Raw genomic sequence first — 114,043 nt, 5'->3', positions numbered from 1 at the left:
TCCTTGAATGTCTCTCCGCCGGTTCGGGAGTCCGAACAGGACTCCAATACGGACAGCACAGCGAGCAGTTGTCTCCGAGACAGGAGCTGCTGCCAACTCTGTACCGACATCGTTACCACCTCGCCAGCAGCGCGACTATGTGCCACCCCACGGTGACTCGGCCACTTTCCGGCCATCCGAATATTACTTGTCGGCGACGGGGTTGTTCCACCGCCACGTCCGATACTCCACGTTCGAAAGGTATCTGGTGACGACATCCCGTTCCGGCGCCGCTGTCGACATCGCGCGTTCGCAGTCACTGGGTGATATCCCGCGACGGTCTGCGGCGCGCGACCCCGAGAAGATCGCCATAGTACATCGTGACGTGCGCCTGACATTTCAGGAATTCGATGACATGGTCGATCGGGTAGCAGGTGCACTATACGCCCGCGGGCTCCGTAAGGGCGATACTCTCGCCATTCTTTCGCACAATTGCTGGCAGTATCCGGTGCTGTCGTTCGCGACCGCGCGGATCGGGGTCGTGTTCGTCCCTGTCAACTTCATGCTGACCGCGCACGAGGTGGCCTACATTCTCGACGACTGCGGCGCGGCCGCGTTCGTCGTCGAGGACCAACTGGTCGATACGGCGGACCGGGCCCTGGCGCTGACCACGCACGCGGTGAACGTCCGTGCCGCGATCCCGTTGTCGGGGGCGCAATCCGCGGGCTGGCGATCGACCGTGGAATGGACGACGGCAGGCAGCCCGCCGCCGGCGGTGCCGATCGGTGACGACGACCTCATTCGCATCATGTACACCTCGGGCACCGAATCACGCCCGAAGGGCGCCATGCATTCGAGCCGGACACTCATGTGGCAATACATGAGCTGCCTCGTGACCGGCGGTATGTCGGCAGACGATGTCGAAGTGCATGCGCTGCCGCTCTATCACTGTGCGCAGCTGGACAACTTCCTGAGCCCGGACCTCCTCGCCGGTGCGACCAGCATCATTCTCGACCGGCCCGATCCGGGCGCGATCACGCGCGCGGTCGCCGCCGAGCGGGCCACCAAGTTGTTCTGCCCGCCCACGGTGTGGATCTCGCTGCTGACCCATCCCGATTTCTCCGCCGAGGCGTTCGGCAGTCTCCGCAAGGGCTACTACGGTGCGTCCGCGCTGCCCCCGGAAGTGTTGCGCCGGATCGGGAGTCAGCTGCCGGAGCTGCGGCTGTGGAATTTCTACGGACAGACCGAAATGGCGTCGCTGGCTACCGCCCTGGGACCCGAGGACCAGGCCGATCGCCCGGGGTCCGCCGGGCGTGCGGCGTTGAATGTGCAGACGCGGATCGTCGACGAGACCGGTGCACCTGTTCCGGCCGGCGAGGTCGGGGAGATCGTGCACCGCAGCCCACACGCCACACTCGGATATCTCAATCAGCCGGACAAGACCGCGGAAGCGTTCCGCGGCGGCTGGTTCCACTCCGGCGACCTGGGGCATCTGGACGACGACGGCTACCTGTGGGTGGTCGACCGGAGTAAGGACATGATCAAAACCGGTGGCGAGAACGTGGCGAGCCGGGAGGTCGAAGAGGTGTTGTTCGAGATCGACGGGATCGAGGAGGCCGCGGTCGTCGGTGTGCCGCACCCACGGTGGATCGAAGCGGTGGCGGCGATCGTCGTGCCCCGCTCCGGCACGACGATCGACGAACACCGAATTCTGTCGCATTGCCGGGAACGGCTGGCCGGATACAAGGTGCCCAAATATGTGGTCGCCGTCGCGCGGCTCCCCAAGAATCCGAGCGGAAAGATTCTGAAGCGGGAGCTGCGCGAGCAGCACAAGGATATTGCGGCGGCGGATGCACCCCGGCCGGATTCTTCATCGATCGGGCAACAGGAAGGTATTTCATGAAAGCGGTACGACTGCACGGTCGAGGTGATCTTCGAATCGACGACGTGGATGAGCCCGCACCCGCTGCGGGACAAGTCAAGATACGAAATGCCTACGTCGGTATATGCGGTTCGGATCTGCACGTCTATTTCGATCCCGACCATTCCGGTCTGGACTACTCGACGCCGCACCCGATCACCGGTGCGATGCTGCCGCAGATACTGGGCCACGAATTCTCCGGCACCGTCGTCGAATTGGGGGCCGGGGTCGGCGATCTGGAGGTCGGCGACCGGGTCGCGGTCCGCCCGCTGTACAGCTGTGGTTCCTGTGCGGCGTGCCGCGCGGGCATGCCCAATGTCTGCCGCACCGTCGGCTTCCACGGACTGACCAGCCACGGCGGCGGTCTGGCCGAATACACGACCGTGGCCCGGGAGATGGTCCATCGGCTGCCCGGCAGTGTCGATCTGGTCTACGGGGCGCTCGTGGAACCGATGGCCGTCGCCTGGCATGCGGCCACCCGCGGGGACGTGCGGCCGGGTGGGGCGGCGTTGATCGTCGGTGCCGGGCCGATCGGTATCGGGTTGTGGTTCGCGTTGCGGGCCCAGGGGATCGAGCAGGTGATCATGTCCGATCCGAATCCGAGCCGGCGCCGGGTGGCCGAGGAGCTGGGAGTGCCACATGTGCTCGACCCCGGCGGATCCGACATCGCCGCGGTGTGCGCGGACCTCACCGGTGGCGCCGGTGTACAGGCCGCCTTCGACGCCGCGGGCGTGGGCGCGGCGACGACGCAGGCGCTGGGAGCCCTTGCCCCGGGCGGTCGCATCGTGATCGTGGCGGTGCACCAGCACGGCTTCGAGCTCGATTCGAGCCGGCTCGTTTTCGGTGAGCTGGCCATCTCCGGTGTGCTCGCCTATCGGCCGGAGGACTTCGAATCGGTCATCGCCGCAATGGATTCCGGTGTGTACAGCACGACGGGATGGGTCGACCAGATAGAGCTGGAGGCGGTCGGCGCCGCGTTGCATCAACTGCGGGACGGCCGGGGAACCAAGCTGCTGGTCCGGATCTGAGGCCTGCGGCTCCCGGCGTCAGTTCGATGCCGGGAGCCGGCGCAGCTCGGCCTTGGCGATCGATTGGATGTGGACCTCGTCCGGTCCGTCGAAAAGGCGCATGGCGCGATGCCAGCCCCACATCGCCGCCAACGGCGTGATATCGGTGACCCCGGCCCCGCCGTGGACCTGAATCGCCCGGTCTATCACGTTGAGTGCGGCGCGCGGCACCGCGACCTTGGCCAGGGAGACCAGGTCCTTGGCGGCCTTGTTGCCGGCGGTGTCGATGACATGGCAGGTGTGATGGCACAACAATCTGGCCTGCTCGATCTCGATGCGCGACTCCGCGATCTGCTGACGGACGACTCCCTGATTCGCGAGCGCAGTGCCGAATGCCGTGCGGGCCTGCGCACGGGCGACCAGCAGTGACAGTGCGCGCTCGGCGGCGCCCAATGCGCGCATGCAGTGGTGGATACGCCCCGGACCGAGCCGCGCCTGGGCCGCGGCGAACCCGCCGCCCTCCTCGCCGATGATGTTGTCGACCGGCACGCGCACATCGTCGAACCGGACCTCGGCATGTCCGTGCTGGTCGTGGTGGCTGAACACCGGGTAGTCGCGAACAACGGTGACACCGGGCGTATTTCGCGGAATCAGGACCATCGTCTGCTGGCGGTGCGGCGCCGCGGCGGGATCGCTCTTGCCCATCAGGATGAAGAAGGCGCAGCGCGGATCCATGGCGCCACTGGTCCACCATTTGCGGCCGTTGACGACGTACTCGTCGCCGTCGCGTTCGACGCGCGTCGCGATATTGGTGGCGTCACTGCTGGCGACGTCCGGTTCGGTCATCGCGAAGGCGGAACGGATCTCGCCGTCGAGCAGTGGGCGCAGCCACTGCCGCCGCTGGGTCTCGGTGCCCAGCAGGTGCAGCAGTTCCATGTTGCCGCTGTCGGGCGCCTGCCCGTTGATCGCTTCGGGCGCGATATCGGGCGACCAGCCGGACAGCTCGGCGATCGGCGCGTATTCGAGCTGGGTCAGGCCGGAGACGGCCGGCAGGAACAGATTCCACAACCCGGCGGCCTTGGCGTGCTCCTTCAGCTCCTCGACGATCGGCGGCACCCGGTGGTCCGCCGCGCCGGCCTCCTGCCGCCACCGCAGGTACTCGGCTTCGGCCGGTAGCACCTGCTCGCGCAGGAACGTCGACATCCGCTCACGCAGTTCCCGGGCACGCTCGGACGGCGCGGGGAGTTCGTACGCGATCATGAACACCTCCTGAACAAGACCGATCAATTGATCGGTTCTGAACTATAGGGTCATGCCGGAGGGGCGTCAACGCACGCGCCCACGATGTCGAGCGCGAACCGCGTGTACTGCTGTGCGATGGCCTCGGGGGGCAGTTCGCCGGACGCGGACCACCACTGTGAGAGTGCGGTGCACAGCGTCACCACCGCGCGGGCGGCCTCGCGCGGTAGCGGGGTGCTCATCTGCCCGCGGCGGCACCCCTCGGCGACCTCGTCGTCGACCATGTGCTGGATATCGCGCCGGGCGGTGGCGATGCGGGTGCGGTGCGGCTCGTCGACGCTGCGCATCTCGCTCGCGCCGATGAAGCCGAGTTCGATGCGGTGGGTGTGATAGAGGGCCAGGCATTCGACCAGCAGCGTCAGCCGCCGCACCGGCCCGTCGCCTTCCGCGCGGGCGGCCCGGCAGCGCTGGGTGAGGTCGTTCATGGTCAGGTCGAGCAGCTCGACGAGCAGCAATTGCTTGGTGGCCCAGTGGTGGTACACGCCGGCGACCGACATGCCCGCCCGCTCGGCCACGTCCCTGATGGTCGCGCCGTGGTAGCCCAGTTCGACGAACGCTTCCAGCGCTCCCGCCAGTGGCGGCGGGAGTTGCAGCGGGGCGAAGTCCCGCCAGCCGGGGGCGGTTGCGTCCGTGGCCGGTGCGGCCGCGCGCAAGGTGGCGGCGTCGATGTCGAACAGTTGCGCGGCGCGGTTCAGGCGGTCGTCGTCCACGCGCGTGCGCCCGTTCTCGACCGCGCTCCACGTGCCGATGCTGACGCCGATCTCGCGGGCGGCGTCGCGGACGGTCAGTCCGCTGCGCTGCCGGGCCTGGCGAAGCCTGCGCCCGAGTGTCTCGCGCTCCTCGTTCGAGGCGATGCCGTGCTGTTGGCCTGCCAATCCGCGCTCCTTCTGTGTGCGGTGAGAGCTCATGTCGGCGATTGACACCTCTCGATCCGTGAGCTAGTTTACCCACCTGTTCAGGTTGACCGTACGATCGCTCGGTTCAGGAGATTGGTTATGTCTGATTCGGTTCCTCCAGGGGTGGCGGTTGGCGCACTCGAAGCCTTCCTGGAACAGGAAGTGCCCGGCCTGCTGAGCGGTCCGCTCCACGTCGAGCTGCTGTCCGGCGGCCGGTCGAATCTGACCTACCTGCTGTCCGATGGGCATCGGCGATGGGTACTGCGCCGTCCGCCACTCGGGCATGTGCTGGCCACCGCACACGATATGAACCGCGAATTCCGGGTGCTGCGTGCATTGCACCCGACCGCGGTGCCGGTTCCGAAACCGGTCGTGATCGCCGGCGCGGAGGTGATCGGGGCGCCGTTCTACCTCATGGAGTTCACCGACGGTGCGGTGCTGCGCAAGCGAAGTCAGCTGGAAGCCTTCACCGCTCGCGCGGGCGAACTCGCGGACAGCCTCGTCGCGACACTGGTCGATCTGCACGGCCTCGCACCGGATGCGCTGGGCCTGAGCGACTTCGGGCGGCCGAGCGGATATCTGGAACGCCAGTTGAAACGGTGGGCAGCGCAGTTGGCGGCCTCGCACAGCCGCGATCTGCCCGAGCTCGTCGCCCTGGGCGAACGGCTCGCGCGCAGCCTGCCGGGCGAGCAGCCGCCCGCACTCGTGCACGGCGACTATCGGCTCGACAACGTCATGGTCGACGTGGACGACGGCAGTGTCAGTGCCGTACTCGACTGGGAGATGGCGACTCTCGGTGACCCACTGACCGACCTGGCGTCGATGGCCCTGTGGTGGGACGGGATTCGCGGGCTCGACAGCCCGGTCGCCGCCGTGCCGGGGGATGTGCCCGGATATCCCGGTTCCGACGGTCTCGTGCGGGCCTATGCGCAGCGAACCGGCCGAGATCTCGCGGACTTCAGCTGGTATCTGGGCTTCGCGTACTACAAGATCGCGGCGATTTTCGAGGGAATTCACTATCGCGAGCGGCAAGGTCTCACTGTCGGTGACGGATTCGCGCAGTTGGGCGCGATGGTGCCGGCGCTCGTCGAGCGCGGGCACGCCGCCGTGGGACAGAACGTATGACGCCGCGGGCGTCGCGAAAACACCGAAGGATCGAGATGACGACTTTGCATGGCCGGACGCTGCTGATGTCCGGAGGCAGCCGCGGAATCGGTTTGGCGATCGCCGTGCGCGCGGCACGCGACGGCGCCAATGTCGTGATGCTGGCCAAAACCGGTGAGCCGCATCCGAAACTCCCGGGAACGGTGCACACGGCCGCGGCGGAGATCGAACGCAACGGTGGGCACGCACTGGCGATCGTCGGAGATGTGCGCAACGACGCCGACGTCGCGCGCGCCGTCGATGCGGCGGCCGAGCGGTTCGGCGGTATCGACATCGTGGTGAACAATGCCAGCGCACTCGATCTGCGCCCGACCCGTGAGATCGAGATGAAGTCCTACGACCTGATGCAGGACATCAACGCCCGGGGCACGTTCCTGCTCAGCAAACTCTGCCTTCCGTATCTGGAGAAGAGCGAGAACCCGCACATCCTGACGCTGTCGCCGCCGCTCGACCTGCGCCCCCAGTGGGCCGGGACGTATCTGGCCTACACGATGGCCAAGTACGGAATGAGCCTGGTGACACTGGGTTTGGCCGAGGAACTGCGCGCGGCCGGTATCGCGGTGAACTCGCTGTGGCCGCGCACGACGATCGCGACGGCCGCGGTGTCGAACCTGCTCGGTGGCGCCGAAGCCCTGGAAGGTGCGCGAACGCCGGAGATCGTCGCCGATGCGGCCTACACCATCCTGTGTCGCGACAGCGTGGCGTGCACCGGCAACTTCTACATCGACGATCAGGTGCTGGCCGCCGAAGGCGTGACCGACTTCGAGCGGTACCGGGCCGGCAGCGGCACCCGGGCGCTGGATCCCGATCTGTTCCTCGACCCGCTCGGGGACGCCTGATGGGCACGGTCGGTTACGCGCTGCGTGACCACGTCGCCCACATCGGCCTGGCGGGCGCCGCGGGGACCAATCCGATCGATCAGTCCCTGGTGGACTCACTCGGTGACGCGGTCCGGCGCGCCCGAGCCGACGACGCCCATGTCGTGGTGATCGAGGGCAGCGAAAGAGCTTTCAGCGTCGGCGGCGATGTCGCGGCGTTCGCGGCGGCCCGCGACATCGAACGTTCGGTGGACGATCTCGCGGAGAGTCTGCACCGGGTGATCAGCGAATTGCACCGGATGGACGCGATCGTGGTGTCCGCCGTGCGCGGTGTGGCAGCGGGCGCGGGAGTCGCACTCGCGGCCGCCGCCGATGTGGTCCTCGCCGGATCGAATGCGCGATTCACGCTGGCCTACACCAAGATCGGCTTCTCGCCCGACGGCGGCACATCGCTGCTGACCGCCTCGATCGGCCTGCACCGGGCGATGTGGCTGGCGCTGGCGAATCCCGTGCTGACCGCCGAGGAGGCCCACGCGATGGGTCTGGTGAGCCAGGTGATCCCCGATGGCCGATTCGAGGACGCGGTGGCGGACGCGGTCGGTCTGCTGCGGGCCGGCTCTCGTGCGGCGCAGGTCGCCACGAAGCGCCTGCTGCGCGAAACCGCCACTCCCGGTGCCGAAGTCGCCCTGCGCCGGGAGTCGCTGTCCATTCGAACCCGCGCGTCGAGCCCGGACGGTGCCGAAGGGATCGCCGCCTTCCTCGACAAGCGGGTCCCGAGATTTCCGGGCAACGGCTGAACCCGCGGATCCCACGGCGAGATCCGGCCGACGGTTTCCGCCGGGCCCGGAGCGCGCACCGAACCGATTGCGCCCCTGCGGTATCCGTTCGACCGGATGGCCGGAGGAACCAATTCGTCCAGCACAGTCAGGAGAAGTAGTGAAACTCGACAACAGCGTTGCCCTGGTCACCGGTGGCGCGTCCGGCCTGGGTGCGGCCACCGCGCGGAATCTGGTCGACGCGGGTGCGCACGTGGTGGTGCTCGACCTGCCCGGATCGCCCGGCCGGCAGCTGCGGGACGAGATCGGCGAGGACCGAATGACTTTCGTGCCCGGCGATGTCACCGACGCCGAAGGCGTCACCGATGCATTGGACGCCGCCCAGCGCCGGGGTCCGCTGCGCGCGGTGGTGAACTGCGCCGGTGTCGGCCCGCCCGCGAAAGTACTGGGCAAGGACGGCCCGCTGCCGCTGGAATCGTTCGAGCGGATCGTGCGGATCAATCTGCTGGGCACGTTCAATGTGATCCGGCTGGCCGCGCACCGGATGGCCGCGACCGAGCCGGTCGACGACGAGCGCGGGGTCATCGTCAACACCGCGTCGGTGGCGGCGTTCGACGGTCAGGTCGGCCAGCCCGCCTACGCCGCGTCCAAGGGCGGCATCGTGGCGATGACCCTGCCGATCGCCCGCGAACTGGCTCGCCATCGGATCCGGATCGCGGCCGTCGCCCCGGGCATCTTCGACACGCCCCTGCTGCAGACCCTGCCCGAGGAGGCCAGGCGCTCACTGGGCGCGCAGGTGCCACACCCGTCGCGCCTGGGAGAGCCGGCCGAATTCGCCGCGCTCGTCCGCCACATCCTCGAGAACCCGATGCTCAACGGTGAGGTCATCCGGCTCGACGGCGCGATCCGCATGGCGGCGAAGTAGATTCGACGACACAGGAAGGCCGGTACCGCTGTGCGGTGCCGGCCTTTCTCGTGTCCCGTGATCGGTGACCACGTGGTCGAGCACGTAGTGGACCACGTAGTCGTCACGATGCCGCCCCACGGGTGACTCCGGCAGTGTGATCGGTGTCATAGGGCCGCGTGCGGCGGTGGATCGAAAGGACACAGATGACACTCACGGCAGTAGAGGTCGAGACCCGGCTCGCCGACCGCGACGCCGAATACCTCGAACGAGCCAGGCGGGTCGCCGAAGTGGTCACGGCCGAGGCCGACGCCATCGAAGAGCAGGCGACGATCACCGACACCGTCTTCCGCGCTCTCGCCGACGCCGGGCTGTTCTGGATCCTGGTGCCCGAGGAATTCGGCGGGGCCGGTCTGGGGATCGTCGGCGCCTTCCAGGTGGTTCAGGAGCTGGCCCGGGCCGACGGCTCGACGGGCTGGGCCTTCATGGCGAATGCCTTCAGCACCGGAATCGCGGTCGGATTCCTGAACCACGAGGGCGCCCGGGAGATCTTCGCGCCTCCCGGCCGCGGCATCACCGCCGGAATGATCGTGCCGACCGGCGCCGGTACCCGCGTGGACGGTGGGTACCGCGTCACCGGCAGGTTCCAGTTCGCGAGCGGATCGGCGCACGCGTCGTGGATCGGTGTCGGGTTCGTCGTCCACGACGCGGACGGTGATCCGATCGTCGATGCCGACGGAACGCCGGAGATGCGGGTCGGTTTCGTCCCGCGCGACCAGGTCGAATTCCTGGGCAACTGGAATGTGATGGGTATGGTCGGGACCGGTTCCTACGACTACCGGGTCGAGGATTGCCTCATTCCCGAGAAGTTCACGATGGAGACCTTCTCGACGGTGCCCAACCGTCCGGAGCCGGTCTACGAACTGGGGCTGCTGGGCATCGGCGTCGGCGGGCACGCGCCGATCGCCCTGGGTCTCGCCGAGCGCGCGCTGCAGGAGATCGCCGGGATCGTGGCGAACAAGCAGCGGCCCGGATACAGCACGGTCGTGGGCGATTCGGAGCTGTTCGGGCTGGACTTCGCCAAGCACGAGGCGCTGTTTCGCGCGGCCCGGGCCTATGTGTACGAGACCTACGGCGATGCGGAGGCGACGGCCGCGCGCGGCGAGGCGATCACCGACGAACAGCGCGCTCGTATGCGCCAGGCCGCGACGTGGGTTCAGGAAGTGGCCGGCGACATCGTGACCTTCGCCCATCGGTGGGCCGGTAGCGCCACGGTGCGCAATCCCAGCGCACTCGGGCGATGTGTGCGCGACGCGGCCGTCGCGACCCAGCATGCGCTGGTCGACCGGATGAGTCTCGTCGAAGCCGCTCAGGCCATCCTGCCCGGCTACCGGAGCTGATATCTCGACCGGCCGGATGTGGCCGGTTCGCAACACGATCCATCGAATCGAAAGGAAATCCCGTGGGGCAATTGGAGGGCAAAGTCGCTCTTGTCACCGGAGCGGCGCGCGGCCAGGGACGGTCGCACGCGGTCCGGCTCGCCGAAGAGGGTGCCGACATCATCGCGCTGGACATCTGCGCCGATATCGCGAGCACCGCGTACGCGGGCGCCACCACCGACGATCTCGACGAGACGGCGCGCCTGGTCGAAAAAGCCGGGCGCAGTGCGCATACGGCCGTGGCCGACGTTCGTGATCTGCGGGCACTCGAGGCCGCCGTCGCGGCCGGGATCGCCGAATTCGGCCATCTGGACACCGTGGTGGCGAACGCCGGGATCTTCTCCTCGGCTCCGCTGCACGAGCTGACCGAGGCGCAATGGACCGAGATGGTGGACATCAATCTCACCGGTGTCTGGAAGACGATGCGTGCCACCGTGCCGCATCTGATCGAGCAGGGACGCGGTGGTTCGATCGTGCTGATCAGTTCCACCGGAGGCTTGCAGGGCTTCCCCAACTTCGCGCACTACGTCGCCGCCAAACACGGTGTGACGGGACTCGCGCGGACCGCCGCCAATGAGCTCGCCGCGCACCGGATCCGGTGCAACTCGGTCCATCCGTCGTCGGTGCTGACCGACATGATCGACCACGAAGCGATGTATCGGCTGTTCCGGCCGGACCTCGAGAACCCGACGCACGAGGACTTCCGGGAGGCGTGCGAGAGTGCGATGAATCTCCTCCCGGTGCCCTGGCTGGAGCCCGTCGACATCTCCAACGCGGTCGTCTTTCTGGCATCCGACGCGGCACGCTACGTGACCGGCGTCGCGCTGCCCGTCGACGCCGGGGCGATGTCGAAGGTGTAGCCAGGCGATGACGCGGACGGCGATTTCGCGGCGCCGATCCGAGAATCGCCGGCGCAGCACGACGACGTCGGTGGTGCGGAAACCACCGACGTCGTCGCGGGTGCGTTCTCGGCGAATGTATGCGGCGGGCCGGCTATTTCGCCTCGTCGAGACGAGCGGCTGCCAGTTCCCCGCGGCGACTCAGCCCCAGTTTGTTCAACACGTGCTCGACATGGCCTTCGACCGTGCGGGGTGAGAGCACGAGCTTCGCGGCGATCTGCTTGTTCGTCATTCCGATCGCCACCAGATCGGCCACCTCGGTTTCCCGGGCGGTCAGCACGGCGTGGCGCTGCCGGACCGCGGTGCCGGCCCCGGCCGGCCGCGCGGAATCGGCGAGCGCGAAATCGACGAGATCGGTCATCGACATCGCTCGGCCCCTTTCCCAGCAGCGCTCGAACGCCGACGGCCCGGCCTCGCGGCGTGCGGTGCCGATTGCCTCCTCGCGCAAGGCGATCCAGCCCGCCGAGCCGTACAGCTGTTGGCCGATCGACCCCCACATGGTCGATGTCGCGCCCAGCAGAACCGCTGCCTCGGTGGGGGATTCGAGTGCCGCGAGTGTCCAGCTGAGCAGATCGGTCATCAGCGTGGTGCCGAGAACATCACCGAACGACCGTTGAATGGTCAGACCACGGATCGCCAGGTCGCGCGCACCGTCGAAGTCGCCCTCCCGGAGCGCGACGAGTCCCAGGCCGTAGATCGCGTACGAGTGGAACCACCGCTCGCCGACGGCTCCGGTGTGGTCGTACACCTCCTGGAAGGCGGCGCGCGCGTGTGCGGTCTCACCGGTGGCGCTGAGCAACATGCCCTGATGCACGCGCAACATCGCGATCAGGTCCGGGGGCGACCCGTGGGTGGCGTAGCCCGCCTCCGCCTGCCACATGTTCGCCCGGGCCCGGTCGAGTTCGCCGGCGAACAGTTTCGACAGACCGGTGATGTGGGTGACCAGCGCGGTCAGCGAGCCGTCGCCGGTGCCCGCCGCGACCGTTCGGGCCCGATGCAGGCAGAATCGCGCGGACTCCCGATCACCCTGCAGGACTTCCACCAGGGCCAGCACCGCGAGCAGCCAGCCCTTCTTCTCGGCACGCACACCGGGGATGTCGAGAATCCGGGTGAGCCACATCCGGTGCTCACCGACGGAGATACCGCAGGCCCACAGAAACAACGCCGAACTCAACGCATCCGACGCCTCGCCGATCGAGGACGCGTCGATCGGCGGTGACATCACGTTCTCCAGTGCCGCGCGAATATTGCCGCGGTTGGTCTCGATCATGGCGATGTGGCGATCCTGGTTGCCGTCGTACCACCCGGAGGCGGCGGCCCGGATCGTGTCGACGCACCAGGTCAGCAGCCGCTTGCGGAGTTGGTCGCGGCGCATCGCCGGCAGCCGGTCGTCGCCGTACTCGCGGATCGACTCGAGCATGTGGAATCGAACGCCGCGCCCGTGATTTTCCCGGTGTACAACGGATTTCGCCACCAGCGCCGCTGTCGTATCCATGATCGATTCCGCCGGCAACGTATCGTCGGCGCACACCCGGACGGCCATCGGCAGATCGAATCCGTCGGTGAAAACCGAGAGCCGGGACCATAATTCGCGCTCCTGCGTGGTGCACAGGTCATAGCTCCAGTCGATCGTCGCGTGCAGGCTCCGATGGCGCGAGACCGGCGTGCGCGCACCGGTGGTCAACACCGACAGGCGGTGGTCCAGGAGCTCGGACAGGTCGTCGATCGACAGTACCGACAGTCGGGCACAGGCCAGTTCGATGGCCAGGGGCAGTCCGTCGAGGCGTCGGCAGATGTTCTCGACGGCGTCGGTGTTGTCGGCGTCCAGTTCGAATCCGGACAGCACGGCCGCGGCGCGGGAGGCGAAAAGCGCTGTCGCACCGGCGTCGCCACCGTCGCGGGTCGGCAGCGGCGGCAGATTGAACACGTACTCGCCCGGAATCGACAGGTACTCCCGGGTGGTGGTGACGACACGCAGTTCGGAGGTGGTGGTGAGCAGCCGTGCGATCAGCCCCGCCGCCGCGTCGACCAGGTGCTCGCAGTTGTCGAGGACCAGCAGCATCCGGCGAGTGCGCAGGTACTCGACGAGGGTGTCCTCCGGGCTCTGGTGGTGGATGTCGTGGCTGTCGAGCGCCAGCCCGTCACACACCACCTGTGCGATCAGGCCCGGAGTGCGCACCGCCGCCAATTCCACGAAGCGGACACCATCGGGGAAGGCACGCCGGAATTCGTACGCGGCCTGAATCGACAGGCGCGTCTTGCCGATTCCGCCCGGCCCGACGATGCTCACCAGCCGATGCTCCCCGAGCAGGCCGCGCAGTTCACGCAGTTCCGAGCGGCGGCCGACGAAACTGGTCGCGGGCGTGGGTACCCCGGTCGCGACCCGGTAGGACTCCGCCTTGGCCGCGTCGAGTTCGCGCCGGATCTCGGTCACCTTGCGGGCGAGCATCGTGCGCGAGCGCGTCCATCGGATCCGCCTGCCGATCTCGGCGATCGAGGTCTCCGGATGCGCCACGATGATGTCGCGGACCTGTGCGTCGACCGCGTCGGTGACCCGTCCGGTCCGTCGGCGATGGTCGTCGGGAGCCGAGGGCAGCGACAGTGCCCGGCGCACGGTGTTGCGTGACATCCCCAGACGCTGGGCGATCCCCTTGATCGTTTCGCCGTCGCGGTCACACTGCTTGATCTCGGCCCATTCGTCGGCGTTCATCACTCTCCCAAGAACTATGAGACACAGATCACTGTCCACCTCGTCGTGGATGACTCGCAACGCGGGGGGTCAACTTGTGTCAATCCATGCCGCCGGCAGCCGGGCGCTTCGCCGGTCGAAGCCTATAAAACGTCACTGACCATGGAATATGTGTCGATGGCAGGCTACGGATTCCGGCCGTGCCGGATCACGTAGTCAGACGGTTACCCGGAACGATGGGCGGTTGCCACAGTGAGTGCGAACACACCCGACAGCCGATCGAGGAGAACCGATGACCACTCAGAACGCCGAAGCGCTGAAGACAGCTTTCGCCGCCGCGGACGCGGGCGACCCCGTTCCTCTGGTCAGCCTGTACGACGACGCGATGACCTGGGCGGGTTTCACGCCCGAGGGGACCCAGCGCCTGTACACCAAGGGGGAATTCCTCGAGGCCTTCGGGATTCTGGCCAAGTTGGACGAGTCCCGCAACGAGGTCGTCGACGTGGATGTCGTGAGCGACGAGATCGTGGTGGCGAAGATTCGCGCCTACCGCCGGCTCGGAGACGAGGAACTCGACATCACCATGGTGATGACGCACCGGTTCATCGACGGCAAGGTCACGCACGGAACCGATATCGTGCCCTCCTCGTTCGAGCGGTTCTGGGCCGCGACCGGTCTCTCGATCTGACGGAAGTCGTTGTCCCGATGAGTGTTCCGATCGCGAGCCGAAGCAGTCGAATCGGTGACGACCTGGCGGCCGCGCTCACCGCGCTGCGGCAGGGCCGGGTCGTCCTCGCTGTCGACGATGTGCTGGATACGGGCTGTGACGTCGTGGCGCTGGGCGCCGCCGTCTCCGTGCCGACGGTGGCGGCCATGGTCCGATGCGGGTCGGGCCTGATCTGCGCGACGGTGGATGCGCGGACATGTGACCGCTTGAACCTGCCGCCCGCGTCGTGGCGGGAGGAAGCCGATCGGTGGTATGTGGGATCGATGCGTGTCGGCGTGGACGCCGCCGCCGGGATCTCCACCGGAATCTCGGCTCGCGATCGGGCGACAACGCTGCGGGTACTGGCCGAACCACATTCGGCGCCGGGCGCGTTGAGCCGCCCGGGCCATGTCGTCCCGGTCCTGGCCCCCGACCTCGGTGCATGCGTGAATCGACCGGCGATCCTCGCCGCGGCTGCCCGGTTGTGCGGGCGGCCGGGCGGATCGGTCGCCTACTGTGCGACCGTGCGTGAGCCGCCCGGGGGTGCGGGGATCGAGGACCTCGAGCCGGGGAGTCTGCCCGCATTCCGCTATTCCGATGTACTGAATGCTGTTCGACCGGACCCGGCGTTTCCGATACCGCCGCGCAGTTCGAATACGTAGTGGGAGAACACCTGTGAACAACCTTGTCCAGGCACCGCCGGAGGCCGAATTCCGGGAGGCGATGGCGAATCTGTGCGCACCGGTCACGGTCGTCACGGCGATGGACCGGCAACGCCCGCACGGCACCACGGTCAGCGCGGTGATGTCACTGTCGCTCGAGCCGATGCTCGTCGCCGTCGCGCTGGCGAACACATCGGACTGCTGTCACCTCATCCAGCGGACGAAACGATTCGGGGTGAACGTGCTGGCCACCGGTCAGCACGAGGTGGCGCTGCAGCTCGCCCGCAAGGGGCCCGAGAAGTTCGACGGGGTGCGGTGGACGGTGTCCGACGGGCTGCCGCAGCTCGAACGAACAGCGGTGTGGGTGGCGTGCGATGCCGTCGACGTCGTCGACGCGGGCGATCACCGATTGATCGTGGGCCGGGTGAGCGCGGTCGGCACGGACTCCGATGCCGGACCGTTGACCTATCACCGTCGCAGGTTCGGTACCCATGTCCGCGACGACCGGATCTGAGCCGGCGGGTCCGGTGCCGGCGATATCCCTGCCGCGCATGCGATCCCACGCGCTCGGTGACATCCCCGCACGAACCGCGGCCAGATGTCCGGACAAGACGGCGATCGTGCACCGGGACCGGGTGATCACCTTCGGTGAACTCGATCGCCTCGTCGACGCCACCGCGGCATGCCTGTGGGATCGGGGGCTACGGCCCGGTGATCGCCTCGCGATCCTGTCGCACAACTGCTGGCAGTTCCCGGTGGCCGTGTTCGGGGCGGCGCGCATCGGTGTGGTGAGCGTTCCGATCAACTTCATGCTGACCGCCGAGGAGATCGCCTATCTTCTCGATGACTGCCGACCGGCCGCGATGATCGTCGAAGACGCGCTGTACGAGGTTGCCGAGCGTGCGGTCCGCCTCGCGGAATCCGGTGTCGCCGTGCGGTTCGGCGTGGAGCTCACCGGCCTGGCAGCTCGGAACTGGCCGTCGTTCGACGAGGCGATCGGCGATGCGAAGGGGCCGGGGGAGTTTCCCGACATCGACGACGATGCCCTGATCCGCATCATGTACACCTCGGGCACGGAGTCGCGGCCGAAGGGAGTCATGCACTCCAGTCGCACGCTGATGTGGCAGTACCTCAGCTGCATCGTCTCCGGGGCAATGGAATTCGGTGACATCGAGATCCACAGCCTGCCGCTGTACCACTGCGCGCAGTTGGACAACTTTCTGATCACCGATATCTATCTCGGCGCCACCAGCGTGATTCTCGATCGACCGGACCCGGCGGCGATTCTCGGCGCCGTCGAACGCCACGGCGCCACCAATCTGTTCTGTCCGCCGACCGTGTGGATCGGCCTGCTCGCACGGCCGGAATACCGGAGCGGACTGTCCAGCCTGCGCAAGGGCTACTACGGCGCCTCCGCGCTCCCGGTCGAGATCCTGCGGGAGATGCGCGCGGCACTGCCCGCTCTGCGCCTGTGGAATTTCTACGGCCAGACCGAGATGGGCTCGCTGGCAACGGTATTACCGCCGGAGGAGCAGCAGCGCCGGCCGGGCTCCGCGGGCCGGGCGGCGCTGAATGTCGAGACGCGCATCGTCGACGACGACAACCGTCCGGTCGCGGCCGGGCAGATCGGCGAGATCGTGCACCGCAGCCCGCAGGTGATGCTGGGGTACTACAACCTGGCGGACAAGACGGCCGAGGCCTTCGCCGGTGCGTGGTTCCATTCCGGTGATCTGGGCCGTTTCGACGAGGACGGCTGGCTCTGGGTCGTGGATCGGAAAAAGGACATGGTCAAGTCGGGCGGGGAGAATGTGGCGACTCGCGAGGTCGAGGAGATCCTGTACGAGATGGCGGAGATTCGCGAAGCCGCCGTGTACGGAATTCCCGACAGCCGCTGGATCGAAGCGGTCGCCGCCGCCGTCGTCCTCGCGGAGGGGGCCACGTTGGATGTGAACGATATTGTCGCGCACTGTAAGTCGCGGATGGCGTCCTTCAAGGTGCCGAAGTCGATCAGGTTCGTCTCCGAACTCCCGAAGAATCCGAGCGGAAAGATTCTGAAACGCAGGTTACGGGAAGAACACGTCGAGTCCGAGCCGTCGAGGTGACATCGCGGTCGCCTCCAGGGCTCGCCGAGGCCCCGGAGGCGACCGATGTCAATGACCGCCGCCGGGCGCGCGCCGAGTCGTCCGCGCATGCTCTTGGTGGCGAATCATCATGTCGGCGTAGCGATCACGTAACAGGCGCTTGTAGAGCTTTCCGGTCGCGTGCCGGGGAAGTTCCGGTTCGAAATCGATGGCGCGCGGGCATTTGTAGGCCGCCAGCCGGCCGTGCAGGTAGCCCAGCAGCTCCGCGGCCAACTGTGGTCCCGGCTCCGCTTCGGGAGCCGCCACCACCACGGCGTGCACGGCCTCACCCAGATCCTCGTGCGCAATGCCGAACACCGCGACGTCGGTGACCTTCGGGTGCATGGCCAGCGCGTCCTCGGCCTCGCGGGGGTAGATGTTCACACCACCGGAGAGGATGAGGTCGGCGCGCCGATCCGAGAGGTGGAGATAGCCGTCCTCGTCGAGAAATCCCAAGTCGCCCACGGTCGTCCAGCCCTTGTCGTTGCGTGACGCGGCGGTCTTGTCCGGATCGTTGAGATATTCGAAGAGCAGGCCACCCTCGGACCAGATCGTGCCCGGCTCGCCCGGCGGGAGTTCGCGCCCGGCCTCGTCGAGGATGTGCGGCGTCCCGAGGATCGCGCGTCCCACCGAACCCGGGTGGTCGAGCCACTCCTGGGTGCTCGACGTCGTGAACAGGCAGTTCTCGGTGCACGAATAGTATTCGTGGATGATCGGGCCGAGCCAGTCGATCATGGCCCGCTTGGTGTCGGCGGGGCAGGGCGCGGCGGCGTGGATCACGGTCCGCAGCGACGACAGGTCGTAGCGAAGCCGTTGTTCCGCAGGCAATTTCAGGATGCGGACGAACATGGTCGGCACCATCTGGGTATGCGTCACCCGGTGGCGTTCGATCAGTTCCAGGGCGCGTTGCGGATCGAACCGCTCCATCACCACGACCGTGCCGCCGTAGCGGTGCACGGTCATGCTGAAGCGTAGCGGCGCGGCGTGATAGAGCGGGGCCGGCGACAGATACACGGTGTCGTGATCGATACCCCACTGATCGTGCAGCAGTCCGGCCACACCGGGCGCGGTGCCGAGCGGATGCAGCGGCAACTCGGCCACGACCCCCTTCGGCCTGCCCGTCGTGCCGGAGGAGTACAACAGGTCGACACCCTCACATTCGGCCACCTGTTGATCCGCGGGCACCGCCGCCAGTGCCGTTGCCAGCGACTCGAATTCGGCGCCGGCCTCGTCGACGGTGAACCGAGCGCCGAGGCCGGGTACCGCGGTGACGGCCGCGGCGGCCGTCTCGAGATGACGTGCGCCGGTGAACAGGGCGCGGGCGCCGCAGTCGCCGAGAATGTAGGCGACCTCCTCGGGCAGCAGCCGGGTGGAGACGGTGACGTAGCGCAGCCCGATGCGCTGGGCGGCCCAGGCGATCGGCAGGAACGACGGGCTGTTCTCCATCAGCAGTGCGACACAGTCGCCGTGCCGCAGCCCCCGCGACCACAGCAACGCCGCGATCGCGCGGGCGGAGTCCACCAGTTCGCGATAGGTCACGACGGTGCCGCTGTCGGCCATGATGTAGGCCGGTCGATCCGGGACCGCGGCCGCGTGGGTATCGGGGAAATTGTTCATCGGGTTGTCCGTCTTTCGATCCGGCCGGACGGCCACTCAGTACAGATAGTCCTCGCCGCTGGCGCGAACGGTGATGTCGCTGAGGCTGATACCCCACGGCTGATCGATCACGTGCACGACCGCGGACGCGAGATCGTCGGGTGTGATGAGCCAGTACTTCACCGAGTCGACATCGGTCAGTTCGGCGGGCAGATCGTCGTTCATCAGCGCCTCGACATGTTCGCCGTAGGACGCGGCGCGCTGCCCGACCAGGCCCATGATGGCATTGTCGTTGACGATCCAGCTCGCCAGATTGGTACCGGTCACGCCGGTCGGCTTGACGGTGGTGACCTTGATCTTGCCCTTCGACTCGATGCGCAACGAGTCCGACAGCGTGGTGACGGCGGCCTTGGTCGCGCTGTATACACCGGATCCCTCGATTCCGGCGTTGCCGTAGATCGACGAGATGTTCACGACGTGACCGCGGCCCTGTTCGATCATCCGGTCGTACACCGCGGAGATGCCGTTCACGACACCCTTGATATTGATGTCGATCGCCTTGTGCCACTGGGGAAGTGCGCGTGCGTGGTCGGCGAAGTAGGCCAGCGGCATCACGCCCGCGTTGTTCACCAGGACATCGATCGCACCGAAATGCTCGACCGCCGCCACGGCCGCGGCCTGGACCTCGGCGATATCGGTGACATCGGCGACCTGGGCGATCGCCTGGCCGCCTGCGGCGCGGATCCCGTCGACGGCCGCGCCGACAGTGCCCGCATCGATGTCCACACCGACGATCCGGGCGCCTCGGGCCGCGCACTTCTCGGCGATGAGTTTGCCGAAGCCGCTGCCGGCGCCGGTGACGATGATGACCTTGTCCTTCAGGTATTCCGACATGGCGGACCTCCGATGTGTGTGGTGAGAGCGGTGAAAGGTGGTGCGGGACAGTGCTAGACGATGTCGATCTCGTCGAGTGCCCAGGCGATCAGGGGGTGATCGCCGGTGAGGGTGACCGCGGATCGCCACGCGCTACGGGTGGTCGCCCAGCGCAGGAAGTCGGTGGCCGAGGTGACCGCGAGATCGTCGGGCACAGCATCGGTTTCGGTGACGAGCAGCGACGACGAATCGGTGTCTCGGCTCAGCACGAAGCTGCGCTCGGTCGCGCCGGTGAGCCGCAGTCCGATCGGCCGTGTGAGTGCTCGTGCCACGGCGGCGCCGTTCATCTGTGGCAATCCCGCGATCATCCAGTCGATCGCGGGATCGATGGCGGCCGACAGTGACACCTCCGTGGGGGAGACGGGGCCGAACGGCGCGATCAGGTCGCAGCTCAGGTGGACCAGGTGGTCGAAGGCGACCGCGTCAGCGAGCTGTCCCATCCGGAACGTGCCCAGATCGAGCATCGTCAGGGGGACATCGCGCATCTCGGCGCCCTGAAGTGCCTCGAGTGCGGCGAGACCCGCGACGGACTGCTCACGGTAGTAGCCGATCGCCTGCTGTGACGACCAGTCCGCGCGCTCGCGGACGGCGGCGTCGTTGAGTCGTTCCGAGGTACCACTGGGGTTTTCGGGCAGAACGAGATTCGGATCGGCGATGAAATTGAAGAAGAAGCCCAGGTGGGTGACGACGTCGTGCACGCGCCAGCCGTGACAGGCGCTGTCGGCGGCCCAGTCGGCGGGGGTGAGCCGGTCGAGCAGGGCGTTCACATCGTCGACGAGCGCTCTCGCGGCGGCGACTCCGGCCTCGGACATGATGTTCCTTTCGGAGAGGGGGCTCAGGCGGCCAGGAAGATGGATTTGAGGTGCTGATACGCGGCCAATCCCTCGGGCCCGAGTTCGCGCCCGATACCGCTGGCCTTGACGCCGCCGAACGGCGATCCCCAGTCGAGGTTGAAGTAGTTGACGCCGAAGGAACCGGTCTCGATTCGCCGCGCGACATCGATGCCGCGTTCGGTGTCGGCGGTCCACACGGTGCCGCCCAAGCCGTAGGCCGAATCATTGGCGAGCGCGATCGCCTCGTCGAGGTCGCGGTAGCGCAGCACGGTCAGGACCGGGCCGAACACCTCCTCACGTGCGATGGCCGCGGTATTGGCGACATCGCCGAAAACGGTGGGGGCCACGAAGAATCCGCGGTCGATACCGGCCGGTGTGCCGCCACCGGTGGTGATCGTGGCGCCCTCGGCGCGGCCGCGTTCGATCATGGCCAGCACCCGGTCGCGATGTCGCGCGCTGGCCAGCGGGCCGATCGCGGTGTTCTCGTCCATCGGGTCACCGATGGTCAGGTCCGCGCACATGCCGGTGATCGCGTCGAGGTAGCTGTCGTAGCTGCCGGCCGGTACGAGAATCCGGGTGGACATGTAGCAGGTCTGGCCGGTGTTGAGCAGCGAGGCGGTCGCCAGACCGGCGACGGTCTGTTCCGGATCGGCGTCGTCGAGGACGAGTGCGGCCGACTTGCCGCCGAGTTCGAGGGTGACCGGCCGGATCAATTCACCGCAGATGCGGCCGATTTCCCTGCCGGCAGCGGTCGATCCGGTGAAGGCCACCTTGTCCACTCCCGGATGGGCGACCAGGTGCCGGCCGATGTCGGCGCCACCGTTGACGATATTGAGCACCCCGGCGGGCAGGCCCGCGGCCTCGGCGGCCTCGGCGAGGACGTAGGAGTCCAGGCTCGTCTCGGGTGAGGGCTTGAGCACCACCGTGCAACCGGCCGCGAGCGCCGGCGCGATCTTGAACATCGACAGGACCGCGGGAAAGTTCCACGGCGCGATCGCGGCGACCACGCCGATCGGCTCCTTGCGCACGACGGTGGTGCCGGGCAGCGGCCGGCTGACGCGACGTTCCTCCACCGGTGTGATCTCGATGAGATCGGCGTAATAGCGCAGCAACTGGACCGGCGCCGCGCCCTCGGCGAATCGGGCCAGGGCGATGGGCATGCCGTTCTCGCTGGTGACCGTGGTCGCCCGGTCCTCGGATCGGGCCTCGAGTTCGTCGGCGAAGCGGTGCAGGTGGGTGGCACGTTCGCCCGGGGTGAGATCACGCCAGCCGGAACCGCGGAAGGCCAGCCGGGCCGCGTGGACCGCGGCGTCGACGTCGGCGGTGGTGGCCGCGGGCACTCGCCCGATGGTCTGCTCCGTCACCGGCGACACGACGGCCAACGTCGAATCCGATGTGGGAGCACGCCAGGATCCGCCGATGAACAACGATGTGCGGACGGATTCGGTGGTCATCGCGGACTCCTCGTCGAGTGTGGCGGCGCCCGGGCGACGTGCCGGGCTGTGTTCATCGTCACTCCCACCCCGGGTCGATTTCTTGACAGTTGACGACAGATATTTGACAGTTGGACACATGGCCGATCTGATCTGCGCGTCATCGCTGAGCCGTGCACCCGAATTGATCTCCGAATGCGGCGCAGACGCGGGCGCGATGCTGGCGGCGGTGCGTATCGATCCGGCGGTGGTCGGCCTGTACGACAGATTCGTGCCGTTCACCGCGCTGTCGGCCCTGCTCGGCCGCTGTGCCGAGCAACTCGGGGTCCCCGATTTCGCGCTGCGGCTCGCGGGACGGCAGGATCCCGACATCCTCGGGCCGGTGGCGATCGCCGCGCGCAATGCCGAGACGATCGGGGACGCGCTCGCGCGGGTCACGGAATACGCGCACGTCTACAGCCCGGCCATCCGGGCCGATCTGCACATCGGCCCGGCCGAGGTCGCCTACGAGTTCGGCACCGTGCTGCAGCGGCTGCCCTACCGGCCGCACGTGGTGGAACTGGCATTGGGCGTGACGCTGTCGACGTTCAAGATGCTCGGTGGTGCGGATTTCCACCCTTCGAAGGTGGCGTTCACACATCAGCCGATATCCGGCCGCCGCACCTACACGGACTATTTCGGCTGCACCGTCGAATTCGGCGCACCGGCGAATGTGCTGGTGTTCCCGCGCGGTCTCATGCGGCGGCGGCTGCCGGCGTTCGACTCGCTCGCCCAGGACATCGCCATCCGGTTCATGACCGGGCGCGATCGGCGCACCGCATTCGCCGACGCGGTGTCCGAACTGATCGTTCGCTCGTTACCGGCCGGGGCCGCGGGCCTCGACGACATCGCGCGGCTGCTGATGATGCATCCGCGCGCGGTACAGCGCGAACTCGCCTGTACCGGTACGACTTTCGAGGATCTGGTGGACGACGCGCGACGCGATCTGACCACGACGCTGCTGGCGGACCGCAATGTGTCGCTGTCCGCGGTCGCCCGTCAGATCGGATATTCCGAGCAGAGCACGCTCACCCGGAGCTGTCACCGCTGGTTCGGGATGTCGGCGCTGGCCAAGCGCCGGGAACTCGCGCGCATCGACCGGCCCGGGGCCCGGCCGCGGACGTAGCGGACCGATCGCGACGGGGCTCCGGAACTGCTTGCTCCACCTGAGGAATATGGTGCGTCTTGTGGAGAACGCGTTATCAGTCGGCGATGGCATCTATCAGATCCAGGTTCCGATCACGGACAATCCGCTCGGGCACACGCTGGTGTACGCACTCGAGTCGCCGGGCGGCCTGGTCCTGGTCGACGCCGGCTGGCACGACGACAACGCGTGGAACGGTCTCACCTCGGGGCTCGCGGCCATCGGTCATTCGGTCGCGGATGTCGAAGGTGTCGTCCTCACCCACTTCCATCCGGATCACAGTGGTCTGTGTGGCCGCGTCCGGGACGCCTCCGGTGCGTGGATCGCCATGCACGAAGCCGATCATGATCAGTTCGCACAGATGTCGGCCGACCGGGACGCGGACTGGATGAACGCCGAGCGGCAGAACATGGCGCGGGCGGGCGCCGACCAGGCCGAGCAGGATGCGTTCGTGACCGCGATGGGCGAGGAGGTGCACGTGGGTCGTGACTCGGCTCCCGATCGCTTGCTCGCCGACGACGAATCCATCGCACTGACCGGACGCAGCCTCCGAGTGGTCCACACCCCGGGCCATACCCCCGGGCACGTGTGTTTCCATCTCGCCGATGCCGACGTGATGTTCACCGGTGACCACGTTCTGCAGAAGACGACTCCGCACGTGGGCAATTTCGTCTACCCGCTCGAGGAGCGGGATGCCCTGGCGCAGTTCCTCGATTCGCTGCGGCGGGTGCAGTCGATGAATGTCACTCGCGGGCTGGGCGCTCACGGTCTGCCCATCGACGACGTCGCGGGCCGCGCCGCGGGATTGATCGATCACCATGAAGAGCGACTGGAACATCTGCACGACAATTTCGGCGATGATCAGATCACGGTGTGGCAGGTCGCCGAGCGCATGAAGTGGTACAAGCCATGGGCGGAACTGTCCCCCATGGGCAAGCACATGGCGCTGTCGGAGGCGGCGGCACACCTGCGCCATCTGGTCGCCCGTGACCTGGTCGCCCCGGTGCCCGGCCCCGAACCGGCCCGCTTCGCCCGGAAGTAGGTGCTGGACACCCACATCGGGGGATCGGTCAGTCCTGTTCCGGGGCGATGTCGATGACGTCGAAGCCCCGGTAGCCGGCCGCGGCGACCTCGGCGATGATGTCGCCGTAGACGCCGAAACCACCGATGAAGGGCATGAACACCCGAGGTCTGCCCGGCACGTTCGCGCCGAGATACCACGAATTCGCTTGCGGCATGAGGGTTCCCGCCGCCCGCTCGGCGCATTCGGCGACCCAGTCGGCCACCGCGTCGGGCCGCGCCTCCAGGGCGGCCGCGCCGCGACGGTCGAGGAAGCCGATCGCCTCGGCCACCCAGTCCACGTGCAGTTCGGAATGCAGCACCATGTTCGCCAGAACGGAGGGACTGCCGGGCCCGGTGAGGTTGAACAGATTCGGGAATCCGGTGATGCCCAGGCCGAGATAGGTTTTCGGGCCCGCGTGCCACGCGTCGTTCAGAGTTTCGCCGCCACGGCCGACGATGTTCATCTTCGCGACCGAACCGGTCATCGCGTCGAATCCCGTGGCCAGTACCAAGGTGTCGAGCGGGTGATGCGCGTCGGTGGTGTGCACGCCCGCGGCATCGATGCGCTGGATCGGGGTGGAGCGCAGGTCGACCAGCGTGACATTGTCGCGGTTGAAGGTCTGATAGTAGTTCGTATCCGTGCAGATTCGTTTTGCGCCGATCGGGTGGTCCCGCGGGATCAAGAGTTCGGCGATACGCGGATCGTCGATCACCGCGCGCACCTTCTGCTCCCAGAACAGGCGCGCGGGCTCGTTCGCCTCGGCGGTCAGCATCTGATCCGGGAACGTCTTGCTGAACAGCACACCGCCCAGTTGCCAGCGTTGCTCGTAAGCCGCACGTCGCTCCTGGTCGGACACCTCGAGGGTGTTGTCCGGGTGCGGCTGGTGCGGTGAGCCGCCACCGCTGGCCATCGACAGCCGCCGACGCTGCGGATAGCCGGCCTTGTGGGCTCGGCGCGTCCGGTCGTCGAGGGGCGTATTGCCCGCGGGGACACTGTAATTGGGGGTGCGCTGGAAGACGTACAACTGGTCCGCCTGCTCGGCGAGATGCGGAATGGCCTGGATGCCCGAGGATCCGGTGCCGATGACGCCGACACGCTGACCGGTCAGGTCGACACCGCCGGCCGGCCAGTGGGAGGTGTGCAGCAGCCGGCCGGCGAAACTCGGCAGGCCGTCGATGGCCGGGGTGTTGGCATTCGACAGCGGCCCGGTGGCCAGGACCACGAAGCGTGCCGTCACCTCGGCGCCGCCCTCGACGCGCACCTGCCAGCTCAGCGTGGTCTCGTCGAGCACGATATCGGTGACGCGCGTGCCGAATTCGATGTCGCGGCGCAGATCGAAGCGATCGGCGACATGTTCGAGATAGGACAGGATCTCGGGCTGGGTGGCGTATTTCTCGCTCCAGTTCCATTCCTGTTGCAGGGTCTCGTCGAACGAGTACGAGTAGTCGACACTCTCGACATCGCAGCGCGCGCCCGGGTAGCGGTTCCAGTACCACACGCCGCCCACGCCGTCGCCGGCCTCGAATGCCCGCACGCGCAGCCCCTGGGCGCGCAGCCGGTGAATCGCATAGAGGCCCGCGATACCCGCGCCGACGATCACCACATCGACGCCGGTTCGGATATTGCCTGGTGACGATGTCGTCTCGGGGCGCACAGTCGGATACCTTTCGCCGTAAACCGATTTCTCCGCCCTCGACGCTAGGAATGCTCGCGGCGCAGGTGCACCCTGTCGTCCCGCTCACCGGCGCGTATCCCGGTCCGGCTCCCGATGACCGGGACGTGCGGTGGGGCGGGCATCGTCACCGGGCATACCGTCGGGCGATGGCCTCACCCGAACAGATCCGAACCGCGATCCGGCGCTACCTCGACGCTGTCGCCACCGGCACCGCGAAAGACATCGCCGCCCTCTACACCGAGGATGCCAGCGTCGAGGATCCGGTCGGCTCGACGCCCCAGCGCGGGCGTGTGGCGATCGAAAAGTTCTACGGCGCAATCGAATCCAAGACCAGGAGCACCGAGCTGCAGTCCGTGCGGATCGCGGGCCACCAGGCGGCATTCGGCTTCCGGGTCAGCACCGAATTCGACGGCCGGACCACCACGGTCGAACCCATCGATGTGATGACCTTCGACGAGGATGCGCGGATCACGAGCATGCGCGCGTTCTGGTCCTACGACGACATCACGGTGCACTGACGGCCGCGGGGCTCACGCGCGGCCGCTGATCCGCGGTATTCGGCGAATTCCCGGAGAACCGAATATGGGCCCGCGATCCCGGACATACGATCGAAGCAGCGTCCGAGCGTGCCGAGCAGGTGTCGAATGGGAGCTCCGTATGAACGATCATCCGGAACATACGCCCCGGGTCACGGCCTTTCCACGCATCGACGACTACGGGTTCATCTCCGATTCCGAGGTCACCGCCCTCATCGCACCCAGCGGCGCGATCGAGTGGATGTGTCTGCCCCGGATGGATTCGCCCAGCGTCTTCGGCGCCATTCTCGATCGTTCGGCCGGGTCGTTTCGCTTCGCCCCCGCCGATGTCGTGACCGCGGCCGACCGGCGGTACATCCCGGGGACGATGGTCATGGAGACGAGCTGGCGGTGTGGCGAAGGATGGGCAACCGTCCGTGATGTGCTGCTGGTCGGGCCGTGGCGGCACCAGCAGCCCGGCCGCAGCGCCCACCGGCGCGCACCCACCGACTACGACGCCGAGCACATTCTGCTGCGCATCGTGCACTGCGAGACCGGGCAGATCCAGTTCGTCCTCGACTGTCAGCCCGCCTTCGACTACGGCCGAGCCGGTGCGCAGTGGGAGTATCTCGACTCCTATCATCTCGCCCAGGCCGGTGCCGACGGCGTCGATCCGCCCCTGCGGCTGACCACCGACCTGCGCCTCGGGCTCGAGGGTTCGCGTGCGCTGGCTCGCACCCTGCTCAAGAGCGGTGACACCCGCTTCTGTGCGTTGTCGTGGGGGAGCCGGGAGGCTCCCGAAACCGTCGAGGAGGCCAACGACCGGTTGGTGCGGACCGTGCATCACTGGCGGCACTGGCTGGCCGGCGGCCGGTTTCCGGACCACCCGTGGAGTGCCCAGCTCACCCGCAGTGCCCTCACCCTCAAGGGCCTGACCTTCGCCCCGACCGGCGCCATCGTCGCCGCCCCCACCACCTCGTTACCGGAAACACCTGGCGGAGCGCGTAATTGGGACTACCGGTACACCTGGATCCGGGACTCGGCATTCGCGCTGTGGGGTCTGTACACCCTGGGTTTCAACTGGGAGGCCAACGACTACTTCTCCCACATCATCAATCTGGCCGAGGGCGCCGAGGACATGCAGATCGTGTACGGCATCGGCGGTGAAACCGACCTGCGTGAACAGACGCTCGGCCACCTGCGTGGCTACGAGAACGCCGCCCCGGTCCGGATCGGCAACGATGCCTATCGCCAGAGCCAGCACGATGTCTGGGGTGCGGCGCTGGACTCGGTCTACCTCTACGCGCGCCATCGCGACCAGATCGACGCGCGGACCTGGCCGCTGCTGCGCTGGGCGGTCCGAAGTGCGCTCGCGGTGTGGCGGGAACCCGACCAGGGCATCTGGGAAGTGCGCGGCGAGCCTCGCCATTTCACCTCCAGTAAGGTCATGTGCTGGGTGGCCGCCGATCGTGGCGCCCGCCTGGCCCGCATCCACCAGGACTCCGAACGTGCGATCCGCTGGCAGCGGGCGGCAGCCGAGATCCACGCCGACATCTGCGCCAACGCGGTCGACGCGCGGGGTGTGTTCACCCAGTCCTACGGCAGTACGGCATTGGATGCCTCGACCCTGCTCATCCCGCTGGTCCGTTTCCTTCCCCCCGACGACGAACGGGTGCGAAAGACCGTGCTCGCCATCGCCGACGAACTCACCAGCGACGGGCTCGTCCTGCGCTATCGCGTCGACGAGACCGACGACGGTTGTGCCGGGGAGGAGGGCACCTTCACGATCTGCTCGTTCTGGCTGGTGTCGGCACTATCGGAAATCGGTGAGAAACACCGCGCCAAACAACTCTGTGAGAGGTTGCTCGGCTATGCCAGCCCACTGGGGCTCTACGCCGAGGAGATCGACCCGGTGACCGGCCGCCATTGGGGCAACTATCCGCAGGCCTTCACCCACCTCGCGCTGATCAACGCCGTGATGCATGTGGTGCGGGACGAGCAGTTCGAGTTGCGCGCCGAGCACGGTGGCGAGTCCATCGCGCCACGCCTCGACGACGGCATGCTCAACGGCGGGTACATCCACATCTGAGGGCGGCCGTGGCGGGTCCCGGCCACACTCGCCGACGCCGCCGGACGATGATTCGCCCGGCGGCATCGGAAAGACTGTCCGACAACAGATCCGGTGTGGAGCTCGAGGCGGGCGCCGACGTTCTCGCCCACCGGGGCATCGGCTACCGCCGCCGAACTACGTTGTCGGCCAACGGTACACGCCCGACGGTGGTTGTCAGGCCGGGCGCAAGGGCCCGATGAAGGTGCCCGGATGTGTCGCCCCGTCCTGGCGCGACACACTCCCGGCCTGTGGCCACGGCACCTGCAACTGGGTGGTGGTGTTGGGCGGGGTCACGACGATCGTGTCGGGAGTCCAGCCTTCCGGTCCGTCCGCCAGATAGGTGAGTTCGCTGCTCACGGCGGAGCCGGGCGCGACATCCACCGGCGCGAAACCGGTTTCCTGGCGCGGCAGCGAGTAGGTCGGCCCGAAAGGCGGGTTGTCGGGGCCGGCCAGGTCGACGCCCGGGTAGCCCTGCACCAGGCAGCTGTGCTGGGAGGTGTTCGTGAACACGATCCGCAGCTTGTTCTGCCCGGTGGGAGTGGGCGCCCCGTCCTGCTGGACGGTTGCGCTGAACATGTCGGCCGAACACAGCGACGGCTGCGCGGAACCGATCGCCGGAACCATGAACATCGCCGGAACCGTTACCGCCGCGACCGCCATCGCTCGCCTCATCATCTTCACCGTCGAAGCTCCTTCCTACGCAATCCGATTCAGTACGTCGTCCTGACCGTATGTCATCGGGAGGTTCCCGACGAATCGCCGCGATGCGTTCGCATGCAATCGAATCCTGTTGAGCTACCGGGCAACGTGACGGCACACCACGCGGATCCGGTGCCGTCGCAGGGCGGATCTTGCCCAGCACGCCGGGCCGTTGCGTGCTTCGCAATGCACCTTGACATAAACCATAGTTCAGGTTCTAGCGTCGGATGTGACCGCCGATGCTGAAGGAGACCGCCGTGAAGATCCTCGAAGTCGAGCTCACCGCGAGCAATCTCGACCTGGTGGCCGAGTTCTACCGGGATCTTCTCGGGCTCGAGGTCGACTCCCGGGCCGAGGGGATTGCCGTGGAGATCGGCAGCAGCCGACTGGTGGTGACCGAGGGGCCGTCGTTCGCGGGGGTGCACCATCTCGCGTTCGGGATCTCGCCACGCGATGTCGACCTCGCCCGCCAGTGGCTGCGGCAACGGGTCGAGCCGATCACGCTGGCCGGGGTGGACACCTTCGACGGGCCGCCGGGCTGGGATTCGCGGTCGGTGTACTTCGAGGGGCCGGAAGGGATCGTGCTGGAACTGATTGCCCGCCACGCCGATCGGTCGGAGCCGGCCACCGCCGGCGATGCTCCGCGCCTGCTGTCGATCAGTGAGGTGGGTATCGGCGTACCCGACGTCGGATCCGCGGTCGGGCGGCTCGCCGATGCGTTCGGGCTACCGCGCTTTCCGCCGCAACTGAGCGGATTCGCTCCGGTCGGCGGGCACGACGGGCTGCTGATCGTGGTGGAATCGCAGCGATTGTGGTTTCCCAGCGGCGAGGATCTGCCCGCGCGCGGACCGGTGACCGTGCGAATCGAGAGTGCCGCGTCCGGTGAGGTGGCGCTCACGACCGTGGCCACGGTGCGCGCCGGGTGAGCTGTCCGGCGCGAGGCGGACCTGGGAGTTCGGCACCGGTCCGCGATTCGCGGGAAGCGGTGCCGGGTACGGGGTGCCGGAGTATCGTCGGAAGGGCCGGGGGATGGCGAGGACCGGACGTCGTATCGGGGGTTTCATGAAATGCACGGCCTGTGGTGCCCGGACCGTCGTGGCATCGCCCGCCTGCCTGACATGCGGAGCGGTATTTCCCGCCACGCGGGGTGCTGCGCCCGAACGTCGTTGCGCGCCCGAAGGTTCGGGCCCGGCAACGCGCTCCGGCTCGCGGCCCGCGGAGGCTTCGCCGCCCGCGCCCGCGACCGAGCGCGGTGTGATCCCCGCGGCCGATGGGGTCGATGCCACCAGATACCTCTGTGCGGCAGTGCATTTCGACCGCACATTGGCGGACAGGGTCATCGGCCAGGTGCTGCAGCAACCCTTGCGGGCGGTCGCCACCTCACCCGGTGTCGATCTGGAGTCGGTGGCGAAGTACGCGATCGCGACCAGGCGCAGACATCTGACTGGTGACATCGTTCTCGCGATCGTGCTGATCGTGCTGTTCGTGTATCTTCCGATCGACCGGGCCGACGCGATAACGGGACTGGTACTTCCGCTGCTGGTTGTCGGGTGGATCGTGGTGTCGATCGAGGAGATGGTTGCGCGCTGGGGAGGTGGCGGGCGGCTGCTGCGCCGCGAAGCATTCGCTGCCGCCGCGGCTCCGGCGGTCAACAGCCCGGTCGCGGTGGCCCAAATCGAACATGTCGCGACGTATTCCGATGCGAACCTCACGGTCTATCACGGGTACCAGCCATTTCTCGGATACGGGGCGATGGTCGATGCATGGTCGGTGGCGCTCGATATCACCAAGGCCGCCGACAGCGATGAACCGGTCGTGCCCTTCGCCGTGGCAGAACTGAACCGCCGCCTCGGTGACCGGATCGCAGGTCTGGACATCCCCGGTATCCGGGTGCGTCAGCGAGTGTTCGTCAACGGCACCGATATTCACGACGACCGCAGACTGTTGCCCGACCCCGCCCGGCGGCCACCGCCACATGTCGGCGGGCCGACGATCGACCAGTTGATGGCCCACCCCGAGGACCGGGTCCGGCCCTATCTCGTCGCCGAGATCATCGGATGGCGTGGCGAACTCGTGTGGAGTGTGTTCCTGCGCCCGGTCACCACGGCCACCTCACTGTTCGTCGAGGCCAACTACTGCATGTTGCCGCCCTTGCGGCAGTCCTACCATGCCATCGACGAGATGCTGACGGTCGCGGACCTGAGGCAGGTCGTCAAGCTGTGGTCGAGGGCCGTGCTCTCGGCACCGCGCCGGTGCCTGGTCTGTCTGCCGGGCGCCGTGCGCGGAGTGTTGGCCGCGCCGCTGAACACGCGGCGCGTGGCTCGGCAGCGTCGGCAGGTGAAGCGTGCCTGCAGCTTCGATCACGGTGCGTCGCTGAGTATCCGGGAGGCCGCGGCGGATCTGCGCCGCGATCGGGACGGGGGCGTCGTGCTGGGTTACCACCGCTACTTCCAGCGGCTCGATGAACAGATGTACAGCAAGATCGTCGAGAAGCGGATCTTCGAAACGCTCGCGGACTTCCTGCGGGAGCGCAATATCGATCCCGCGGAACTCCTCCGTCGCAGCGAGACCATCATCAACAGCAGCGTCAGTATCGGCGGCGATGTCGCCATGCAGAATTCGGCACTCGGCGGGTTCTCGGCCATGGCGACCCGTATCCGAAACCGATCATCGAACAGCGCCCCAGGAGTGGCACATGGATAACCGGACCGGAGTGAATGTCGGAGGCGATCTCCACGTCGAGGGCGGGTCGGCGGTCGGCGGCCGGGACGCCGTGGTGACCACCACGACCGGGACCGAGTCCGCGGCCACGCCCGCGACCCTCGAGGATCTGCGGCGGATCATCGCCGAACTCGCCGATGCGGTGCGGGCGGCCGGTGAGCTCCCCGAGCGGGACACTGTGAGCGACGCGGTCGAGCACGTCCGCGCCGAGGCCGCGAAGGACAAGCCGAATCGTCATGTGCTCACCGGCATCCTCGCCGAGATCGGGTCCGCGCTGACCGGAGTCGGGAACCTGGCGCGTACCGTCACCGCGGTGCAGGAGGCCGTGCGCGCGGTATTCAGCTGACCGGATCGGCTGTGGCGTAGGCGAATTCGGGATCCATACCAGACAACGCCGCTTTCCTGTGCGTATCGTCGTCCGCCTTCGTGGACTCGGCACCGAGGGGACGGCCGTGCGCGCTGCCCCTGAGCAAAGTGAAACGCGTTCCAATGTTTCTCGACATCCCGGTCAGCACGGTGCAGCCCGGCCCGTTCCGCACGAATATGGTCGAGGGAATCCGCGCGACATTCGATCGGGCCCGCAGCCGGTCCACCCATTTCGCCGAATTGACCGGGCGGGTTGGTGATCTGGCGGTCGACGAGCAGCGCCGTGCGCACGATCCGGCGATTCTCGCCGAAACAGTGTGGCAGGCAGCGACATCGACGCGCCCGCGGCGGCGCTATTCGGTACGTCCGGACCCGCGCCGGGCGTTGATGCACCGGATGCCGGACAGTCTGCTGGACCCCCTGCTGCGCCGGCTGCTCGCCACCGGACAGCCGAGCGCGGCGGAAGGGCGATCACCCGGCGCGCGCGGCGGGTGATCGTGCGGCCGAATGTGACGGTTCGCTTACCGCCGCGGTGCGGTCCTCCCATCGCACCCCGGTGGCGGAGACAATCTCGGGTATGCGGATTCTGCTGACGGGTGCGGCCGGGTTCATCGGATCTCATGTGCGGCGGGCGCTGTCGCGCGCCGGAGCCGAGGTGGTGGCCGTCGACGCGATGCTCGGTGCCGCGCACGGCGCGCACGCCGAACCTCCCGACGGCGTGCGTCGCGTCGACATTCGTGATCCGGATGCCCTCGACGCGCTGTTGCCCGGTATCGATGTGGTGTGTCATCAGGCGGCGGTGGTGGGAGCCGGGGTGACGGTTCAGGACGCCCCGGCCTACGCCAGCCACAATGATCTCGGGACCGCCGTGCTGCTGGCGGCGATGGACCGGGCCGGATGCCGTCGGCTGGTGCTGGCGTCGTCGATGGTGGTGTACGGCGAAGGGCGTTATCGCACAACCGGTTCCGTGGCGGTGGCGCCGCCGCCGCGTCGTCGCGCGGATCTGGAGCAGGGCCTGTTCGACCATCGTGATCCCGATACCGGCACCCCGCTGCAATGGGTGGCGGTGAGCGAGCGGACGCCGCCGGATCCCCGCAGCCTGTACGCCGCGAGCAAACTCGCACAGGAGAATTACGCGGCGGCGTGGGCCACCGCGACCGGAGCGACGGTGACCGCGTTGCGGTACCACAATGTCTACGGCCCCGATATGCCCAGGGACACACCGTATTCCGGAGTTGCCGCGATCTTCCGGTCGGCCCTCGAGGCCGGCTCCGCGCCGCGTGTCTTCGAGGACGGCGCCCAGATGCGCGATTTCGTGCACGTCAGCGACATCGCCGCCGCCAACCTGCGGGCGGTCGAGCAGCCGCTCGGCGGGTTCACGGCGTTGAACATCGCCTCCGGACATCCGATCGGTATCGGCGCGGTGGCCGCGATCCTCGCCCGCGCCCAGCACGGTCCCGAGCCGGTGGTGACGGGGGAATTCCGGCCCGGCGACGTGCGGCACATCGTCGCGGCGCCGGACCGGGCTCGCGAGCTGCTGGGATTCACCGCCGCGATCGCACCCGCACAGGGGCTCGCCGAATTCGCGACCGCCCCCTTGCGGGCCGCGTCCGGGACGGGCGCACCCGAGTGGCGGTAGCGCGCGAATCAGGTGGCGGCGGGTGCCTCGGCGCCGCGGGCGGGCGGTGCGGAGGCCGGGACCTTCGCCGTGCGGGGTAACAGCGGCAGCCGAATTTCGAAGCGGCAGCCCGCTTCTCGATTCGATGCGGTGATCTCACCATGATGGACCGACAGCAGGCCCGCCGCGATCGCCAGACCCATGCCGCTACCGCTGCCCTCGGCCGCGGGGGAGCGCGCCGCCGCGCCGCGGTAGCCGGCCTCGAAGATTCGCGGTAGATCGGCGGCGGCGATGCCGGGGCCGGTGTCGTCGACACGGGCCCAGGTGCGGCCGTGCTCGGCTCCGGCGGAGATCTCGACGGCTCCGCCGGGCGGCGTATGCGCGATCGCGTTGGCGACGAGATTGGTCAGCACGCGCGTCAGAGCCTGATCGCTGCCCGCCACCATGATCGCCGAATCGGGCTGGCGGGCCCGAAGACGTACGCCCGCGCGACCGGCCGCGGGTTCGCCGGCGGTGAGCACTTCGTCGATCAGCTCCCGCAGATCGAGGGGTTCCACGTGCAGCCGCAGCGCCCCGGCATTGATCTTCGACATCTCGAACAGGTCGTCGACCATCTCCGAGAGCCGGGTGGTCTCGCGGACCACCTGCGTCCCGTAGCGCGCGACATCGTCGGCCCGGGCGACCACACCGTCGGCCAGTGCCTCGCCCATCGCCCGGATTCCCGCCAGCGGTGTGCGGAGATCGTGACTGACCCATGCCACCAGCTCTCGCCGGGACGACTCCGCGGCGCGTTCCTGGTCGAGCATCTGTTTCTCCCAGACCAGCTGACGTGCCTGCGCCCGGCCCAATACGACCGCCGCCGGCACGGTCACCGCGGTGACCACGATGAGCACCACCGCCATCCTGGCCAGCGCGTCGGAGAACATCAGGCCGCTGACCGCCACGAATCCGCAGAGGGTGGCCAGCGTCGGAATCAACACCAGGATCACCATCGACAGCCCGAGTGCCCGGTTGCGGAACAGCCGAAGCAGTACCGCGCCGACGGCCACCACGGGCACCGATCCGGCCAGCGCCCATCCGATCAGGCCGAGAACATCATTCGGCACGATCGACTCCTGTCCCGGCACGCCAGGCGTAGCCACGCCCCCACACCGTCTCGATCCGATGAGTATCGCCGAGTTTGGCACGCAGCCGTTTGACGTGCACCGTCACCGTCGATTGATCGCCGAAGTCCCAGCCCCACACCTGGGCGAGCAACTCCGTCCGGCTGAAGACCTGCTGCTGATGAGTCAGCAGGAAGGCCAGCAGATCGAATTCGCGGGCGGTCAGCGATATCGGCCGCCCGGCGATGTCCACCGTCCGGGCGGCCGACCGCAACCGGATCTCGCCGCTGCGCACCACGGCGGTCGCGGGTGGCGGGCCGTGCGTGCGGCGCAGCACCGATGCCACCCGAAGTGCGAGCTCCCGCGGACTGAACGGCTTGGTCAGGTAGTCGTCGGCGCCCGCGGTGAGCCCGAGGACCCGGTCTTCTTCCTCGCCCAGGGCGGTGAGCATGATGATCGGTGTGCCGGGGCGCTCACCCGCGCGCACCGTGCGGCACAGGTCGATGCCGTCCGGCGCGGGCATCATCACATCCAGAATCGCCAGGTCGATATCGTCGCCGGTCAGCGCGCGGGAGGCCGCGACACCGTCGGCGGCCTCGACGACCTGCAGGCCGTCGCGCTCGAGGTAGCGGCGGACCACCTCGCGAACCACGGGGTCGTCATCGGCGATGAGAATGCGCACGGCGGTCACCAATTCGTGAGGATGACATGGGCCAGCACCAGGGTGCCGACCGCTTGAACGGCCAGCCAGCCGCGCGCGGTGCGGGCCGGCAGCAGGGCGGTGCCCGCGATCACCCAGACGTCGAACGGCAGCCAGATGCGCTCGGTTTCGGCCTTGCTCAGACCGCTGAGATCCGCGAGCAGCAATGCGGTGAGTGCGGCCAGCGCCACCAGCGCCGCCGGATCCGCGCGCGAGCGCCACTGCGTCAGGGCACGACCGGGCGTCGCGCGGATTTCGCCCGGAGCGGGAACTCGCAGGGCGCCCGGCAGACGATGCAGTGCCGCCGCGGTGGCGAGGCCGATCGCGCACACCGTGGCGGCCAGATTGCCCCAGATCCAATAGGACACCGGCCGGGTCGTCGCGATGCCCTGGTAATAGCGCTGGACCACCAGGTGGTAGCCGTCGAGCCACCAGAATCCGGACAGGGTGAAGGCCGCGACCACCGCGAGTGCGCCCAGGAGCGCGGGCCATACCGCCCGCACGCCGCGCAGCAGCGCCACCGCGGCGGCCGGAACGGCCATCAGGATCAGTCCGTAATTGAGATAGATCCCGAACCCGAACAGCACGCCGGCCACGAAGACCAGCAGCGGTCGTGCGCGCGGCCCGCCCAGCCCGGCCGCGAGCGCGGCGACCGCCCACGCGACCACGCCGGCGAAGAAGGCGTCGGCCGAGACGGCCAGCCAGATCGCCGCGGGCGCCAGTGCGAGAAACGGTGCGGCGGCGCGGGCCCGAGCCTCGGCGCCCGATGCGCGCAGGGCCACCAGCACGGCCACCGACGCACTGCAGCCGACGAGCAGGCACAGGGTCGAAGCCCATGCGCCGCCACCCAATCCGATCCGGTCCAGCCAGACGAACACCAGCAGCGCGCCCGGTGGATGCCCGGACACGTGGGTGGTCCAGGAGTCCGGCTGGAAGTCCAGAATTCGTCCGGAGAACCCGCGCAGCATCGCCGGAATGTCGTGCACCCCGCCGACCTCGTGCAGATATTCGTGGGTCGTGGTCAGCCGCCCGGCGAAGCCACGCTGCCAGCCGTCGACCATGGCGAGAGCGAACGCCCATGCCAGCGCGGCAGCCCAGGTGACCGGTAGCAGCCGCCGCCAGCCGAGGGCGGCGGCGACGGCGGGGCCGTAGCGCGCCACGACGATCGCGATGACGATCGCGGGGCCCGTTCCCCATCCGATGTGCGGCAGCCAGGAACCGAAGATCGGCGCCGAGGCGGCATACAGCGATTCCCGATAGTGCGGCGTGCTGATCCGGGGAACGACGAATGCCACGGCGACCAGGACGGCCGCGCCGAGCGCGCAGGCGATGTCGACTCGGACGCCCGGAACTCGCCGCGCCTGCGGTGCGGTACTGCTGCGGGTATCGCTCACCGGTTCACGGTAGGTCCCCGCGGGCCCGCACGGCAGTATCGCGACCGGGCCGTCATACTTTCGTCACCGGTTTCACCAGGTCTTTTGCGGGAATCCGGCTTACGGTCGAGATGTGAACCCCATCGAACCCGCCACCGGCCTGACCGTGGTGATTCCGTGCCGGAACGAGGCCGGCGCCCTGCCCGCTGTCCTGTCGGCGGTTCCCCGCGGGTACCGGGTGGTCGTGGTGGACAACGGCTCGACCGATGCCACCGCCGAGGTGGCGCGCGCCGCGGGCGCGACGGTGGTCACCGAATCCGTGCCGGGGTACGGCAGCGCCGTACAGGCCGGAATCGCGGCGACGGCGACCGAACTGGTGGCCGTGCTGGACGGCGACGGCTCGATGGCACCCGGCGAATTGCCGCTGCTGGTGGCCGAACTCGGCCCCGGCGTCACCATGGTGGCCGGGCGCCGCCGCCCGATCCGGGGGGCGTGGCCGTGGCATGCCCGATTCGGCAATTGGCTGCTGGCCCGGTGGCTGCGGCACCGCTACGCGTTGCCCGTGCACGATCTGGCCGCGATGCGGGTGATCCGCCGCGCCGAGCTGGTGGCGCTCGGCCCGCTGCATCCGCGTTCGGGATATCCGCTCGCACTGCTGGCGGGTGCGGCGCGCGCCGAATGGCGGGTGGTCGAATGCGATGTCAGCTATCGCCCGAGAACCCATGGTGTGTCGAAGGTTTCGGGTTCGATACTCGGGACGGTACGCGCCGCCCGCGACTTCTGGAGTGTGCGATGACCGTACTGCCGTTCACGCTGCTGGTGGTGGCCAAGGCGCCGGTCGCCGGATTCGCCAAGACCCGGCTGACCCCGCCGCTGTCCCCGGCCGAGGCCGCGGATCTGGCCGCCGCCGCACTGCTGGACACCCTGAGTGCGGTCCGCGCCAGCGGCGCGGCGCGGCGGGTGGTCGCGTGGACCGGCGAGCTGGACATTGCCTGCCGCGCCCATGAGATAGCCTCGGCCCTGGGCGATTTCGACATCGTCGCGCAGCGCGGTGTGGATTTCGGAGTACGGCTGGCGAATGCACATGCCGATGCGGCCCGCCTCGGACTGCCCGTCCTGCAGATCGGAATGGACACCCCGCAGGCCGGAGCGGCGCTGCTGGCCGAGTGCGGCGACCGGCTGCTGTCGGGCCCGGACGCGGTACTGGGACCCGCCGTCGACGGTGGCTGGTGGGCGCTGGGACTGTGCGATGCGCAGGCGGCGCGAGTACTCGCGGATGTGCCGATGTCCACCGAGCGAACCGGTGCGCTCACCCGAGAGGCATTGTCCAGCAACGGTTGTCGAGTCGAATCATTGCGCGAACTCAACGACGTCGATCTCTTCACCGATATCGCGGAGGTGGCCGCGGGGTGCAGTGGGCTGTTCGCGACGGTGGCCGGATCGCTCACGGCGTCCCGGCCCCGGTGAGTACCTCCCGCGACGAACGGTCACTGCTGCCCGCGGCGATCAGGACTCGCCTCTCACCCGCTCGCTCGCCTGCGGTCGCCGCTCGGATCGGCATGGGTATCGCGGTCACGGTCACGATCTGTTTCGTGACCGGCCTGATCAGCCACTGGATTCAGCATCCGCCGGACTGGTTCCGTTGGCCCGCCCATCCGGTCTGGCTGTATCGGGTGACCCAGGGCACGCATGTGGTGTCCGGGGTGGTCACCATCGCGCTCGTGCTGGTGAAGTTGTGGTCGGTATATCCGCGGTTGTTCGCCCGGCCGGTCCTCGGCGGGCCGGTGCGGCTCGCCGAACGCGTGTCGATCGCGGTGCTGGTCGGTGCGATGCTGTTTCAACTGGCGACAGGGCTGTTCAATATCGCCCAGTTCTACGCCTGGCGGTTCTTCTTCACGACCACCCACTACGCGATGGCCTACATCGCTTTCGGCGCGCTCGCCGTGCACCTGGCGGTCAAGCTGCCGGTCGTGCGGGCCGCACTCACCCGGCGCGAGACCGTGGCCCACGCGCCCTCGGCGACGGCGGTTCCGCCGGCGGGCGCGTACCGGCAACCTGGGGTGGGCGAGGGGGCTACCGGCCCGGAGCCGGCCGGCCGCGAGCAGATGGTGTCGCGCCGCGTGGTGCTCGGCACGGCGGCCGTCTCCGCGGCGCTGGCGGGATTGTCGGTGGCCGGGCAGTCGGTGCCGTGGCTGCGCCGGATTTCGGTGCTGGCACCGCGCAGTGGTGACGGGCCGCAAGGTGTGCCGGTGAATCGCACCGCCGCGCAGGCGGCGGTGATCGAGCGTGCTCTCGATCCCGGCTATCGACTGGTGGTCACCGTGGGGCAGCGGCACCGCGGTTTCACCCGGGCGGAGTTGGCGGCGTTGCCGCAGACCGCGGTGATATTGCCGATCGCCTGTGTGGAGGGCTGGAGCGTATCCGCGCACTGGTCGGGTGTCAGGCTGCGGGATCTGCTGGCGGCAACCGGTGACTACCAGGGCGGTGCGGTCGGTGTCCGATCGCTCGAGCGCGGTGGCCTGTATGCCGGTTCGACCCTTCCGCACAATTTCGCCATCGACGAGTCGACGCTGATCGCCCTGCGGCTCAACGGATCCGACCTCGATGTGGATCATGGTTACCCCTGCCGATTGATCGCGCCCAACCGCCCCGGGGTCCTGCAGACCAAATGGCTGTCCGAGATCGAGGTGCTCGGATGACCGTCATCCGGGCATTGCTGATCGCGGCGGGCCTCGCGTCGGTGGCCTACGGCATCGATCTGGTGCTGCGGATGAGCACGACCGACCTGATGTCGATCGCGGTGTGGTTCGGCGGACTGCTCCTGTTGCACGACGCGGTCTTCGCGCCGCTTTCCGCCGCGGTCGGCACGGTGGGCCGGTATGTGATTGCCGATCTCGTGCGCGGGCCGGTCATCGTCGGCGCGGTCGCCACCGTGACACTGGCGATCGTGGCTGTCCCGGTTCTGGGACGATCGGGTGCCGTGGCGAATTCGACTGTGCTGGATCGCAATTACGGTGCGGGCCTGGCCGTCGCGCTGCTGCTGGTCTGGACGGGGGTCGCGGTCGCGGTGCTGTGGCGCGGTCGGCGCGGTCCCGGCCGTGCGGCTCAGCGGCGGTGAATCCGCTCGCAGGCGTCGATGATTCGCTCGATCTGACCGGCGGTCAGCGCGGCATGCAGGGACAATCGGATCAGTGCCCGGCCGCGGGGTGTGGCGGGCGAGCAGAAGGGGGTGCCTGCCACACCGTGCGCCGCCAGTACCGCGCGGACGGCCAGGCCGTCGGTTTCGGTCCCGGCGGGTATCGAGACGATGTGACTGCCCGGCCCTGCCGAATCGAACCCTATGTGGGTGAGTGCGTTTCCGACGGTGTGGGTGATCTCGCGCAACCGGGCGCGGCGTGTGTCCGCGGCCTGGATCACATCGAGGGTGGCCGCGAGACCGGCGATATCGTGGGATCGCAGGGCCGAGGAGAAGATCGCGGGATATGCCACCGATTCGAAATAGCGGGCGAAGTCGGGATCGAGGGCGGTGACGAGCCCGGCCCGGCCGGCGAACGCCTTGGCCAGGCTGGCGGTGCGGAAGGGGATTCGCTGGGTGAGTCCGAGTGCGACCACCGCGCCGGCGCCATGCGGGCCGTCGACACCGAGCGAATGGGACTCGTCGACAACGAGCACGGAACCGGTCGCTTCGGCGATATCGCACAGATCTGTGAGTGGGCTGCGGATGCCGGTGGTGTTGTCGATCGCGTCGACGGCGATGACCCCGGGCCCGTGGGTACGGATGTGCTCGGCCAGTTGCCCCGGATCGTGATCGTCGAATAGATGTAGCGGCGCGGTCGCGGTGACCGCTGCCTGCCGCCACGACATGTGCGCGCACTCGGCGACGTGAACCGGAATATCCGGCCCTGTGATGGCTTGCAGCAAACCGATGTTGGCCTCCCACCCGGACTGGCACACCACCGCTGCGGCGGCATGGGTGTACCGGGCCAGGCGCGGTGCCAGCGGTCGCGTGCCGGACTGGTCCGGGTCGCGCAGGGCCGCGATCATGGCGGCCGTGATCCGGCTGTCCTGCGCCAGGGCCAGGTAGTCGCTGGTCGACAGTCTGATGTCGGCGGTGCCCGGATTGTTACCGCGCAGGAACCGCTGGGCCTCTCGGCGTTGCGCCGTGCGGCCGCGATCGATGCGCTGCTGCACTCGTTCGGCGACTGTTGCCACCTCGGTCTCCTCGCCAGGGTCGGCCGTTTCGATGTGGTCGGCATCCGGCCGGTGCGATCGCACAGCCGTGTGTCCCCATGATCATTACTCATCCGGCGGGTGCGAAACCCCTGCGATGCGGTGACGAAATCGTGACGTTATCGCCCACCGGGAAGCAGGTATCGATCCGCGACGGGATTTCGAGCAAGGTCTTCGGCCGGTCCGCAGGCCGTGCGAGGACAGCGCGATGGTCGGCTGAGATCGAGGCGTGGTTCTACCATCGACGGGCGATACGCGATCGAGGTGAGGATGGCATGACCGGCAATCTGGACAAGGGCTCGCCGACTCCGGCGAGTTACGCGACCGACCCCGAACGCTACGAGGACCTGTCCATCGGCGAGATCGTGCGTCACCGGGCGCAACGAATTCCCCGGCGCCCCGCCTTCGTCAGTTCGGCCCGCGTGACGACCTGGGACGAATACGATCGGCTGGCCGACGTGTTCCGTGCACACATATGCGATGCCCCCGGTGGGCCGCGGGCGCGGGTGGCGCTGCTGCTGCCGGACACCGAGGCCGTCCATGCCGCGCTGTGTGGTTGCTATCGAGCCGGTCGCATCGCCGTGGCCATCGGAATCCGGTCGGGGGTGCGCGAGATCGCCCACATCATCGGCCGTACCGAGGCGGCGACGCTGGTCACCGTGGCCATGATCGGGGATCGGCCGTGGCCGGAGTTGGTCGAGGCGCTCGGTGCCGAAGGCGTGTTCCCGGACGCCGTTGTGGTGGTGGACGAGCAGACCGGTGAGGTCGTCCGGCATCGCCTCGATGAGGGGGCGGCCGGTGAAACCCACTGGGAGGGTGAGTCTTTCACGCCCTCGGATATCTCGATCCTCAATTCGACCTCGGGCACCACCGGGCTGCCGAAGGTGGTCGCGCACAGCGAACGACGATGGGCCGCCTTCGCCCGCGAGGCGATCGTGGGCGCCCGAATCGGTCCGGACGATGTCCTGTGTTCGGTGGTCCCCGCGCCGTTCGGATTCGGATTGTGGTCCGCGCATTTCCTGCCCGCCCTGCTCGGCATTCCCGTCGTGGTCACGCCGCGGTTCGATGTCGAGGAGACCGTGCGGCTGATCGAGCGGGAGCGGGTCACCGTCTTGTGCTGTGTCAGTACGCAGTTCAAGATGCTGCTGCGTTCGCCGACGTTACCGGATCACGATCTGTCCAGCCTGCGTGTGCTCTACACCGGCGGTGAAGCCGTTCCGTATCGCGATGCCCGCGCGTTCGAAGAGCACACGGGCGCAAAGGTTCTGCAGTTCTACGGCTCCAATGAGAGCGGTGCGGTGAGCCGGACGACGATCTACGACGACGCGGAGACGAGGCTAGGCACCTGTGGCCACGCACTCACATCGATGAACGTCCGGGTACTCGATGACACCGGCGACGATGTGGCCGGTGCCCTCCGCCGTGGGCAGCCGGCCGTGCGCGGACCGCTGCTCTCGGAGGGCTACTGGGACGATCCCGCCGCGAACGCCGAGCTGTACACCCCGGACGGGTGGATGCTGCTCGGAGACATCGTCGAGATCGACGACGCGAACCGGGTGCGGGTGGTGGGGCGCACCTCGGATTTCATCATCCGCGGTGGCAAGAACATCTCGGTGGTGGAAATCGAGGAGCTGGTGCGGGGCGTCGAACCGGTGTCGGATGTCGCCGTCGTCGGGATCCCCGACGAGATCTACGGTGAAAGAGTCTGCGCCGTGGTCGTTCTCGCCGAGGGGGAGTCGCTGGACAGGGCCGGATTGTCGAGCCGGCTCGAATCGCGCGGAGTCGGCAAGGAGTACCTGCCCGAGTATGTGGTCGTGGTGGACCGGCTCGAACTCGGACCGGGCGGGAAGACCGATCGCGCCGCCGCCCGCACGACGGCTGTGCACATGCTGCAGCGGCGGTGATCGTAGCGCCGAGATGTGTGCCGAGCGGCCGGATATCCGGTCCGCGACAGCGATGACATTCCCTTCCCCATCCCCCTTTCAGTTTATACACGATCCGTGCTCCTCATGAGGCTCCGGATTCTGGTCCATAATCGCCCGCGACACCGGAAACCAACAGGTGAGGAGCGGCGCAGTGGGTTGTGTGCTGGGGTTCGAGAAGATCGATCGGGCGCAGGTCGCGGTCGTCGGCGGCAAGGGAGCGAACCTGGGGGAGCTGGCGCGAATCGAGGGTGTCTCGGTACCGGACGGATTCTGCGTGACGACGGAGGCGTTCGGGCGGGTGATGGCCGAGATTCCGGGGCTCGAGCGGTCTCTGGCAGGGCTGGCGGGGCTCGAACCGGAGGATCGCGAGTCGATCCGGGAGCGGAGTGCGGACATTCGCCGGGCGATCGAGGAGTACGCGATTCCCGGCGATCTGGCGGCGGAGATCACCGATGCGCTCGCGGCACTGGGGCGCACCGAGCCCTGTGCGGTCCGGTCGAGTGCCACGGCCGAAGACCTGCCGACCGCGTCTTTCGCCGGTCAGCAGGATTCCTACCTGAACATCGTGGGTCCGGGGGAGATCCTTCGGCACATCGGCAGGTGCTGGGCGTCGTTGTTCACCGAGCGAGCCGTCGTGTATCGGCTGCGCAACGGTTTCGACCACCGGAAGGTCGGGATGGCGGTGGTCGTGCAGCGGATGGTGTTCCCGCAGGCCGCGGGGATCGTGTTCACCGCCGATCCCGTCACCTCCAATCGGAAGGTCGCCTCCGTGGACGCCGGGTTCGGGCTCGGTGAAGCGCTGGTGTCCGGGCTGGTGAACGCCGATGTGTACAAGGTGCGCGACGGTGCGGTGGTCGAGCGGGTGATCGCCACCAAGGAGCGTGCGATCGTGGCCGCGCCCGAAGGCGGCACGCAGATCGTCGACATCGAGGAGAACCGGCGGCGCGAACCGGTGCTGACCGATGCCGAGGTGGTGCGGCTGGTGGGGCTCGGCCGCACGGTCGAAGCCCATTTCGGTAGTCCGCAGGACATCGAATGGTGCTGGGCCGACGGCGATTTCACGATCGTGCAGAGCCGCCCGATCACGACGTTGTTTCCGCTCCCGGAACCCGAGGACGACGGCCATCACATCTTCATCTCCGTCGGGCATCAGCAGATGATGACCGACGCCATGAAACCGCTGGGCCTGTCGTTCTGGAAAACGATCAGCCCGGGACACATGCGCGACGCGGGCGGGCGATTGTTCGCCGATGCCACCCGGAGACTGGCCGAGCCCCAGAGCCGGGCCGCCACCGTGGCGGGCTTCGTCAAATCCGATCCGCTGACCGGGTATGCGCTGCGCGGCGCCGTCGAGAGTGCCGGTCTCGACCTTCCGGACGTGCAGGAAGGTACGACGGCGAGTGGGTGGGTCGGCGACAAGGACGCCCCGCCGATCGCGACCGACCCGGCCATCGTCGCCGGGCTGATCGCACAGAACGAGGCTTCCGTCGCGCACCTGAAGCGCGAAATCGGGCAACGGTCCGGCGCGGCACTGCTCGATTTCATCGCGGCCGATATTCGTGAGCTGCACCGGGTGCAGTTCAATCCGCTCAGCCTGCAGGTGATCACGGCGGGGATGGATGCGGCCTGGTGGCTCAACGATCAGCTCGAGGCCTGGCTGGGGGAGAAGAACGCGGCCGATGTGCTGACCCAGTCGGTTCCGCACAATGTCACCTCGGAGATGGGGCTGGCGTTGCTGGATGTCGCCGACGCGATCCGGCCGTATCCGGATGCGGTGGCCTTCCTGCAGCGGGTCGACGACGAGGGGTTCGACGACGCGCGCTTCCTGGACGAGCTGGCGACGCGCACGGGCGGTGCGCCGGCACGCGCGGCGATCGAGGCCTATCTCGACAGCTACGGCATGCGCTGCGCCGGCGAAATCGACATCACGAGGCCGCGGTGGAGCGAAAGTCCCACCACACTCGTGCCCGTGATTCTGGGCAACATCAAGAACTTCGAACCGGGTGCCGCCGCGCGCCGTTTCGAGGAGGGCCGGCAGCAGGCGCTGGCGAAGCGACGTGAGCTGCTGGAGCGGCTGCGGCTATTGCCGGACGGCGAAGACAAGGCCGCGGAGACCGCGCGCATGATCGACCGCGTGCGCACCTTCGCCGGCTATCGGGAGTATCCGAAGTACGCCATGATCACCCGCTACCTGTCCTACAAGCGGGCCCTGCTGGCCGAGGCCGAGGGGCTGGTGACCGACGGCGTGCTGAGCCGGGCGCACGACATCTTCTACCTCACACTCGCGGAACTGCGCGAGGTCGTGAACACCCGCCGGGTGCCCCGGGGACTCATCGAGGAGCGCCGCGAGGAATTCCGTTCGTATGCTGCGCTCACGGCACCGCGCGTGCTCACCTCCGACGGTGAGACGTTCGTGGGAAGTTATCGGCGCGAGGACATTCCGGCCGGTGCGCTGGCGGGAATGGGTGTGTCCGCGGGTGCTGTCGAAGGCCGGGCCCGCGTCGTCACCGATCTGGCGCGCGCGGACCTCGAGCCGGGCGACATCCTGGTCACCGCGTACACCGATCCGAGCTGGACACCACTGTTCGTCGCGATCACGGGTCTGGTGACCGAGGTCGGCGGCCTGATGACCCACGGTGCGGTGATCGCGCGCGAGTACGGTCTGCCGGCCGTGGTGGGTGTGGAGGACGCCACCCGGCTGATTCGTGACGGTCAGCGGATCCGGGTGCACGGACAGGACGGATACGTCGAGATCCTGTCCGAGTGACGGGCGCGGCCATTGTGGACCCGCCCGAGATCTGGCAATCTCTCAGTCAAGAATCATATTCTTGACTGTGAGATTGTGAATCTCCAGTGCCGTCCGGACCGGCGGCGCTCGTGCGGCGTGAATTGTCGAGGTGGTATCCCCATGGCCTATGCCGATGAACTCTTCGATCTGACCGATCGGGTCGTCGTGATCACCGGCGGCAGCCGGGGGCTGGGCCGGGAGATGGCGTTCGCGGCCGCGCGGTGCGGCGCCGATCTGGTTGTGGCGAGCCGGAACTACGACAGCTGTGCGGCGACCGCCGCGGAGATCGAGCGGGTCACCGGCCGGGCGGTGCTCCCGTACGCGGTGCACGTCGGCCGGTGGGATCAGCTCGACGGCCTGGTCGATGCGGCCTACGACCGCTTCGGGAAAGTCGATGTGCTGATCAACAATGCCGGGATGCAGCCGGTCTACGATTCGCTCGGCTCGGTGGGGGAGAAGCTGTTCGACGCGGTGCTGAACCTGAATCTCAAGGGGCCGTTCCGATTGTCGGTGCTGGTGGGGGAGCGGATGGTCGCGGCCGGACGCGGTTCGATCATCAATGTGAGTTCATCGGGGTCGATCCGGCCGCGGCCCTCGATCGTTCCGTACGCGGCGGCCAAGGCCGGTCTCAATGCCATGACCGAAGGGCTCGCGCTGGCCTTCGGGCCGGCCGTGCGGGTGAACACCCTGATGGCGGGCCCGCATCTCACCGATGCCACCGCCGGCTGGAAGCTGGACGAGATCGCGCCACAGGACAATCCGTTCGCCGCGCATGCGCTGCGGCGTCCGGGCCGCCCGGAGGAAATCGTCGGTGCCGCACTGTTTCTCGCCTCCGACGCGTCGAGTTTCACCTCCGGGGCCACGCTGCGGTCCGACGGCGGGATGCCGTAGGAAAATCTGCTCGAACCTGCCCGTGCGGGGCGCCTTGGGTGTATCCAGTATGGAAAGCTCATATCGACCGTTTGAGAATGAGGTTTCCATGTCATCCGTCGGTTATCGGGTCGTGCAGTGGACGACCGGCAATGTCGGCAAGAGTTCGGCGCGGGCGCTGCTGGCCCATCCGGCCCTGGACCTGGCCGGCTGTTTCGCCTGGTCTCCGGACAAGGCCGGCCGTGATGTCGGCGAACTGTGCGGCGGCCCGGCCGCGGGCGTGACGGCGAGTTCGGATGCGGCGGCTCTGCTGGCGCTCAAACCCGACTGTGTGGTCTACAACCCCATGTGGATCGACGTCGACGAGCTGGTGCGCATTCTGGAGTCGGGCGCCAATGTGGTCACCACCGCCTCGTTCATCACCGGTCACAATCTGGATGAGGGGCGTGACCGGATCGAGCAGGCATGTCTGCGCGGGAATTCGACGCTCTTCGGCTCGGGGGTCAGCCCCGGTTTCGCGCAGTTGCTCGCGATCGTGGCGGCCGGTGCCTGCGACCGCATCGACAAGGTGAGCATCGCCGAATCGGCGGACACCACCTTCTACGATTCGCCCGACACCGAACGTCCGGTCGGATTCGGGATGCCCATCGATGATCCGGCGTTGCCCGGTATGGCGGCGAAGGGCACCGCGATCTTCGCCGAGGCGGTGCGGCTGCTGGCGGGGGCGCTGGGAACCGAACTCGACGACATCGTGTGCGAGGCCGAATATGCCCGGACCACAACGGATCTCGACCTCGGGTCGTGGACCATTCCCAAGGACTGCGTGGCTGGTGTGTATGTGAGCTGGCAGGGACGCGTCGGCGGCGCGACCGTCATCGATGTGAATGTGCGCTGGCGCAAGGGGCAGAGCCTCGAACCGGACTGGAAACTCGACGGCGACGGCTGGAAGATCACCATCGACGGCCGCCCGACGGTGAACATGACCGTCGGATTCCTCCCGCCGCCGGACTTCGGCGCCGAGACCATCGCCGACTTCATGGTGCTCGGCCACATCATGACCGCCATGCCACCGATCCACGCCATCCCGGCCGTGGTGGCCGCCGCACCGGGTATCGCGACCTACACCGACCTGCCGCTGATCACACCGCGGTCGATACTGCGGGTGCCGTAGCGGGCCCGAACGCCGGATCCGAGCATCTTCCCTGGTCGAAGGCGTCAACTCCGGCGTCGCGCGGCGTAATCTACGGATAGGAGCGGCGACAGGAGATGCTCGTGGCGGCCGTGGTATCGCGCAGGGAGGTGCTCGGGGCGCTGTCGCTCGCGATCGATCTGGGGCTGGGCCAGCCGATGGAGCACATGGTGCGCTCCGCGGTCATCTCGACCAGGCTGGCCGAGCGGCTGCGACTCGACGACCGGGAGCGGGCGGCGGTCTTCTATGTCTCGCTGCTGATCTGGATCGGATGTTTCGCCGATTCGCACGAATACTCGCGCTGGTTCGGTGACGACATCGCGGTGCGTCACGACAGCTATCAGCTCGACTGGTCGGGTCTGCCGTATCTGCGCTTCCTGCTCGGCAATGTGGGACGCGGTATGCCGCTGGCCAAGCGGGCCCGGATCGGGGCCGCGTTGTTCGTCGACACCCGGGGCAATCTCGCCCGCCTGGCACGCTCGCACTGCGCGTCCGCCGCGATGCTCGCCGAACGGTTCGGTCTGGGGGAAAAGGTCTGTTCGGCACTGTCTTTCACCTTCGAACGCTGGGACGGGGGCGGGCTGCCGAACGGGGTGTCCGGTGTGGGGATCCCCGTGGTGATGCGGGTGGTTCAGCTCGCCGACGTCGTCGAGGTCCACCATCGCGCCGGTGGTGTGGACGCGGCCGTCGCGGTGGCCTCCGGGCGAAGCGGTGGTCAGCTCGATCCGGACGTGGTGGCCGCCTTCGTGGGCTCGGCGCCGGAACTGCTCGCCGCGGCCGGTGACTCCTGGTCGGCCGCGGTGGCGGCGCTGAACGAACCGGATCGGGTGCTCGGCGACGGCGAACTGGACCTGCTGCTGCGGGCGCTCGGCGATTTCGTCGATCTGAAATGTCCTTTCACTCTTGGTCATTCGCGTGGAGTGGCCGACCTGGCATACGCCGCCACCGGATGTGTCGGACTCGGTGGCGCGGACGCGGATCTGCTGCGCCGGGCCGGATATGTCCACGACCTCGGCCGGATCGGCGTCTCCAATCTCATCTGGGAGAAGCCCGGCGCGCTCACCGCGCCCGAATGGGAGCGGGTACGGATGCACCCCTATCTGACCGGCCGGATCCTGAGCCGGGTCGGAGGTCTGGAGCAGGTGCGCGCGATCTGCGAGCGCCATCACGAACATCTCGACGGATCCGGCTATCCGAACGGCCTGACCGGAGGCGTTCTCACCGTGCACGATCGGCTGCTCGCGGCGGCCGCGCGCTATCACGGTTCGCTCGAGCCGCGACCGTACCGGGCTGCGCTGGATCCCGATCAGGCCGCTCGCCGGCTCCGGGGCGACGCCGCGTCCGGGCGCCTCGAACCGGCCGCGGTCGAGGCGGTGCTCGAGGCCGCCGGGCATCGGCGGTCGCGGCGACTCGCGCATCCGTCCGGATTGACACCGCGCGAAGCCGAGGTGCTGATCAACGTCGCCTACGGCCGGAGCAATCGCGAGATCGCGAACGAGCTCCGCGTATCGGAGAAGACGGTCCGCAATCACGTCGAGCACATCTACGCCAAGATCGGCGTCACCAACCGGGTCGGCGCCAGTTTGTTCGCGGCCCACCACGGCATGGTCACACCGCTGTCGAACTGATCCGGGAATGTGGGGCGGATGCCTCATGACCCGGACCGCCACCTGAACGACGATCGTTGTCATGGCCGACACTCCGCGAGACGCGACACAGACGGTGATCGACCGGCCGGTGCTGTGGCCGGGAACCGAGGAACGGTTCGCCGGGTACGGAATCATGGGCCAGCCGTTCGACAGCGGTCACCTGCTGGCGCTGCGCCATTTTCCCTCGACCACGATCGGTGCGGGCTATTGCTCGGTGTGGCATCGGAATCCGCAGGGGCAGTGGACCTTCTACGCCACCTCGCCGCCGCGGCGGAGTTGCTCGCGATACTTCGCCACGGCGGCGAAGTCGGCGGTGCGCGTGCCGATCGGCATCGACTGGGAGGGCCCGTATGCGCTGCGGGTGCGTATCCCGGATGTGCTCGAGTGGCGGATGGAACTCGTGTCCACCGGTTTCACCCGCCTGTTCAACCTGCTGGGACGCCACGTCCCGCGCGCGGTCTGGCGCAGCGATCGCCTGCAGGCGATCGTGGGCCGGGTGGTCGGGCCGGTACTGGGGGCCGGGCAGGTGCGGATGAGCGGAATCGTGCCGAACGGACAGCACTTCGCTGCCGGACCTCGCCTGATGTGGCTGGTCGGTGACAGTCGCGCTCGCCTGGACGGCACCGATCTCGGGACACCCGCACCGCTGCCGCGGCAGCAGCGGCTCGGGGATTTCTGGTTGCCGCAGCGCGGCGTGTTCGTGGTCGCCAATGCCGCGTTCGAAGCATTCGACCCCGCCCGGCACCGATCCGTGCCGGTGTCACCGGCCGAAGGTCACCCCGCCCACTCGATCGAGGAATTCTGATGGCCCTGTTCATCGACGTACACGAACACCTGCCCGAAGGCACGACCGCCCAGGACGTGGCCGCCGCCCATGCCGCCGATCTGGCGATCCAGGGCGACTACGGCGTGAAATACCAGCGCTACTGGGTCGACGAAACCAGCCACACGGCGTTCTGCCTGGTCGATGCGCCGGATGCCGAAAGCGCCATCACCGTGCATCGCGAGGCGCACGGCCTCGTCCCCGACCGGATCTATCCGGTCGTCGAGGGCGCCTGACCGATCCCACCCGAAACGAGGCTTCCCATGTCCGCACACCGGCCCGGCACCTCGACCACCCGCCCCGATGCGTCCGCCGTGCTGATGGCGGCGTACGGACTGGTCGTCTATGCCCTGTTCGCCGTGGTGTTCGTCTACACGATCGGCTGGGTGGAGGGCCTGGTCGTGCCGCGCGACATCAACGAGGGGCCGGGGGCGTCGACGGCGGTGGCGATCGTGGCGGACCTGATCCTGCTGTCGATATTCGCGGTGCAGCATTCGGTGATGGCCCGGCCCGCGTTCAAACGCTGGTGGCTCCGCATCGTCCCGGAGCCGATCGAACGCTCGACCTACGTACTGGCCGCCACGGCGGCGCTGGCGCTGATCATCTGGCTGTGGCGCCCGCTGCCGGCCGAGATCTGGCATGTGTCACCCACCTCGGCCCGGGTCGTGCTGTACGTGATCTCGCTGGCGGGCTGGGCCCTGGTGCTGCTGGCGACCTTCGCCATCGATCATTTCGATCTCTTCGGCGTGCGCCAGGTACTGCGCAACCTGTCCGGAAAGTCTCCCGCCACACCGGATTTCCGGACTCCCGGCCTGTATCGGACGGTCCGGCATCCGCTCTACCTCGGCTTCGTGATCGCCTTCTGGGCGGCGCCCACGATGACCGCCGGGCGGCTGCTGTTCGCCGCCGTCACCACCGGCTACATCCTCGTCGCCATTCGGTTCGAGGAACACGATCTCATCGGTGTCTTCGGCAGTCGGTACCGCAACTACCGCCGGCAGGTTCCCATGCTCGTTCCGCACCCGCGTCGGCACGGCCACCCGCACCCGGTCGATATGTGACCCACGTCATCACACCCCGTCGCCCACGTAGGTGAAGTACGTAGTTTCACGGTCGCCGTTCGTCCCGGCATCGAGCAAGCTGTACGCGACCGCTCAGACAGAGTTAATCGCGAGGTCGCGGATGTATCGACAGCACAGCTTCAGCTGCCCCCTGCGGGCGACGGCCGCGGACGCCGGGTACCCGGCCCGCGCCGATGTGCACGTACGGATCTGGTTGAACGGCGTGGCCTTCGACTACCGGGCGGCCGCGACCGCGATCCACAATGTCATCCTCGATTGGCAGCGCAAGCGCTGGTGCGCGATCGAGATCATCGAGCACACCCTCGAGGACATGCTGCCCGAAACCCGATTGCCCAACGAGCGGCTGTTCATCGGTCCCTGACGGGTGACCGGCCCGGCTACCCGGTCTCGACCGAAATCGTGGCCTGATCGACCTGCACATTGCTCTCGGTCGGATTGCCTTCGGACTCGACGGTGACCCGCGCCTTGTCGACACCCTCGTTCTCCAGTGCCGTGACAATGGTGGCGCCCCGGGCCTCGGCGAGCGAGTCGGCCGCCTTGGCGTCCGTCCCGACGGCGTAGGTTTCGACCTTGATCTTGGTGTCGTTACCGTGCAGCGGTATGGCCACCGCCTTGATCGTGGCGACATCGACCGGGCTGAGATCGGAACTGCCCTGTTCGAAGGTGATCGGCGCCGCCGCCAGCACGCTGTTGATCGCGTTCTGGACCGCTTGCTCCGCGGAGTCGAGAGCCGAGCCGACGATCGACGACGCGGTGGTGGCGACGCTGCTGCGCAGCTCGGTGTGCTCGCCGCCCTGCGTGGTGGTGGTCGGAACCGTGACCGGGCCGCCATTGTTGTCGGAGGAACATCCCGCGATCGGAACCAGCGCCGCCGCACCGATCGCGAGTACCGCTACCACCTGCACGCGTTTCATGCTGCTACTCCTGTCTTCGAACGGATCCGGCGATGTGGTCGATCCCGGATGTGTGGACGATGTCAACCATTGGCCGCCGGATGCTCGGCGGCCGGTGGATCGGTTGTGGGCGAAGCGGTTTCGGCGGCCACCGCCGGCCGCGCGATCACCTCGATCGCCAGCAGCAGCACCCCGGTGACCAGCACGATCCCGATGACCACCAGACCGGTGGCATAGGACCACAGCACGAGGGTGAGCACCGCGCCGGCGAGTATCGCCAGACGCAACGGGATCCGGTATCGCGCGACGAACACCTCGACGGCACCGGGTGTGCCCGTGCGGCGCCTGCGCGCGAAAGCCAGCAGCCTGCCGCATCCCGAACGCACCGAGCGCGCCGAATGCGATGGTCCGGCAAGATATCCGGCCGCGGCCACGACCAGACCCACCACCGCGACCGCGCGCAGTGACGACCGCAGCGGATGGATCACCGTGTCGAACAGCGCCGCGGCGGCCGGTGCCGACAACGTGTCGGCCGGAACGGAATCGAGATAGACGCCGCGCCCGATCAACAGGCCGACGGCCAGGACCACCATCGCGACCGCCCCGGCGACACCGACCAGGGCGAGCGCCCGCAGACGCCGCCCGCCGGGGGCGAGCCAGACGGCTCCCGCCGCGGTGGCCAGGGCGATCCACGGCAGCACGTTCGCGGTGCGGTTCAGCGCGCGCAGCCACTTCTGATACTTCGGCAGTTCGGTCGCGTGGAAGAGCACGAAATGCGCGTCCAGATCGGGAATCCGGTCGGCGGCGGTGAATCCGCGCGCGTCGAGCCGGTCCCGCAGCGTCGCCAGCATCGGCTGCAGCGAGATGCTGACGGTGCCGTCGTCGCTGATCTCGACACCTGGCCTGGTCTTCCCGTCGATCACCCGCACCAGGGCCTCGTGGGCACGCCGGTTGGCGGCGTCCCACGCTTCGGCGAATTCGCTGCTGGTCACCAGATCCGTCGCGACCCGGTGGATGTAGTCCTGGGCCTGCGTGGCCACCAGCGGGGGCAGGCTGTTCAGGGCGGCGGTGACCCGTGGGCGATCCGACAGCTGCCCGACGTTGTCGGTGAGCGCGGCGACCGCGTCGGCGGTGAGGTCCTTGATGTCGATTCGGGTGACGACGGCATCGGTGAGTTTGTCCGCCAGTTCGTTCTGTATCGCCGGATCGGTCGCCAGCGGTGCGACGGTCGTGACGTAGCGGTCGGTATCGAAGATCTGGGAGCGAGCGAAGCGCGCCGTGACCGATCCGAGGATCAGCACTCCGGTGAGCACGAGCAGCAGCGCGGCACCGGTCCACCGCAGCGCGTGACCACGCCGCTGCGAACGATCCGACTCGGCCGCCACATAGGCTCGCAGCCGTTGGAGTTCCGCGCGGTCGTCGCCGGACAGCGCGTCATCGGGCGCCCGCGGGCGGGTGTCACCGTTGTCGGTGGACATGGTTTCTCATCGGGTTCGGCTACCTCCGATGGCGCGACCGGCCGTCATGACGCGAGGATGCGCGCCTTCTCCGTTGCGAACTCGTCCTCGGTGAGGACACCCTGGGCCTTCAACTCGCCCAGCTGTTTCAGGGCCGCGATCCGGTCCGCTCCGCCGGCGCCCGGTGCGGGAGGCGGGGGCGGAGGAGGGGGTGGCGGTGCCTGTTGCTCGTATGGTGTCCGCTCCTGCGCGGCCCAGCGCCTGCCCTGCCGGCGCGAGACGCGGTTGGAGACGGCGGTGGCCGTTCCGGCGATCGCCGCCGTACGAGCCACCCCCCGTAGCAATCCGGGCATTGCGTTCTCCTTTCCGCGCTTCGCACGCGGTTTCGGCTCAGTTCTCGGCGTCGAGGGAGTCCAGCGTCGAGATGATGGCCTGCACCGGGATACGGCCCGAGGCGACGAGTTCGGCGCCGCTGCGCCGCAACGCGACCGCCAGCGGCGCCGCCCAGGTGTTCTCGTAGAGCAGGACCGCGGCGGAGTGGCCGGGCTGCAGCGCGCCGCCGGCCTCGCGCATATCGCCCTCGTCGAGCAGTCCGGTCGCGGCCTCGGCGAACAGGGTCACATCCAGTTCACCGGCCAGACCGACGTCGCTGATGTCCATCCCGGTCAGGGAGCCGTCGGCCTCCTTCCGGACGAAGGCCAGGTCCAGCACGCGGATGATGTCGCGGTCCACCAGGTCCCGGAGCATCGGCAGTGCCGATCCGTCCGGTTGCCGGTCCGCGGGGAATTCGATGACGAGATAGTCGATCGGACCCATCTCGTCGATATCGGCAGCAGCGTTCACCGGGCACCTCATTTCTCGGCCGCCGTAAGCCTGTTGACAATGGACAACACCGATATCCAGGTCCGAGCCGACCGGCGACGACGCGAGCACGACCGGCGAGACGGCCCTGGTCCTTACTTGTTCGGTGCAGCCGGTCCTGCGGATTCACCTGCCGCCGCGGTATCGCCGTCGATCCGGGAAACGGTCCCGACCGCGTCGCATGAAGTTTGCTGGAACATTGCAAGAGTATTCCTCCGGCGCGTTTCTTGGGCGCACAATGAGAGGCGAGATGTGCTTCGGCGGACCGGCTCCGCGGCCGGACGGTCGCCTGGAGCCGACTCTGCCCGGAGGAGCGCCGATGGACCCGTATCCCCCGATCGCCGACCACGGAATAGTCGGTGATCTGCAGACCGCGGCACTGGTGTCGGCGGCAGGGACGGTGGACTGGTGGTGTACACCGCGCTTCGATTCACCGAGCGTCTTCGGTGCGTTGCTCGATCATGAGCGCGGTGGGCACTGTCGGGTCGCGGCAGATTTGCCGGAAGGCGATGTCGCCATCCGGCAGTTGTACCTGTCGGATACGGCGGTGCTGGTGACCCGGTTCATGGCCCCGGCCGGGGTCGGCGAGGTCGCGGACTTCATGCCGCCGATCGAGGGTGACACCCCGGCCGATGAGCACCGCTTGATCCGCATCGTGCGGGTGGTGCGCGGCAGTCTGCCGTTCTCGGTGGTGTGCCGGCCGCGTTTCGACTACGGCCGCGCCGCGCATCGGGCCGTCGCGCACGACCGTGAATGGGTCATGTTCGAGGGCCCGGATGTGACGCTGCACCTGCAGGTGTCCGATCCGGTCGTGCTCGATGTCGACGACGGTGACGCGCGCGGCCGCTTCACCCTCGGCGAAGGGGAGACGGCGGTGATCATGCTGACCGCCACCGCCGCGGGCGGGGACTTTCCGGCGAAGCCGCACCGGGCCGGCATCGGCGCCGAATTCACGCGATGCCGCACCTGGTGGCAGACGTGGTTGCGGCACTCGACCTATCGCGGCCGGTGGCGTGACATGGTGCACCGCTCCGCGATCACCCTGAAGCTGCTCACCTACGCACCGACCGGTGCGCCGATCGCGGCGGCGACCATGGGATTGCCGGAACAGATCGGCGGAGAACGGAACTGGGACTATCGCTACACCTGGATCCGGGACGGCTCGCTGTCGGTCCGGGCCCTCATCGATCTGGGATTCACCGCCGAGGCGTACGCCTTCCGGCGCTGGCTGCGCGCGCGGCTCGAGGCGGGCGGTACCGCATCCGGTGAGCCGCTGCAGATCATGTACCGCATCGACGGCGATCCGAAACTGGACGAACAGGTGCTCGAGCATTGGGAGGGCTATCGCGGGTCGGCGCCCGTGCGCGTCGGCAACGCGGCCGCCGACCAGATCCAGCTCGACATCTACGGCGAGGCGGCCGATGCGCTGGCACAGACCTCCGATATCGGCGGCATCGCCGGATGGCGGGTCTTCACCGGGCTGCTGGACTGGCTGGCCGGACACTGGGACCGACCGGACGAGGGCGTCTGGGAAACTCGCGGTGGCAGACAGGATTTCACCTACAGCCGGTTGATGACCTGGGTGGCCTTCGACCGTGGTATCCGGATGGCGACCGCATTCGCGCGGCCCGCCGATCTCGACGGCTGGACGCGTGCCCGAGACGCGGTGTTCGAGCAGATCCTCGCCCGCGGCTGGAGTACCGAACGCCGCGCTTTCGTGCAACATTTCCGCACCGAGGTACTCGACGCCTCCCTGTTGCTCATGCCGCGGATGGGATTCGTGTCTGCGCGCGACCCCGACTGGCTGAGCACACTGGACGCGATGGACCGGGAACTGGTCAGCGACAGCCTCGTCTACCGCTACGACCCCGCCGCGTCACCGGACGGATTACGCGGTGCCGAAGGCACATTCAACCTGTGCAGCTTCCTGTACGTGGAGGCCCTGGCACGGTCCGGACGCGTGCATCAGGCACGCTACGCGTTCGACAAGATGCTCACCTACGCCAACCATGTCGGGCTGTTCGCCGAGGAGATCGGGCCCTCGGGTGAGCAATTGGGCAATTTTCCGCAGGCGTTCACCCATCTGGCGCTGGTGGCGGCGGCCATGGCGCTCGACGACGAACTCGACCGCCTCGACAACGGGGCCGGGTGATGTGATGAGTGAGCCGGCGGCCCCGGAACGCCCGCGCGGCGTGCTGGTTCCGTTGGCGCTCGCTCAGTTCATCTGCAGTTTCGCGGGAACCAACATGGCGGTGATGATCACCGACATCAGCGACGACCTGAATGCCGACGTGGGCGGGGTGCAAACGGTGATCACCCTGTTCCTGCTGATCATGGCGGCATTGATGATTCCGGGCGGTAAGCTCACCGATCGCTACGGCCGCAAACGCTGTTTCACCGTGGGCTTGTCGGTCTACGGAGTCGGTGCGGTGCTGAGCGCTCTGGCACCGGGCCTTGGTGTGCTGGCGTTGGGTAACTCCGTCCTGGAGGGGGTGGGCACGGCGCTGCTGATCCCGCCGGTCTACATCCTGACGACTCTGCTGTTCACCGACACCGCCTCGCGCGCGAAGGCATTCGGTGTGGTGATGGCGATGGGCGGAATCGGCGCCGCCGCCGGGCCACTGCTCGGTGGACTGATCGCCTCGGGGCTCGGCTGGCGGGCGGCCTTCGCCTTCCAGGCACTGGTGGTGGCGGCCATTCTGATCTCCACCCGGCGGGTGCGCGATCCGATTCCAGCGGACCCGTCGCGCAAGCTGGACCTGCTCGGCACCGGGTTGTCGGCGGCCGGTCTGGTGCTGCTGGTGCTCGGAATTCTGGCCGCCGACAACGATTTACGCTGGAGCGCGGTGCTGATCGTGCTCGCCGTACTGGTACTGGCCGGATTCTTCCTGCACGTGCGTGACACCGAACGGGCGGGCGGTGATCCGCTGGTCTCGATGAGTCTGTTCCGCGACAAGGTGTCGAATATCGGCCTGGTGACCCAGCTGCTGCAGTGGCTGATCCTGATGGGCACCTCGTTCGTGGTGTCGGCCTATCTCCAGGTGGTCCGGGGGTACGACCCGATCGGCACCGGCGTGATCTTCACCGCCGCCACCGCGGGCCTGCTCGTATCGTCGCTGTCGGCGGCCCGGCTGGCGCGGCGCTTCGACCAGCGCACCTTGATCATGTCGGGATTCGGTGTGGTCCTGGTCGGTACGGTGGTGCTGATCGTGCTCGCCGGCAGCACGCTGAATCCGTGGGCGTTCGCACCGGGACTGTTGCTGATCGGCCTCGGGCTGGGCTCGATGCTGACACCGTCGGTGAACGTCGTGCAGTCGGCGTTCGGTGCGGACCAGCAGGGGGAGATCTCCGGATTGTCGCGGTGCGTGTCGAATCTCGGATCATCGCTCGGCACCGCCATCGCCGGTACCATCCTGGTCGCCGGTCTGAGCAGTCACGGCTACGCGTTCGCCATGCTCACCCTCGCCCTGGCCGGTGCCCTCGGCCTGTTCGCCGCGGCGGAACTGCCCACCGGAAAGCCGCTCGCACAACGGTAGCCGCCGCCCGGCGGACCCGACGAACAGAACCGGGAGAGTCATGGACAGCAGCCGCCAGGCATTGCTCCACGGCCCGCTGTTCTCCCGCCGGACACCGTTGGATCGTGACAACGCCGCACGCCGGATCAGTGCCTACGTCTACGGCAACATCCTCGTCCTGGCCGCGCTCATCCCGGTGACCACGACCGAAGAACACGTCGGCATCTTCGTCGTGCTGGGAACCTCGCTGTCGACCTTCGTCGCGCACGTCTTCGCCGAGGGCGTGGGGCAGGCCGTGCGGGAGAGCAAGGCGCTGAATACGGCTCAGCGCTGGGCCGAACTGCGTGATTCGGTACCGATTCTGAGCTCGGCGGTACTGCCGGCGCTGATCCTGGCCGTCGCCGCAGTCGGCTGGCTCGAACCGCGCACGGCCCAGATCGCCGCCGAGGTGGCGATCCTGGTGCGGATCGGCGGGATCGTGTTCGTGATCGAACGGCTGAAGGGGGCCCGGCCCAGCCGATCGACGCTGCTGGTGGCGTTGCTGCTCACGGCGGTCGCCACGGCGGTCGTCGTGATCAAGGTGGTGCTCACCCATTGATCGGACCGGGGCGATCGCACCCGGTCCGATCGATGCGCGACTGTCAGATGCGTTTCGGGTCCCAGGTGGCGATCGCCCAGATCACCACGATGTCGAGGGCGATGATCAGGATCGACCACCACGGGTAGTAGGGCAGCCACAGGAAATTGGCGAGAATGGACAGGCTCAGCAGTGTGATCGCCAGTACTCGCCCCCACGCCGCGCCGGTGAACAACCCGGCGGCCGCGGCCACCACCAGAATGCCCAGGATGAGGTGGACCCATCCCCAGCCGCTGGTGTTCCACTGGTAGGTGTAATTCGGTCCGGAGACGTAGATGTCGTCCTTGGCGATGGCCGAGATGCCCTGGAAGATCGAAACGATTCCGGCGACGACCAGCAATGCGGCGGCCGCGAGCGAGGTGCCCGCGGCGACGGTCTGCTTGGTGCTGGGTCGTTTATCGAATGTGTTGTGTTCCGTAGCCGTCACGACGGCTCACCCCTCTTCGTGAACGTCGCCGACGGAGTACCGACGGCGCGTACCGACATGAGTCGGATGATGGGTTTCGAGGGCGGCCCCTGCGCTGCCTCCTGACCAGCCGCCGCCGGTGCGGGTAATGGTCCCGGGTTGCCCACCGAGGGGTACAGGTGTGGACACGACTCGGTGAGCCATCCGGGCAACAGCAGGTTCGTAGCCGACCTCGCGGCAGATCTTCGCGGCGCCCGATGAGCCCGAAGCGTGACCGAATCTGCCCCGGATGTTTGCCGAATTCCGGGTCCGCCCTGGTCGGCCGGCCACCTCCGGTCCGTGCGGTGCGACCGGTCCGGATCATCGGTGATCGGCATCCAAGCGCTGGACTTCGCTGGGTCGCCACGTCTTGTCGAACCACGGCTGCAGTGGGCCGTACAGGCGCAGCATGGGAAACCAGCTCTTACCCGGCACCGTCCGGATCCAATTGCTCTCACCGTCGTTCGGTGGGGTGGGGCCGAACCGGAGTTCGGTGGAACCGTCGGGCGCGGAGCGCACCGTGCCGGTGAGGCTCATCAGGCTGGGATAGGGGTTGTCGGTCTGCAACAGGGAGCGGGTCTGGGTGTCGTAGAGGTCGACCGACCAGAAGTTCTTCGCGGGCGGATTCGGGGGCAGCGTGAGCCGATAGTGCTCGGCGCCGTCGAGGATCCGGCCGTCGGCGTCCTCGGCGGTGTAGATGTAGGCCGAACCCGCGCCGGGCTGGGCGTGCGCCATCGCGGGGGTGATGACGGTGGCGAAGTAGTGGAACTGGGTGCGCGCGTCGAGCAGGCGGGCGCCGTCGCGGAGGAATTCGTAACTGCCCCCGACGAATGCCTGTTTCCAGGAAGTTCCGTCGAAGAGGAAGGCCTCGGGGTCGCGGGGGAAGTACACCAGCGCCCGGCTGATCCCGGCGGCGGTGCGGGCGGCGGTGTCGAGTATTCCGCGCAGCCGGTCGTCCGGCCGGAACGAATGGCCGTGGCGGATGCCGATGGCGGCGAGCTGCCCGGCCCGTTCGGGATCGAGTGCTTCCGGCGGTTCCTCCTGGACGAGTTCGTCGACTTCCTCGTAGAAGGAGAAATCGTTGGCGTGCACGGTGTTGAAGACGCGGTCGGCGACGTTGACGAACATCATCTCGGGTGGGGCCCCGGCGTCGGCGAGCCGGTACACCCGGGTCTGCTTGATGGCGTCGACCCCGCCCAGTGCGCGGAACACCGCCCAGTTGGTGAAGGTGGGCGGGCGGTAGGTGAAATACCCGTCGGGTACCACGCCGCTGTAGCCGGGTGGCAGGAACAGGTATCTGCCACCCTGTCCGTGATCGGGGCCCGCAATGCCCATATCGGCGACGTAGCGGAACCAGAAGTCGTCGACCACGCACAGCGATTCTGTCGGCGGTTCGATCACGACCGGGCCGTCACGCAAATCGAAGAACAGTGTGCCGTAGGTGGTTTCGGTGTTGGGTGTGAGGAAGTAGCTGCCGGAATTCGCCCGGGGCTCGGTGATCGCCATCGTGGTGAGCCGGTCGATTCCGACACTGCGCAGGCCGCGGCGCATGGCGACGAGCGACGCTCCCGGAACGGCGCCGAGGAATGCCTCGATACCGCGCAGGAAGTCCAGTCCGGCGTAGAGCGTGGTGACCGAATCGGGTTTCGGCACACCGTCGAAGAAGTCGAATGTGCCCAGTGGGGTGCCTACTCGATCCGGTACGCCGATGCTGCGCAGCGCGTCGGTGAGCGCGTCGTGTGGATCGTTCATAGCCAGCTCCTCATCGGCGGATCGGTCGGATGCTGCCGACGCTAGGAGCAGGGGCGGTACCGGGCTTCACCCTCGTCAGGTGAAACGAATACGCCCCGCGGGCCGGGCGCAGGGCACCGGACCGCGGGGCGAAACGAGGTGAGCCGGGATCAGGAGATGGCGTTGATCGCGGTGGTGAGCTTGGTCTTGAACGAGTCGGGGATCGGGATGTAGCCCGCGGTGTCCAGGCCGGTCTGGCCGTTCTCGGTGGCCGAGGTCAGGAATGCCTTGACCGAGGTGGCGGTGGCGGCGTCGGAGTACTTCGAGCACACGACCTCGTAGGTGGCCAGCATGATCGGGTACGCGCCCGGATCGGTCGGGTTGTAGAAGGAGCTGGTGTCGAGCACCAGGTCGTTGCCCTCACCCTTGACCTTGACGCCGGCCACGGCCTTCTGCGCCGAGTCGACGCTCAGATCGACCGGCTTACCACCGGCGGCATCGGTGATGATGCTCGCGATGTGCAGGTTCTGCGCCTTGGCGAACGACCACTCGTTGTAGGTCACCGAACCGGGAGTGCGGGCGATGGCGGCGGAGGTGCCCTCGTTGCCCTTGGCGCCCTCACCGACACCACCGGCGAACGCCTTACCGGCACCCTTGCCCCACTCGCCCTTGGAAGCGGCATCGAGGTAGTGCTGGAAGTTGTCACTGGTGCCGGACTCGTCGCTGCGGAACACGACATTGATCGGCAGATCGGGCAGGGTGACGCCCGCGTTCTCGGCGGCGATGGCCGGATCGTTCCACTTGGTGATCTTGCCGTTGAAGATCTTGGCCGCGGTGGGTCCGTCCAGCGCCAGCTTGTCGACGCCCGGCACATTGAAGGTGATGGCGATGGGCCCGTAGACGGTCGGCAGGTTCCAGGCAGGCGCACCGCAGCGGGCCTGTGCCTTGTCGTATTCGCCCTTGTCCTTGCTCAGCGGGGAGTCCGAACCGCCGAAATCGGTCTGGCTGCCGAAGAAATCGTTCAGACCGGCGCCGGAGCCACTCGAGGTGTAGTCGAGGTTGTTGTCCGGGCAGTTCGTCTGGTACGCGGTGACGAACCGGTCCATCGCGTTCTTCTGCGCGGACGAACCGCTCGCCTTCAGTGCCTTCTTACCGCCGCAGTCGACGTTGACCTTGGCGGCCGCGGCGCCGCCGTCGGCCGTGGTGGTGGTGTTGTCGTCGCTGCCGCACGCGCTCAGTGTCAGAACGCTCGCCGCGGCGAGAACGCCGATGATCGCGCTGCCCTTCTTGAAATTCACAGATCCTCCGGACTTGCTCCGCCACAGCCGGTAACCACCGCCTGCGGCCCTCTGGTAGCCGTTCCCGAGGGAACGAGCAGGCCGGACATTCCACCCGGCGCACACGGAGAAGCTAGGGCGGCCCGGTGCACACCAGCACTGTCATGACGGAACGTTCGGTGAACAGTGGAATGCGGTCAGGCGTTGGCCGGTACACGGGCATCGGCGGGCGGGTGGACGACACCGGTGAAGTTGCTGCCGGACAGGTTGTAGGTGTGCTGGCGGACCGCGTCGCCGGAGTTGCCCTCGATGGTGGTGATGGTGTTGCCGTCGCGGGCGACGATCACGCCGATGTGGTTCTGCCCGCCGAAGATGACGAGGTCGCCGGCGCGGGCGCCGGAAATGTTGTCGGCCAGCGGTGGATTGTGGTTGACCGCATCCGACCACACGCTCGACACCAGGTTCGGGTTCTTCCAGTCGACATGGATACCGGACTTCTTCCAGACCCACGTGGCGAAGGACGAGCACCACGCGTCGTCGATGTTGTACGGCCGGTTCACGTGGTTGTTCGGCCCCTCGCTGACACCCAGTTCGTTGGTGGCGAAGCCCTTGATCTTCTCCAGGGTGTCGGCATCGGTGGGTGGAACGTAGTTGTGGCCCCGCCACGGTGTCGTCAGCGGCGCGGTGGTGCCGCCGTACCCGTCGCTGGTGGGGTTGCTCGGGAGCGACCCGGTGATGTGGTCGGCGTGCTTGCGGATGTCGGTATGTGCGGTCTGGATGGTCTTCTCCACGCTGGCGGACGCGGTGGCGCAGGCAGTTCGCAGCGGTCCCTCCACCGATTCGGGCCAGTACTGCTCGCCGGTATCGCGGTGCACGCTCGGGCCATGGGTCCGGGTGGCGGCGGAGATGGTGTCCTGCAGTTCGGTGATCGCCTCTTTGATCTGCTCGTTGGCTTTTCCCGCTGCGGAGTAGGTCCCGAATGTCGAGCTGTCGACTTTGCCGTCGTTGTCGTCGAGCTCGGTCTTGATGCTGGTCAGTGATTCGACGGCGTCGTTGTGAGCCGTGATCGACGTGGCGTGGTTGTTCTTGTCGATCAGGTTGTGCTCACGCAGCATCTGGATGAACTTCGGGGCCAGTGCGGGCGTGCCCGCACCCAGATTGTCGACATTGACCTGAATGGCGGAACGGGTCGTCGCGACCGCTTTCTTCAGAGTCTTCGACGCATAGCCGGGAAGGTGGAATTCCGGAACGACCCAATAATGATCGGTCGGGCTCATCGCTGCCTCCGATCGGTCGAGCGCGGTACGTCCACTGCCACCGGCACCTCCACGAGCGGCGACTGTCGCGAACCGGCGGCCCGCTCTCGTCGGTTCACGGTTGTCCGTCCGACCTGTCCATTATCGAGGGTTCCCCAGGTTGGAAACAGTTTCCGGAAATTCACCCGCGCCGGGTGAAGCCCGTACCGCGGGTCCCCGGAAGCGTGAGACGCGACTGACCACATCCATCCGGCGACGGCTCGAAGGAGTGCGCAATGACTGGTGTCAGCGAGGTTTCGGGACCGATCGAATCGCAGAACAAGGGTGCGGTGCAGTCACTCCCGTTCGGTGACGACCAGGATTTCGACGATGCCCGGCGAGGTTTCGTCGCCGCGCTCGAACCGGGCGTGGTGAAGAATTCGGCCGGCGATGTGGTGTGGGACAGCGACGGGTACGCGTTTCTGGACGATGACTGCCCGGCCACCGTGCACCCGAGCCTGTGGCGGCAGTCGAGGTTGTGCGCGATCCAGGGCTTGTTCGAGGTCACCGAGGGGATCTATCAGATTCGCGGGCTGGATCTGTCGAATATGACGTTGGTCGAAGGTGATGTCGGAGTGATCGTGATCGATCCGCTGATCTCGGCGGAGACCGCCGCGGCCGGGCTCGCGTTGTATCGCGCGCACCGTGGTGACCGGCCGGTGACGGCGGTGATCTACACCCATTCGCACATCGACCATTTCGGTGGTGTGAAGGGTGTGACCACGGCCGAGGAGGTCGCGGCCGGCAAGGTCCCGATTCTGGCCCCGGTGGGTTTCGTGGAGCACGCGGTGGAGGAGAACGTCTACGCCGGAACCGCGATGGGCCGGCGCGCGGCCTACATGTACGGCGCGGCGCTACCGCGCGGCCCGCGAGGCGCGGTGGGTGCCGGGCTGGGCCAGACCACATCCACGGGCACCCCGACGCTGATCACCCCGACGCTGGACATCACCCACACCGGTCAGAGCGAGGTGGTCGACGGGGTCCGCATCGATTTCCAGATGACACCGGGCACCGAGGCGCCCTCGGAGATGAATTTCCACTTCCCGGAACGCCGCGCGCTGTGCATGGCCGAGAACGCGACCCACACCCTGCACAATCTGCTGACGCTGCGCGGGGCGCTGGTGCGCGATCCGCACATCTGGTCGAAATATCTGACCGAGGCGATCAACCGGTTCGCCGGCCGGTCGGATGTGCTGTTCGCCTCGCACCACTGGCCGACCTGGGGAACCGATCGACTGACGGAATTCCTTGCCCAGCAACGTGATCTGTATGGCTACCTGCACGATCAGACGCTGCGCGCGCTGAACAAGGGTGCGACCGGAGTGGAGATCGCCGAATCCATCACGCTGCCACCGGCTTTGGAAGCGGCCTGGAATACGCACGGCTACTACGGTTCGGTCAGCCACAATGTGAAGGCCATCTATCAGCGGTACATGGGCTGGTTCGACGGCAATCCGGCCACCCTGTGGCAGCATCCGCCGACCGAATCGGCGAAGCGGCACCTGGAGTTCATGGGCGGCGCCGACGCGGTGGTGGCCAAGGCCCGGGATTCTTTCGCCGCGGGCGATTTCCGCTGGGTGGCACAGGTTCTCAACTATGTGATCTTCGCCGAGCCCGAGCACGCCGAGGCACGCGCACTTCAGGCCGACACCCTCGAACAGCTCGGCTACGGATCGGAGAACGGGACCTGGCGCAACTTCTTCCTGATGGGTGCCTACGAACTGCGCAACGGTTCGGTGGGCACGCCGACGGTTGCCGCCGCGCCCGACATCGCGGCCGCGCTGAGTGTGGAGCAGTTGTTCGACGCGGTCGCGCTGCGGGTGGACGGGCCCAAGTCGTGGTCGGCCGACATCACCATCGATTGGCGGGTCACCGACGAGAACCTCGTGCACCGCGTCCACCTGCGCAACGGCGTCCTCGTGCACTTCGACGTCGAGGGTGAGGTCCCCGCCGCCGACGCGACCTTCACCCTCTCCGGCGCCGCCCTGCACGTTGCGCTGCTGGGCGGCAAGGATATTCAGCAGATGATCGGCGACGGCGAGATCTCGGTCTCGGGTAATCCCGCGGTGCTGGCCGAATTGGTCGGATATCTCGACAACCCGGACCCCGACTTCGCCATCGTGACCCCGTAGACCGGGTTTCAGCTGCCGAGCAGCGGCGCGACCGCGGCTCGGGCGAGCATCTCGGCGTGACCGCGCGGTGCCACCTCGGCGTCGGCACCCGCGGCGTAGTAGCGCAGAAATGCCTCGTGGAAACATCCGCCGATGAGCAGCGCGGCGGCCGCTTCGGGATTCGCGCCGGGGGCAAGGCGGCCGAGGGCCTGCTCGCCTGTCGCGCGGCCACCGCTCACCATCTGTTCCGACGTGATTGGGACACGGTCGCGCGCAGCCACGGGCTCGAACTGTTCGTCGATCACATCCATCTCAGCGATCGAGGCGCGGCGATGGTGACCGAACTCGTCGCCGGCTGGCTGCGGCGCTGACCCGGCCGTCGGCTCAGAGGTTGAAGCGGCCCGCGAAACTGCGCAGCGGCAGGTCGGCGCTGGTGATGATGCCGGGGCGGGCCGCGACGACGGAGGTGATGGCGTTGAGGGCGGGCAGGCCGGTCACCGTCATGCCGATGGAGGCGAAGTTCGCCGGGTCGGACAGGTCGAATCCCTTGCGCGGGAAGATCATGTGCTTGCTGTAGATGCTGGGATCGCCGGTGACCTGAGTGATGTAGCAGCCCTTGATGTTCCACGCCGGGTCGGTGTGCGGGGTCATCTGCCATTCCAGGTGCGACTCCACCCGCGCCACACCGTCGACCATGCCCTGGTACTTGATGTAGTTGGCGCCCAGTGAACCCTTGGGCAGGAAGTACCAGCCCAGATCGACATCCTTGGTGCACGCGCCGAGTTCGTAGCTGAAGGTGACCTCGTCGAGTTCGAGGCCGAAGGCATCGGCCATGAGGTGGACCGAGTCGGCGAACACCGCGGTGTATTTGTGCAGCGAGTCCGGGATGGTGGGATCGTCGATCGGGCGGCCGTAGCCGACCGCCTTCCAGGTGTCCACGGAATGATGGCAGGACACGTCGACCGATTCGGTGACCGTCACATTCTCGATATCGGCCACGTCGGCGGTGTGCACGATGCCGAGGATCTGGCACAGGCCCGGGTTCATGCCGGTGCCGTAGAACGTGGAACCACCACGCTCACAGGCGGATTGGATGACATCGCTGACCTTGCGCCCGGACGGGTGCGGGTGGTTGGTGTCGCGGTGGTAGCCGGTGATCCAGTCGGCGGTGGTCACCACGTCGATACCGGCTTCGAGCACCTTCACGTAGAGGTCCTCGTCCGGGAAGACGCCATGGAAGGTGAGGACATCGGGCCGGGCGGCGATGATCTCGGCGACGGTTCCGGTCGCGGTCACGCCGATCGGGCCGATGCCGACGATCTCGCCGGCGTCGCGGCCGATCTTGTCCGGGGTGTAGCAGTGCAGGCCGGCCAGTTCGAGGTCGGGGTGATCGCGGATGCGGCCGATCATCTCGGTGCCCAGATTGCCGGTCGCGACCTGGAATACCCGGATCTTGTCGGAGGTGGTCATCGGGGGCCTTTCGGTAGCTGCGGAAGCGGGGACGGTGCGCTCAACGGTCGGCACGAGCCGCGGGCCGCACGGCGCCGGTGTGCGGATGGCGCGGATCGGCGCCCGCGGGGCCGCCGTCGGGATAGAACTGCCGCGCCCAGGTCCGCAGGGCGGTGAAACCCTGGAATTCCTTGCGCGACAACGCGGGCGGATCGGAGTAGCGCTGATGCGACCAGATCTCGATATCGGCCTCGAACTGCTCGATCACGAAGTCGGCCATGGTCTTTCCGTACCGGGTGAGTTCGGGGGAGTCGTCACCGGGTTTGCGGCCGATCCATACGGTGAACCGCACATCGGAGGTGCGCTCGTCCACCGGTGTCACGGCGGGCATGGTGCGGTTGTCGACCATGCCCCAGCTCTTGGTGATCGAACAGCCGAGCCCGGCGTTGATGGATTCCACACCGCTGCTGATCTGATCCTCGGCCACGTTCTCGTCGAAGGCGATGGTGAAATCGACGTGGGACACCGGGCCGGAGAAGTCGTGCCGGGTGAACTCCGGGACGAACGGCGTCCCGTGCACGGTCGTGAAGTGCGCGAAGTCGACGCCGTTCTCCATGACGTACTGCGGATGCATCTCGAGCCCGGGCCGGTAGATGGTGGCCGCGGGGACCGGCGGATAGTAGTCGGCGGCGGTCCGGTCGTCACCGAAGGCCGTGAACAGGTCCGGCACCTCGAAATACGGTGCGCGGCCGTCGATGTCGTACCAGATCCAGACCGCTTCGTTGCGTTCGACGACCGGATAGCTGCGGATGCGGCGGCCCTTGTTGGGGTGGGTCTCGTACGGGATGCACACATTGCGGCCCTCGCGATTCCACTCCCAGCCGTGGAATGGGCACACCAGATTCTCGCCCTCGACGCGGCCGCCGTAGCCGAGGTGGGCGCCCAGGTGCTCACAGTAGGCGTCGAAGACCGACAACTCGCCCGACGCCGAGCGCCAGGCGACCATCTCCCGGCCGAAGTATTTCATCTTGTGCACGGCACCGACCGCGATCTCGGTGCACCAGGCGACTTGGAACCAGCCCGTCGGTTCCATCGACAGGGGTGGTGGTGCCATCTGCAGATCCTTCCGGCAAACGAGGCGCTCGGGCCGCGTGGGACGCCCGGCGTCGGTGGCGCCGATCACCTGCGGCGCCCATAACCGTAGAACCCTCTTCGAAAGAATACAAGAGGGTTGTGTGAAACTGGATATCGCAGGTCGGGCCCATTACAATCGGCGTCGTGACGGACGCGGCGGTAGGTGGACGGCGGGCGAACCGGCGCGGTATCCAATCCCGGGAGAGCATGCTCGAGGCGGCGATCGCCTCGTTGGCGACGGGGGATCGCGCGGCGGTCTCGGGTAACCGCATCGCCCGCGATATCGGCGCGACCTGGGGGGTGGTCAAGTATCAGTTCGGTGATATCGATGGACTGTGGGCCGCGGTGCTGCGCCATACCGCGGACAAGCGCGGCGACCTGCCCGCCGGCATCAAACCCGATGGCACACTGCACGAACGGGTCGATGCGCTGATCCGCACGATGGCGGTGGGGCTACGCCGGCCGGAATCGCTGGCGATCGAAACCCTGCGCGCGGCACTGCCGCGCGATCACGCCGAACTCGAGCGGGAGTACCCCCGCACCGCCGCGGAATTGGCGTCGTGGAAACCGAATTGGGATCAGGCCTGCGAACGGGCATTCGCCGATCTGGGACTGGAACCGGTGAAGGTGCGCCGGGTGGCGGCCCTGATCCCCGCGGCCATGCGCGGCATCACCTCGGAACGAACGCTGGGCACCTACGGCGATCTCGACGACGCGCTCGAGGCGCTCATCGGCGGCATCGTCGCGTATCTCGGGAAGTGACCCCGCAAACCGGCTGCCAGCTGCGCCGGTGTTGATATTCTCTTCTTTCGGTAGTGCGCCGCGTGGTCTGCACGATCGGTCACGGCGGAAGAAGGGTTTTCGTGGCAGTACGAACGGGTCCCGGTCTCTCGGGACGGAAGCTGCCGTTACCGCAACAGATCGCACACCATATTCGCAACTGGATCATGTCGGGTGTGATCAAGCCCGATGAGTTCATCCGGCTGGACGAGGTCGCGGAGAAATTGGACGTCAGTGTGACGCCGGTGCGCGAGGCCCTGCTCACCCTGGCCGGGGAGGGGGTCGTGCGGGTGCTGCCGCGGCGCGGATTCGCCGTCGTCCGGTTGAGCCGCGACGATATCGCCGACATCTTCTGGGTGCAGGCTCAGCTGGGCAACCGGCTGGCCCAGCGGGCGGCGCAGCAGATCGACCCCGCCGGTTTCGAACTTCTCGACGACAGTGTGCGACGACTGGCGGGTGCCGTCGCCGACGGTGATGTCGATGCGATCGCCGAATGCGAGTTCGAATTCCATCGCACCCTCAACCGGGCAGCCGGTTCGCCGCGGCTGGCCTCGTTCCAATGGAAGATGGGCTGGTACGCGCCCTATCGCCTGTACGCGGCCGATCCGGACTGGGCCGAGTTCGCGATCGACTGCCACCGACGGCTGGTCGCCGCACTGCGCAAGGGCGACAGTGAGCTGGTGGCCGCCGAGAGCCGGCGCCTGTACGAGGACGCGGGCCGGCGCCTGATCGCGCACCTGGAACGGTCCGGAGTCTGGGACGGGGCGGACTCCGAGCCGGCCGACGTCGGAGTCTGAGACGAGATCCGGGCGGCGGATGCGATTGGACGCGCGCAGCGCGGAAACCTTGCCCGCGCCCGGGTGAATCGGAAGAGTGACAGCCGAATCCTGTTCTCTCACCGAGGAGGCGCACCGTGCGTTTCGGCATCTTCGTTCCCCAGGGCTGGCGGCTGGACCTGGTCGGCATCGATCCGGCGCGGCAGTGGCCGGTGATGCGGGACCTCGCCCGCCGCGCCGATGATGCCGGGGTGTGGGAGTCGCTGTGGGTCTACGACCACTTCCACACCGTGCCGGTGCCCACCGAGGAGGCGACGCACGAGGCGTGGACGCTGATGTCGGCCTTCGCGGCCAGCACCGAGCGCATCCGGCTCGGCCAGATGTGCACCGCGATCGCCTACCGCAATCCGGCCCATCTGGCGAAGATCGCCGCCACCGTGGACCTGATTTCCGGCGGTCGCGCCGAGATGGGCATCGGCGCCGGCTGGTACGAGCACGAATGGCGTGCCTACGGATACGGATTCCCCACTGCCGGACAACGATTGGCGAAGCTGGACGAAGGGGTGCAGATCCTGCGCCAGGCGTGGACCACCGGTACCGCGACGCTGGCCGGTGCGCACTATCGGGTCGACGGGGCGATCGTGCGCCCGCTGCCGTTGCAGGAGGGCGGGATTCCGATCTGGGTCGCCGGTGGCGGCGAGAAGGTCACCCTGCGGATCGCCGCGAAATACGCGCAGTACACCAACTTCTCGGGTGATCCGGAGACCTTCGCGCACAAGTCCGAACTGCTGCGCGCGCACTGCGCCGACGTGGGCTCGGATTTCGAGGCGATCACGCGCAGCGCCAACTTCAACACCCTGGTCGGTGCGACCGAGGCCGAGGTCGGCGACCGGATCGCCGCGCTGGCGGCCCGGCTGGCGCCGGTGCTGGGCGCCGAAGCCGCCGAGGCGCAGCTGGCCACCTGGTTCGCCGACTCCCCGGCCGTCGGCACACCCGAGCGGATCGTCGAAAATCTCACGCGGATCCGCGATCTCGGCCTCGGCTACGCGATCCACAACTTCCCGGAATCCGCCTACGACACCTCGGGTGTGGAGCTGTTCGAGCGTGCCGTGATCCCCGCGCTGCGCTGAGCCGGTCGGCCGAGACGCTGCACAGCGCCGGCTACCGGGTGATCCGGCAGTCGGCGTCGATCGGCCGGGTGATCGACCAGTTGCGGCGGAAGCGGCACGCGGACATCTTCCACTGCCCGTCGCGGCGCAGATAGTCGTCGTCGTACTCACCGCTGGTGACGGTTTCGGTGTTGTCGATCAGGTTCACCTGCCGGAATCGCAGGGTCCACCGCCCGGTGGCGGTGCTCTCGTCGTGCACGTCGATGGTGGCGTGCATGCCGTGATGCATATCGAGAATCACGTCGCGGCCCTCGACCTGTTGCAGCGCGATGGATTCGAAGACCGCGGCCATCCCTTCGGCGTCGGTGCTGCCCAGATCGCCGTAGTCCACGCGTGCGCCGGCGATGAAGCAATCGCGAAACCCGCCGGGGTCCTTGGCATCACAGGCCCGGAAGTACCGGTGTTTGAGCGCCTTGATCTCCTCGACGGCTTCCCAGCGGGCCAGCCGTCCGGCCAGTTCCGCGATATCGGCGGCAGCCGGTGACGGATCGGACATACAACCTCCTCCGAGGATCGGTGCCGCCCGGACGGCGAGCACCGCACCTCGCAGGCGAACCTACCTATTCGGGGTCCTCGGGCGACAGTGACCTTCCCGCAGGCCGGAACGGTCCGCAACCGGCGCTCCGGCCGGCGCGTTCGAGCAGCGATCGAACGAAGGCGAGATGTCCGGGCACCACGGGGAACCACGCATCGGGCGCACGGGTGCCCCGCATCGCGACGAAGGTGGCGATCCGCACCGTGCCGTCGCCGACCTCGACCACGAGTTCACCGTGGAAGTCCAGTCCGGAATCGGCGCGCAGCACAACGCATTCCGGTGCGGCGATGGTGATCCGCCAGCCCGCGACGGTGCCGGGTGCACCGGGGGTCAGGTCGAGCCCGATACCTGCCCAGGCGGCGGTGAGCGTTGCGCGGACGGCCTCGGGGACCTCTTCCATGATCGCGCGTGCCCACTGCTCGGCGGTGCGCGTGGTGGCGACGGGAGTCTCGAGGACGTGGCAGTCGATGTAGACGACGTCGGTGAGTGTGCTGAGTGCGAGGAGGTCGTCGGAGATTCCCTGCTGCCGGACGACCGGGGAAGTGACTACTGACATGGCGAGAACCTTCCGGTTTCTGCTCAATAGATACAGAACAGTACTGTATCTATTGAGGGGTGATCTAATCAAGGGCGCAGACGAGCCGGTCGACAAGGAGAAGGTGATGGCACCACCCGTGCGCACCCCGCGGCAGGCGTGGATCGACGCCGGGCTGGCCGTACTCGCCGAACACGGACCCGACGCGGTGCGGGTGGAGGCGCTGGCATCCCGGCTGGGGGTCACCCGGGGTGGGTTCTACCGCCAGTTCCGTTCTCGCGACGAACTGCTCGAGGCGATGCTCGGCGACTGGGAGCGCCGTGCCGTCGACGACGTTCTCCAGCAGGTCGAGCGCGAGGGCGGGGATCCGCGGGACAAGATGCGGCGAGCCGGAATGCTGACCTTCGCCGAGGATCTGACCCCGCTGGATCTCGCGATCCGGGCCTGGGCGCGCCGCGATCTCGCCGTGGCGCAGCGGCTGCGCGAGGTGGACAACGCCCGGATGGACTATCTGCGCGGTCTGCTGGAGAGCTCCGGGGTCGACCCCGAGGATGTCGAAGCCGTTGCGCTGCTGGCGTTCTCGGTGGTCATCGCCAACCGCCTGATCAAGGCCGATCATCCCGGGCAGAGTCGTGACGAGGTCCTGCGGCGAGCCCGCCGTCTGCTGTTCGAGTGAGTTCGCGCAATCGCCGGGCATACTGGGCGGGGTGAGCGAAGAACATGGTGTTCCCTCCTTTCACATCGACCAGGTCCATCACCCCGAACAGGACCTCATCGTCGGAGTTCTCGACGATCAAGCGCGGTTACCGGGTGTCGTGCGGATGCGGCAGTGGGCCCGGGACGCACTGGCCGTGCTGCCCGGTGACACCGCGCTCGATCTGGGTTCCGGGACCGGTAGCGAGGTCGTCGAACTCGCGCGGCTGGTGGGTGAGCGGGGCCGCGCCGTCGGCGTGGATCCGAATCCGGCGATGCTGAGCCTGGCGCAGGAGCGGGCGGGTGAGGTGAAGACCGAATTCGTCGAGGGCTCGGCCTACGCGCTGCCACTGCCGGACGCCTCGGTCGACGCGGTCCGCTGCGAGCGGGTGTACCAGCACCTGGACGATCCGGCGAAGGCGACCGCGGAGATCGCACGGGTGCTGCGTCCCGGTGGGCGGGTGGTGCTGATCGACAGCGACTGGGCGACCGCGGTCTACCATCCCGGCGACCCGGAGATCATCGGGAAGCTGACCCAGCGGATGGCGTCGACCAGTCCGAATCGCAACTCCGGCAGGCAGTTACGCGGATTGCTGGCCGGGGCCGGATTCGTCGTCGACGACATCGGGTCCGAGGCGGTGATCTGGGAACCGGACATGGTGCTGCCGATGTACACCATGATCACCGAACGCGGTGTGGCGGAAGGGATCATCACCGAGGCGCAGCGCGATGCGCTGATCGCCGATATCGATCGAGGTGTCGCGGCGGGTGACTACCACTTCTCGGTGACGATGTTCGCGGTGGTGGCCCACAAGCCCTGAGCCGGTGGGCGAACGACCCCGCCACCCGATGGGTCCGGGTGGCGGGGTCGTCTGTTCGTGGCCGGACTAGTTCTCGGCGGCGTGCCGGGCGGCGACCGGCAGCTGCGCCGATACGGCGGCCGTAACGCCGTGTCCCAGTTCGATATCCAGATCCCGGCCCTGATCGCGCACGACCACCGAGCTGTGCACCGGCGCGTAGCCGGAGGCGACCAGGGTGTAGGTGCCTTCGTCCAGGTCGGCGAAGGTGTAGCTGCCGTCCGGGCCGGTGATCAGCGAGTCGACCACATTGCCCACCCAGTCGGTGAGGGTGACCCGGGCTTCGGGCAGCGGGCTGCCGTCGGTGCCGCGGACCACGCCGCGCACCCGGGCGCTGGGGCGGAGCACGATCTCGATCCGGGCGAGCGCGGTGTCGGTGGCGCGCACCGAGACCGCACTCGGATGGAAACCGGCGGCGCTGACCGCGACCGTCACATCGCCCTCGGGCAGTTCGGGCAGGCCGAAGTCGCCGGCGCTGTCGGTGGCCGCGGAGGCGAGCACCTCACCGCGGACGTCGAGTGCCGAGACGCGGGCGGCGGGGACCGGCGCGCCGTCGTCGTCGCGGGTGACCGTTCCGGTCAGGCCGGCCATAGCGGTGAGCGCGACCTCGCACGGCATCGGCATCGATCCCAGCGTCACCGTGGACGCGTCCGGGCGGCGGCCGTCGGTGGAGGCGATGAGTACGTAGGAGCCGGGTTCGGGAGCCGTCAGTTCGAAGTATCCGTCGCCGGCCGACACCGTCCGGTCGATCTGGCGGCCCGAGGTCGAGATCAGGGTCAGGACCGCGCCGGCCAGAGCTGTGCCGCGGGTGTCGCGCACACGGCCGAACGCCACCGGACCGGAGGTCGCCGGCTGCCGGTCGGGTTCGGCCGTGGCGGCGAATTCGGAAGCCGCGGGGGCACTGCCGGTGTCCACGACCGGAGGTACCGGGGCGGCGGCCGCCCCGGAATCGGCGGCGACCACGGCGGGAGCGGCTGCGGGCCGCATGGCCGGGATGAACGACGCGACCACCGCGCCGGCGACCGCTACACCGCAGCCGATCAGCAGCGAGATCCGGAAACCGTTCTCGCTGGCGATGGCGTGTCCGCCCAGCGAGATGGTCATCTGGGCCAGCACCGCGCCGACCACGGCCGCGGCGACCGAGGTGCCGATCGAGCGCATCAGCGTGTTGAAGCTGTTGGCGGCGGCGGTTTCGGACTGCGGCACCGCTGACATCACCAGCGCGGGCATGGCGCCGTAGGCGAAACCGACACCGGTGTTGATGATCAGGGTGACGATCAGCAGGCCCCAGGTGGTGCCCATCAGGACCAGTGAGGAGCCGTAGCCCGCGGCGATGATGACGCAGCCGGTGATCAGGGTGATCTTCGGGCCGCTGCGGGCCGAGAGCCGGGCGCCGACGGGGGAGACCAGCATCATCATCAGGCCGGCCGGGGCCATCCACAACCCCATCGCCATCATCGATTGGCCCAGGCCGTAACCGGTGGACTTCGGCAACTGCAACAGCTGCGGCACCACCAGCGACTGCGCGTACATCGCCATGCCGACGACCATCGAGGCGCCATTGGTCAGCAGGACCTGTGGCCGCGCGGTGACCCGCAGATCGACCAGCGGGTTGCGGGTGGCCAGTTCCCACCAGCCCCACAGCAGCAGCACCACGGCCGCGGCGACGAACAGCCCGATGGTCAGACCGCTGCCCCAGCCCCAGCTCGAACCCTTGGAGACCGCAAGTAGTAAGCAGACCAGCCCGGCGCCCAGCCCGAGTGCACCGAGCACATCGAAGCGTCCGGTGGAGCCACTGGCCGGTGTCGCGGGTATGAGCGCGAAGATCAGCCCGGCGACCACGACCGCCAGTACCGCCATACCCCAGAACAGCGCGCGCCAGCTGGAGTACTGGATGACCGCGGCGGCCAACGGCAGACCCAGTGCGCCGCCGATACCGAGCGATGAACTGATCAATGCGATACCGGAGCCGAGCCGCTCCCGGGGCAGCAGATCGCGCAGTGCGGCGATGCCGACGGGCACGATGCCCGCGCTCATCCCCTGCAATCCGCGCCCGATGATCATCGGCCACAGCGATGACGACACCGCGCAGATGATCGATCCGGCCAGCAGCGGCACGGTCGAGGCGAGCAGCACCAGGCGCTTACCGTAGAGATCGCCCAGCCGGCCCGATACCGGCGTGGTCACCGCGGCGGCGAGCAGGCTCGCCGTGACCACCCAGGTGGCATTGGCCGCACCGGTGTGCAGCAGCTGCGGTAACTGGCCGAGCAGCGGCACCACCAGCGTCTGCGTCAGTGACGCGACGATACCGGCGAAGGCCAGTACCCCCAGGATGCCGCCGGATTTTCCAGCGGATCGTGCTTTCTCCACGCCCTTGCTCCCTCGGATGTCCACGGGTCGACTTTTGTATAGTACACATTTAGTGCATCATGCATATTGTTGGACGGCCGTTCTGTTGTCGATGTTCGTTGTGTCACTTACCGACTTCGGTGGCCGGAGTTGGTGAGGTCTGGGCAATCGCGCCGGGAACGGTTCGCCGCGGCGACCGGCGATCGTAGGGTGAGCGTGCTTCGGAACCGTCGTTCCGCAAGGGGCGCAGTGGATTTCGGTGCCCCACTCGTTGATCTGCTGTGGAGGTTGCCGTGACACCGGCCCGGTCGCTGATGCTGGTCTCCCTGACACTCGCCGCACTGCTCGGGCTGACGCTGTCGCAGCCGCCGGCCGGGCGCGCCGACAACGATGCGCCGGGCGGCACCGCCGAATGGCAGCGGTGGATCGATCACGCGATCCCGCCGCCGGCCGTGCCGCCCGCACCGGCGCCGCCGAATACCGAACTGGCGCCCGATCTCGCGGCGCTGTGGCGCGCCACGCTGTCGCCGCCCGCCGGAGATCCGCTATTCGACGAGTGGCCCGCTGGTCTGCGGACTCTGCCTCCCGGTGATCCGATTCAGGTGCGCGATGTGACCGCGACGGCCGCACCGCTGGCTGTGGTGCCGATCGCCCGCGCACTACAGCTGAAGTTCCGTTCCACGGGTGCGACGGGCTCGCCCTCGTTCGGTACCGCGACCTTGCTCGAGCCCGCGGCGACGTGGACCGGACCCGGCTCGCGCCCGGTGCTGGTGAACGCGATCCCGATCAACTCCCTGGGATCGCGCTGCACCCCGGGCTATGCGCTCGCACACGGCCTGCATCCGAAATTCAGTGCGGGAGACCTCCTTCCGCCCACCACGGCCTGGGCGCTGGCGCACGGTTACGGGGTGCTCGTCCCCGATCACGAAGGTCCGTGGATGTCCTACGCCGAACCGCACGTCGCCGGTCACGTGCTGCTCGACGCGATTCGCGCGGTCCGCGCGGTGGAGCCGAAGACGCTGGGGGACAGTCGATTCGCGATCGGCGGGTATTCCGGTGGCGCCATCGCCGCCTACTCGGCGGCCATGCTGCTCGATGAGTACGCGCCGGAGCTGGCGGGGGTGCTGGCCGGGGTGTCGGTGGGTGGTCTGGTCACCGATTACCGGGAGGTCGCCCACCGCTTCGACGGCAATATCGCCTCCGGGATCATGATGATCGTGGCGCTGGCCTTCGCCCGCGAACATCCGCAATTGCTCGGGCAGATGAACAATCTGGGCCGCTGGCTGGCCACCTCGCCGGTGAAGAACACCTGCGGTGAGAGCAATGGGCCCCTCGGGGTGACGGGTGTGCCGATCGAGGTCACGACCGAGACCGCGCACCCGCTCGACACCGCGACGGCGAACGAGATCTTCGATGCCGCCGATCTGCGCGACCGGAAATCCGCTGCGCCACTGTACATCTACCACGGTGGGCTCGACATCTGGATTCCCGGCGGCGACTCCCGCGACCTGTTCGGCGGTCAGTGTGCGCGGGGTGTGCCGGCGGTGCTGCGGGATGTGCCGGGGGAACACTCCATCGCGATGATGGCCGGATTCCTCGGCTCGATGGACTGGCTGGATCAACGGCTGCGCGCCGTCCCCGCCCCGGACGAATGCCCGGCGCCGCGCTGAGTGTCGTCTCATCCTGGCGGGATGCCCGCGCAAAACTGGAACAGGTTATAGATTAGGGGTAGTCCAGAGGTCCAGGAGGAAACATGTCCGGGAACGTGTCGTCGGCCGAACTGCTCGCCACGGTGGAACGATCGCCGCAGGCGGTCGCGGTGCACGACCGTGATGCGTGGGTGGGGTTGTTCGCTCCGGACGGCCGGGTCGAGGATCCGGTCGGTTCGCGGCCGCACAGCGGGCGGGCGGCGATCGGGCGGTTCTATGACACGTTCATCGGCCCGAACGGGATCGCCTTCAGTGTCGAGCACGATGTGGTGTGCGGATCCACGGTCTACCGCGATCTGTCCATCGCGACCACCATGTCCACGGGCGTCACACTGCGGGTGCCCATGCATCTGCGTTACGACCTGGAGCGGGTCGACGGGGACTGGCGGATCGCCCGCCTGTACGCCCATTGGGAGTTGCCGCTGATGGTCGGCCAGCTGCTCACCGCCGGCGCGCGCGGCCTCGGCGCGGGGGCGAAGCTGACCCCGCAGCTGCTCGGTAATCAAGGGGTCGGCGGGGCGCTGGGTTTCGCGCGCGGATTCGTCCGAGTCGGTGCGGCGGGCAAGCGCGCGGCGATCGGACTGCTGCAGGCGGCCGCGGGCGGAGACGTGTCGGGTGTGCGTGCGATTCTGAGTCCGGATGCGGAGGTGCGGTGGCCCGCCGGTGAGCCGGTCGGGCATGCCGAATTCGTGAATCGGGTGCGCGGACTGGAGGTCGGCAAGTCGATCGCGGCCGGTCGGTTCGTCACGGTCAGCGTGCGGACACCCGATGCGCGGGGAATCGCGGAACTCGAGGTGCGTGGTCGCCGGGTCGTGGCGGTGCGTGGATTCCTCACGGACGGGGGTGCGGGCCCGGACGAGTCCTGACCGGTGCCGGTCGCGAAGCATCCCGCGATACGAACATTCTCGGGTGTGTAATTGTCATTCTCGTTATGCGAGAATATCGATATGCCTGATACGTCACCCGGCCCTGCCGCCGCCCTCGACACAGCTCCGTCGCCCGACGCCGACGCGGTCTACTGGGACCCGTTCGACCGTGACATCGCGGGTGATCCGTACCCCGTCTACGCGCGTCTTCGAAACGAAGCGCCGCTCTACTACAACGAGAAGCATGATTTCTACGCGCTCAGCCGCGCGGAAGACATCGATCGCGCGCTGCAGGACTGGGAGACGTACTCCTCCTCACGTGGGCCGATTCTGGAGATCATCAAGGCGAATATCGAGATCCCGCCGGGCACGCTGCTCATGGAGGATCCGCCGGCCCACGACATTCATCGCGCACTGCTCAAGCGGGTGTTCACCCCCCGTCGCGTGATGTCGCTCGAGCCGCAGATCCGGGACCTGTGCCGCAAATACCTGGAGCAGGCCGCCAATCATGATCGGTTCGATCTGATGACCGCGTTCGCCAACGAGGTACCCATGCGTGTCATCGGCATGTTGCTCGGCATTCCGGAGTCCGATCAGCAGTCCGTGCGGGACAGCGCCGACGACACCCTGCGCACCGAACCGGGGCAGCAGATGGAGGTGTCGGACAAGGCGATTCCGCATGCCGAGCAGTTCGCGCAGTACATCGACTGGCGCGCCGACAACCCTTCCGACGATCTCATGACCGAACTGATGAACGCGGAGTTCGTCGACACCGAGGGAGTGACCCGGACATTGCGACGCGAGGAGATTCTGACCTATGTCTCCGTCGTCGCCGGTGCGGGCGCCGAGACCACGGCCCGGTTGATCGGCTGGATGGGATCGCTGCTGGCACGCAATCCCGAACAGCGCGCCGAACTCGTCGAGAATCCCAAACTGATCCCGAACGCGGTCGAGGAGGCCCTGCGCCTCGAGCCCACCGGCCACGCGATCGCCCGGTATGTGACGACCGATGTGGAGCTGTACGGCACCACCGTGCCCGCCGGCAGCGCCATGATGCTCCTGATCGCCTCGGCCAACCGTGACCAGGACCGCTGGGGGGCCGACGCCGACCGCTTCGACATCCACCGCAAGATCAGCAACCTGCGCACCTTCGGTTACGGCACCCACTTCTGCCTCGGTGCCGCCCTGGCCAGGCTCGAGGGCCGGGTCGCGCTGGAGGAGCTGGTGCGACAGTTCCCGCGCTGGGATGTCGACTGGGATGCCGTCACGCTGTCGTCGACCTCGACGGTGCGCGGCTGGGAGACCCTGCCCGTCGCCGTGAAATAGACTGTGGTCGCGTGACTTTCCGACGCCGGCCGGTCCACGTCACCCAATGTGCGGCCGGCCGCCCGCGCGCCACGCCACCGCGCCGTAGGCCACGTCGGGTAGGCCGGCGAAACCGGTTCGGCCCCAGCATTTCCCGGTCGCGCGAGTGATGATCTCCGGGGCAGAATTCATCGAACCGTTGCCTGCCGGCCGTTCCCGTCTGTCAGAGTCGGACGATATGAGTCTTGTACGTGGGGCCGCGGCGTGGTGCGCCGTGCTGACGAGTCTCGTGCTGGTGACCGGGTGCGGGGGAACCGATCCGGCGCCGCCCGCGCCACCGCCGGGGATCGCGCTGATCTCCACCACGGATCTCGCACCGGCACGGCCCGGTGAGGTGCATCTGTTCGGATTCAACGATCTGCACGGGAATCTGGAACCGCCGCAGGCGGGTAACGGGCAGGTCGCGACGTACACCGCCGGTGGCGCGGCCTATCTCGCCGCACATCTGCAGCGGTTGCGGGCGGCCTATCCCGACAGCGCCGTCGTTTCCGCGGGCGACAATGTCGGCGCGAGTCCGTTGCTGTCCTCGCTGTTCCACGATGAGCCGACCGTGAACTTTCTGGATCGGATCGGGGTGGTCGCATCCGCGGTGGGCAACCACGAACTCGACCACGGGGTGGCGGAACTGGGCCGGTTGCGCGCCGGTGGTTGCGCGCCGGACGGATGCTCACCGGGGGAGCCGTTCACCGGTACGCGCTTCGACTTCCTCGCCGCCAACCTCACCGACGCCCGCGGGGCCTTCCCGCCGGGGGTGCGGCCGTGGACCATGCTGACCGTCGGCGGCCACAAGATCGGCGTGGTGGGCGTGGTCACCCCCGACACCGTGAATCTGGTCTTCCCCGAAGGGATTCGCGGGTACACCTTCGGCGACGAGGCCCAGGCGATCAATGCCCAGGTGCCGGCGATGAAACAGGCCGGGGCCGAAACGGTGGTCGCGCTCGTGCACGACGGCGGCGCGCAGGGCACACCCGCCAAGAACACCGATTACAACGGCTGCGCAGACATCAGTCCCGATGTGCCTGCCCTGGCCGCGCACACCGATCCGGCGGTCCAGGTGCTGTTCACCGCGCACAGCCACCAGGCCTACAACTGCGAATACGACGGCAAGGTGGTGACCCAGGCCGCCTCGTTCGGCCGGCTGATCACCGATGTGACCCTGCGGTTCCAGGACGGGAAGGTATCCGCGCACGCGGTGAACCGGGTGGTCACCCGCGACATCGCACCGGATCCGGCCACGGCCGGGCTGATCACCTACTTCTCCGGCCAGGCCGCACCGCGCGCCGGGCGGGTGGTCGGCACCGCCACCGCCCCGCTGTCGCGCTCGGACCGCTCCGGTGGTGACTCACCCCTGGGTGCGGTGATCGCCGACGCGATGCTCGATGTCACCCAGAACTCGGCGCGGGCCGTGGCGGCGTTCATGAATCCGGGCGGGGTCCGCGCCGATATCGGCCCCGGCCCGATCACCTACGGCAGCATCTACGAGACCCAGCCATTCGGCAATCAGGTCGTCACGGTGACGCTCACCGGCCGCCAGATTCTGGACCTGCTGGAACAGCAGTGGAACAACGACAGCAAACCGGCGGTGCTCGCGGTTGCCGGAATCTCCTACACCTACGACGACAAAGCCGCCGCGGGCCACAAGGTGGTCGGAGACTCCGTGCGGATCGGCGGCACACCGCTGAATCCGGTGGCGGCCTATCGGGTGACCACCAACAATTTCCTGGCCTCCGGTGGCGACGGCTTCTCGGTCTTCACCCACAGCGCCGATACCGCGGTCGGCCCCACCGACCTCGACGCGCTCGAGACCTATCTCGGTGAACGCGGTCCGGTGAGCCCGCCGCCCGAACGCGTCCAGCGTCGCTGACCGGCCGGTCAGCGGTCGCGGCCGATCCACGCGCGCCGGCCGGATCGCGGCGGCGCGCTCGATGGCCAAGTTGCCTGCCATCTGCCCGCGCGGCGGGCAGAATGTGCAGGATGCCGGGCCGGGGAGGGCATCCAGCACACGACCGCAGGGCACGCAGGGAGCCGGGCGGGGATGGGTCACGCAAACGGCACGGGCGGCATTACACCCCGCCGGCGCTGGCGGAGTTTCTGGCGGAACGGACGCTGGCCCATGTGCGTCCGGGAGCCGAGCTGTCGATTCTCGACCCCGCGTGCGGTGACGGCGAGTTGTTGCTGGCGGTGGCCCGGGTTGCGGCACAGCGGTTTCCGCGCACGTCGCTGCGACTGGCCGGCTACGACCTCGATGCCGACGCGGTGCGGGTGGCGCGGCAACGAAGTGCGGGCAGCGACGGATGTCGCGCGGCGGGCGGGGACGAGCAGGCGATCGGCGACCTCGGTGCGGTCCACTCCGGGCCGGGGCGCCGGATCGCATTCGAGTGGCGGCACGGCGACTTTCTCCGGGCGGCCGATGACCTGAGTGCTCCCGCCTTCGACGCGGTGATCACCAATCCGCCCTACGTCCGCACCCAGCAACTGGGCGGGGAGACCGCCCGGATGCTGAGCCGGCGGTTCGGGCTCTCCGGCCGGATCGACCTGACCCATCCCTTCGTCGTCACCGTCCCGCGATTGCTCCGGCCCGGCGGGGTGCTCGGATTGCTCTGCGCCAACCGGTTTCTCAGCACCAAGGCCGGTGCGAATCTCCGGTCGCTGCTCCACGCGGAGCTGCCGCCGGTGGAACTCTACGATCTCGGTGATACGCGACTGTTCGACGCGGCGGTGCTGCCCGCCGTCACGATCGCGGTGCGCGCGGGCGCGCCGCACAGCTGCCGTTTCGTGACCACCTATGAGACGGGACTCGAACCGACGACCGCCGCCGATCTCTTCGAGGCCCTGATGGGTCGCGACGCCTCGGTGGTCGGCCATGCCGGGCGTCGCATCGCGGTCGAGATCGGCACCCTGCGCACCGGCGGAGACCCGATGGCGAAGCCGGTCCGGCGAAGCGATGCGCGTTCGCGGGCAAGCGAATTCACCGGAACCTTCGATCCCGCGGTGCCTTGGCAGCTGTCCCGGCCGGACACCGACGCCTGGTTGCGCAGGATCGGCGCGGCCACCTGGCGCACCTTCGGCCAGGTGGCGCCGATCCGGGTCGGTATCAAGACGACCGCCGACCGGGTGTTCATCTCCGATCGCTGGGCGGAGCTGGCGGCGCCGCCGGAGGCCGATCTGCTGCGGATGCTGCTGACCCACAACGATATCGAGCCCTGGCGCATCGATCGCGCGCACGACACGCGGGTGCTGTACCCCTACGATCTGTCGCAGGACTGCCGGGTTCCGGTGGATCTCGATGAATTCCCCTGCGCGCGAGCATATCTGGAGCAGCATCGGCAGATGCTGTCCGCCCGCGACTATCTCGTGGGCAGTGGGCGGGAGTGGTTCGAGATCTGGGTGCCGCAGCGTCCGCGGCTGTGGTGCCTGCCCAAGGTGGTGTTCCCGGACATCAGCGTGACGCCGCGCTTCGCGCTCGATCGCAGCGGCGCGGTGGTCAACGGCGACTGCTACTGGATCTCGATGGCCGATATCGGCGCCGAGCGCATCGCCTATCTGCTGATGGGGGTGGCGAATTCGGCACTCGGCCCGAACTTCTACGATGCGGTCTGCGGGAATCGGCTCTATGCCGGTCGCCGCCGCTGGATCACCCAGTACGTGACCCGCCTGCCCGTTCCGGACCCGGACACCGTGGCGGCCCGTTCGCTGATCGAGTTGGCACGCGCCCTCGCCGAGGGTGAGATCGAACCCGATCCCGGGCGGCTCGACGAGTGCGTCGCCGCCGCATTCGGGCTCCGCAACGGTAGTGCCGGACTGCGCCCGGGCGGGCCCCCGTGAATCCGGGCCGCTCAGGAGGCGTGGCCGCCGACCATGGGCAGCAGGGTGCGCTTGGCGAAGGCGCGGGCGGCCTGCGCGTCGGCCAGCGGGATGAGGCCGTCGGGGGTCAGTGCCAGCGACTGCGCCAGCCGGGCCATGATCTCGGCGACGAGATCGGCGTCGAAATCCGCGTCGGCGTCGGTGTGGCGCAATCCGCGTAACTTGTCGGCCAGATACACCCGGCCCACCTCGAGAATCGGACCGGCCTCGGTGGTCAGCCGCGGCAGGATCAGTTCCGGTTCGGTGCGCAGCAATCGTTGCAGCAGTTCGTTGTGCGCGAGTGCGGTGATGAAGACGACGAAGATCTCCACCAGCTGGTCCTCGTTGTCGGCGATACTGCCGACGCGCTGCTCGATATCGGCGACGAAGCGCTGAGCCTCGCGCACGCTGACCGCCTCGACCAGATCGTTCTTCGACTCGAAGCGTCGATACAGGGTCGCGGGGCTGATGCCGGCACGGCGCGCGATCTCGCCCATGCTGGTGCGCTTGATCCCGAAGTCCAGGAATGCCGACAGCGCGCTCTCGAGCAGTTGCTCACCGTCGGAACGAGGCTTCTCCAGGATGCGGGCCAGTATGGATGGAACAGCAGGCATGCCGGCCATTATCTCATCGCGCCGCATCGACACCGGCCGGCCCGACCCGGGCGCCGTCCCCGGCCGTCACTGCAGATTCAGCGCGGTCATTTCCTGCTCGATGGCATTCGCCGCAAAATCGCTACCGCTGCAACGTAACTCGTGGACACGGCGCTGCAGCGCCTCGATACCACCGGGTTGGGCCGCGATATCGGCCACACTGATCCGCCCCTTGGGTCGGTGCATACCGGAATGCTCGTACGACACCGTGCTACCTCCTGCATACCCACTGCGCAGCCCGCCGACGGTGGCGTTGATTCACTGCCGCGAACCGCGAACATGCTGCGTCCAGGCTAGCAAGAGATCAACCTGGACGAGTGACCAGTGTGGCTCGTCTCACAGCTGCGTTCCGCTGTCGCGATGGGTGCTCATGTTGTGCAGGTAGACAGTGGCATTGAGCTTGATGCGATCGAGTTCGGCCTCGCCCAGTTCACGGCGCACCTTGCCAGGCACGCCGGCGACCAGTGAGCCCGGCGGGATCTGCGCGCCCTCGGGAATCAGGGCGTTGGCGGCGATGAGACTGCCCGCGCCGATCACCGCGCCGTTGAGTACGGTCGCGCCCATGCCGACCAGCACATCGTCACCGATCGTGGCGCCGTGCAGGATCGCGTTGTGGCCCACCGAGACTCCGCTGCCCACCCGCAGGACGAAACCGGGATCGGCGTGCAGGACGCAGCCGTCCTGGATATTCGTGCCCGCGCCGACGGTGATGTCCTCCAGATCGCCGCGGATCACCGCGCCGTACCAGACGCTGACCTGTGCTTCGAGCCGCACCCGGCCGATCACCGTGGCCGTCGGCGCCACCCACGCGGTGTCGTCGATCTGCGGCTCGTGCTCACCCAGCTTGATCATCATGCCGGCCAACATAGCTGGCCCGGAATTGCGCCCGGTGTGCGGCCGGCGGCCGGCCCAGCGCGATGGAATCGGTGGCGCTGATCGATCGCGGCGTCCAGGCCGGTCTCGGTGGCGCGCATCGGGCGCTGCTCGATGTCGGCGCCGCCGACGCCGGTGCACACCGCGGGGGCGCATGTCAGCGCTGGGAGACCGATCATCCCGTCGGGATCGATTGCCGATTGATTGCCATTATGTGAATCGCGGCCGCGTCGGCCTGGCACCGCCCCCGGTTCCGGGCCACGATGGCGGTATGAGAATCGGGGTTCCGCGCGAGATCAAACCGCAGGAGAGCCGGGTCGCCCTCGCTCCGGCCGGTGCCGGTGAACTCGGCCGGCACGGGCATCGGGTCCTGGTCGAGACCGGTGCCGGGCTCGGGTCCGGCTTCTCCGATGCCGACTATCTGGCCGCCGGCGCGTACATCGCCCGCACGGCCGAGGCGGTATGGGGCGAATCCGAGCTGATCCTGAAGGTGAAGGAGCCGGTGGCGGAGGAGTATTCGCGGATGCGGCCGGGGCAGGTCCTGTTCACCTTCCTGCATCTGGCGGCGTCGCGCGCGTGTACCGACGCGGTGCTGGCCGCCGGCATCACCGCGATCGCCTACGAGACCGTGCGCGCACCCGACGGATCACTGTCGCTGCTGACGCCCATGAGCGAGATCGCGGGCAAGCTGGGCACTCAGGTCGGCGCCTACCATCTGATGGCGCCCGAGGGTGGTGCCGGCCTGTTGCTGGGCGGGGTCCCCGGGGTGCGGGCGGCCGATGTGGTGGTGATCGGCGGCGGCGTCGCGGGATCGAACGCGGCGGCGGTGGCCGCCGGCATGGGTGCGCGGGTCACCGTACTCGACATCAGCCCGGCCCGGTTGCGTGAACTCGACCATCGGTTCGAGGGCCGTATCACCACACTGGCCTCCACGGCCGCCGATATCGAGCAGTCGGTCACCGCGGCGGATCTGGTGATCGGATCGGTGCTGGTGCCGGGAGCCCGTGCGCCGCAACTGGTTCCGGACAGTCTCGTAGCGCGGATGCGGCCGGGATCGGTGCTGGTCGACATCGCCGTCGACCAGGGCGGATGCTTCCAGAGCACCTGTCCCACCACGCACGCCGAACCCACATTCCCCGTGGCGAATTCGCTGTTCTACTGCGTCGCGAACATGCCCGGCGCGGTCCCGCACACCGCGACCGTCGCGCTCAACACCGCCACCCTGCCGTATGTGCTGGCGATTGCCGATCTCGGCTGGCGAGCGGCCTGCCGGACCGATCCGGGTCTGGCCGCCGGGCTCACCGCCGATGCGGGACAGCTGTATTCGGCCGAGGTGGCACAGGCCCACGGTCTGCTCGCGGCGCGTTTCGGAATCCGGACGGCCACCGAGTGAGGAGGTCGGCGGGGTGGTCCGGCATCGATGGCCGGCCCCCACGAGGCGGAATTCCCAGCAGGAAGACGTCGGCCGGGCGCGGTGTGCGAGCGAGGTATTTATAGTGAACCGGTGGTACTGCGGCCCGGCGACACATTCGCGAATTTCGTCGTGCGGGCGCGACTCGGCCATGGCGGTAGCAGCGAGGTGTATCTGGCCGAGGAACTCGATGGTGCCCGACCGGTATCACTGAAGATTCTGGGGCCGCAGGACAGCCGGTCGGCCACGGCGCGTGCGCATTTCGTGCACGAGTTCGAGCTTCTGTCCGCATTGCGCCACCCCGATATCGTGCGCATGTATCGACACGGCGAAGCGGACGGCAGGCTGTGGTCGGCACACGAGTACATCGCGGGAACGACGGCGGCGGCGCTGGTGCGGATGACACCCCGGCGCAGCGATCTCCCGCGGACACTGGACGTGCTCGGGCACATCGCCGCGGGATTGGACTTCGCCCACGCCAACGGAGTGGTCCATCTCGACATCAAACCGGCGAATATCCTGGTCGGCGCGGGTACACCGGCGGTGGTGAAGATCTCGGATTTCGATCAGGCGCGGTGGTTGCACAGGCCCGAACCCGCCCTGGCCGTGGACGGAATCATCGTCGTATCGGTGCCGTATGCCGCGCCGGAACTGTTGCGCGCGAGTGACGTCTGCCCGGCGACGGATCAATACGCGCTGGCCTGTTCGGCCGTCGAGCTGCTCACCGGCACCACGCCGTTTCGCGGGACCACTCTCATGGCCACCGCGCAGGCCCAGCTCCACGCCCCACCGCCCACAATCTCGGGGCGGCGGCGGTGGATCCCGGCGGAGGTCGACGCGGTGCTGGGCCGGGCCTTGGCCAAGGACCCCGGCGCACGCTACGACACCTGCGGTGACCTCGTCCGGAGGCTCACCGAGGCATTCGGTCGCATCGAATCCGACCCGGCGCTACACCGGTTGAGCGGCCGGATCAATCATCTGCTCCGCAGCCGCGGCGAAGACACCGTGTCGATCGCGGAACAGCGTGCGCGGTCCACGACCATTGCCGGACGGCGTGCGGCCGGCCGTAACCGCCGGTGAATCCTGGTCGGCGGTAGACGCCGTCAGAGCATCCAGTCCGGGTCGCCCTCGGGCAGGTCGTGCAGCTTGTCCGGGTTGCGCATGACGGCGATCGACGTGATGTGGCCCTGGTCCACGGTGAAGGCCATGATCCCGAGATGGCTGCCGTCGAACACCATGAGCCCGGGGCTGCCGTTGACCTGGACCAGCCGGGCCCAGGCGCCGCGCGCGGCGCGGTACCAGCCGAGGAACATCTTGGCCACCAGCTCGGCACCGGCGACCGGCCGGCGAATCGCGGGCACCCGGCCACCACCGTCGGCGGTCAGGGTGACGTTCTGGTCGAGAACACCGAGCAGGGTGCTCAGATCGCCGGAATGCCAGGCCATGGCGAAGGCCGAGACCACCTTCTCGTGTTCGTCGCGGCTGGCGGGGAACCGCGGGGTGCCCTCCTGGACATGTTTGCGGGCCCGCGAGGCCAGCTGCCGGACCGCGGCCGGCGTGCGGCCCACCACATCGGCCACCTCCGGACCGGTCATCCCGAAGACCTCCTGCAGGACGAACGCGGTGCGCTCGGCTGGTGACAGCGACTCCAACACCACCAGCAGTGCGGTGGTGACCCGATCGTCCTGCGAGACACGGTCGGCCGGATCGTCGTCCCAGGAGCTCACCTCCGGTTCCGGCAGCCATTCGCCCACATACTGCTCCCGGCGCGATCGGGCCGAACCCAGCTGATCGAGTGCCAGCCGCCCCGTGACGGTGGTGAGCCATGCCCGCAGATTGTCGATCTGCTCACCCGGCGAACGATTGTCGTACCAGCGCTGCAGGCGCAGCCACGCCTCCTGCACGACATCGTCGGCATCGCTGAGACTGCCCAGCGTGCTGTAGGCGACACGGCGCAGATACTGCCGGTGCTCCTCGAACAGGCGCGCCAACTGCGCTTGATCGAGCTCGTCGGGTCCGATCGTCACTGCTGTCATCCTCGTCGCTCGGTGTGCCGGGTGCGGACAAACCGAACAACCGGTGCCGCGTGGCCTATTCCTCATGGTGACGATGTCCGGGCGGGGAGTGTGACATCGGGTGCCGGACCGGGGTCGATAGTCTCGCCCGGTGCGATACGGAACAGCGCGGGCGGCGGGACTGATTCTCGGATTCGCCGCGGATACGATATTCGGCGATCCGCGGCGCGGACATCCGGTGGCGCTGTTCGGTTCGGTGGCCCAGGCGCTGGAATCGGCCTGGTATCGCGATGGGCGCGGGCGGGGGATCGGGTACACGGCGGTTCTGGTGGGTGGTGTCACGGTGGCGGGCGCCGTCGTCGAGGCGGCGGTGCGGCCGGGTGGGCGCCGAAGTGGAACGGGCGGCCTCGGCACGATCGCGGTGACCGCGGCGGCGACCTGGACCGCGCTGGGCGGGACGAGCCTGGCCCGGACCGGACGGTCGATGGCCGATCGGCTGGACTCGGGGGACATGTCCGGCGCGCGGGCGGTGCTGCCCGCGCTGTGCGGCCGCGACCCCGAGGTTCTCGATGCCGACGGATTGGCCCGTGCCGCACTCGAATCCATCGCCGAGAACACCTCCGACGCCACGGTCGCCCCGTTGGTGTGGGGTGCCATCGCGGGTGTGCCCGGAATTCTGGGATATCGCGCCGCCAACACCCTCGATGCCATGGTCGGCTACCGCAGCGCGCGCTACCGCGAATTCGGCTGGGCCGCTGCCCGCACCGACGATGCGGTGAACCTGCTGCCCGCGCGGGTGAGCGGACTCCTCACCGCGGTTCTGGCACCGGTGATCGGTGGCCGGCCCGCCGACGCGCTGCGCGCCTGGCACCGTGACGCGCGATCGCATCCGAGCCCGAATGCGGGTGTCGCCGAGGCGACGATGGCCGGCGCACTGGGTGTGACGCTGGGTGGCCGGACCGAGTACGGCCACGGTGTCGAGATGCGGCCCGAACTCGGTACGGGACCCGCACCGGTGGTCGCGGATCTGCGCCGCGCCGTGTACTTGTCCGAGGCGGTACAGGCCGGTGCGGCCGGACTCGCCGCCGCTGTCGCGTTCGGTCGTGGCATCCGGCGCCGGTGAGGTCGCGGGGAGCCGGTGCCGTCGGCACCGTGCGAGTGCGCGGTATGGCATCGACCGGACCAGGTGTGGCGGCGATGCCGCGGTCCGGGCGGAAGGCGGTGTGCGAGAGCGAAATCGGATCAGCGAAGGTTGCCGTAGCGGTCGGCGAGCCGATCGGCGGTGGTGCGGCGCGGTGTCCCGGCTGTCTCGTCCGCGGCCGGCCGGTTCGTCGTCTCGGTCGATGTCGTTTCGGTGATCGTCGCGCCCGCGGCGGTGCCCGGCTCGGCAGCCGGCACGCGGACGGGTTCGGCGGCGCGACCCGTGCCGTCGGCCGGAGCGGGCACGGATGAACCCGCTGCCCGCGCCCCCGCCGCGGCCGCGCGATCGCGGCGGCGTTCGCGGATCTCGGCGAACACGAAGTAGCCCAGGCCCAGCGGAGCCATGACGCCGAAGGCGATCCACTGCAGTCCGTAGGACAGGTACGGACCGGCGTCGAGTTGCGGTAGCGGTTCCGGGGTGAAGGCGCCGGGCTCGCCGGAGTCCAATTGCAGATAGCCGCCCTGACCTCCGGTCGCGAAGGTGGCCAGCCGCATGCCCAGCACACTCGACATCTGCGTGGTGTCCACCGAGTACACCTGGCGCAGACCCTCGCCCACCATCGGATCCTTACCCGGGATCACACCCTCGGACCTGCGGACCCGGCCCTCGAGTCGCTGCGGTCCCGTAGGCGGTTCCGCGATGGCCGGCAGGCGAGTTCCGTCGACCGCCGCGATCAGGCCTCGATCGATGAGTACGACCCGGCCGTCGTCGAGCCGGAAGGCCGCCAGCACGCCGTAGGCGGGTTTGTCGTCGAGGTGCTGCAACCGCTCGACCACCGTCGAGCCCGGAACGTAACCGCCGGTGACGATGACGCGCCGCCATTCGGTGTCGGCCGGGTTCGTACCGGCCGGCGGGGTGCCGTCGTCGGAGTCGAGCAGACCCGCCGCCGGTACCGGATCGGCCTTCACCGACGCCGCGATCAGGTCGTTGCGATGGGAGGTCGAGGTGTTCTTGCCCAGTTGCCACGGCGCGAGGACCGTGAAGCACAAATAGGCGAACGCGACCACCACGACCGCGAGAATCGCCCAGCTGGGCCGGAGCAGGAAGGTCAGGCGGCGCAGGATGCTCACGGCCGCGATCCGCTCGTCGCGGGTGCGGCACCGAGTTGTTCGCGCACCCAGTCCAGCAGCGCGGGCACGGCCGCCTCGATCTGCTCGCGGACCAGTTCGAAATCGGTGTCGTCGCCGTAGTAGGGGTCGGGTACGTCGCGATCGTCGGCGCCGGGATCGAAACTGCGCAGCAGCCGCCGGCGGTCCGCCGGGATCCGCAACCGGGTCAGCTCCCGCTCGTGCGAGGTGTCGAGCGCGACCAGCAGATCGGCGCCGGTGTGATCGGGTCCGATCATGGCGGCCACATGACCGACCGGATAACCGTGCCGCCGCAGCAGCGCGGTGGTGCGTGGATCGGCGTCGGCGCCGACATGCCACGCAGTGGTGCCGGCGCTGCTCACGCGCACCCGATCGGCCAGTCCGGCTCGTTCGACATGCGCGGCGAAGATCTTCTCGGCCATCGGCGACCGGCAGATGTTCCCGGTGCAGATGAAGGTCACGTGCAGCTCGCCCACGCACCCATTGTGGCCGGTGGGCACCGGCGACGGCCACGTAGGGTGGGTGGCTGTGCCCGACGACACCATCGCCACCACCGCGCCCGCCCCGGCCGCGGCCGTCGGGAGCTGCCCTGGAGCGGTCGGCCCCGGTGGCCCGGCGGCGGCCGGTGGGGATGGCCGGGACTCCGCTGCCGCCGGCGACGGGGCTGCCTCGGGGCCGGTGGCGGACGCGCACCGGCGCGCTCCGACGGCCGCGAGCGGGAGGGTGGCCACCGCCGACACCGGCGAGGTGGAGCGAGCGGCGTTGCGCCATCACGGGGATGTCGAGGCACGCCCGGGCATGCTGGACTTCGCGGTCAATGTGCAGGGCACCGCACCACCGGACTGGCTGCGGCAGCGGTTGGCGGACCGGCTCTCGGATCTGGGCCGCTACCCGTCGGAATCGGAAGCCGCGGCCGTGCGGGCGAAGGTCGCCGCGCGGCACGGGCGCACCGCCGCGGAGGTCCTGTTGCTGGCCGGCGCGGCCGAGGGTTTCGCCATGCTGCCACGGCTGGCCCCGAGGCTGGCGGCGGTGATCCACCCGTCGTTCACCGAACCGGAGCTCGCGCTGCGCGAGGCGAATGTTCCGGTGACCCGGGTCGTGCTGGAATCACCGTACGAGCTGGCCGGCGCGCACGTGCCCGAGAACGCCGACCTGGTGGTGCTCGGCAATCCGACCAATCCGACCTCGGTCCTGCATCCACGGCCGGCGATCGAGGCGTTGCGGCGCCCGGGCCGGATCGTGGTGGTGGACGAGGCGTTCGCCGATGCCGTGCCCGGTGAGCCGGAATCGCTGGCGGGACAGTCGTATCCGGATGTCGTGGTGGTTCGCAGTCTCACCAAGACGTGGGCGCTGGCCGGACTGCGTTGCGGATATCTGCTGGGACCGCCCGCGATCCTGGCGCGGCTGAACCACGGCCGCGCGCACTGGGCTCTCGGCACCCTGCAGCTCGAGGCCATCGCCGCGACGAGCGAACCGACCGCGATCACCGAGGCGGCCGCGGGCGCCACCCGGATCGCCGCCGACCGGGCGGCGATGAGCGCCCGCCTGCGCGGCCTCGGCATCGAGGTCCACGAACCCGCCGCCGGTCCCTTTCTGCTGGTCCGGGTGGGCGATGCCGACCTTCTGCGAAAACAGCTGGCCGACAAGGACATCGCGGTGCGTCGTGGTGATACCTTTCCCGGACTGGACCACCGGTTCCTGCGCCTGGCGGTCCGGGGGCCCGACGCGGTCGACCACCTCATCGCCGCGATCGGCGATGCCGGGTGGTGAGCGGACCGCCGCGCCGAATGGATGATTTCCCGACGACCGACACGGTGGAGGTGCGATGGTGACCGATTCGAAGCTGGGGGATCTGATCGCGATTCTGGACGACGCGTACCCGCCTCGGCTGGCCGAGTCCTGGGATTCGGTCGGCCTGGTCTGTGGTGATCCCGCGGCGCCGGTCTCGCGGGTGCTGTTCGCGGTCGATGCCACCGCCGAGGTGGTGGACGAGGCGATCGCCTGGGGCGCGCAGGCGCTGGTCGTGCATCACCCGCTGCTGTTGCGCGGGGTCGACACCGTCGCGGCGGACACCCCGAAAGGCGCACTGCTGCACCGCCTCATCCGCAACGACTGCGCCCTGTTCACCGCCCACACCAACGCCGACTCCGCCGATCCCGGTGTCTCGGACGCGCTGGCCTGCGCACTGGGCCTCACGGCCCTGCGGCCGCTGGAGCCGAAACCGGCTGCGCCGGTGGACACCTGGGTGGTCTTCGTGCCACGCACACACACCGACACCGTGTTGTCGGCGCTGTTCGAGGCGGGGGCCGGTGGTGCCGGGGACTATCGCGAATGTGGTTGGCGGGTACCGGGAACCGGCCAGTTCCGGCCGATGGCGGGTGCGAATCCGGCGATCGGAAAGGTCGGTGATCTGGAATTCGTCGAGGAGGACCGGATCGAGGTGGTGGCCCCGCCGGCGGCCCGTGCCGCGGTCCTCGCGGCCCTGCGCGCCGCCCACCCCTACGAGGAACCGGCCTTCGACATCACCGAGCGCGCGGGCCTGCCGTCCGGTCTGGGGCTCGGGCGGATCGGCGCGCTGCCGTCACCGGAAACGTTGCGCGCCTTCACCGCTCGGGTGCGCGCGGCACTTCCGGGCACGGTCTGGGGCGTGCGCGCGGCCGGTGACCCCGATCGCGAGATCCGCACGGTGGCGGTCTGCGGGGGTGCCGGTGACTCGTTCCTCGGCACGGTCGCACGCCTGGATGTGGACGCCTACGTCACCGCCGATCTGCGACACCACCCGGCCGACGAACATCTGCGCGCGGGTGGTCCGGCGCTGATCGACGTCGCCCACTGGGCCAGCGAATTCCCTTGGTGCGCACAGGCGGAAGGCGTGGTAGGCGCCGCGTTGCCCGGTGTGGAGACCCGGATCAGCACGGTCCGCACCGATCCGTGGACCCTCGGCGCCGCCGACGATTGACGAGCGCGGGGCCCGGACCGGGCCCCGCGCCGCCATGCGCGGCGGGTTCCGGCCGGGGAGGCCCCGCGGCCGCATTGTTCACTCGGTGCGTATGTCCGGTTCGTGATTCACCGGGAAATTGACCGAATTGGCGATGAAGCAGCGCTGGTGCGCCTGCGTGTGCAGGGCACGGGCCTGTTCGGCGCGGTCGCCATCGGTGATGGTGACGCGCGGGCGCAGAGTGACCTGCTCGAACTGCTGGGAGTTCATCACCCCTTCGGCCTGGTCGAGATAGTCGACGACCACGATTCCGGCATCGGCGCACAGATGCAGATACCAGAGCATGTGACATTGGGACAGGGACGCGAGCAGTAGTTGTTCCGGATTCCAGCGCTCCGGATCGCCCCGTCCGATGACCGGATCCGCGGAGCCCCGCACTGGCGGGCGGCCGGTGGCCAGCACCTCGTGATTACGCGAATACGAGCGGTGGTCGGTCGTCGCGCCGGTCCACACCACATCCACTCGATAACGGTGTTCTGCCATACCACGAGAGTGGCACGGCGAACCGCCCGCGCGCATCCGGGTTCGCGGTGGTCGCGGGCGGGCCCGAGCGGGGTTGGGGCGAAACCGGGCCCGGGCAGAGTACGGTTGAGCACCGGCGTCGCGCACCCACCGCGGCCGCCCGTCAACCGTCCATAGTGTCGAGGAGTACGTCCCGCGTTGAATGTCGAACCACCGATCCAGGCCAAACTGCTCGACCTCGCGGCTGTCGATGCCGAGTTGACGCGGATCGCGCATCGCCGCCAGGTACTGCCCGAACAGCAGGAGGTGGCGCGGCTCGAGGCCGAGCGCACCGAACGCAAGGACGCGGCGGTCAAGGTCGAAATCCAGCTCGATGATCTCGATCGCGACATTCGCAAACTCGAGGGTGAGATCGACGCCGTGCGCAAACGCGAGGAACGCGACCGCGGCATGCTCGAGAGCGGCGGCGTCGGTGCCAAGCAGCTCTCGGAACTGCAGCACGAACTGGGCAGTCTGCAACGCCGTCGCGGCGTACTCGAAGACGAGCTGCTCGAGGTCATGGAGCGGCGCGAGGCCGCCGAGGCCGACCATCAGCACGCCGGGGCCAATCTCTCGCGTGCCGAAGAGGATCTGACTCTCGCGCAGAGCCGCCGCGACGACGCCGTCGCCGATCTCGATGTGGCCGCGCAGCGCTGTGACACCGATCGGGAACAGCTGGTCACGGCCTTCCCGGCCGATCTGCTGACGATCTACGACAAACAGCGCGCCCAGCACGGTGTCGGTGCCGCTCTGCTGCAGGCCCGCCGGTGTGGCGCCTGCCGGATCGAGATCGACCGCGGTGAGATCTCCCGGATCGCCGGAACCGATCCGCAGATCGTGGTCCGCTGTCCCGAATGCGGCGCGATCATGGTACGTACCAAACAGTCCGGATTGTGACGGTGTCGGCGATGACGGTGCGCAATGTGATCGTCGAGGCCGACGGCGGATCGCGGGGCAATCCCGGTCCGGCCGGTTACGGTGCGGTCATCTGGGATTCCGACCGTGCCACGGTGCTCGCCGAACGCCGCGAGTTCCTCGGGGTCACCACGAACAACGTCGCCGAATACCGCGGTCTGATAGCGGGTTTGGCGGCCGCGGCCGAACTGGGTGCTCGCATCGTCGAGGTGCGCATGGACTCCAAACTCGTGGTCGAGCAGATGTCGGGTCGCTGGAAGGTCAAGCACGCGGCGATGATTCCGCTCGCCGAACGGGCCCGGCAGCTGGTCGCCGGCTTCGACCGGGTGGGGTTCCAATGGATTCCGCGCGAGCAGAATTCGCATGCCGACCGGCTCGCCAACGAGGCCATGGACGATGCCGAGGTGGTTACCGAGGTCCGCGACGCGGAGCGGCAGGGCAATGTCAGGGCAGAACCCGCGGCACCGCAGGATCGGGCCGGTTCGGCCCGCGGGGCGGAGGCCACGCTGCCGAGCTGGATCGACGAGGCCGCCGACGCACGAGCGGTGCAAGGGGATTCGGATACCGCCGCGCAGACGACCGGCCCGGGATGGACCGGCGCACGCGGCCGCCCGACCCGGCTGCTGCTGCTGCGCCACGGCCAGACCGCGTTGTCGGTGCAGCGCCGCTACTCCGGTCGCGGTAATCCGGAACTGACCGAACTCGGTCGCGAACAAGCCGCCCGCGCGGCGAAGTATCTGGCCACCAAGGGCGATATCGCCGCGGTCGTCAGCTCACCGCTGAGCCGGGCCCGCGACACCGCGCAGGCCGCGGCGCAGGCGCTGAACGTTCCGGTACGGGTGCTCGACGGGCTCACCGAGACCGATTTCGGCGAATGGGAAGGGCTCACGTTCGGCGAAGCGGCACAGCGGGACCCGGAGCTGCACCAGCGGTGGCTGGGCGATCCTTCGCTGCCCGCCCCGGGTGGGGAGAGCTTCGATCGGGTGCGCGATCGGGTGGAGGCGGCGCGCCGCGATCTGGTCGCGCTGTATCCGGGACAGAACGTGGTGGTGGTCAGCCACGTGACACCGATCAAGACGCTGCTGCAGCTGGCTCTCGAGGTGGGGCCGTCGCTGCTGTACCGGCTGCATCTGGATCTGGCGTCGTTGTCGATCGCCGAGTTCTATCCCGACGGCGGTGCCTCGGTCCGGCTGGTCAACGACACGTCGTATCTCTGAGGCCGAGGCCCGCGTCACCGGACCGGATCCCGGTGTGTGGCCGGGAATCCGCGATCAGGGACGCAGCACCGACACGAGGAAGTCGGTCTGGTCGTACACGGTCTTCTCGAACCAGTCGTCGAAGTAGATGTCGAAATGCCCGATGGGGTACTGCTTCACGATGCCGTGCTTGGTGCGCTCGGCGGCCTTGAGGGTCGGGCGCACCGGTGCCACCGAATCGTTGTCGCAGACCGCGTAGAGCACCGGCACCTTGATGTTCTTGGTGCGCCGCCACGGCGCATCGAACAGTGCCGAGAAGGCCACGCGAGCAGACACTTTCGGCAGGTAGTGTTCGCTCTCCTCGGCCAGGCGGCCGAATCCCTCGGGAACGTCGGAGGCGCTCATCAGCGCCGCCGACCGCTTGCGTCCCGCCAGGCGCACCCCGATCGGCTTGCGGCGGATCGGCCCGAACACCATGTCGGTCATGGCCACGACGGCGGTCTTGATCACGCCGATCGGTCCCTTCGCCAGCGCCGAGGACACGCCGCTGGTGAATGGGCACTGTGCCACGACGGCGGCCAGATAGTCGTCTTCGTGCGCGATCGACAGCACGTGACCGCCGCCGAACGAGCTGCCCCACAGCGCGATTCGAGTCGCGTCGAAACCCTTCAGGGTGCGGGCGAAGGCGATCGCCGCCCGCCAGTCGTCGCGTTGCCGGGCAATGCTCAGCAACTGGCGGGGCTCACCGCCACTCGCCCCGAAATGCCGGTAATCGAAGACCAGCACGCCCATTCCGGCCGCAGCGAACCTGCGCGCATAACGATCCAACCCCATTTCCCGGTTGGCCCCCAGTCCGTGTCCCATGATCACGAGTGGACGCGGTTTGGGCGGGCCGTCCGGAAGATAAAGCCACGCTGCACACTGTTCGTTTCCCGAACCGAACCCCACCTCGACACGCTCCATGGGCGATTACCGTACTGTGTCGCCCGCACGGCCGCAGACGTGGATCCCCGGTCAGGGCCGGTTCACGGGTGAACGGAACGCAAACACTCCCGAGTCAGATCCCCGAGTCGGGGATAACCGTCGACCGCCATGATCAGGTCCGCTTCGGCCAGCAGAGTGCGCAGAACGTGCACGATTCCGTCGGCGCCACCGAGTGCGAGACCGTAGGCGTAGGGTCGTCCGATTCCCACGGCGGTGGCACCGAGCGCCAGCGCCTTGACGACGTCGGCGCCGCTGCGCACGCCGGAATCGAACAGCACGGGCAGACCGTCCGCGGCGTCGACGACCTCCGGCAGCACATCCAGGGCGGGCAGGCCGCCATTCGCTTGGCGGCCACCGTGATTGGAACAGTAGATTCCGTCGACGCCACCGTCGCGCGCGCGCCGCACATCGTCGGGATGGCAGATGCCCTTGACGATCAGGGGCAGGTCGGTGAGCGACCGCAGCCAGCTCAGATCCTCCCAGCGCAGCGGATTGCCGAACAGTTGTACCCAGCGCAGTACCGCGCTCATCGGATCCTCCGCCGGTGAGCGCTCCAGGCCGGCGAGGAAGACCGGATCGGTGAAGTAGTTCTCCAGGCAGTGTCCGCGCAACTGCGGGAAATTGCCGGTGGACAGGTCGCGCGGCCGCCAGCCGGTGATCCAGGTGTCGAGGGTGACGACGATGCCCCGGTATCCCGCCTGCTCGGCGCGCTGTACGAGACTGGCCGCCAGATCGCGGTCGGTCGGGGTGTAGAGCTGGAAAAAGCCTGGCGTATCCCCGAATTCGGCGGCCACATCCTCGAGTGGATCCACCGTCAGCGTCGAGGCGACCATGGGTACGCCGGTGCGAGCGGCGGCGCGGGCGGTGGCCAGATCGCCGTGCCCGTCCTGTGCGCAGAGCCCGATCACGCCCACCGGTGCCATGAAAAGCGGTGTGGGAAAGGTCATTCCGAACATCTCGACCGACAGGTCCCGATCCTTCGCGCCGACGAACATGCGCGGGACGAGCCCCCACCGATCGAATGCGGTGACATTGGCCCGCTGGGTCCGCTCGTCACCCGCACCGCCGGCCACGTACGACCAGATCGACGGTGGCATCGCCGCCTGTGCACGCTGCTCGAGTTCGGCGTGGGCGACCGGATACTCCGGCGCCACACCGCGCAGGCCCTGGAAGTAGATCTCGTTCTGGAAGTCGCCGAACCCCATGTGCGCTGCCCTTCTCCTCCGGTGACCGCCGCGAGTACGGGCTCGACGACGAGTGGGCTTCACTGTAGGCGTAACCGTCGGTACCGTGCCATGGCCGGGCCGGGGTGCGCCGGGAACGGACGACACGGCACAATGGTCGCGACGAGTCGGTCGGGCGACCGCGTCGACGGGAACGGGTACCTGTGTGCCGCGGCCCGTCGCCGAGGAAAGTCCGGACTCCACAGAGCAGGGCGGTTGTTAACGGCAACCCGGGGTGACCCGCGGGACAGTGCCACAGAGAACAGACCGCCGGCGGCCTCTCCGGAGGTCTGCCGGTAAGGGTGAAACGGTGCGGTAAGAGCGCACCAGCGCCCCGGGTGACCGGGGCGGCTAGGTAAACCCCGCCCGGAGCAAGGTCGAAGGCCGCACTCTCCGGAGTGCGGCTGCGCAGGTGTTCGAGGGCTGCTCGCCCGAGCCTGCGGGTTGGCTGCTTGAGGTGCCCGGCAACGGTGCATCCAGATGGATGGTCGCCCCCCGGTGTGAACCGGGGACAGGATCCGGCTTACAGACCGACTCGTCCCCTTCGGGGTCTGTGGGCATTCGTACGAACGGCCGGACGGGGTGGAGCCCGATCCCGCAACCGGATCGGGATCTCCGGCACCACAGAACCTCCATCCGGGACAGGTGGATCGTCGCGTGATCGTCTGGCCGCGGGAGGTTCCGGTGTGTCGCGATCGAGCTTGTGGCCCACCGGATTCGGTACCGGCAGCCGGCGCCCGGTGGCGGTTGTCACGGCTGCTGCTCCGTGAGCAGCTCGCCGTGGTGCCCTGGACGCGTTTCGTGGTGCGGGCGTCGGGGACGAGCAAGGCGCGATGGTTCGCGACGCGCAGGTGTCCGAATTCGTCGCATCGGGCGAAACATCCTTGGAGACAGGCTGATCCGCCGGCACCGCCGTGTCGTGTCGATGCGCGGCCGGAGCGGGGGAATTCGGACCCCGGTGACCGTCAGGGCTGCAGTGGGACGCGGCGGGGGCGGACGATGCGGTGGGTGATCTTCCAGCCGTTCGCGGTGCGCGTGATGGTGTCCTCGTAGGTGACACTGCCGGTCGAGCCGTCGGTCAGCACGCCGAAGCCCTTGGACAGGGCGCGGACCGTGCCGTCGGCGACCTCGTTGAGCACGATATTGGTGACGTGGTGGGCGACCGGATTGTTCTCGCCCAGCGCGAGAGAGGCGGCGCGGAGGGCGTCCAGGCCGACCAGCACATCGCCGCCCAATGCTGTTACGTCGTAGACGATTTCGTCGGTGAACAGAGCGGGCCAGCCGTCCAGATCGCCGTTGTCGGTGAGGTGGCCGTGCAGATTGATCAGATCGGTGATGGCGAAACGATCTTCGGCGGTGAGAATGGTGTGTCGTTCCTTCGGTATCCGGCAGGGACGGGTCGTCGTGGACAACCGGTGGATCGCGGCCGCCGCACGGCGGCCGCGATCTTCTCGGGCTCAGCCTGCCGGGCTGATGACCAGGATCTGGGCCCAGTGGGTTGCCTGCTCGGGACCGATGAGAGGCAACAGGTAGTCGAAGACGATGGACGACATGGGGTGTGGAACTCCTTAGTGATCGATGAACGAGGTACTCGACGAATCTCGCCGGATAACGAACTATCGTTACCGCGCGGATCCCGTCTTCCGCGGGTGTGACCGGTGGACCGACGGGTTCGGTGGCGACGCCGCGCGGTAGCGCCGGGCGCACCACCCGGCCACATTAACAGTGCGTTCGGGACATCGCAGATGCCAGCGGAAAACAGACTCGGCCGACGGATTCGAGGTGCGTGGAGCTGAACTGGACGGTTGCCTGAATCTGGGGGTGATTGCCGAACGCTATGACAGAGCAATTGTCTCGGTTTGGCAACACGCCGCGACGGGTACCGTTATCGGAGCGCGCCATCACAGGTGGGTCACGGGCGTCGCTGCCGGTTGCGGGCTTGTCCGGAAATCGCGCTCTGTGCCGTGAAAGTGCAGGCACCGAGCATTCGGGCTGGTTGCGCGCCGGTTGTCGCAACGTCTGCGGCGGCGGCGCATGGCCGGCAAATCCGCAGGAATCGGACGGTATCGGCGTGTCCGTCGCGACGGTCCGGCCCGGAGTGGCCGGAACCGTGACCGGCGTCATACAGTGTTGGCCGTTGGAGTGTCACTGTCGGGGCTGACAGTGACTACGGGTGCTACGAGTGTCGGAAAGCAGGTTCTGGATATATGCGAGTAGTTCGCAAGTTGGCGGCCGGTGCGATCATTGCCGCGGCAGCGTCGGGTTTGGCGATGCTGGGCGCCGGTTCGGCGTCGGCGGTCGGAGTCACCCCGCTGCCGGGCGGTGTGCAGGTCGACCTGAGCCCGGGTGACACCCAGTGGGTCCACCAGACCCACTTCGGCCAGACCATCGGGGTGCTGCCGCATCCGTCGGCCGCCTCGTTCGGTCAGGCTCTGGATTCCGCGGCGACCCTGTCGTCGCAGTACCCCGACGGCCGGGTCGTGTTCACCGTGTACGGGCCGGTCGATCAGTTGAACGGCACCATGCTGGCGCTCAAGTAGGTTCAGCGCTCAGCGTGGAACCGCATTCCAGGATCGTCTCGGCGCCGGTGGATTTCGGTGTCGTACGATCCGAATTCGGACTCGCCCCGGATTATCCGCCGGAGGCGGTCTCGGAGGCCCGCGACGCAACAGATGCGTTCGCGGGCGTCCGGGCCGATCGCACCGATATCGAGTTCGTGACGATCGACCCACCCGGCGCCATGGATCTGGACCAGGCGCTGTCTCTCGAACGCACCCCGACCGGATTCCTGCTGCACTACGCCATCGCCGATGTCGGCGCGGTGGTCGCCCCCGACGGGGCGCTGGCGCGGGAATCCCTCGTGCGGGGTCAGAGTTTCTATCTTCCCGACGGCACCGTGCCGCTGCATCCGCCGGTCCTGTCCGAAGGATCGGCCAGTCTGCTGCCCGGCCGTGTCCGACCCGCCGCGCTGTGGACCATCGAATGCGATGACAGCGCCGAGCCGCAACGCTTTTCGGTGCACAGAGCGCTGGTCCGCTCCCGCGCCCGCCTGGACTACTCCGGTGTGCAGGCCGACGCCGACGCCGGCCGCCTGCACCCCTCGATCGCCGCACTGCCGGAGTTCGGCCGGTTGCGCATCGAGGCCGGTCTGGCCCGCGGTGCGATCGAGCTGCGGCTACCGGCCCAGTCGGTGATCCCCGACGGCGACGGCGACCGTACCGGCCATTGGCAATTGGTGGTCGAGCCGCGGACCGAGGCCGACGACTGGAACGAGCAGATCTCACTGCTCACCGGTCTGTGCGCCGCGCGGATCATGCTCGCGGACAATGGATCCGACGCCCGCATCGGACTGCTCCGCACCATGCCGGCGCCACCCGCCTCGGCGATCGCGGCGATGCATCGCACCGCGGTCGCGCTCGGCGTGCACTGGCCCGCCGGGATGGCCGCGGGGCAGATGTTGTCGGGTCTGGATCCCGCCACACCCGCGGCGCTCGCGCTGATGTCGGAGGCGACCGCGCTGCTGCGCGGAGCGACCTACACGGTGCTGGACGGCGAGGATCCGGATATTCTGCAGCACAGCGGAATCGGCGCGCCCTACGCTCACGTGACCGCGCCACTGCGGCGGCTGGCCGATCGCTACACCCTCGAGATCTGCCTGGCCCGCTGCGCCGGAACGCCGGTGCCGCGGTGGGTGCGCGACGGCCTCGGGCCGGCCGCGGAATCCATGCGCCGCAGCGACGCGGTGGGTGGCAAGCTCGAGCGGGCCTGTCTCGACCTCACCGAATCCACGGTTCTCGCACCGCGTCTGGGCGACATCTTCGATGCGGTGGTCATCCGCGAAGGCAACGGCAACCGGGCCGCCGAGATCTTCATCGCCGATCCGCCCGTCATGGCGAAGTGCACCGGGTCCCCACCCGAGGGGCAGCTCGTGCGGGTGCGTCTCGATATCGCCGATCCGGACCGGCGTGTGGTGGGTTTCGGCTATCCGGCCGACTCGCCGGCTGGGCCTGAATCGACTGGGGAACAACAGAACCCGGGAAAGTCTCTCGCTGCCGAGTGACCGGTTCCGGAGCGGATGGCGGTGCGATGAACATCGGGCCGCCATCGTTCAAGGCCGGTATTCGTCCTGCAGGAACGCGACGTTCGCGGGGTAGCGGTCCAAGGCCTTGCGTGCGGTGTCGGCCTCGGCGCCGATGAGGCGCTCGTAGGCGAGGGCATCGGTGCTGCGGGCGTGTGCGGCGTAGGTCGCGATGGCGGCGATGGCCTCGATCGCATCGCGATGGTCGCCCAGGACGGTCTGCACCTTCTTGGCGTTCCGGGCGATTTCGGCGGCGGGCCCGTCGAGTACGTCGCGAGCCGCCTCGGCGCAGTAGCGTAAACGCTTGGCGGCCTTGCGGATCTCGTGCAAGCACTCCACCCGATCGGCGTCGTCGGCCTCCGGCTCGGCGCGGACCAGGGCGGCGAGCCGCTCGCGGTCGGCACGCACGGCGGCGAAGAAGACCTTGTGCGCGTCGCGTGCCGCGACCTTGTGGCGCAGGGGTGGATCGGTACGCAACCGCTGCAGTCCGGTCCGCAGCCGGGCGTAGCGGTCACCGTCGAGTACCTCGACGACCACGCCGTGGGCCTCGGAGTAGGCGGCGCGTTCGGCGTTCACCAGCCGATGACCCAGATGGTTCTCGACCTCGGGATAGGCCTCCAGTAGCGCGGCGAACCGCTCCGCGCGCACCTCGGCGTCGCGTGCGGTACCGAGTAGTGTTGCCAGCCAACGTAATTCGCCGCGCAGGGCATCGATGTCGGCGCGATGGAACACCCCGCGATACGACCGCAGCACCGAGCGGAGTCGCCGGGTGGCGACTCGCATCTGATGGACCGAGTCGTACTCGTCGGCGCGTACCCGCGGCTCCGTGGCCAGCAGCCGGTCGACGTCATCGTCCAGTACGGCGACGACGGCGGGACCGGCCGCGGTACTCATCGGTGCTCCCGGAACTCGTCGGTGGCCTCGATCAAGTGATGGGTGGTACCGGGTTCGGCAGCAGCGTGCCCGGCGTCGGAGACCAGGTGCAGTCGCGAATTCGGCCATGCCCGGTGCAGATCCCACGCGCTGACCGCGGGGCAGACGATGTCGTGGCGGCCCTGCACGATCACGCCGGGAATATGGGCGATGCGCTCGATATCGCGCAGCAGCTGCGCCTCTTCCAGGAAACCACCGTGCACGAAGTAGTGGTTCTCGATACGTGCGAAGGCCAGCGCGAAGCGAGGTTCGGCGGATTGTGCGATCCGATCCGGTTGCGGCACGAGGGAACTCGTCGCACCCTCCCAGCTCGACCAGGCCACCGCGGCGGCGGTCGCGATCTCCGGATCAGGGGAGTGCAGCAGCCGGTGATAGGCGGTGACCAGATCGCCGTCGCGCTCGTCCGCCGGGACCGGCGCCAGGTACTTTTCCCACTCGTCGGGATAGACGAATCCGGCGCTGCCGTTGTAGTACCAGTCGATTTCCTTGCGCCGTAACAGGAATACGCCGCGCAACACCAGTTCGGTGACCCGCTCGGGGTGGGTCTGAGCGTACGCCAGTGCCAGGGTCGACCCCCAGGAACCGCCGAACACCTGCCACCGGTCGACACCCAGATGGGTGCGCAGCCGCTCGATATCGGCGACCAGATGCCAGGTGGTGTTCACCTCCAGGCTCGCACCCTCGGCCACATGCGGTGTCGAACGGCCACAGCCACGCTGATCGAACAGCACGATCCGGTAGGCCCGCGGATCGAAGAACTGCCGATGTGTGGGATCGGTGCCACCGCCGGGACCTCCGTGCAGGAAGACCACGGGTTTGCCGTCGGGGTTGCCCGACTCCTCCCAGTAGATCTGCTGTCCGTCGCCGACGTCGAGCATGCCGTGGAGCCGGGGGTCGAGGGGCGGATAGAGGGTGCGCATACCCATCAGAATGCGATTCCGGAGGCGAGGTCCTGCAGCTCCAGGGCCTGCAACGCCTGGGTGCGGACATCGGAGCAGGTCTTGGTGGTGATGCGGTCGATCACACCCTTGTCACCGAGAACCGCGAGGTTGATACCACCGTTCTCCGCGGCCCACTGGTGCACACTGATGTTGAGCGCGACCCGGCCCAGCGTGGGACCCTGCACCCGCCAGTCCGACAACTGCGGGGACAGGGTGTCGCAGAGCTTCTGTGCGACGGGATCGGGAACCTCGACCGGGCCCGTCGGGGTGGGCTTGCCGCTGACTCCGGCCGATCCGCTCGGATGTGCCACCTTCGAGGTCGCTGCGGTGCCCGACCCGGCGGGCTGGACCGAACCCGAGTCTGCGCCACCACATCCGGCGACCAGCGCGACAGCCAGTCCTGCCGTGACGGCGAGTGCTCCGCGAGTCATCCAACGGCTCTGCGACATCTGTTCCCTTTGTTCGATCCGGCGGCTGTGCGTTGTTCGTGTTGTAGTCCTACGAGTCTGCCACTCCGCCCGTCCGGCTGCCCCTGTCAGGCGAAGCCGCCTCGCAGTCGTGCGAGCATGTCGGCGACGAACGGGGCGAACCGTTCGCCGGCCGAACCGGGGGAGATGTCCACGGTCAGCCACGAGTGCAGAGTGGTCAGCGGGGCGAGACGGGCCGACAGCTCGATCTCGCGAGCACCGACCCCGGCGCATTCGCGCCACGCGTCGAAGTACGCCTGCCGGCGCGGGTCGGTGTGCGTGCGGAGCGACAGGAACGGGTGGGTGATCAGGGCGTCGCCCCAGTCGAATATCGCCCCGGTGGCACGGAACACGTGGCCCGGATACAGATCGTTGTGTTCGGGCCCCAGCCGGCCGAACTGTTCGAGCTCGTCGGCCGCCGCGGCGATGGCGGGAACCAGCCCGGGATCGTGATCGGCGAAACGGCGGTAGATCTCAACGAGACGCGACGGCGGTACATACGGAGTTCCGGTGTCGCGCAACACATCCGCCTGCCCCCCGAGGGCGTGCTGCAGACCGGCGTAGTCGCGCAGCACCGCGTCCCACTCCGGTGGGCGTGGTGGTGGTTGCTCGTCGTCACCGGCGATCGACCGGTCCAGCGGGCCGCTGCGCATCGTCTCGCCGCCGTCGCGAGCCAGCATCCAGCCGTTGTCGCGCTGCACCGCAACGGGTTTCGGTACCGAGCCCGGCCGCAGCCGGTGCAGGGCCTGCAGCAGCGGGCCCTCGTGGGCGAAGGCGCGGGCACTCGCCTTGGCCCAGAACGCGCCGTCGCCGGTGCGGATCCGGGCGAGCAGTGTCCAGTCCCGCCTCCGCATCTCCGCGGCGCCGGTGACTCGCAGCCCGCGGGCCGTCAGTTCCGCGGTGGCCCAGTCGATCAGTGGTGTCAGCGGCTGGTCGGCCACGGTGAGCGGCGGCAGGTTCGCAGCGGTGGACACGAGGTGAATCTAGCCGACACGCCGGGATCGGACATCGAATTCCGCCACGGCCGATGGCCCCACGGTGCCGGGCCGCCGTAGCGGCCGCCCGGCACCGGCGGTCCTCAGAAGCTGTGTTCCGGCCCCGGGAAGGTTCCCCGCGCCACTTCCTCGGCGTAAGCCGCTGCGGCACTACGCAGTTCGTCGCCGACGCGGCCGAACCGCTTGACGAACTTCGCGGTCTTGCCGCTGGTGTAGCCGGCCATGTCCTGCCAGACCAGGACCTGCGCGTCGCATTCGTTGCCGGCGCCGATGCCGACGGTCGGAATGGTGAGCTTGTTGGTGACCCGGCCCGCGATCTCGGCAGGCACCATCTCCATGACGACCGCGATCGCCCCGGCCTCCTGGACGGCGATGGCGTCGGCGATCAGCTGTTCGGCGCCGTCGCCGCGACCCTGCACCCGGAAACCGCCGAGGGTGTTGACGCTCTGCGGGGTGAAGCCGATGTGCGCGACCACCGGGATACCGGAGGCGGCGAGCCGGGCGATGTGCTCGGAAACGCGTTCTCCGCCTTCGAGTTTCACCGCATGCGCACCGCCCTCCTTCATGAAGCGGGTGGCAGTGGCCAGTGCCTGTTCCGGTGAACCCTCATAGCTGCCGAACGGCAGATCGGCGACCACCAGGGCGTGCGGCGCGCCCCGCACCACACCGCGTACCAGCGGAATCAGCTCGTCCACGGTGATCGGCACCGTGGTGTCGTAGCCGTAGACGACATTGGCCGCCGAATCGCCGATCAGCAGGACCGGAATACCGGCCTCCTCGAACAGCTTCGCGGTGGAGTAGTCGTATGCGGTGAGCATCGACCACTTCTCACCGGCGGCCTTCCACTGCTGCAGATGCTGCACTCGCGTCTTCCGCCGGGAAGTCGCCGGTGCGGCACCGTAGGCGGTGGTCTCCGCGGGCGTGCTGGTGCCGGAAACAGAATTGTCCTGGGAAGCGGACATCATCGTCCCTTTCGTCTGTCCTCGAGGCCCGAACGGGTCCCCGGGTTGCTGTGACCCGTCCAGTCTGCCACCGCGGTACCGGCGCTTTTAAGCCGCGAGCGGGATGGGATTTGTCACATGCGGGGAGCGACGCGGCCACAGGAGGCAGCGCGGGTGACGACGGCGGCCGCCGTGGACACCGCCATGGGGCACCAGCCGGGGATGGAAGGATATCGCGCATGTCCTTGTCGCGATCCGGTCGCGTCGCAGCCGCGGTGGCCCTGATGTGTGTGGCCGCCGCCTGCTCGTCGACGTCGAAGAATCACCCCGAGCAGTCGTCCTCCCCGAGTCCGGCCGCACTGCAGAAGTACTACACCCAGGTCCCGGAGTGGGGTAGCTGCGACGGCTACGGTGATCCGTCGACGAAGTTCCCCGACGGCACCGAATGCACCCACGTCCTGGTCCCGATCGACTACGACAAGCCCGAAGGGGCGACCGCTCAGATCGCGGTGTCGCGGATCAAGGCGAGCGGCCAGCGCATCGGTTCGGTGCTGCTGAACCCCGGCGGGCCGGGGCAGGCCGGACTCTGGATGGCCGGTCACGGTCAAGGCACCCCGCTGGCCGAGCGCTTCGACCGCGTCGGATTCGATCCGCGCGGCGTGGGCGCGTCCACACCGCTGATCCAATGCCTGAGCGCGCAGCAGTGGGATCACCAGCGCTCGGAACCGCCCAAGGACTACACCCCCGCCGGGATCGCGGCCTCCGAACAGGAGAACAAGGACTTCGCCGCGAACTGCACCGAGAAGACCGGTAACGAATTCCTCGCCCACGTCGGCACCCGTGAGGTCGTGCAGGACATGGACGTCATCCGCGCGGTGCTCGGTGACGACAAACTGAACTACGTGGGCTACTCCTACGGCACCCGGCTCGGATACACCTACGCCGAGAAGTTCCCGGACAGGGTCCGTGCCATGGTGCTCGACGGCGCGGTGAATCCCGATGCCGATCCGGAGAAGGAATCGGTGCAGCAGGCCGCGGGCTTCGAGAAGGCGTTCGACAACTACGCCGCGGACTGCGCGAGCAAACCCGATTGCCCGCTCGGCCAGGACGCGAGCCAGGCCGTGGCCCGGTTCCACGATCTGGTGCTGCCGCTGTGGGACCACCCGGCCGAGACCCGCGACGGACGCGGCCTCACCTACGGCGACGCGATCACCGGTGTGCAGAACACCCTCTACGCCGAGGACAGCTGGAATGTGCTCAGCGCCGGGCTGGCGCAGCTGGCCCAGGGCAAGGGCGACATCCTGCTGCAGCTGGCGGATCTGTACGACGGCCGGTCCAAGGACGGCAGCTACGACAATTCGCAGGACGCCTTCCTGGCCATCCATTGCGCCGACGATCCCGCGATCACCGATCGCGCCGAAACCGATGAGCAGGACGCCGAATTCCGCAAGGTTGCTCCATTCCTGGACGACGGGCACGGCACCGGTCAGGCGCCGCTCGAGATGTGCGCGTTCTGGCCCGTGCCCAACAGTGGCTCGCCGCACAACGTCTCGGCGCCGGGCCTGCCCAAGACCGTCGTCGTTTCCACCACCGCGGATCCGGCCACGCCGTATCAGGCGGGTGTGGACCTGGCGCATCAGCTGGGTGCGTCGCTGATCACGAACAAGGGAACCCGGCATACCGCGTTCCTCTCCGGCGGTGTGCCGTGTGTCGACAATGCCGTTTTCGCGTATCTCACCGACCTGACCGCACCACCGGAGGGGCTCACCTGCGGCTGACGCCACACAGACGGACCGGCGGTTGTTGCACGATGTAACACGGATTTAACCGCGGGTGCCTACGCTCGCGCGTATGGATCGCCAGAAGGAATTCGTGCTGCGGACGCTCGAGGAGCGGGATATCCGCTTCGTGCGGCTCTGGTTCACCGACGTCCTGGGATATCTGAAGTCGGTCGCGATCGCTCCCGCGGAACTCGAGGGCGCCTTCGAAGAGGGCATCGGATTCGACGGATCGGCCATCGAGGGCTTCGCCCGGGTCTCGGAGGCCGATATGGTCGCCAAGCCGGATCCGTCGACCTTCCAGGTACTGCCGTGGTCCACCAGCAAGGGCCATCAGCATTCCGCGCGCATGTTCTGCGATATCGCGATGCCGGACGGTTCGCCTTCCTGGGCGGACCCCCGGCACGTGCTGCGCCGGCAGCTGAACAAGGCGGGTGACCTGGGCTTCAGCTGCTATGTGCATCCGGAGATCGAGTTCTTCCTGATCCGTTCGGCGCTGAAGGACGGCCGCCCGGTGGCCGCCGACAACGGTGGCTTCTTCGATCAGGCCGTGCACGACGAGGCGCCGAACTTCCGCCGGCACGCGATAGACGCCCTGGAGTCGATGGGTATCTCGGTGGAGTTCAGCCACCACGAGGGCGCGCCCGGTCAGCAGGAGATCGATCTGCGCTACGCCGACGCGCTGTCGATGGCCGACAACGTGATGACCTTCCGCTACCTCATCAAGGAGGTGGCCATCGACGAGGGTGTGCGGGCTTCGTTCATGCCCAAACCCTTCGCCGACCACCCCGGATCGGCCATGCACACGCACATGAGCCTGTTCGAGGGGGAGCACAACGCCTTCGCCGACGCCGACGATCCCAACAATCTGTCGGAGACGGCGCGGGCGTTCATCGCCGGCATCCTCGAGCACGCCAACGAGATCAGCGCGGTCACCAACCAGTGGGTGAACTCCTACAAGCGGCTGATCCACGGCGGCGAGGCGCCGACCGCGGCGTCCTGGGGCCGGTCGAATCGTTCTGCGCTGGTTCGGGTTCCGATGTACACCCCCAACAAGCAGTCCTCGCGCCGGGTCGAGATCCGCAGCCCCGATTCGGCGTGCAACCCCTATCTGTCCTTCGCGGTCCTGCTCGCGGCGGGTCTGCGCGGGGTCGAGAAGGGCTACACGCTGCCCCCCGAGGCCGAGGACGACGTGTGGTCGCTGACCTCCGCGGAACGGCGTGCGATGGGCTTCCGGGAGTTGCCCTCGACCCTGGACGAGGCGCTCAAGGCGATGGAACGGTCGGAACTGGTCGCCGAAACCCTCGGCGAGCATGTCTTCGACTTCTTCCTGCGCAACAAGCGTCACGAGTGGGCGACCTATCGCAGCCAGGTCACCCAGTGGGAGCTGCAGGAGTACCTCACGCTGTGATCGCCTGCGCGAGACCGGCTTCGGATACCGTGGCCGGTCCCGCGCGCCGATTCACACGGCCTGGCATCGGAACGGGCGAAAACCCGCGTATCGGGCCACGCCTTGCTATATACCTATGAGACCTGTCCCATTGCCGGGCCACCGCTGCGCCCAACCGGGGTTGTGCGCGGACCCGGCCCTCGCAGGGGTAATTTGACTATATGGTCCGGCCACCGACTGCACGTCCCGCAGTGCCCGGTGCCGGTCGGCTGGGATTGCTGGAGCCGACGGCAGCCGCGTCGTTACGAGAGCTCGCCTGGGACAATGTCGACAGCGTTGCACTGCTGTGGGCACTGTCTCGCTCACCCGATGCCGATCTGGCCCTGCTCACGCTGGTCCGCCTGCGCGAAGCTCTCGGATCCGATTGGGCCGCACTCGATTCCGCCCTGCGCACCGAGACCTCACTGCGGGGGCGACTGTTCGCGCTGATCGGCTCGTCGAGCGCGTTCGCCGATCATCTGGTCGCCGATCCGGGCGCCTGGCCGTTGCTGCGGCGGGAGTTGCCGACCACGGCCGAGATCCTGGCCGATCTGCTGGACGCCGTGGGCGCGGTCCCCGAGCCCGACGGTGGCGCGATGCTCCACCGCGCGGCGCACTCCGGTCCCGAGGTGATCGCGTTGCTGCGCAAGCGGTATCGCGATCAGTTGATGGTGCTGGCGGGGCACGATCTGGCCGCGACCGTCGAGAACGAGCCCGTTCTGCCGTATCAGCAGGTCGGTCGCCACCTCACCGATCTCGCCGACGCCGCCCTCACCGCCGCCTTGTCGGTCGCGGTGGCCCGGGTCTGCCCCGACGAGCCGGTTCCGGTCCGGCTGGCGGTGGTCGCCATGGGCAAATGCGGTGCGCGCGAACTGAATTACGTGTCCGATGTGGATGTGGTTTTCGTCGCCGAACCCGCCGACACCACCGCCACCCGGCTGGCCGCGGAGATGATGGGGGTGGCCGGTAACGCGTTCTTCGACGTCGACGCCGCGCTGCGCCCCGAGGGCAAGGCCGGCGCGCTGGTGCGCACCCTGGAATCACACGTCACCTACTACAAGCGGTGGGCCCGGACCTGGGAGTTCCAGGCGCTGCTGAAGAACCGGCCGTGCACCGGTGACCTGGAGCTGGGCGCGCAGTACAGCGCCGAGCTCATGCCCATGGTGTGGAGCGCCTCCGAGCGCCCGGACTTCGTCACCGATGTGCAGGCGATGCGGCGCCGGGTCGAGGATCTGGTTCCCGAGGATCTGCGCGAGCGCGAACTCAAACTCGGCCACGGCAGTCTGCGCGATGTCGAATTCGCCGTCCAGCTCCTGCAATTGGTACACGGCAAGGCCGACGAGAGCCTGCACACCCAGGGCACCGTCGAGGCGCTGACCGCGCTCGCGGCCCGTGGCTACGTCGGCCGCGACGATGCCGCCAACCTCACCGCCTCCTACGAATTCCTGCGGCTGCTCGAACACCGGTTGCAGTTGCAGCGGCTCAAGCGCACCCATACGCTGCCCGCCCCCGACGACGAGGAGGGGATGCGCTGGCTGGCTCGCGCCGCCCATATGCGGCCCGATGGCCGCCAGGACGCGGTCGGGGTGCTGCGCAGCGAGATCAAGCGCAACGCGCTGCGGGTGCGGCGCCTGCACGCCAAGCTGTTCTACCGCCCGCTGCTGGAATCGGTGGCGCGCCTGGACGCGGCCGCGCTGCGGCTGAGCCCCGAAGCCGCGGTGCGTCAGCTCGCCGCCCTGGGCTACGCGGCGCCGGAGAATGCGCTGGGCCACCTCAAGGCGCTCACCGGGGAGGTCGGCCGCAAGGGCCGTATCCAGGCGCTGCTGCTGCCCACCCTGCTCGAATGGCTCGGTGACACACCGAATCCCGATGCCGGGCTGCTGGCCTACCGGCGGGTGTCGGAGGGGCTCGACGATCAGATCTGGTTCCTGCGCGAACTGCGCGACGAGGGCGCCATCGCCCAGCGGCTGATGATCGTGCTCGGCTCGTCGGCATATCTGCCCGATCTGCTGATCAACGCGCCGGAGACCATCCGGATGTTCGCCGACGGTCCCGACGGCCCGCTGCTGCTGAGCCCCAAGGCCGAAGACGTCCGCACCAGCATCCTGGCCGGCGCCGCCCGCTACGAGGACCCCCGGCGTGCGATCGCCACCGCCCGCTCGCTGCGCCGCCACGAACTGGCGCGCATCGCCTCGGCCGATGTGCTCGGCATGCTCGAGGTGCCGAGGGTGTGCCGGGCGCTGTCCTCGGTCTGGGTCGCGGTGCTGGAAGCCGCACTGCAGGCCGTCATCCGGGCCTGGGAGACCGAGCATCGGACCGCCGCGCCGGCCGATTTCGCCGTCATCGGTATGGGCCGGCTGGGCGGTATGGAACTCGGCTACGGTTCCGACGCCGACGTGCTGTTCGTCTGCGATCCCCGGCCCGGCGCCGACGAGACGGTCGCGGTGAAGTGGGCTATCGGTGTCGCCGAACAGGTGCAGCGGCTGCTGGGTGCGCCCAGTACCGATCCGCCGCTGCAGGTCGATGCGGGACTGCGTCCCGAGGGCCGCAACGGGGCCCTGGTCCGCACCCTCGCCGCGTATCGCGCCTACTACCAGCAATGGGCACAGCCCTGGGAGGTCCAGGCACTGCTGCGCGCGCATCAGGTCGCCGGCGATCAGGAACTGGGCGTGCGATTCCTGCACTCGATCGATCCGGTCCGCTATCCGAAAGGCGGTGTGTCCGAGGAATCGGTGCGCGAGATCCGGCGCATCAAGGCACGCGTCGATTCCGAGCGGCTGCCGCGCGGCGCCAACCCCGCCACCCACACCAAACTCGGCCGCGGCGGTCTCGCCGATATCGAATGGACCGTGCAACTGCTGCAATTGCAGCACGCGCACGAGATCGCCGATCTGCACAACACCTCGACGCTGGAATGCCTCGCGGTCGTCGAACGCGACAAACTCCTCGACGCCGAGGATGTCGAACTGCTGCGCGACGCCTGGCTCACCGCCACCAAAGCCCGCAACGCGCTCGTCCTGGTCCGCGGCAAACCCGCCGACCAGTTGCCCGGCCCCGGACCGCTGCTGTCGGCCGTCGCGCGGGTCGCGGGCTGGCCGACCGACGACGGCAGTGAGTTCCTGGACCACTACATGCGGGTCACCCGCCGGGCGAAGACGGTTGTCGAGCGCGTATTCGGGGTGTGAGCTGTGTTATCGGCCTCCGCTTCGCTTCGGCGGGGTCGGCGGCGCTGTGTTGGTCTTGCCTCGCTTCGCTCGGCCGGGGTCGGCGGCGCTGTGTCGGTCTTGCCTCGCTTCGCTCGGCCGGGGTCGGCGGCCCCTTGGTCTCGCCGTTCGGGTACCGCTGCTTGCTCCTTCGTCGCGTACGCAGCGGCACCCGAACGGCG

The 114,043-nt window shown here is 68.2% G+C and carries 104 protein-coding genes, 1 other RNA gene and 1 pseudogene (1 of these 106 cut by a window edge); 62 read left to right on the top strand and 44 right to left on the bottom strand.

The genetic code is table 11. The features are described from left to right. A protein-coding gene (locus AB0L57_RS14880) for a LuxR C-terminal-related transcriptional regulator (protein WP_364961590.1) crosses the window boundary here: on the bottom strand, positions 1–110 show its 5' end (the start). The gene continues 688 nt to the left of window position 1, outside the view; the window shows 110 of its 798 coding nt (coding positions 1–110); the start codon lies at positions 108–110; its stop codon lies off the left edge, out of view. Between the two features lie 137 nt (positions 111–247). Between AB0L57_RS14880 and AB0L57_RS14875 the strand changes: the two genes are divergently transcribed. Continuing rightward, positions 248–1,882, top strand: a complete 1,635-nt coding sequence (locus tag AB0L57_RS14875) for an acyl-CoA synthetase (RefSeq protein WP_364961588.1) — start codon at positions 248–250, stop codon at positions 1,880–1,882. Continuing rightward, on the top strand, positions 1,879–2,928 hold the full coding sequence (locus AB0L57_RS14870; protein ID WP_364961587.1) for a 2,3-butanediol dehydrogenase: 1,050 nt from the start codon (positions 1,879–1,881) through the stop codon (positions 2,926–2,928). The genes AB0L57_RS14875 and AB0L57_RS14870 overlap by 4 nt, the downstream gene beginning before the upstream one ends. A gap of 18 nt (positions 2,929–2,946) precedes the next feature. On the opposite strand, the gene AB0L57_RS14865 is transcribed toward AB0L57_RS14870, so the two are convergent. Together AB0L57_RS14865 and AB0L57_RS14860 are read right to left on the bottom strand one after the other, a co-directional pair. Next, positions 2,947–4,167: an acyl-CoA dehydrogenase family protein gene (locus tag AB0L57_RS14865; RefSeq protein ID WP_364961585.1), complete on the bottom strand. Its 1,221-nt coding sequence runs from the start codon at positions 4,165–4,167 to the stop codon at positions 2,947–2,949. Positions 4,168–4,217: 50 nt separating this feature from the next. Next, positions 4,218–5,081: a helix-turn-helix domain-containing protein gene (locus AB0L57_RS14860; protein WP_364961583.1), complete on the bottom strand. Its 864-nt coding sequence runs from the start codon at positions 5,079–5,081 to the stop codon at positions 4,218–4,220. A gap of 120 nt (positions 5,082–5,201) precedes the next feature. Between AB0L57_RS14860 and AB0L57_RS14855 the strand changes: the two genes are divergently transcribed. The 6 genes from AB0L57_RS14855 (at position 5,202) to AB0L57_RS14830 (ending at position 11,063) form a co-directional block, all read left to right on the top strand. After that, entirely contained in the window at positions 5,202–6,227 is a 1,026-nt protein-coding gene (locus AB0L57_RS14855; protein ID WP_364961581.1) for a phosphotransferase family protein, read from the top strand. A 35-nt stretch (positions 6,228–6,262) separates the two neighbouring features. Further along, positions 6,263–7,105, top strand: coding sequence for an NAD(P)-dependent oxidoreductase (locus AB0L57_RS14850; protein ID WP_364961579.1), 843 nt, complete (start codon positions 6,263–6,265; stop codon positions 7,103–7,105). Continuing rightward, positions 7,105–7,881: an enoyl-CoA hydratase-related protein gene (locus AB0L57_RS14845; protein ID WP_364961577.1), complete on the top strand. Its 777-nt coding sequence runs from the start codon at positions 7,105–7,107 to the stop codon at positions 7,879–7,881. Before AB0L57_RS14850 ends, AB0L57_RS14845 begins: the two co-directional genes overlap by 1 nt. A 139-nt stretch (positions 7,882–8,020) precedes the next feature. Then, on the top strand, positions 8,021–8,785 hold the full coding sequence (locus tag AB0L57_RS14840) for a 3-hydroxyacyl-CoA dehydrogenase (RefSeq protein ID WP_364961575.1): 765 nt from the start codon (positions 8,021–8,023) through the stop codon (positions 8,783–8,785). 185 nt (positions 8,786–8,970) lie between these two features. Beyond that, positions 8,971–10,164 (top strand): acyl-CoA dehydrogenase family protein, encoded by a 1,194-nt coding sequence (locus tag AB0L57_RS14835; RefSeq protein ID WP_364961573.1) that lies wholly within the window; start codon positions 8,971–8,973, stop codon positions 10,162–10,164. Positions 10,165–10,226: 62 nt separating this feature from the next. Beyond that, positions 10,227–11,063, top strand: coding sequence for a mycofactocin-coupled SDR family oxidoreductase (locus tag AB0L57_RS14830; protein WP_364961571.1), 837 nt, complete (start codon positions 10,227–10,229; stop codon positions 11,061–11,063). A gap of 133 nt (positions 11,064–11,196) precedes the next feature. Here the strand turns inward: AB0L57_RS14830 and AB0L57_RS14825 are convergent, their stop codons facing one another. Continuing rightward, entirely contained in the window at positions 11,197–13,812 is a 2,616-nt protein-coding gene (locus tag AB0L57_RS14825; protein WP_364961569.1) for a LuxR C-terminal-related transcriptional regulator, read from the bottom strand. Positions 13,813–14,083: 271 nt separating this feature from the next. Here AB0L57_RS14825 and AB0L57_RS14820 point away from each other — a divergent pair, with 271 nt between their 5' ends. The 4 genes from AB0L57_RS14820 to AB0L57_RS14805 all read left to right on the top strand — a co-directional run bounded on the left by AB0L57_RS14820 (position 14,084) and on the right by AB0L57_RS14805 (position 17,261). Next, positions 14,084–14,479 (top strand): nuclear transport factor 2 family protein, encoded by a 396-nt coding sequence (locus tag AB0L57_RS14820; protein ID WP_364961567.1) that lies wholly within the window; start codon positions 14,084–14,086, stop codon positions 14,477–14,479. Between the two features lie 17 nt (positions 14,480–14,496). Then, positions 14,497–15,159, top strand: a complete 663-nt coding sequence (locus AB0L57_RS14815) for a 3,4-dihydroxy-2-butanone-4-phosphate synthase (protein WP_364961565.1) — start codon at positions 14,497–14,499, stop codon at positions 15,157–15,159. Between the two features lie 61 nt (positions 15,160–15,220). Next, positions 15,221–15,673 carry a flavin reductase family protein gene (locus tag AB0L57_RS14810; RefSeq protein ID WP_364962402.1) on the top strand — a complete coding sequence of 151 codons (453 nt, stop codon included), beginning with the start codon at positions 15,221–15,223 and terminating at the stop codon, positions 15,671–15,673. Positions 15,674–15,710: 37 nt separating this feature from the next. Further along, entirely contained in the window at positions 15,711–17,261 is a 1,551-nt protein-coding gene (locus AB0L57_RS14805; RefSeq protein ID WP_364961563.1) for a fatty acyl-CoA synthetase, read from the top strand. Between the two features lie 48 nt (positions 17,262–17,309). On the opposite strand, the gene AB0L57_RS14800 is transcribed toward AB0L57_RS14805, so the two are convergent. The 4 genes from AB0L57_RS14800 to AB0L57_RS14785 are packed head-to-tail and all read right to left on the bottom strand — an operon-like array spanning position 17,310 to position 22,095. Next, positions 17,310–18,896, bottom strand: coding sequence for an AMP-binding protein (locus AB0L57_RS14800; protein ID WP_364961561.1), 1,587 nt, complete (start codon positions 18,894–18,896; stop codon positions 17,310–17,312). Between the two features lie 36 nt (positions 18,897–18,932). Then, positions 18,933–19,769 (bottom strand): SDR family oxidoreductase, encoded by an 837-nt coding sequence (locus tag AB0L57_RS14795; RefSeq protein ID WP_364961559.1) that lies wholly within the window; start codon positions 19,767–19,769, stop codon positions 18,933–18,935. Positions 19,770–19,822: 53 nt separating this feature from the next. Further along, positions 19,823–20,620, bottom strand: coding sequence for a maleylpyruvate isomerase N-terminal domain-containing protein (locus AB0L57_RS14790; RefSeq protein ID WP_364961557.1), 798 nt, complete (start codon positions 20,618–20,620; stop codon positions 19,823–19,825). A 23-nt stretch (positions 20,621–20,643) separates the two neighbouring features. Beyond that, on the bottom strand, positions 20,644–22,095 hold the full coding sequence (locus AB0L57_RS14785; RefSeq protein ID WP_364961555.1) for an aldehyde dehydrogenase: 1,452 nt from the start codon (positions 22,093–22,095) through the stop codon (positions 20,644–20,646). A 118-nt stretch (positions 22,096–22,213) separates the two neighbouring features. Between AB0L57_RS14785 and AB0L57_RS14780 the strand changes: the two genes are divergently transcribed. Both AB0L57_RS14780 and AB0L57_RS14775 read left to right on the top strand, forming a co-directional pair. Then, entirely contained in the window at positions 22,214–23,239 is a 1,026-nt protein-coding gene (locus tag AB0L57_RS14780; RefSeq protein WP_364961553.1) for an AraC family transcriptional regulator ligand-binding domain-containing protein, read from the top strand. A 61-nt stretch (positions 23,240–23,300) separates the two neighbouring features. Next, positions 23,301–24,299, top strand: coding sequence for an MBL fold metallo-hydrolase (locus AB0L57_RS14775; protein WP_364961551.1), 999 nt, complete (start codon positions 23,301–23,303; stop codon positions 24,297–24,299). A gap of 28 nt (positions 24,300–24,327) precedes the next feature. On the opposite strand, the gene AB0L57_RS14770 is transcribed toward AB0L57_RS14775, so the two are convergent. Then, positions 24,328–25,974, bottom strand: coding sequence for an NAD(P)/FAD-dependent oxidoreductase (locus tag AB0L57_RS14770; protein WP_364961549.1), 1,647 nt, complete (start codon positions 25,972–25,974; stop codon positions 24,328–24,330). 167 nt (positions 25,975–26,141) lie between these two features. Between AB0L57_RS14770 and AB0L57_RS14765 the strand changes: the two genes are divergently transcribed. Both AB0L57_RS14765 and AB0L57_RS14760 read left to right on the top strand, forming a co-directional pair. Beyond that, the gene (locus tag AB0L57_RS14765; RefSeq protein ID WP_364961547.1) at positions 26,142–26,513 is read left to right on the top strand and encodes a nuclear transport factor 2 family protein; all 372 of its coding nucleotides are present in this window, start codon (positions 26,142–26,144) and stop codon (positions 26,511–26,513) included. A gap of 139 nt (positions 26,514–26,652) precedes the next feature. Next, on the top strand, positions 26,653–28,599 hold the full coding sequence (locus AB0L57_RS14760; protein WP_364961545.1) for a glycoside hydrolase family 15 protein: 1,947 nt from the start codon (positions 26,653–26,655) through the stop codon (positions 28,597–28,599). 195 nt (positions 28,600–28,794) lie between these two features. On the opposite strand, the gene AB0L57_RS14755 is transcribed toward AB0L57_RS14760, so the two are convergent. After that, a complete protein-coding gene (locus AB0L57_RS14755) occupies positions 28,795–29,295 on the bottom strand; it encodes a DUF4232 domain-containing protein (RefSeq protein ID WP_364962399.1) in 501 nt (166 codons plus the stop codon). Between the two features lie 281 nt (positions 29,296–29,576). Between AB0L57_RS14755 and AB0L57_RS14750 the strand changes: the two genes are divergently transcribed. The 5 genes from AB0L57_RS14750 (at position 29,577) to AB0L57_RS14730 (ending at position 34,045) form a co-directional block, all read left to right on the top strand. Continuing rightward, complete coding sequence (locus tag AB0L57_RS14750; RefSeq protein WP_364961543.1) at positions 29,577–30,245, top strand: VOC family protein; 669 nt, start codon at positions 29,577–29,579, stop codon at positions 30,243–30,245. A gap of 328 nt (positions 30,246–30,573) precedes the next feature. Further along, positions 30,574–32,022 carry a hypothetical protein gene (locus AB0L57_RS14745; RefSeq protein ID WP_364961542.1) on the top strand — a complete coding sequence of 483 codons (1,449 nt, stop codon included), beginning with the start codon at positions 30,574–30,576 and terminating at the stop codon, positions 32,020–32,022. Next, on the top strand, positions 32,015–32,386 hold the full coding sequence (locus AB0L57_RS14740) for a hypothetical protein (protein ID WP_364961541.1): 372 nt from the start codon (positions 32,015–32,017) through the stop codon (positions 32,384–32,386). The genes AB0L57_RS14745 and AB0L57_RS14740 overlap by 8 nt, the downstream gene beginning before the upstream one ends. 128 nt (positions 32,387–32,514) lie before the next feature. Further along, entirely contained in the window at positions 32,515–32,901 is a 387-nt protein-coding gene (locus AB0L57_RS14735; RefSeq protein ID WP_364961539.1) for a hypothetical protein, read from the top strand. A 73-nt stretch (positions 32,902–32,974) separates the two neighbouring features. Next, positions 32,975–34,045 carry an NAD-dependent epimerase/dehydratase family protein gene (locus AB0L57_RS14730; protein WP_364962396.1) on the top strand — a complete coding sequence of 357 codons (1,071 nt, stop codon included), beginning with the start codon at positions 32,975–32,977 and terminating at the stop codon, positions 34,043–34,045. 8 nt (positions 34,046–34,053) lie between these two features. Here the strand turns inward: AB0L57_RS14730 and AB0L57_RS14725 are convergent, their stop codons facing one another. From AB0L57_RS14725 to AB0L57_RS14715, 3 genes are read right to left on the bottom strand one after another with little or no spacing between them, the layout of a single operon-like run. Further along, a complete protein-coding gene (locus tag AB0L57_RS14725) occupies positions 34,054–35,130 on the bottom strand; it encodes a HAMP domain-containing sensor histidine kinase (protein WP_364961537.1) in 1,077 nt (358 codons plus the stop codon). Beyond that, entirely contained in the window at positions 35,120–35,818 is a 699-nt protein-coding gene (locus tag AB0L57_RS14720; protein ID WP_364961535.1) for a response regulator transcription factor, read from the bottom strand. Before AB0L57_RS14720 ends, AB0L57_RS14725 begins: the two co-directional genes overlap by 11 nt. Beyond that, a complete protein-coding gene (locus tag AB0L57_RS14715; RefSeq protein ID WP_364962393.1) occupies positions 35,815–37,158 on the bottom strand; it encodes a hypothetical protein in 1,344 nt (447 codons plus the stop codon). Before AB0L57_RS14715 ends, AB0L57_RS14720 begins: the two co-directional genes overlap by 4 nt. Positions 37,159–37,333: 175 nt before the next feature. On the opposite strand from AB0L57_RS14715, the gene AB0L57_RS14710 reads away from it, so the two are divergent. The 4 genes from AB0L57_RS14710 (at position 37,334) to AB0L57_RS14695 (ending at position 40,318) form a co-directional block, all read left to right on the top strand. Continuing rightward, the gene (locus AB0L57_RS14710; RefSeq protein ID WP_364961533.1) at positions 37,334–37,996 is read left to right on the top strand and encodes a glycosyltransferase family 2 protein; all 663 of its coding nucleotides are present in this window, start codon (positions 37,334–37,336) and stop codon (positions 37,994–37,996) included. After that, positions 37,993–38,667, top strand: coding sequence for a DUF2064 domain-containing protein (locus tag AB0L57_RS14705; RefSeq protein ID WP_364961531.1), 675 nt, complete (start codon positions 37,993–37,995; stop codon positions 38,665–38,667). Before AB0L57_RS14710 ends, AB0L57_RS14705 begins: the two co-directional genes overlap by 4 nt. 92 nt (positions 38,668–38,759) lie before the next feature. Beyond that, the gene (locus tag AB0L57_RS14700; RefSeq protein WP_364962390.1) at positions 38,760–39,899 is read left to right on the top strand and encodes a molybdopterin-dependent oxidoreductase; all 1,140 of its coding nucleotides are present in this window, start codon (positions 38,760–38,762) and stop codon (positions 39,897–39,899) included. After that, positions 39,896–40,318 carry a hypothetical protein gene (locus tag AB0L57_RS14695; RefSeq protein WP_364961529.1) on the top strand — a complete coding sequence of 141 codons (423 nt, stop codon included), beginning with the start codon at positions 39,896–39,898 and terminating at the stop codon, positions 40,316–40,318. The genes AB0L57_RS14700 and AB0L57_RS14695 overlap by 4 nt, the downstream gene beginning before the upstream one ends. On the opposite strand, the gene AB0L57_RS14690 is transcribed toward AB0L57_RS14695, so the two are convergent. Then, positions 40,306–41,412 (bottom strand): aminotransferase class I/II-fold pyridoxal phosphate-dependent enzyme, encoded by a 1,107-nt coding sequence (locus AB0L57_RS14690; RefSeq protein WP_364961527.1) that lies wholly within the window; start codon positions 41,410–41,412, stop codon positions 40,306–40,308. The genes AB0L57_RS14695 and AB0L57_RS14690 overlap by 13 nt on opposite strands. A 293-nt stretch (positions 41,413–41,705) precedes the next feature. Here AB0L57_RS14690 and AB0L57_RS14685 point away from each other — a divergent pair, with 293 nt between their 5' ends. The 9 genes from AB0L57_RS14685 (at position 41,706) to AB0L57_RS14645 (ending at position 52,117) form a co-directional block, all read left to right on the top strand. Then, entirely contained in the window at positions 41,706–43,334 is a 1,629-nt protein-coding gene (locus AB0L57_RS14685; protein WP_364961525.1) for a class I adenylate-forming enzyme family protein, read from the top strand. 172 nt (positions 43,335–43,506) lie between these two features. Beyond that, entirely contained in the window at positions 43,507–46,122 is a 2,616-nt protein-coding gene (gene rph / locus AB0L57_RS14680; protein WP_364961523.1) for a rifamycin-inactivating phosphotransferase, read from the top strand. A 141-nt stretch (positions 46,123–46,263) separates the two neighbouring features. Further along, positions 46,264–47,034 (top strand): SDR family oxidoreductase, encoded by a 771-nt coding sequence (locus tag AB0L57_RS14675; RefSeq protein WP_364961521.1) that lies wholly within the window; start codon positions 46,264–46,266, stop codon positions 47,032–47,034. An 88-nt stretch (positions 47,035–47,122) separates the two neighbouring features. Further along, the gene (locus AB0L57_RS14670; RefSeq protein WP_364961519.1) at positions 47,123–48,184 is read left to right on the top strand and encodes a dihydrodipicolinate reductase; all 1,062 of its coding nucleotides are present in this window, start codon (positions 47,123–47,125) and stop codon (positions 48,182–48,184) included. Positions 48,185–48,279: 95 nt separating this feature from the next. Further along, entirely contained in the window at positions 48,280–49,830 is a 1,551-nt protein-coding gene (locus tag AB0L57_RS14665; RefSeq protein WP_364961517.1) for an HD domain-containing phosphohydrolase, read from the top strand. A 61-nt stretch (positions 49,831–49,891) separates the two neighbouring features. After that, positions 49,892–50,656, top strand: coding sequence for a hypothetical protein (locus AB0L57_RS14660; protein WP_364961515.1), 765 nt, complete (start codon positions 49,892–49,894; stop codon positions 50,654–50,656). Then, positions 50,656–50,910, top strand: coding sequence for a nickel-binding protein (locus AB0L57_RS14655; RefSeq protein ID WP_364961514.1), 255 nt, complete (start codon positions 50,656–50,658; stop codon positions 50,908–50,910). Before AB0L57_RS14660 ends, AB0L57_RS14655 begins: the two co-directional genes overlap by 1 nt. Positions 50,911–50,937: 27 nt before the next feature. Continuing rightward, entirely contained in the window at positions 50,938–51,735 is a 798-nt protein-coding gene (gene mddA / locus AB0L57_RS14650; protein WP_364961512.1) for a methanethiol S-methyltransferase, read from the top strand. A 121-nt stretch (positions 51,736–51,856) separates the two neighbouring features. Further along, positions 51,857–52,117 (top strand): hypothetical protein, encoded by a 261-nt coding sequence (locus tag AB0L57_RS14645; RefSeq protein WP_364961510.1) that lies wholly within the window; start codon positions 51,857–51,859, stop codon positions 52,115–52,117. A gap of 16 nt (positions 52,118–52,133) precedes the next feature. Here the strand turns inward: AB0L57_RS14645 and AB0L57_RS14640 are convergent, their stop codons facing one another. The 4 genes from AB0L57_RS14640 to AB0L57_RS14625 form a co-directional block, all read right to left on the bottom strand. Further along, complete coding sequence (locus AB0L57_RS14640; RefSeq protein ID WP_364961508.1) at positions 52,134–52,670, bottom strand: OmpA family protein; 537 nt, start codon at positions 52,668–52,670, stop codon at positions 52,134–52,136. Between the two features lie 62 nt (positions 52,671–52,732). Further along, positions 52,733–54,127: a hypothetical protein gene (locus AB0L57_RS14635; RefSeq protein ID WP_364961506.1), complete on the bottom strand. Its 1,395-nt coding sequence runs from the start codon at positions 54,125–54,127 to the stop codon at positions 52,733–52,735. Between the two features lie 44 nt (positions 54,128–54,171). Beyond that, complete coding sequence (locus tag AB0L57_RS14630) at positions 54,172–54,459, bottom strand: SHOCT domain-containing protein (protein ID WP_364961504.1); 288 nt, start codon at positions 54,457–54,459, stop codon at positions 54,172–54,174. 37 nt (positions 54,460–54,496) lie between these two features. After that, the gene (locus tag AB0L57_RS14625; RefSeq protein ID WP_364961502.1) at positions 54,497–54,961 is read right to left on the bottom strand and encodes a DUF6325 family protein; all 465 of its coding nucleotides are present in this window, start codon (positions 54,959–54,961) and stop codon (positions 54,497–54,499) included. 325 nt (positions 54,962–55,286) lie between these two features. On the opposite strand from AB0L57_RS14625, the gene AB0L57_RS14620 reads away from it, so the two are divergent. The 3 genes from AB0L57_RS14620 to AB0L57_RS14610 are packed head-to-tail and all read left to right on the top strand — an operon-like array spanning position 55,287 to position 59,080. Beyond that, the gene (locus AB0L57_RS14620) at positions 55,287–57,119 is read left to right on the top strand and encodes a glycoside hydrolase family 15 protein (RefSeq protein ID WP_364961500.1); all 1,833 of its coding nucleotides are present in this window, start codon (positions 55,287–55,289) and stop codon (positions 57,117–57,119) included. A gap of 4 nt (positions 57,120–57,123) precedes the next feature. Further along, the gene (locus AB0L57_RS14615) at positions 57,124–58,503 is read left to right on the top strand and encodes an MFS transporter (protein WP_364961498.1); all 1,380 of its coding nucleotides are present in this window, start codon (positions 57,124–57,126) and stop codon (positions 58,501–58,503) included. Positions 58,504–58,543: 40 nt separating this feature from the next. Continuing rightward, positions 58,544–59,080, top strand: coding sequence for a hypothetical protein (locus AB0L57_RS14610; protein WP_364961496.1), 537 nt, complete (start codon positions 58,544–58,546; stop codon positions 59,078–59,080). 43 nt (positions 59,081–59,123) lie between these two features. Here AB0L57_RS14610 and AB0L57_RS14605 read toward each other — a convergent pair whose 3' ends face one another. From AB0L57_RS14605 to AB0L57_RS14590, 4 genes are all read right to left on the bottom strand, one after another. After that, a complete protein-coding gene (locus AB0L57_RS14605) occupies positions 59,124–59,546 on the bottom strand; it encodes a hypothetical protein (RefSeq protein ID WP_364961494.1) in 423 nt (140 codons plus the stop codon). A gap of 339 nt (positions 59,547–59,885) precedes the next feature. Continuing rightward, positions 59,886–61,316: a DUF1254 domain-containing protein gene (locus tag AB0L57_RS14600; protein ID WP_364961492.1), complete on the bottom strand. Its 1,431-nt coding sequence runs from the start codon at positions 61,314–61,316 to the stop codon at positions 59,886–59,888. Between the two features lie 149 nt (positions 61,317–61,465). Beyond that, positions 61,466–62,593 (bottom strand): phosphate ABC transporter substrate-binding protein PstS, encoded by a 1,128-nt coding sequence (gene pstS, locus AB0L57_RS14595; RefSeq protein WP_364961490.1) that lies wholly within the window; start codon positions 62,591–62,593, stop codon positions 61,466–61,468. A 176-nt stretch (positions 62,594–62,769) separates the two neighbouring features. After that, positions 62,770–63,849 (bottom strand): CHAP domain-containing protein, encoded by a 1,080-nt coding sequence (locus AB0L57_RS14590; RefSeq protein ID WP_364961488.1) that lies wholly within the window; start codon positions 63,847–63,849, stop codon positions 62,770–62,772. Between the two features lie 254 nt (positions 63,850–64,103). Between AB0L57_RS14590 and AB0L57_RS14585 the strand changes: the two genes are divergently transcribed. Then, positions 64,104–65,999: an alkyl sulfatase dimerization domain-containing protein gene (locus AB0L57_RS14585; RefSeq protein WP_364961486.1), complete on the top strand. Its 1,896-nt coding sequence runs from the start codon at positions 64,104–64,106 to the stop codon at positions 65,997–65,999. A gap of 8 nt (positions 66,000–66,007) precedes the next feature. Here the strand turns inward: AB0L57_RS14585 and AB0L57_RS14580 are convergent, their stop codons facing one another. The 3 genes from AB0L57_RS14580 to AB0L57_RS14570 form a co-directional block, all read right to left on the bottom strand. Further along, positions 66,008–66,217, bottom strand: a complete 210-nt coding sequence (locus AB0L57_RS14580; protein ID WP_364961484.1) for a hypothetical protein — start codon at positions 66,215–66,217, stop codon at positions 66,008–66,010. Between the two features lie 145 nt (positions 66,218–66,362). Continuing rightward, positions 66,363–67,448, bottom strand: a complete 1,086-nt coding sequence (locus AB0L57_RS14575) for a dihydrodipicolinate reductase (RefSeq protein ID WP_364961482.1) — start codon at positions 67,446–67,448, stop codon at positions 66,363–66,365. Positions 67,449–67,488: 40 nt separating this feature from the next. Then, positions 67,489–68,541, bottom strand: coding sequence for a Rieske 2Fe-2S domain-containing protein (locus AB0L57_RS14570; RefSeq protein ID WP_364961481.1), 1,053 nt, complete (start codon positions 68,539–68,541; stop codon positions 67,489–67,491). Between the two features lie 164 nt (positions 68,542–68,705). Between AB0L57_RS14570 and AB0L57_RS14565 the strand changes: the two genes are divergently transcribed. The 3 genes from AB0L57_RS14565 to AB0L57_RS14555 all read left to right on the top strand — a co-directional run bounded on the left by AB0L57_RS14565 (position 68,706) and on the right by AB0L57_RS14555 (position 71,247). Beyond that, entirely contained in the window at positions 68,706–69,323 is a 618-nt protein-coding gene (locus AB0L57_RS14565; protein ID WP_364961479.1) for a TetR/AcrR family transcriptional regulator, read from the top strand. Between the two features lie 101 nt (positions 69,324–69,424). Beyond that, complete coding sequence (locus tag AB0L57_RS14560) at positions 69,425–70,138, top strand: GntR family transcriptional regulator (RefSeq protein WP_364961477.1); 714 nt, start codon at positions 69,425–69,427, stop codon at positions 70,136–70,138. Between the two features lie 116 nt (positions 70,139–70,254). Further along, positions 70,255–71,247: an LLM class F420-dependent oxidoreductase gene (locus tag AB0L57_RS14555; RefSeq protein WP_364961475.1), complete on the top strand. Its 993-nt coding sequence runs from the start codon at positions 70,255–70,257 to the stop codon at positions 71,245–71,247. Between the two features lie 31 nt (positions 71,248–71,278). On the opposite strand, the gene AB0L57_RS14550 is transcribed toward AB0L57_RS14555, so the two are convergent. Beyond that, positions 71,279–71,782, bottom strand: a complete 504-nt coding sequence (locus tag AB0L57_RS14550) for a nuclear transport factor 2 family protein (protein WP_364961473.1) — start codon at positions 71,780–71,782, stop codon at positions 71,279–71,281. A gap of 64 nt (positions 71,783–71,846) precedes the next feature. Next, positions 71,847–72,377 carry a hypothetical protein gene (locus AB0L57_RS14545; protein WP_364961471.1) on the bottom strand — a complete coding sequence of 177 codons (531 nt, stop codon included), beginning with the start codon at positions 72,375–72,377 and terminating at the stop codon, positions 71,847–71,849. Between the two features lie 106 nt (positions 72,378–72,483). On the opposite strand from AB0L57_RS14545, the gene AB0L57_RS14540 reads away from it, so the two are divergent. Then, positions 72,484–73,032, top strand: a complete 549-nt coding sequence (locus AB0L57_RS14540; RefSeq protein WP_364961469.1) for a helix-turn-helix domain-containing protein — start codon at positions 72,484–72,486, stop codon at positions 73,030–73,032. Positions 73,033–73,063: 31 nt separating this feature from the next. Continuing rightward, a complete protein-coding gene (locus tag AB0L57_RS14535; protein ID WP_364961467.1) occupies positions 73,064–73,870 on the top strand; it encodes a methyltransferase domain-containing protein in 807 nt (268 codons plus the stop codon). Between the two features lie 66 nt (positions 73,871–73,936). Here the strand turns inward: AB0L57_RS14535 and AB0L57_RS14530 are convergent, their stop codons facing one another. Both AB0L57_RS14530 and AB0L57_RS14525 read right to left on the bottom strand, forming a co-directional pair. After that, a complete protein-coding gene (locus tag AB0L57_RS14530; protein ID WP_364962388.1) occupies positions 73,937–74,893 on the bottom strand; it encodes a carboxypeptidase-like regulatory domain-containing protein in 957 nt (318 codons plus the stop codon). A gap of 33 nt (positions 74,894–74,926) precedes the next feature. After that, positions 74,927–76,276 (bottom strand): annotated as a pseudogene (locus AB0L57_RS14525) (MFS transporter); the annotation flags it as partial. A gap of 272 nt (positions 76,277–76,548) precedes the next feature. Here AB0L57_RS14525 and AB0L57_RS14520 point away from each other — a divergent pair. The 5 genes from AB0L57_RS14520 (at position 76,549) to AB0L57_RS14500 (ending at position 84,020) form a co-directional block, all read left to right on the top strand. After that, positions 76,549–77,925, top strand: a complete 1,377-nt coding sequence (locus AB0L57_RS14520; protein WP_364961465.1) for a lipase family protein — start codon at positions 76,549–76,551, stop codon at positions 77,923–77,925. Between the two features lie 83 nt (positions 77,926–78,008). Further along, positions 78,009–78,830, top strand: coding sequence for a nuclear transport factor 2 family protein (locus AB0L57_RS14515; protein WP_364961463.1), 822 nt, complete (start codon positions 78,009–78,011; stop codon positions 78,828–78,830). Positions 78,831–78,911: 81 nt separating this feature from the next. Next, positions 78,912–80,156 (top strand): cytochrome P450, encoded by a 1,245-nt coding sequence (locus tag AB0L57_RS14510; RefSeq protein ID WP_364961461.1) that lies wholly within the window; start codon positions 78,912–78,914, stop codon positions 80,154–80,156. 217 nt (positions 80,157–80,373) lie between these two features. Then, the gene (locus AB0L57_RS14505; RefSeq protein ID WP_364961459.1) at positions 80,374–82,059 is read left to right on the top strand and encodes a 5'-nucleotidase C-terminal domain-containing protein; all 1,686 of its coding nucleotides are present in this window, start codon (positions 80,374–80,376) and stop codon (positions 82,057–82,059) included. Positions 82,060–82,169: 110 nt separating this feature from the next. Beyond that, positions 82,170–84,020: an N-6 DNA methylase gene (locus AB0L57_RS14500; RefSeq protein ID WP_364961457.1), complete on the top strand. Its 1,851-nt coding sequence runs from the start codon at positions 82,170–82,172 to the stop codon at positions 84,018–84,020. Positions 84,021–84,031: 11 nt separating this feature from the next. Here the strand turns inward: AB0L57_RS14500 and AB0L57_RS14495 are convergent, their stop codons facing one another. The 3 genes from AB0L57_RS14495 to AB0L57_RS14485 all read right to left on the bottom strand — a co-directional run bounded on the left by AB0L57_RS14495 (position 84,032) and on the right by AB0L57_RS14485 (position 85,546). Beyond that, positions 84,032–84,652, bottom strand: coding sequence for a TetR family transcriptional regulator (locus AB0L57_RS14495; RefSeq protein ID WP_364961455.1), 621 nt, complete (start codon positions 84,650–84,652; stop codon positions 84,032–84,034). A gap of 66 nt (positions 84,653–84,718) precedes the next feature. Beyond that, positions 84,719–84,877, bottom strand: a complete 159-nt coding sequence (locus tag AB0L57_RS14490) for a hypothetical protein (protein WP_364961453.1) — start codon at positions 84,875–84,877, stop codon at positions 84,719–84,721. A gap of 150 nt (positions 84,878–85,027) precedes the next feature. Then, positions 85,028–85,546 (bottom strand): gamma carbonic anhydrase family protein, encoded by a 519-nt coding sequence (locus AB0L57_RS14485; RefSeq protein WP_364961452.1) that lies wholly within the window; start codon positions 85,544–85,546, stop codon positions 85,028–85,030. Positions 85,547–85,617: 71 nt separating this feature from the next. Here AB0L57_RS14485 and AB0L57_RS14480 point away from each other — a divergent pair, with 71 nt between their 5' ends. The 3 genes from AB0L57_RS14480 to AB0L57_RS14470 all read left to right on the top strand — a co-directional run bounded on the left by AB0L57_RS14480 (position 85,618) and on the right by AB0L57_RS14470 (position 88,055). After that, on the top strand, positions 85,618–85,782 hold the full coding sequence (locus tag AB0L57_RS14480) for a hypothetical protein (RefSeq protein WP_364961450.1): 165 nt from the start codon (positions 85,618–85,620) through the stop codon (positions 85,780–85,782). Positions 85,783–85,835: 53 nt separating this feature from the next. Beyond that, positions 85,836–86,957, top strand: coding sequence for an alanine dehydrogenase (ald, locus tag AB0L57_RS14475; RefSeq protein WP_364961448.1), 1,122 nt, complete (start codon positions 85,836–85,838; stop codon positions 86,955–86,957). A gap of 111 nt (positions 86,958–87,068) precedes the next feature. Then, positions 87,069–88,055, top strand: a complete 987-nt coding sequence (locus AB0L57_RS14470) for a serine/threonine-protein kinase (protein ID WP_364961446.1) — start codon at positions 87,069–87,071, stop codon at positions 88,053–88,055. A gap of 23 nt (positions 88,056–88,078) precedes the next feature. Here AB0L57_RS14470 and sigJ read toward each other — a convergent pair whose 3' ends face one another. Beyond that, positions 88,079–89,002 carry an RNA polymerase sigma factor SigJ gene (sigJ, locus tag AB0L57_RS14465; protein ID WP_364961444.1) on the bottom strand — a complete coding sequence of 308 codons (924 nt, stop codon included), beginning with the start codon at positions 89,000–89,002 and terminating at the stop codon, positions 88,079–88,081. Positions 89,003–89,141: 139 nt separating this feature from the next. Here sigJ and AB0L57_RS14460 point away from each other — a divergent pair, with 139 nt between their 5' ends. Next, complete coding sequence (locus tag AB0L57_RS14460) at positions 89,142–90,113, top strand: cobalamin biosynthesis protein (protein ID WP_364961442.1); 972 nt, start codon at positions 89,142–89,144, stop codon at positions 90,111–90,113. Positions 90,114–90,232: 119 nt separating this feature from the next. On the opposite strand, the gene AB0L57_RS14455 is transcribed toward AB0L57_RS14460, so the two are convergent. Both AB0L57_RS14455 and AB0L57_RS14450 read right to left on the bottom strand, forming a co-directional pair. Then, positions 90,233–91,261 (bottom strand): SURF1 family cytochrome oxidase biogenesis protein, encoded by a 1,029-nt coding sequence (locus tag AB0L57_RS14455; RefSeq protein ID WP_364961440.1) that lies wholly within the window; start codon positions 91,259–91,261, stop codon positions 90,233–90,235. Then, positions 91,258–91,755, bottom strand: coding sequence for a low molecular weight protein-tyrosine-phosphatase (locus AB0L57_RS14450; protein WP_364961438.1), 498 nt, complete (start codon positions 91,753–91,755; stop codon positions 91,258–91,260). Before AB0L57_RS14450 ends, AB0L57_RS14455 begins: the two co-directional genes overlap by 4 nt. Before the next feature lie 247 nt (positions 91,756–92,002). Here AB0L57_RS14450 and cobC point away from each other — a divergent pair, with 247 nt between their 5' ends. Next, a complete protein-coding gene (gene cobC, locus AB0L57_RS14445; RefSeq protein WP_364962386.1) occupies positions 92,003–93,049 on the top strand; it encodes an Rv2231c family pyridoxal phosphate-dependent protein CobC in 1,047 nt (348 codons plus the stop codon). A gap of 55 nt (positions 93,050–93,104) precedes the next feature. Then, complete coding sequence (locus AB0L57_RS14440) at positions 93,105–94,238, top strand: Nif3-like dinuclear metal center hexameric protein (protein ID WP_364961436.1); 1,134 nt, start codon at positions 93,105–93,107, stop codon at positions 94,236–94,238. A gap of 78 nt (positions 94,239–94,316) precedes the next feature. On the opposite strand, the gene AB0L57_RS14435 is transcribed toward AB0L57_RS14440, so the two are convergent. After that, entirely contained in the window at positions 94,317–94,760 is a 444-nt protein-coding gene (locus tag AB0L57_RS14435) for an OsmC family protein (protein WP_364961434.1), read from the bottom strand. A gap of 177 nt (positions 94,761–94,937) precedes the next feature. Between AB0L57_RS14435 and AB0L57_RS14430 the strand changes: the two genes are divergently transcribed. Both AB0L57_RS14430 and AB0L57_RS14425 read left to right on the top strand, forming a co-directional pair. Continuing rightward, complete coding sequence (locus tag AB0L57_RS14430) at positions 94,938–95,675, top strand: C4-type zinc ribbon domain-containing protein (RefSeq protein WP_364961432.1); 738 nt, start codon at positions 94,938–94,940, stop codon at positions 95,673–95,675. Positions 95,676–95,686: 11 nt separating this feature from the next. Next, positions 95,687–96,910 (top strand): bifunctional RNase H/acid phosphatase, encoded by a 1,224-nt coding sequence (locus AB0L57_RS14425; protein ID WP_364962383.1) that lies wholly within the window; start codon positions 95,687–95,689, stop codon positions 96,908–96,910. Positions 96,911–96,964: 54 nt separating this feature from the next. On the opposite strand, the gene AB0L57_RS14420 is transcribed toward AB0L57_RS14425, so the two are convergent. Beyond that, a complete protein-coding gene (locus tag AB0L57_RS14420) occupies positions 96,965–97,852 on the bottom strand; it encodes an alpha/beta fold hydrolase (RefSeq protein ID WP_364961430.1) in 888 nt (295 codons plus the stop codon). Between the two features lie 62 nt (positions 97,853–97,914). After that, entirely contained in the window at positions 97,915–99,078 is a 1,164-nt protein-coding gene (locus AB0L57_RS14415) for a lactate 2-monooxygenase (protein ID WP_364961428.1), read from the bottom strand. Between the two features lie 142 nt (positions 99,079–99,220). On the opposite strand from AB0L57_RS14415, the gene rnpB reads away from it, so the two are divergent. After that, positions 99,221–99,638, top strand: an RNA gene (rnpB, locus tag AB0L57_RS14410) — RNase P RNA component class A. Between the two features lie 423 nt (positions 99,639–100,061). On the opposite strand, the gene AB0L57_RS14405 is transcribed toward rnpB, so the two are convergent. After that, on the bottom strand, positions 100,062–100,508 hold the full coding sequence (locus AB0L57_RS14405; RefSeq protein WP_364961426.1) for a nuclear transport factor 2 family protein: 447 nt from the start codon (positions 100,506–100,508) through the stop codon (positions 100,062–100,064). Positions 100,509–101,303: 795 nt separating this feature from the next. Here AB0L57_RS14405 and AB0L57_RS14400 point away from each other — a divergent pair. Further along, positions 101,304–101,636, top strand: a complete 333-nt coding sequence (locus AB0L57_RS14400) for a hypothetical protein (RefSeq protein WP_364961424.1) — start codon at positions 101,304–101,306, stop codon at positions 101,634–101,636. 14 nt (positions 101,637–101,650) lie between these two features. Beyond that, on the top strand, positions 101,651–103,156 hold the full coding sequence (locus tag AB0L57_RS14395) for an RNB domain-containing ribonuclease (protein WP_364961422.1): 1,506 nt from the start codon (positions 101,651–101,653) through the stop codon (positions 103,154–103,156). A 48-nt stretch (positions 103,157–103,204) separates the two neighbouring features. Here the strand turns inward: AB0L57_RS14395 and AB0L57_RS14390 are convergent, their stop codons facing one another. From AB0L57_RS14390 to panB, 5 genes are all read right to left on the bottom strand, one after another. Then, positions 103,205–104,068 (bottom strand): CHAD domain-containing protein, encoded by an 864-nt coding sequence (locus AB0L57_RS14390; protein ID WP_364961420.1) that lies wholly within the window; start codon positions 104,066–104,068, stop codon positions 103,205–103,207. Further along, positions 104,065–105,027 carry a prolyl aminopeptidase gene (pip, locus tag AB0L57_RS14385; protein ID WP_364961418.1) on the bottom strand — a complete coding sequence of 321 codons (963 nt, stop codon included), beginning with the start codon at positions 105,025–105,027 and terminating at the stop codon, positions 104,065–104,067. Before pip ends, AB0L57_RS14390 begins: the two co-directional genes overlap by 4 nt. A gap of 5 nt (positions 105,028–105,032) precedes the next feature. Continuing rightward, positions 105,033–105,479: a hypothetical protein gene (locus tag AB0L57_RS14380; RefSeq protein WP_364961416.1), complete on the bottom strand. Its 447-nt coding sequence runs from the start codon at positions 105,477–105,479 to the stop codon at positions 105,033–105,035. Between the two features lie 104 nt (positions 105,480–105,583). Next, complete coding sequence (locus AB0L57_RS14375) at positions 105,584–106,489, bottom strand: hypothetical protein (protein ID WP_364961414.1); 906 nt, start codon at positions 106,487–106,489, stop codon at positions 105,584–105,586. Between the two features lie 104 nt (positions 106,490–106,593). Then, positions 106,594–107,472, bottom strand: a complete 879-nt coding sequence (panB, locus tag AB0L57_RS14370) for a 3-methyl-2-oxobutanoate hydroxymethyltransferase (RefSeq protein ID WP_364961412.1) — start codon at positions 107,470–107,472, stop codon at positions 106,594–106,596. A 218-nt stretch (positions 107,473–107,690) separates the two neighbouring features. Here panB and AB0L57_RS14365 point away from each other — a divergent pair, with 218 nt between their 5' ends. The 3 genes from AB0L57_RS14365 (at position 107,691) to AB0L57_RS14355 (ending at position 113,843) form a co-directional block, all read left to right on the top strand. Continuing rightward, a complete protein-coding gene (locus AB0L57_RS14365; protein ID WP_364961410.1) occupies positions 107,691–109,229 on the top strand; it encodes an alpha/beta hydrolase in 1,539 nt (512 codons plus the stop codon). Between the two features lie 73 nt (positions 109,230–109,302). Beyond that, on the top strand, positions 109,303–110,640 hold the full coding sequence (gene glnA, locus AB0L57_RS14360) for a type I glutamate--ammonia ligase (protein WP_025348447.1): 1,338 nt from the start codon (positions 109,303–109,305) through the stop codon (positions 110,638–110,640). Between the two features lie 200 nt (positions 110,641–110,840). Then, a complete protein-coding gene (locus AB0L57_RS14355; RefSeq protein ID WP_364961407.1) occupies positions 110,841–113,843 on the top strand; it encodes a bifunctional [glutamine synthetase] adenylyltransferase/[glutamine synthetase]-adenylyl-L-tyrosine phosphorylase in 3,003 nt (1,000 codons plus the stop codon). Positions 113,844–114,043: the final 200 nt, after the last annotated feature.

This window comes from Nocardia sp. NPDC052254, from assembly GCF_040679495.1.
Classification (GTDB): Bacteria; Actinomycetota; Actinomycetes; order Mycobacteriales; family Mycobacteriaceae; genus Nocardia.
The sequence above is the reverse complement of the archived record's forward strand: the minus strand, read 5'-3'. Positions and strand labels throughout refer to the sequence as shown.

What these genes read in the sequence shown, in the direction of transcription:
- AB0L57_RS14835 (WP_364961573.1), top strand. Translation starts at nt 8,971, where the DNA reads ATGACACTCACGGCAGTAGAGGTCGAGACCCGGCTCGCCGACCGCGAC.
- AB0L57_RS14870 (WP_364961587.1), top strand. Translation starts at nt 1,879, where the DNA reads ATGAAAGCGGTACGACTGCACGGTCGAGGTGATCTTCGAATCGACGAC.
- AB0L57_RS14765 (WP_364961547.1), top strand. Translation starts at nt 26,142, where the DNA reads ATGGCCTCACCCGAACAGATCCGAACCGCGATCCGGCGCTACCTCGAC.
- AB0L57_RS14740 (WP_364961541.1), top strand. Translation starts at nt 32,015, where the DNA reads ATGGATAACCGGACCGGAGTGAATGTCGGAGGCGATCTCCACGTCGAG.
- AB0L57_RS14670 (WP_364961519.1), top strand. Translation starts at nt 47,123, where the DNA reads ATGTCATCCGTCGGTTATCGGGTCGTGCAGTGGACGACCGGCAATGTC.
- AB0L57_RS14805 (WP_364961563.1), top strand. Translation starts at nt 15,711, where the DNA reads ATGCGATCCCACGCGCTCGGTGACATCCCCGCACGAACCGCGGCCAGA.
- AB0L57_RS14390 (WP_364961420.1), bottom strand. Translation starts at nt 104,068, where the DNA reads ATGAGTACCGCGGCCGGTCCCGCCGTCGTCGCCGTACTGGACGATGAC.
- AB0L57_RS14435 (WP_364961434.1), bottom strand. Translation starts at nt 94,760, where the DNA reads ATGGCAGAACACCGTTATCGAGTGGATGTGGTGTGGACCGGCGCGACG.
- AB0L57_RS14570 (WP_364961481.1), bottom strand. Translation starts at nt 68,541, where the DNA reads ATGGCACCACCACCCCTGTCGATGGAACCGACGGGCTGGTTCCAAGTC.
- AB0L57_RS14380 (WP_364961416.1), bottom strand. Translation starts at nt 105,479, where the DNA reads ATGACTCGCGGAGCACTCGCCGTCACGGCAGGACTGGCTGTCGCGCTG.
- AB0L57_RS14760 (WP_364961545.1), top strand. Translation starts at nt 26,653, where the DNA reads ATGAACGATCATCCGGAACATACGCCCCGGGTCACGGCCTTTCCACGC.
- AB0L57_RS14620 (WP_364961500.1), top strand. Translation starts at nt 55,287, where the DNA reads ATGGACCCGTATCCCCCGATCGCCGACCACGGAATAGTCGGTGATCTG.
- AB0L57_RS14755 (WP_364962399.1), bottom strand. Translation starts at nt 29,295, where the DNA reads ATGATGAGGCGAGCGATGGCGGTCGCGGCGGTAACGGTTCCGGCGATG.
- AB0L57_RS14425 (WP_364962383.1), top strand. Translation starts at nt 95,687, where the DNA reads ATGACGGTGCGCAATGTGATCGTCGAGGCCGACGGCGGATCGCGGGGC.
- AB0L57_RS14600 (WP_364961492.1), bottom strand. Translation starts at nt 61,316, where the DNA reads ATGAACGATCCACACGACGCGCTCACCGACGCGCTGCGCAGCATCGGC.
- pip (WP_364961418.1), bottom strand. Translation starts at nt 105,027, where the DNA reads ATGCGCACCCTCTATCCGCCCCTCGACCCCCGGCTCCACGGCATGCTC.
- AB0L57_RS14850 (WP_364961579.1), top strand. Translation starts at nt 6,263, where the DNA reads ATGACGACTTTGCATGGCCGGACGCTGCTGATGTCCGGAGGCAGCCGC.
- AB0L57_RS14660 (WP_364961515.1), top strand. Translation starts at nt 49,892, where the DNA reads ATGGCCGACACTCCGCGAGACGCGACACAGACGGTGATCGACCGGCCG.
- AB0L57_RS14440 (WP_364961436.1), top strand. Translation starts at nt 93,105, where the DNA reads ATGGTGACCGATTCGAAGCTGGGGGATCTGATCGCGATTCTGGACGAC.
- AB0L57_RS14655 (WP_364961514.1), top strand. Translation starts at nt 50,656, where the DNA reads ATGGCCCTGTTCATCGACGTACACGAACACCTGCCCGAAGGCACGACC.
- AB0L57_RS14855 (WP_364961581.1), top strand. Translation starts at nt 5,202, where the DNA reads ATGTCTGATTCGGTTCCTCCAGGGGTGGCGGTTGGCGCACTCGAAGCC.
- AB0L57_RS14665 (WP_364961517.1), top strand. Translation starts at nt 48,280, where the DNA reads ATGCTCGTGGCGGCCGTGGTATCGCGCAGGGAGGTGCTCGGGGCGCTG.
- AB0L57_RS14355 (WP_364961407.1), top strand. Translation starts at nt 110,841, where the DNA reads ATGGTCCGGCCACCGACTGCACGTCCCGCAGTGCCCGGTGCCGGTCGG.
- AB0L57_RS14610 (WP_364961496.1), top strand. Translation starts at nt 58,544, where the DNA reads ATGGACAGCAGCCGCCAGGCATTGCTCCACGGCCCGCTGTTCTCCCGC.
- mddA (WP_364961512.1), top strand. Translation starts at nt 50,938, where the DNA reads ATGTCCGCACACCGGCCCGGCACCTCGACCACCCGCCCCGATGCGTCC.
- AB0L57_RS14630 (WP_364961504.1), bottom strand. Translation starts at nt 54,459, where the DNA reads ATGCCCGGATTGCTACGGGGGGTGGCTCGTACGGCGGCGATCGCCGGA.
- AB0L57_RS14625 (WP_364961502.1), bottom strand. Translation starts at nt 54,961, where the DNA reads ATGAGGTGCCCGGTGAACGCTGCTGCCGATATCGACGAGATGGGTCCG.
- AB0L57_RS14420 (WP_364961430.1), bottom strand. Translation starts at nt 97,852, where the DNA reads ATGGAGCGTGTCGAGGTGGGGTTCGGTTCGGGAAACGAACAGTGTGCA.
- AB0L57_RS14495 (WP_364961455.1), bottom strand. Translation starts at nt 84,652, where the DNA reads ATGCCTGCTGTTCCATCCATACTGGCCCGCATCCTGGAGAAGCCTCGT.
- AB0L57_RS14820 (WP_364961567.1), top strand. Translation starts at nt 14,084, where the DNA reads ATGACCACTCAGAACGCCGAAGCGCTGAAGACAGCTTTCGCCGCCGCG.
- AB0L57_RS14585 (WP_364961486.1), top strand. Translation starts at nt 64,104, where the DNA reads ATGACTGGTGTCAGCGAGGTTTCGGGACCGATCGAATCGCAGAACAAG.
- AB0L57_RS14675 (WP_364961521.1), top strand. Translation starts at nt 46,264, where the DNA reads ATGGCCTATGCCGATGAACTCTTCGATCTGACCGATCGGGTCGTCGTG.
- glnA (WP_025348447.1), top strand. Translation starts at nt 109,303, where the DNA reads ATGGATCGCCAGAAGGAATTCGTGCTGCGGACGCTCGAGGAGCGGGAT.
- AB0L57_RS14550 (WP_364961473.1), bottom strand. Translation starts at nt 71,782, where the DNA reads ATGTCCGATCCGTCACCGGCTGCCGCCGATATCGCGGAACTGGCCGGA.
- AB0L57_RS14790 (WP_364961557.1), bottom strand. Translation starts at nt 20,620, where the DNA reads ATGTCCGAGGCCGGAGTCGCCGCCGCGAGAGCGCTCGTCGACGATGTG.
- AB0L57_RS14615 (WP_364961498.1), top strand. Translation starts at nt 57,124, where the DNA reads ATGAGTGAGCCGGCGGCCCCGGAACGCCCGCGCGGCGTGCTGGTTCCG.
- AB0L57_RS14530 (WP_364962388.1), bottom strand. Translation starts at nt 74,893, where the DNA reads ATGCGGCCCGCAGCCGCTCCCGCCGTGGTCGCCGCCGATTCCGGGGCG.
- AB0L57_RS14515 (WP_364961463.1), top strand. Translation starts at nt 78,009, where the DNA reads ATGTCCGGGAACGTGTCGTCGGCCGAACTGCTCGCCACGGTGGAACGA.
- AB0L57_RS14865 (WP_364961585.1), bottom strand. Translation starts at nt 4,167, where the DNA reads ATGATCGCGTACGAACTCCCCGCGCCGTCCGAGCGTGCCCGGGAACTG.
- AB0L57_RS14795 (WP_364961559.1), bottom strand. Translation starts at nt 19,769, where the DNA reads ATGTCGGAATACCTGAAGGACAAGGTCATCATCGTCACCGGCGCCGGC.
- AB0L57_RS14540 (WP_364961469.1), top strand. Translation starts at nt 72,484, where the DNA reads ATGGCACCACCCGTGCGCACCCCGCGGCAGGCGTGGATCGACGCCGGG.
- AB0L57_RS14505 (WP_364961459.1), top strand. Translation starts at nt 80,374, where the DNA reads ATGAGTCTTGTACGTGGGGCCGCGGCGTGGTGCGCCGTGCTGACGAGT.
- AB0L57_RS14510 (WP_364961461.1), top strand. Translation starts at nt 78,912, where the DNA reads ATGCCTGATACGTCACCCGGCCCTGCCGCCGCCCTCGACACAGCTCCG.
- AB0L57_RS14815 (WP_364961565.1), top strand. Translation starts at nt 14,497, where the DNA reads ATGAGTGTTCCGATCGCGAGCCGAAGCAGTCGAATCGGTGACGACCTG.
- AB0L57_RS14635 (WP_364961506.1), bottom strand. Translation starts at nt 54,127, where the DNA reads ATGTCCACCGACAACGGTGACACCCGCCCGCGGGCGCCCGATGACGCG.
- AB0L57_RS14640 (WP_364961508.1), bottom strand. Translation starts at nt 52,670, where the DNA reads ATGAAACGCGTGCAGGTGGTAGCGGTACTCGCGATCGGTGCGGCGGCG.
- AB0L57_RS14705 (WP_364961531.1), top strand. Translation starts at nt 37,993, where the DNA reads ATGACCGTACTGCCGTTCACGCTGCTGGTGGTGGCCAAGGCGCCGGTC.
- AB0L57_RS14825 (WP_364961569.1), bottom strand. Translation starts at nt 13,812, where the DNA reads ATGAACGCCGACGAATGGGCCGAGATCAAGCAGTGTGACCGCGACGGC.
- panB (WP_364961412.1), bottom strand. Translation starts at nt 107,472, where the DNA reads ATGTCCGCTTCCCAGGACAATTCTGTTTCCGGCACCAGCACGCCCGCG.
- AB0L57_RS14845 (WP_364961577.1), top strand. Translation starts at nt 7,105, where the DNA reads ATGGGCACGGTCGGTTACGCGCTGCGTGACCACGTCGCCCACATCGGC.
- AB0L57_RS14415 (WP_364961428.1), bottom strand. Translation starts at nt 99,078, where the DNA reads ATGGGGTTCGGCGACTTCCAGAACGAGATCTACTTCCAGGGCCTGCGC.
- AB0L57_RS14575 (WP_364961482.1), bottom strand. Translation starts at nt 67,448, where the DNA reads ATGACCACCTCCGACAAGATCCGGGTATTCCAGGTCGCGACCGGCAAT.
- AB0L57_RS14490 (WP_364961453.1), bottom strand. Translation starts at nt 84,877, where the DNA reads ATGCACCGACCCAAGGGGCGGATCAGTGTGGCCGATATCGCGGCCCAA.
- AB0L57_RS14695 (WP_364961529.1), top strand. Translation starts at nt 39,896, where the DNA reads ATGACCGTCATCCGGGCATTGCTGATCGCGGCGGGCCTCGCGTCGGTG.
- AB0L57_RS14590 (WP_364961488.1), bottom strand. Translation starts at nt 63,849, where the DNA reads ATGAGCCCGACCGATCATTATTGGGTCGTTCCGGAATTCCACCTTCCC.
- AB0L57_RS14365 (WP_364961410.1), top strand. Translation starts at nt 107,691, where the DNA reads ATGTCCTTGTCGCGATCCGGTCGCGTCGCAGCCGCGGTGGCCCTGATG.
- AB0L57_RS14400 (WP_364961424.1), top strand. Translation starts at nt 101,304, where the DNA reads ATGCGAGTAGTTCGCAAGTTGGCGGCCGGTGCGATCATTGCCGCGGCA.
- AB0L57_RS14685 (WP_364961525.1), top strand. Translation starts at nt 41,706, where the DNA reads ATGACCGGCAATCTGGACAAGGGCTCGCCGACTCCGGCGAGTTACGCG.
- AB0L57_RS14800 (WP_364961561.1), bottom strand. Translation starts at nt 18,896, where the DNA reads ATGAACAATTTCCCCGATACCCACGCGGCCGCGGTCCCGGATCGACCG.
- AB0L57_RS14700 (WP_364962390.1), top strand. Translation starts at nt 38,760, where the DNA reads ATGGGTATCGCGGTCACGGTCACGATCTGTTTCGTGACCGGCCTGATC.
- AB0L57_RS14645 (WP_364961510.1), top strand. Translation starts at nt 51,857, where the DNA reads ATGTATCGACAGCACAGCTTCAGCTGCCCCCTGCGGGCGACGGCCGCG.
- AB0L57_RS14500 (WP_364961457.1), top strand. Translation starts at nt 82,170, where the DNA reads ATGCCGGGCCGGGGAGGGCATCCAGCACACGACCGCAGGGCACGCAGG.
- ald (WP_364961448.1), top strand. Translation starts at nt 85,836, where the DNA reads ATGAGAATCGGGGTTCCGCGCGAGATCAAACCGCAGGAGAGCCGGGTC.
- AB0L57_RS14785 (WP_364961555.1), bottom strand. Translation starts at nt 22,095, where the DNA reads ATGACCACCGAATCCGTCCGCACATCGTTGTTCATCGGCGGATCCTGG.
- AB0L57_RS14485 (WP_364961452.1), bottom strand. Translation starts at nt 85,546, where the DNA reads ATGATGATCAAGCTGGGTGAGCACGAGCCGCAGATCGACGACACCGCG.
- AB0L57_RS14545 (WP_364961471.1), bottom strand. Translation starts at nt 72,377, where the DNA reads ATGTCAGTAGTCACTTCCCCGGTCGTCCGGCAGCAGGGAATCTCCGAC.
- AB0L57_RS14780 (WP_364961553.1), top strand. Translation starts at nt 22,214, where the DNA reads ATGGCCGATCTGATCTGCGCGTCATCGCTGAGCCGTGCACCCGAATTG.
- AB0L57_RS14810 (WP_364962402.1), top strand. Translation starts at nt 15,221, where the DNA reads ATGGCGAATCTGTGCGCACCGGTCACGGTCGTCACGGCGATGGACCGG.